Source organism: Alphaproteobacteria bacterium LSUCC0684 (genome assembly GCA_041228335.1).
Taxonomy (GTDB): Bacteria; Pseudomonadota; Alphaproteobacteria; order Puniceispirillales; family UBA1172.
This window is the reverse complement of sequence record CP166130.1, coordinates 1,720,166-1,835,508: the sequence shown is the minus strand read 5'-3', so window position 1 is coordinate 1,835,508 and position 115,343 is coordinate 1,720,166. Positions and strand designations below refer to the sequence as shown.

The window sequence follows — 115,343 nt, the reverse complement described above, 5'->3', positions numbered from 1 at the left end:
GTTCGGGCGGCTGACCGATGGCGGTCTTGCCATGGTCGAAACAGCCCCGCCGGAAGAAGATGGCCATATTCCGGGGCTGGTGGTCACCGCGGCTGAAAGCGAAACCCCGTCCCGCAAGACGCCGAAAGACAAATCCGCCAAAGCTCCGGCATCGAAAGGCAGATCAAAAGCGAAGGCATCAGCCAAAGCCTGAGCCTTTTGGGGTGAGCCCTTGGGGTGGCGATTCCCCCCTAGTCTTCGCTGTTGCGATAGGGAGACCATCCCTTCAACGCATCGGCTTCGCGCTGGATCTGGCGGCTTTCGCGGCTGGTGAATTCGCGCACGGCGCGGGCAAACCCCTCATCTTTCAGGTAATGGGCCGAGAAGGTCATGACGGGCAGATAACCGCGCTGGACCTTGTGCAGCCCCTGGGCACCTGCTTCAACCCGGGAAAGCCCGAGTTCGATGGCAAGATCAATCGCCTGATAATAACATGTTTCAAAATGAAGGAAGGGGATATCCGCCACCGCCCCCCAGTTGCGTCCGTAAAGCGTATCCTTGCCAATGAAGTTCAGCGCGCCGGCGATCATTTCCCCATCATGTTCCGCCAGAAAAAGCATCACCTTATCGGCCATGGTCGCGCCGATCCGGTCAAAGAAATCACGGGTGAGGTAGGCACCGCCCCATTTCCGGTCGATGGTTGCAAGATAGAACCGGTAGAACGCATCCCAGTGATCGGCCCGGAGATCATCGCCGGTCAGGCGATGGATCCTGATCCCGCGGAGCGCAATGTCGCGCCGCTCACGCCGGAGGGTCTTGCGTTTGCGTGACGAAAGCCGGCCAAGGAAATCCTCAAAATCAGCATAACCTTGATTATGCCAGTGAAACTGCAGGCCGGTGCGCCTGATCCAGGCCGGGTTGAGCGTGGCAAGCCGACGGGATTCGTCTTCGCTCAGAAAAGTGACATGGAGCGAGGAAAGACCCATGGCTTCCACCGCTTCCATCGCCCCTTGCGCAAGGGCGGCGAAGGCTTCGGCCGGATAGGGGCTCTCGACCATCAACCGCTGCCCCGGAACCGGGGAGAAGGGGATCGCGGATTGAGCTTTCGGGTAATAGGCACCGCCTGCCTGATGCCAGGCATTGGCCCAGGAATGGTCAAAGACATATTCGCCGTAGGAATGGGATTTGAGATAAAGCGGCATCACCCCGTGGATGCGGCCATCCGGATCGGCAAGGCTGATATGCCGGGGAAGCCAGCCGGTATCCGCAACCGCCGAGCTGCTGTCTTCCATCGCCGCCAGCAGGGCATGGCTCTGCAAGGGATTGTCAGAACGCGCGCAACGATCCCAGTCCTCGGCCGGGATCGCGTGAATGCTTTCGTTCAGCGTAATCGTCCAGTTGACGGTGCCCGCGTCCGCGGAATTGATCTCATCATCCATAGACAGAATGTAAGCCGTCAGCGGTCAGGTGCAATGGCGTCATGCCGGTTTCAGTCGATCTCGAACATGCCTTCGATTTCAACAACACAGCCGAGCGGCAGGGCGCTGGAGCCTACGGCGAACCGGGCATGGCGTCCGGCCTCGCCAAAGACCTCGACCATCAGGTCAGAGGCGGCGTTGATCACCTTTGGCTGGCTGGTGAAATCAGGTGCGGAGGCAACGAAACCGCCCAGTTTGACCACCCGCTTCACCCGGTCAAGATCACCGCCGGTGGCGGCTTTCAGTTGCGCCAGGAGATTGATGGCGCATTTGCGGGCTTCGGTGACGGCGTGATCTTCGGTCACCTTGCCATCACCGACATAGCCGGTGACGGCCAGCGCGCCGGCTTCCATGGGAATCTGGCCTGAAATGATCACCAGATTGCCGGTAATGACATACGGGATGTAATTGGCGGCCGGTGCCGGTGCATCGGGAAGGGTGATGCCGAGCTCAGCCAGGCGCGCGTCGATTTTTCCTGCCACGATTATTCTCCTTTTCGTGTCTGGCCCGGGGCCAGGTGTTCAGATGCCGCAGATTAAGGCCGGTTCCGGTCGCTCGTCCAGTCTTAACTGCATCCGGTGGTGGAACCGCAGGTGTTGCATTTGAGGCAGGTACCGTTGCGGACCAGGGTGAAATTCCCGCATTCGGAACAGTTTTCCCCTTCATAGCCTTGCATTTTCGCCTGCTGAACCCGGGTTGCGACATCGGTGCCGCCACCGGCGATCTCCGCCGCACCAGAAGTTATGGCCGTGGTCTGACTGCCGGCTGCGCTTGCGGTGGGCTGATTGTCCATCTCGGCGGCAACGCTGCCATCGCCCGATGCCCGCAACAGGACAATATTCCGGTTGCGGACAAACCCGCTTGAAATCGTCGCCGTCGCAAGATCGGACTGGCCTTCGCCTGAACCTGTCGTCCCGGCGTCAAGATCTTCGGGATTGACATGGCCGAGATCATTGCGATCAAGGTAGGAGATCGCCAACTCGCGGAAAATGTAATCAAGGATGGAGGTGGACATCTTGATCATGTCATTGCCCTGGACCATGCCTTGCGGTTCAAACCGCGTGAAGGTGAAGGCTTCGACATATTCCTCAAGCGGCACGCCATATTGCAGCCCGATGGACACCGCGATCGCAAAGTTGTTCATCAGCGACCGGAAGGCAGCCCCTTCCTTATGCATGTCGATGAAGAGTTCACCCAGTTTCCCGTCCTCGTATTCCCCGGTCCGGAGATAGACCTTGTGGCCGCCGACGATGGCTTTCTGGGTGTATCCCTTGCGCCGATGCGGCAGGCGGTGACGGGTGGCAACAAAACGTTCGACGATTTTCTCCACGATCCGGGTTGTCTGGGCGGCAGCCGGCGCCTCGATAATGTCCTCGATCTCTTCCATATCCTCTTCGTCGGCGAGGGCGGCGGAAAGAGGCTGGCTCAGTTTCGAGCCGTCACGATAGAGCGCATTGGCCTTGAGCCCGAGACGCCAGGAGAGCATATAGGCTTCGCCGCAGTCTTCGATGAGGGCGTTGTTCGGCATGTTGATCGTCTTTGAGATCGCCCCGGAAATAAAAGGCTGGGCGGCGGCCATCATGGTGATATGGCTGTCAACGCTGAGGAAGCGCTTGCCGAGCCTGCCGCAGGCATTGGCGCAGTCAAAGACGGCCAGATGCTCATCCTGAAGATGCGGCGCGCCTTCAAGGGTCATCGCCCCGCAGACATGGGTGTTGGCATGCTCGATCTCATCCTTGCTGAAACCGAGGGCAGCCAGCATGTCAAAGTTGAAATCGTTCAGTTGCGCATCGCTGAAGCCCAGCACGTCCTTGCAGAATTCATCGCCGAGGGTGAACCGGTTGAAGGCAAACTTGATATCAAAGGCGGATTTGAGGGCGCCGCCAAGCGTAGTGAGCGCCTCCTCGGTAAAGCCCTTGTCCTTGAGCGCGTTGACGCTCACCGACTGGCATTTCTCGAGGCTGCCATGGCCGACCGCGTAGCGGATGATATCGTCAATCTGGTCCTTGCCGTAGCCGAGGTTTTCGAGCGCTTCGGGCACAACCCGGTTGATGATCTTGAAATACCCGCCGCCGGCCAGTTTCTTGAATTTGACGATGGCGAAATCAGGCTCGATGCCGGTGGTGTCGCAGTCCATGACCAGGCCGATGGTTCCGGTCGGCGCGATCACCGTTGACTGGGCGTTGCGGTAGCCATGTTTCTCACCGAGGCTGAGGGCAAGGTCCCAGGCGGCGCGGGCCGCTTCCGGCAGGGCTGCATCCGGGCAGTCCGCCTGCTTGAGCGGCACCGGCGGGATCGAAAGACCTTCATAGCCATCGGTATCGCCATGGGCCGCGCGGCGGTGGTTGCGAATCACCCGCAGCATGTTCTCGGCGTTTTCCTCATATCTCGGGAAAGCGCCGAGCTCGCTTGCGATCTCGGCCGATGTGGCATAGGCGATCCCGGTCATGATGGCGGTGAGGGAGGCGCAGATCGCCCGGCCTTCATCGCTGTCATAGGAATGCCCCGCCGCCATGAGCAGGCCGCCGATATTGGCGTAACCGAGGCCCAGCGTCCGGTAATCGTAGGACAGTTGCGCAATCTCCTTGGAGGGGAACTGCGCCATCAAGACGGAAATCTCAAGCGTCAGGGTCCAGAACCGGCAGGCATGTTCATAGGCGTCGATATTGAAGGATTTGTCTTCATGCCGGAACTGCATCAGGTTGAGCGATGCAAGATTGCAGGCGGTGTCATCGAGGAACATGTATTCCGAACACGGGTTGGAGGCGTTGATGCGTCCGCCGGCCGGGCAGGTATGCCATTCGTTGATCGTGGTGTCGTATTGCAGGCCCGGATCAGCGCAGGCCCAGGCCGCGTAGGCAATCTTGTCCCAAAGGTCACGGGCGTTGATGCGTTCGCTGACCTTGCCGTCGGTGCGGCGAATCAGGTCCCATTCGCTGTTGTTCAGGACTTTTTCAAGAAAATCGTTGGTAACGCGGACCGAGTTGTTTGAGTTCTGTCCCGATACGGTCATATAGGCTTCGGAATCCCAGTCGGTATCATAGGTGCGGAATTCGATTTCGGTGTAGCCCTGTTCGGCGAACTGGATCACCCGCTGGATATAGTTTTCCGGCACCATGGACTTGCGGGCCGCGATGATGGCTTTCTTGAGCGCTGAATTGGTCTTGGCGCTGAAACGATTGTCCTGGGCAACGCTTTCATCGGTGCAGGCCGCCATGACCGCATTCATGTGCTGGCTTGCCAGTTTCGAGCCGGCAACAAGAGCCGCAACCTTCTGTTCTTCAACAACTTTCCAGTCAACATATTTCACGATATCCGGATGGTCGACATCAACCGTCACCATCTTGGCGGCGCGGCGGGTGGTGCCGCCGGATTTGATCGCCCCGGCCGCACGATCGCCGATGCGGAGAAAGCTCATCAGCCCGGAGGATTTGCCGCCACCGGCGAGAGGTTCGTTCTCCCCGCGGAGACGCGAGAAATTGGTCCCCGTCCCGGAACCGTATTTGAAAAGCCGCGCTTCACGGACCCACAAATCCATGATGCCGCCTTCGTTCACCAGATCATCGTTGATCGACTGGATGAAACAGGCATGGGGCTGGGGATGTTCATAGGCGGATTTGGACCGGGTCAGTTTGCCGGTCTTGAAATCGACGTAGTGATGCCCTTGGCCCGCACCATCAATACCATAAGCCCAGTGCAGGCCTGTGTTGAACCATTGCGGCGAGTTGGGCGCCGCCATCTGCATCGCCAGCATGTAGCGCATTTCATCAAAATAGGCGCGGGCGTCGTCTTCGCTTGAAAAATAGCCGCCTTTCCAGCCCCAATAGGTCCAGGTACCGGCCAGGCGATCGTAAACCTGCTTTGCGGAGGTCTCACCGACATAGCGTTCGTCTTCGGGGAGTTCCTTGAGCGCCGTCTCATCCGGAACAGACCGCCACAGCCATGAAGGAATCGTGCTTTCCTCAACCGTCTTCAGGCGCGCGGCAATACCGGCTTTGCGGAAATACTTCTGCGCCAGAATATCGGTCGCCACCTGAGAGAAATGCGTCGGCACTTCAACATTCTCTGCCTTGAACACCACGGTGCCATCCGGATTGCGAATTTCACTGGTCGCATGAGTCCAATCCATCATGGCGTATGGAGACTGATCAGAGGAGGTAAAGTGACGCTTCAGCTTCATGTGATTGATCCTTGTTTTTCTTGGCGAACCTGTGTGTTAAAGAACGAAAAAAAATACGCAATGCGCATTAATAACCATATGTAGTGGCGTTTATATTTTCAAACTACATGATCTTGATCATCTATCCAAGAGGGAATATGGCCAAATATGGCAAAAATGAATTTTTTTTGGTGGTCCTGTCGTATTGCGCCGGCCGGGGTGCTGGCGAGACTCGGATTGCACCCGGGGATCAGGGGCTGGGCGGAAAGGATGAAGCGGGCGGGTAGCGCAGGTTTCCTAAAGCCTGCCTCTGGCCAGGACGGGGCGGGGTGATCCCGTCCTCTTGCGCGGGGATGGCGCCATGATTTGCGGCTTCGTGATTGCCTTGCGTCGCCCCATCGGGTAGGAATATGGAATACGGCGCTGATGCCGTGGCAAAGTTCCTCCGTCTTTATACATGCAGGAACAGCACATAACCGGGAAGAGTAATGAGCATTATATCAAGATTTCTCATTTCGCTGACATCTCGCCAGGTGGGCGCTGATGCGCATGGCAACCGCTATTTTGAATCAAGGCGTCCTGGCCGTCTCGGCCGCTTCAGGCGATTCGTTGTCTATGCCGGATCAGCCGAGGCAAGCAAGGTGCCGGCGGACTGGCATGGCTGGCTGCACCACACCGAGGAGTTGCCACCACCGGAAGGGGGATATGCCCGCCGGTCCTGGCAGAAAGATCACCTGCCCAATCTCACCGGAACGGTCTATGCCCATAAGCCTGCGGGGGATCTGATGAAAGGCGGCAGGCGCAAACCCGCCACCGGAGATTACGAGGCCTGGCAGCCGGAGTAGAGCCATGACAAGAAACACCATTGAAACCGTCATGGGAGCTGTTGTCCTGCTGGTTGCAGGCGTGTTTCTTTATCTTGCCTATACCGCAACGAATATCCAGTCCTCCTCCGGCATCCGGCTGAATGCGGAATTCGGCAGCGTCAGCGGCCTTGGCGTCGGCGATGAGGTCCGGATTTCGGGCATCGCTGTGGGCAAGGTCATCGGCACAAGTCTTAATGAGAAGACTTTTGGTGCCACGGTAACGCTGTCGATTGATGAGCGGATCTCGCTTCCATCCGATACCGCCGCCCGGATCGCCGCCACATCTCTTCTTGGTGGCAGTCATGTCGAGCTTATCCCGGGGTTTGAGGAAGAGTATCTCGGCGATGGCGATACGATTTTCGACACCCGCGACCCGGTCAACCTGACCGATCTTCTCGGCAAGGCCATTTTCTCTTCCGGATCAAATGATGGCTAGGGGCCGGGCCCTTGTTGCCTCTGGCATGCTGGCCTTATCTGTCGGGACGGCGCACGCCACCGACACCTGGCTTCAGGGGGATGTGGTCGAGCTTCAGGCCCTCGACAAGATCACCGCCCGCATTTCAACGCTTGTCGTCGAGGTTGGAAAGCCGCATCGCTACGGCACGCTTGAGCTCTTGATACATGCCTGCACTTTCCGTCCCCCCACCATGCCGCCCGAAGATGCGGCCCTGCTTGAAATCCATGGCGTCGACCATAAAGGGCTTTTAAGCGATGAGCCGGTTTTCAAGGGATGGATGTTTCAGTCAAGCCCGGCGCTCAACGCGCTTGAGCATCCCGTCTATGATGTTTCCGTGCTCGATTGCAGGAAAGACTGAACCCAGGGCCAGTCATCTTCATCCACTGGCATGGCCGCCTTGGTGGCAAGCGCGGTCTCAAGCTTCTTCTGAAATGCCGCACGCGGGATTTCCATCACCCCGAACTGTTCGAGATGGGTATTGCTGAACTGGGTGTCGAGGAGGACAAATCCCCCTTTGCTGAGACGCGCCATCAGGTGAATAAGCGCAATCTTTGACGCATCACTTGACCGGCTGAACATGGATTCGCCGAAAAATGCTCCGGCAAGGGCAACGCCATAAAGCCCGCCGACCAACTCGGGCGCGCCGGTTTCAGGTTTGTTCCAGACTTCGATCGAATGGGCGAAGCCCAGCCGATGCAGCGCGCAGTAAAGCTGCCTGATCTGGGGGTTGATCCAGCTGTCGGCCCGCCGCCGCGTGACTTCCCGGCAGCCGTCGATCACGGCATCAAAGGCGGTGTTGATCGTGACATTGTACGGGCGCTGGCGGATACGGCGGCGCAGGCGCCGCGGTATATGCACCGCCTCGATAGGCAGAATCCCGCGCTCTTCGGGGTCGACAAAAAAGATCCGCTCATCTTCCCGGGCTTCCGCCATGGGAAAAACCCCCAGCGCATACGCCTTGATCAGTGTTTCGGGCGACAGCAGGTACATGAGATGAGTATGGGCATGAATTCACCCCATGTTCAAGTCATGGACGAGAGGGCGAAACGATATCTCAGGAAGATTGCCGGGGCAGGAAGTCTTCTTCCAGCCAGCGGATGGTATATTCCCCGCTGATGATATCCTTGTCCATCACCAGTTTGCGATGCAGGTCAAGCGATGTCGGCATCGGCTCAATGACAAATTCGGTGAGCGCCCGCCGCAGCCGCGCCAGACAATGTTCCCGATTCTCGCCATGGACAATCAGTTTGGCGATCAGGCTGTCGTAATGGGGAGGGATGGCATATCCGGGATAAAGGAAGCTTTCCATCCGGACGCCCGGCCCGCCCGGGGCATGGAAATTTGTCACCGTGCCCGGCGTCGGGAAAAAGGTTTCGGGATGCTCGGCATTGATGCGGCATTCGATGGCATGGCCGTTGAAGCGCACATCTTCCTGCCGGATCGAAAGCTCGGCCCCGTCGGCGATGCGAATCTGCTCCTGCACAAGGTCAACGCCGGTGATTTCTTCGGTGATCGGGTGTTCAACCTGCAGCCGGGTGTTCATCTCGATAAAGAAGAATTCGCCGTTCTCGTAAAGAAACTCCATGGTCCCGAGACCAAGATATCCCATCTTTGCGGCGGCATTTGCGGCGATGGCGCCGATGGAGTTACGCTGGGCCTCATCAAGCACCGGCGAGGGCGCTTCCTCAAGCAGTTTCTGGTGACGGCGCTGAACCGAACATTCACGTTCGCCGAGATGAATGACATTGCCATGGCTGTCGGCCACGATCTGGATCTCGATATGGCGGGGATTGTCGAGATAGCGTTCGATATAGACGGTATCATCACCGAAGGCGGCCTTGGCCTCGCTCCGGGCGGAAGAAAACGCCTCCGAAAGATTGTCAGGGCTGGCGGCGACCTTCATCCCGCGCCCGCCACCGCCGGAAGCGGCCTTGATCAGCACGGGATAACCGACCTCTTTTGCAACCTTGCGGGCGTCGTCAAGGGTGTCGACCGCACCATCAGAGCCGGGAACTAGCGGCAGCCCGGCTTCGGCGGCGGTGCGTTTGGCTTCAACCTTGTCCCCCATGGCGATGATATGTTCGATCCGGGGGCCGATGAAGATCAGCCCATGCGCGTTCACAACCCGCGCGAAATCGGCATTTTCCGAAAGAAACCCCACGCCGGGATGAATAGCATCGGCGCCGGTAATCGAGGCGGCGGTGATGATCGCCGGAACATTGAGGTAACTGTCCTTCGATGGCGCATCACCGATACATACGCTTTCATCCGCAAGACGCACATGCATGGCATCGGCATCCGCTGTGGAATGAACCGCAACGGTTTCAATCCCCATATCGCGGCACGCCCGCAGGACCCTGAGCGCAACATCGCCCCGATTGGCAATTAGGATTTTCCTGATCATGGCTCAACGCCCCCGGCAGCTGCTATTCAATCACAATCAGGACTTCGCCGTATTCCACCGGCTGGCCATTGCCAACCAGGATACGGGAAACTTTGCCTGATTTTGGCGCCGTGATCGGGTTCATGACCTTCATCGCCTCGACAATCACCAGCGTCTGGCCGGCTTTTACCGTGTCACCTTCGCCGACGAAATTGGCTGCCCCCGGCTCCGGCGCGAGATAGACCGTGCCGACCATCGGTGAGCTGACGGCCCCGGGATGGCTTGAGGTGATCTCTTCTTCGGCTGGTGCCGGTACAGGCTCGGCTGCCGGTGCCGCAGGCTGGGCAGGCATGGCGGCGGCAAGCGGCATGGCTGGCGCGGCGGAAGCCGCGCGCGACAGCCTGATCGATACATCATCGGTATTGTATTCGATCTCCACCAGCCCGGCATCCTGCATGATGTCGGTCAGTTGCTGGACCAGCTCAACGCCTTTGGGTTCGGCTTTTTTTGTCATGAAGTCTCACTCCCTCGACAGTAATGACGCCGCGGCATCCACGGCCAGAGTGTAGGAAGCAGGGCCAAATCCTGCAATAACCCCGCTGGCAACACCAGCGATATACGAATGATGGCGGAAACTTTCCCGCGCATGCACATTGGAAAGATGTATCTCGATCACCGGGCCGCTGACCATCGCGAGCGCATCCCGGATGGCAACCGATGTATGGGTGAACGCGCCGGCGTTGATGAGGATCGCCGCAACGTTGCCGGTGATCGCCTGATGAATGGCATCGATAATCTCATGCTCGCTGTTGGATTGCATGAACCTGCTGGCAAAGCCGTGCGTTTCCGCTGCATCACGGCACAGGTTTTCGATATCAGCCAGCGTCGCGGTCCCATAGATCGAAGGTTCGCGCTTGCCGAGCATGTTAAGGTTCGGGCCATTGATGATAAGCAGTGCCGGTAAATCTGTCATTTGATCTCGTCCCTCATCCACTATACCAGTCCTGTTTGTGACTGTCATCCTCAGTGCTGGTTTCAGTTATCCCGGGCGCGGGCCACCATGGCCGCCATCTCGGATCTGGAAATTGCCCCCGGGGCGATCTCATTGCCGATGACAAAGGCAGGGGTGCCGCCGATATTCAGCGCTTCTGCCACAGAACGCGTTTTCGCAATACGGGCATTGATTTCCCCTTTTGAAATTTCAGCCTGGATAGCGCCCGGGTCGATACCGGCATCGGCGAGAATCCGGCTGAACGCGGCGCCATCAAGCCGCCCCGGCCATTGCATCAGCGCGGTATGGACCTCCTCGAAACGGCCGAGTTCGGCCGCCGCCATGGAGATCTGCGCGGCCTGAGTCGAGGATTCCGCCAGAATGGGAAACTCTTTTACCACCAGCCGGATATTGCCGTCTTCACGCACCAGATCCATGAGATCGGCAAAAACACGTTTGCAGTAGCCGCAGTTATAATCGCTGAATTCATAGATCGTCACGTCACCATCTGGATTGCCGATGATTGTCTTGCCGTCATTGACCTTGACAAGGTTGATCGCCTGCTGGCGAGCGGCGTCACGCTGTTTGAGGTTATGCTGTGTCAGCACGTCGAGGACGAAGCCCGGATTTTCGGCAATATAGGTGCGGATCATCTGGTTGATCTCATCCTCATCCGGGCCGGAAGCCGCGCCGCCAAGCCCATAGCCGAGTCCGGCCCCCACCACCAGCATGACCACGAGCAACAGTGTTGATACGAGGCCGGGCATGTTGGCTGATCTTGGGGAGGCGTCCGGGGAGGTCATGACATTTCCTTTTTGCTTTGGATGATTTGTTTTAGCCGAAACCTTTATCCTTTGCAAAGCATCATCCGGCCACGTTCTTTGCGCTGGCTTTGCGCCGGTGTATCGGCCGGGTCACGGGCCGACCTGATGCAGAATATCGGCGGCGAGCTGTTTTTCAATGGCCGTGGCGTCCGGATTGTCCGTCACGCGCCGGGCGAGCTGGCCTGCCAGTTTATCCTGCCCGCGCATCAGGGCTTCTTCGGCAAGGGTGAGATCGGCTTTGGCAATCTGGCCTGATTTGCCATATCCTATCCCGAGCTGACGTTTGGCAAAAGCCCAGTCCGGTTCCTGCTGATGGGCGATTTCAAGGTGACGGACGGCATCTGTGATCAGCCTTTCATCGCCTGTTGCCAGATACGCCCGGCCAAGCGACAGCCTGATCTGGCCTTGATTAACCGTCTCTCCCAGGAGTTCCAGGGCAAGTTCATACTGCGCTGCCGCATCGGCACCGCGCCCTTGCGATAAAAGAATATCGCCATAAAACTCCCGGTAATAGGCATCCTTGGGGTGACGTTCGATCAATGCCTGCATGGCCGTGCCGGCCGCCGATACATCCGATAGCCGATAATGTGCGATGGCATTCTTGTAGAGTGATGCGCTGTCATCCTTGTCAAGGGTGCTGACCAGCATAGATTTGGGCGGCGCGGTCCAGCCTTCCATTTTGGTGCGGATACGGTCAAAAATCTCGATCATCCATGGCGGCGTGACGGGCGGGGTGGTTTCGTTGAGATTGACGTGATCCTGAAACACCGCGCTTCGTTCCAGCGCCCCCGGGTGTGTCAGGTAGTAATCGGATTGACGGCTCTGGGGAAGCAGGCGCTGGGAGGCGATCCGCCGCATCGTAGTCGCCATCGGTTGCAGGGAGAGGTTTTGCTCCTGCATGAGTTTGATGGCAAGGGCATCGGCGACGCCCTCATCCTGTCGTGAGCGGGCAAGGATCAGCCGTGTGCGCTGGTCTATACCGCCCGTTATCACCCCATAGGCCGCATCGGGGCTGCCCGCGGCGCTCAGGGCCACGGCGGCAGCGGCACCGAGAATGCTGGCAAGACCGGCATCGGATACAACCTCTCCCCGGCGCTGGACATGACCTGAGGCGATGTGCCCAACCTCATGGGCCATCACGCCGGCAATCTCAAGAACGCTTTCTGCCTTGAGCAAGAGCCCGCTGTGTAGATAGATGGAGCCGTCGCCCAGAACAAAGGCGTTGTATTGCGGGTCGATAATGATGCGGATGGCGAGCTTTTCCGGATCAAGCCCGGCGCTTTTCGCCATCGGGGCAATGATGCGCTTGAGGCCGTGCTCGATTTCCGTGTCACGGATGATCGACGCCGCCGCCATCGAGACCGGCAGCACGATCAGCATCAGCAACACGATACCTGCCTTTATCCGCATTCCGGCCCCTTCCTGCCTCGCGCCGAACCCGGGCGAAGAAATCCCATTGAGTTCAGCCATGATTTATGGTCTTTTCTGCATAGCACATCTCAAGGAAAATAACGGCAATTAAGGTAGTTTTATGGCACTGAAAATATCAGGGCGGTCGGATCTGTCATCCTTCATGGTGATGGACGTCATGGAGAAAGCGGCAGCGCTGGAAGATCAGGGGGAGAAAATCATCCATCTTGAAGTCGGCCAGCCTTCCACCGGCGCGCCGCAGGCCGCCAGCAAGGCGATTGCTGATGCGCTGGCGGAACCCTCCAGCCATGGCTACACGCTCTCGCTCGGGATACCGTCTCTCCGGCAGGGGATTGCCGATCATTACGCCCGGCTTTACGGTATTGAGGTCAGGACGGAAAATGTGATTGTCACCATTGGGTCTTCGCTCGGTTTTGCCATGGCTTTCCTGACCTGTTTTGACCATGGTGACACGGTTGCGATGACCAGCCCCGGGTATTCAGCCTATCGCAATCTGATGGTTTCCGTCGGGCTCAGGCCCATGATGCTCGATTGCCGGGCGGAAAAGGGATGGAAGCCCTCGATTGCCGATCTTGAGGCGCTCGATCCTGTTCCCGACGGGCTCATCATCGCCAGCCCGTCCAATCCCACCGGCGTCGTGCTCGACCACCGCGAAATGGCGGCGATCACCGGCTGGTGCGATGCCAATGGCGTCAGGCTCATTTCCGATGAAATCTATCATGGCATCACTTTTGATGTTGAGGCGGCCACCGCGCTTGCGTCGTCGTCGCAGGCAATCGTGGTGAACTCCTTTTCCAAATATTTTTCCATGACCGGCCATCGGGTGGGCTGGATGATTGTGCCTGACGATCTCATCGATCCGCTGGAGCGGCTGGCGCAGAACTGCGTTATTTCCGTTCCAACCCTCTCGCAGATTGCCGCCGCCGCCGCCATTACCGACGCCTCCGCCGAGGTTGAGCTTGAAGATCATGTCCGCCGATATCGGCAAAATAGAGATATTCTGCTGAACGGGCTTGACCCGAGGTTTCTGGGCAATGCCGCGCCGGTCGAAGGGGCCTTCTACATTTACGCCGATACAAGCCAGATCAGCCAGGACAGCCTTGATCTGGCGGATCGCCTGTTGAACGAAGCTCATGTTGCCACGACGCCCGGCCTTGATTTCGACACCGAACAGGGCCAGTCGTTCATCCGTCTCAGTTTTGCTGGCACCAATGCGGATATGGAAGAGGCCGTCCGCCGCATCAACAGATGGATCAGCACCAATCTGGACGGATGAACCCGTCATCGATGCTCACGCCCGAATTCACGGGGCTGGAAAAGGGCGGATGGATCTCTGCCCTTCTAAGGATCAGCGGGGGGTGAAATGGCGGGGAGCCTAGAGGCTCCACCACCCTTTCTTTTTGGCTTCCGGCTTGGCGGCGTCCACGTTGACCACCTCGACCTCGGCCGAGCTCACCGGTTGCCGTTCGGCCTTGGGTTTCACCGTTGAAGTCTCCTCGGCAGCCGCGGCGGCGGCATCATCGCTGGCGGACGCTTTCTTTTTAGCCCGGGCCTTCTTGGCCGCTCTGGCTTTCTTGGCTTTCGGCCTGGCGCTGTCCCCACCAACCGGATCGCTTTTGTCGGCTTTGGCTCTGGCCTTCTTGGCGCCGGCTTTTTTGGCCTTGGCCTTTTTCGCTTTTCCTGCTCGAGGTGACGTGCTTTCCTCGTCCTGCCCGGCAGTTTCGGCCGAGTTTTCGCCCTGGTCGGCGTCACCGCTCTCTAGGCTTGCGGCGGCTTGCTTCAGGTCATCTTGAGGTGCGTCTTGCGGCTGATCGGAGGGATCTTCATCTCCATCAGCCTTGCCGCCATCTTCCGTTCTGGACTGGCCCTTGCGGCGGCGGCGGCGCTTCGGCTTGGCTTTGCCGCGATCACTGTCATCGCCCCTACGTTCATCGCCGGTATTTTCATCGCTTGCACCGGATTCACCTTCTTCCGCCGCCTCGTCACCACTGCCGGCATCAGGTCCGTCCGCGACGTCCTGCATCTCGGTTTCGGTTGCGCCATTGTCGTCACGGCGACGGCGACGGCCTCCACGCTTGCCCCGGCGACGCCGACGGCGCGGCTTGTCCTCATCCTCGTCTTCGGCGGCAGGTGCGTCGATTTCGGTGTCACCGGCCCCTGCGGCTGCATGTTCATCGGTAGCTGCTGTCTCCGCACCATTCCTGCCGCCACGTCGACGTCGTCGGCCGTTGGTCTCCCGCGCTGCCTCACGCATTTCAGAAAGAGGCTTGCTGTCCCCGAAACGAAGATCCGGCGCGATCAGGCTGTTATCTTCTTCAAGGAAGATACGGATGCCGAAGCGGCTCTCGATCTCGGCGATCTGATCACGCTTGTTGTTGAGAATATAGATTGCCACGGTGGAAGCCATGAACACATGCAGGTCTTCCCCCCTGTTCTTGCTGGCTTCGGATTCAATGGCGCGAAACACGTCAAGCGCGGCCGATTCAACCGAACGGATGCGTCCTGTTCCCTGGCAATGGGGGCAGAGGTCGGTCACGGTCTCGCTCAGGCTTGGGCGCAGACGCTGGCGTGACATTTCAAGCAGACCGAACTGGCTGATGCCGCCGATCTGGATTCGGGCCCGGTCATTCTTCACCGCATCTTTCAGCCGGCGTTCCACCGTGTGCTGGTTGCGGTTGCTTTCCATATCAATGAAATCAATCACGATCAGCCCGGAAAGGTCACGCTGGCGAAGCTGCTGGGCGATTTCATCGGCGGCTTCAAGATTGGTCTTGAGCGCGGTTTCTTCAATATTCCGCTCTTTGGTCGCGCGCCCGGAGTTAACGTCAATGGCCACCAGGGCTTCGGTCTGGTTGATGACGATATAGCCGCCTGACCGGAGCGTCACCTGCGGATCATGCATCGAGGAAAGCATGTTCTCCACCTGATATCGCTGGAAAAGCGGGGTTGCCGTATCATCATAGGCCTTGACCTTGCGGACATGGCTCGGCATCAGGTTCTTCATATGCATCCGGGCAGCTTTATAGGCGTCGTCGCCTTCCACCAGGATTTCATCTATATCCGTGCCGTAATAGTCGCGGATGGCACGTTTGATGAGATTGCCTTCCTCATAGATCAGTGAAGGGGCGTTCGATTCCAGCGTCATGGAACGGATTTCATCCCATTGGCGCGACAGGTAGTTATAGTCGCGGGTAATTTCCGCCTTGGTGCGTTTGGATCCGGCGGTCCGGACAATCACCGCCATCCCCTGCGGCACGTCAAGGCCGCCGACAATGGTCTTGAGCTTTTTGCGATCGGCCGGGTTGCTGATCTTCCGGCTGACGCCGCCACCGTGATAGGTGTTTGGCATGAGGACGCAATAACGGCCTGCCAGAGAGAGATAGGTCGTCAGCGCAGCCCCCTTGTTGCCGCGTTCTTCCTTGACCACCTGAATAAGCATGATCTGGCGCCGGGAAATGACTTCCTGAATTTTATAGTGCCGGGAAAACCGGGCAAAACGCCGGCGGTTTTCGCGCCGCTCATCGTCGCCGTTATCCTCGCCGCCTGCCTCATCCCCTCTTTCTTTCTCGCCATTGGCGTCCGGGGCATCCCCGGCGCCGGTTTCAGCGTCATCTTCGGCGATGGTCGGTGCCGCGTCGGCTTCCTCGGCGATTTCTTCGACGATCGCGGCGGAATCTTCATCGGAAAGTTCTTCGGCGAGGAGCTTTTCGCGATCCTCAACCGGAATGCGATAGTAATCGGGGTGAATTTCACTGAACGCAAGGAAGCCCTGGCGATTGCCGCCATATTCCACAAACGCCGCCTGCAGGGACGGCTCAACCCTTGTTACCCTGGCGAGGTAGATATTTCCCTTTAGTTGTTTGCGGTGGCTTGTTTCGTGGTCAAAATCCTCAACCTTGTTGTTGTTCAGGACAACGATGCGCGTTTCGTCGTTCTGGCGGGCATCGATAAGCAATTTCTTGGACATTTGTAATACTTTCTTCCGCGCGCAAGTGCGTCGGCCTCAAGGCGTGGCCATGGGCCGGACTTGCCGAAGGATGGTTCGGGAAAGCGAGAACATGCCGCATCTCATCACAGAAGATGCCGCCTGCCATTCGGGCAGTGCGGTGAGTATATGATCTTTCTGTGGCGCCAGTCATGGTGTCGTCTTTCGGTCGTGTTGGACGGTTACCCGCCCTTAAGGTAATCGCGGCGGAATCCGTTCCGGCCTACGAATAGGAATTTGCTACACTGGCCGCTATAGTCGAAAGCGGTCATGTCGAGAAACTCTATTACAATATAGTGATTTAAATCATCCGATACAAATAAAATCCTATTCTTGCGGGGACTGTCTTCACATGTTGGCCGCGCAACGGTAAAAAGAGTGAATTGGATTGAGAGGAACAGCCATGCGGGCGGCATCATTCCTGACGCTGATCGTGGCGTTTTTATGCAGTATCACCCAGGCGTGGGGCCAGAACAGCATCACCGGCCTGCGCACGGGAAATTTCGATGGCACCGCCCGGTTGGTGATCGAAACCCTCAATGAAACCGAAATTTCCATCTTTCTGCTCAGCAGTCCCTACCGGCTTGTGGTGGATATGCCGGATGTCAAATGGCGGGTGGGCAGGAAAGGGGCCAGCGGCCCGCTGCAGACCCCGCCCTTGCGCGGATATCGCTACGGCGTGCCCGCGCCGGATGTCTCCCGGCTGGTGATTGATCTTGATGGCCCGGCCGTGCCGGTGCGCGCGTTCCGTCTTGCACCCAACAATTCCGGGCATCGCATTGTCATTGACCTGAAGGATCGCGGGGAAACCGCGTTCCAGCTGGCGGCCAAGGCCTTGCGGGAAAATCGCAACACCCCGCTTGTGATCCGGGAAGAGGCTCATCCGGAGCAGGGACAGCTGACGATGCTGATGCCGCTGCCAAGGCCGGCGCGCCGGGAGGATGGCCGCAATGCCAGCGGTCAACTGGTGCCCCTGCCGCGCCCTGCGGAAAAGGCCACGGGCCGGCCGGGGCGCTGGGTGGTCTTCATCGATGCCGGGCATGGCGGCAAGGATCCGGGGGCTATCGGTGTAAGCGGGCTCAAGGAGAAGGATATCACCCTCAAGGCAGCGCAGGAACTGGCGGGGATGCTGAACGCCAGCGGCAAGGTCCGGGTCGTGCTCTCCCGCGATGGGGATATCTATCACAAACTGCGGCGGCGGATATCTCTTGCGCGGGCTGAGCAGGCGGATGTGTTCATTTCCCTGCATGCCGATGCCGCACCCAACAAGAAGGCAAGGGGGGTGTCGGTCTTCACCTTGTCTGAAACCGCCTCGGACAAGGAAGCCGAACGCCTGGCCTCGCAGGAGAACAAGGCGGATCTGATCGGCGGCCCTGATCTCGAGACAACCGATCCCGAGGTCGGTTCGGCTCTTCTCAGCATGTTTCAGCGGGAATCGATGAATCAGTCCTCGGTGCTCGCCGCCCATATCATGCAGGAATTCGAAGGGCTGCCCACGCCACGTCGCGGCCACCGGTTTGCCGGTTTCGCCGTGCTCAAATCGCCCGACGTTCCCTCGGTCCTGATCGAGATGGGGTTCCTGACGAACAAGACCGATGAGCGTAATCTCAAAAACAGGACCTACCGACGTGATCTGATGCAGCGGGTCACCCGCGCGGTCTTGCGGTATCTTGAAACCAGCAATATCCCCGCCCCTGAAAAGGCCCCGTCGTGACCGATGTAATCCGGGGTCCGGGAAAAACTTCCGAAGACAAAGGCCATATACCATATAATGGCCATGATTGGATTTATACTTGAATAGTTAATTTGAACAGGAAGCATCGTGGTATCCGGGGAAGAACATCAGCACGAGAAATCCGGCGATTTTCATCTTGATGGAGATCGGCAGGAAGGGGAAAACCCTGCGCCGTCGCGCCGACGTCGCGGCATGTCTCTTTTCGGCAAGCTGGTACTGACCTTCATTTCGCTTGGGTTTTCCGCCGTCATTGCCGGGGTTGGCTTCGTGCTATGGGTGTTCTGGGAATATGGCCGGGATCTGCCGGATTACGGCAAGCTTGGCAGATATGAGCCGCCGGTGGTGAGCCGGGTGCATGCGGGCAACGGGGCGCTGCTGGCGGAATTTGCCACGGAAAAACGTGTCTTCGTTCCGGTAGGCGAAATGCCCGATCCCCTGATCCACGCGTTTCTTTCGGCGGAAGACAAAGATTTCTACAGCCATCCCGGGGTGGATATCAAGGCGCTGACCCGGGCGGTGATCACGAATATTTCAAATTATCGCAACGGCCGCAGGCTTGTTGGTGCGTCAACCATCACCCAGCAGGTCGCCAAGAACTTTCTCCTGACCAATGAGGTGTCGATCGAACGCAAGATCAAGGAAGCGATCCTCGCTATTCGCATGGAACGCGCCTTCAGCAAGGATCAGTTGCTTGGTCTCTACCTCAATGAGATTTATCTCGGTCTTGGCAGTTACGGGGTGGCGGCGGCGGCGCTCAACTATTTTGACAAATCCCTCGATACGCTGACCCTTGCGGAAATGGCGTATCTTGCCGCCTTGCCCAAGGCGCCGAACAATTACCATCCGACCCGCCGCGTTGAGGCAGCCATGACGCGGCGCAACTGGGTGCTCGGCCAGATGGAAAAAAATGGCTTCATAACCCCCGAAGAAATGAGGCAGGCAGCAGCAGAACCGATCACGATCCGCCAGCAGACAGGTGTTGATGGCGCCGATGCGCCGTTTTTTGCCGAAGAAGTGCGGCGCCAGATGGTGGATCGTTTTGGCGCCGGGAATTTCTATGGTGGCGGATATTCCGTCCGCACCACTCTTGATGCGAATATGCAGAAGATGGCTGATCTCACCCTGACCCAGGGGCTTGAGGCACTTGATAAACGCCAGGGATGGCGCGGGCCGCTCGGCCAGTATGACAGCGCGCAGAATCTCGCCGAAGTTCTCGAAGAATATGGCCGGAGCATGATCCCCGGACGTTACCCGGCGCTTGTCACCGGCGTCAGCCGCCGCCGAATCGAAGTCATGGTGGAACTTGGCCCGAACGCAAAGGAAAGCCGGATTGTTCCGGGAAGCATCCCCTTTTCGCTCGCCGACTGGGCCTATCCCCCACGTGACAAGAATGGCGTCAGGCCACCGAAGGTCACGTCCATGCGTCAGGTGGTGAAACTCCATGACATTATCATGGTTCAGCATCCCGAAACGGTGCCGGATCGTCTTTCCCGGCTGGAGAATCCGGGCAGCCTGCCCGAAGATACCTGGGCGCTTGGCCAGCGTCCGCTGGTCGAAGGCGCGCTGGTGGCGCTTGACCCCCATACCGGCAGGGTGCTGGCGATGAGTGGCGGTTACAATGCTGCGGATAGTGAATTCAACCGCGCGACCCAGGCGGCACGCCAGCCCGGATCGGCCTTCAAGCCATTTGTCTATCTTGCGGCGCTGGATAACGGCTTCTCCCCGATCACGCGTATCCTCGATGCCCCGCTGGTGGTGGATCAGGGCCCGGGGCAACCGAAATGGAAGCCGGCCAATTATACAAGAAAATTCTATGGCCCCAGCATCATGCGCCTCGGGATTGAACAGTCGCGTAACCTGATGACGGCACGTCTTGCCATGGCACTCGGCATGCCGGTGGTGCAGGATTATGCCCGGCGATTTGGCATTGATGGTGATATGCCGCCATTTCTGTCGATGTCGCTCGGGGCAGGGGAGACAACGCTCATTCAGCTGACCGCCGCCTATGGGATGATCGTCAATGGCGGTTCCCATATCACGCCCAGTATCATTGACCGGGTGCAGGACAGATACGGCCGGACGGTGCTGAAACTCGATCAGCGGCGTTGCGATGCCTGCAATCCGGAGATCATTCCAGCCGGTGAAGTGCTGGTGCCGCCGACCCTTCCGGATACCCGCCGCCGCGTCACCGACAAGGCTTCGGCGTATCAGATGGTGACCATGCTCGAAGGGGTGATCAAGCGCGGCACCGGGCGTATGATCGGCGATCCGGGATTTGCTGTTGCGGGGAAGACGGGCACCACCAATGACAACACCAATGCCTGGTTTGTCGGCTTCACGCCTGATCTGGTGGTTGGCGTCTATATCGGCTACGACACCCCCCGGCCGCTGGGAAAACGCGAAACAGGCTCAACTGCGGCGGTGCCGGTGTTCAGCGATTTCATCCGCGAGATCATGGCAGGCAAACCGGCCATCCCGTTCCGGCGGCCCGAAGGAGTCAATCTTTTTGCCGTCAATCCCGAAACCGGTGAGCGGGCCCTTGCCAGCGATGAGATGCGGACGATCGAAGCCTTCAAGCCCGGGCAGCGCCCGCTTGAACGCGGCAGCGATATGGCGGTTATCGATGTTCCCGGCGGGGGCGCGACGACAGTTGCGCAACCTCTTCCGGGGCTGTATTAACGATAGCATCACTTCACGATGCGAGTTCTTCTGATCTGCCATGAACGCTGAAACCGAACACAAGATCACCGCGATCACCTCCAGCCTTGAGCTGCTCCGGAAACATATCGGCTGGGATGAAGCCGTCGCCAGGCTGGGGGAGTTGAACACCCTCGCCGAAGACCAGTCGCTGTGGAATGATCAGGACCGCGCCCAGAAGGTGATGCGCGAGAAGAACCGCCTTGAACGGCTGATCGGCGGTGTCCGCGAGATGGAAAACGGCCTTGAAGAAGCGGTTGAACTCATCACCCTTGGCGATGAGGAAGGCGATGCTGAACTGGTGGCCGATGCGCTGGCCAGCCTGACGGAACTGGAGAGTCTCGCCGCCAGACGCCAGATCGAAAGCCTGCTTTCAGGCGAGGCCGATGGCAATGACTGTTTTGTCGAGATCAACGCCGGCGCTGGCGGCACCGAAGCTCAGGACTGGGCGGAAATGCTGCAGCGGATGTATGCCCGCTGGGGTGAGGCGCGCGGCTACAAGATCGACTATATCGAGGAAAGCCCGGGCGAGGAAGCCGGCATCAAATCCGTGACCATGCGATTTTCCGGGGATTCCGCCTATGGCTGGCTGAAGACGGAAAGCGGGGTGCATCGGCTGGTGCGGATTTCGCCGTACGATTCATCGTCTCGTCGTCATACGAGTTTTGCCTCGGTCTGGGTTTATCCGCTGGTCGATGAAGCCATCGAGATCGAGATCGAGGAAAAGGATTTGCGTATCGACACCTATCGCGCATCCGGTGCCGGTGGCCAGCATGTCAACAAGACCGACAGCGCCATCCGCATCACGCATCTTCCCACGGGTATCGTGGTGCAGTGCCAGAACGACCGCTCACAGCATCGCAATCGCGCCACGGCGTTCAACATGCTCAAGGCACGTCTCTATGAGCTTGAGCTGCAGAAACGCGAGGAAGAGGCCAATGCTTCGGCGGCAGGCAAGACCGATATCGGATGGGGCAACCAGATCAGGTCCTATGTGCTGCATCCCTATCAGATGGTCAAGGATCTCCGCACCCATGTGGAAAAGGGCAACGCCCAGGGGGTGCTTGATGGTGATATTGACGATTTCATCGAAGCCAGCCTCGCGCTCAAGGTGGGGTCCCGGCGTCAGGAGACGGCCTAGAGCAGACCACCCAGATAGAGCACCGCGTCCCTGTTCATCCGCGGCAGTGGGTTTCGCGTTTTCTAGAGCGCCCGGACAGCCTCGAGCACTTCTTCGGCGTGGCCGGGAATTTTGACTTTCGGCCAGACACGGGCGATCTTGCCTTCGGCATCGATCAGAAACGTCGCCCGCTGCACCCCCATATAGGTGCGGCCATACATGGATTTTTCACCCCAGACGCCGAACTGCTCACAGATATCGCTCTCATCATCGGCACCAAGGGCGCAGGTCAGGCCATGCTTTTCGCGGAATTTTCCCTGTTTGCCGGCCTTGTCCTTGGAAATGCCGATGACGCGTGCCCCGGCGGCATCGAATTCGGATTTGAGCTGGGAGAAGGCAATCGCTTCCTTGGTGCAGCCGGGTGTATCGGCTTTGGGGAAGAAAAACACCACGACCGGGCCATCTGTATCCTTCAGTGAAAAGGTGCCCTCGTCGGTGGTGATGGTGAAACGGGGCGCGGTGTCGCCTTGGTTGAGCATGATGTATCCTTTCTCAATACTGCCGTATCGGCAGGGTTTCTTCCGGTTCTGACCTGTTGAGGCCAGTTTTGTGGTGGTATTCGTTCATAAGATACGTACAATATTGAGATATAGGGGCTCAAGGTCACCGCACCAAGCCCCCGGGGGCTGAAATCTGGAACCTTGGAGAGCAAACCGCCTGGAAGATCCGCGCCTGGTCAACAACCAACCTGCATGTTCAAGAACCTGGATGGAATGATACTGATCCGCAAATCACTGAAAATCCTGCTGCTCTTTCTTGGGGCTGTTCTGGCATTGGCCGCGATCGTCGGGGCGATCGCCTGGGTCAGAATTGATCAGGCCGGCGGCGTTGCCGGATTTATCGAACAGACCTTGAAAAAGCAGGCCCCCGGTATCGAGTCCCGGGTGGAAGAGGCCGGGCTGGAATTTCAGCTATCGGCCACGCCCGTGTTGCTCCGTGCCCGGAATATCACGCTCAAAGCCGAAGATACCGGCATCATCCTGCCAAGGTCCGAGTTCGGGTTTTCCTGGCAGAACCTCATCACCGCAGATTTGATTCCCTCCGAAATGCGGGTTTTCGGGCTGGAAATGGAAATCAGCCATGGCCAGGACGGCTGGTATGCGGGCTCGACCATGGCCATGATCACGGGATTGCTCGGCAATGCCCCGCCGGTGGAGAATGCCGCCAGGTTTTCCGGTCTGGGGCAGATCCTTATCAGCAATGCCAAGATCACCATCGGCAGATCTGCCTGGGCCGGGCAGGCAACAGATGATGGCGTGGCTATTCCGGCTCAGGCGGTAATCGAGCCGATTGAAATCCTGTTGCGGCGGGATGCAAGGCGTCTGCTTGGCAGCGTCAGGTTCGACAACCTGACCGGTGGCCGGATGAACATGGATTTCGTCGGCAATGCCGCCGGCTCGGTTATTGATTTCGATATCACCATGAGTGGCGTCAATCTCAGCACAATCTATCCCTATCTCGGGGTTGACATCCCCCAGTTGCGTGAGGCAGGCAGGCTCGATGGGCGCCTGGCATTCACCATCCGTGAACAGCGGCTTGCCATGGTTTCGGGTGAGCTGACGGCGGCAGGCGGGCAGGTGGATCTGCCCGGCTTTGGCGGGATCGAATATGACCGGCTCGCCTCCACCTTCTCCTATGACGCAGGACAGGATCTGCTGACATTCCAGCAGGTTGAATATGAACACCAGCCTGCCGGTGAAACTGAACCAAGGCAGGCGATCTTTACCGGGCAGGTCCGTGATCTTTCATTGGAAAAACCTGTTATCTTCGCCAAGGTCAAGGGTAGCGGCTTGCCGTTTGAGGAGGCGCTCGGCCTGTGGCCGAATACGGCTGAACCCGAACTCAGAAAAATGATCACCGGCAGCGTCAGCGAGGGGAAAATCACGTCTTTCGGTCTGGAAACGGTTGGGGTGTTCAACACGGCCCTGCAACGTTTCGATATCACGACCCTTGATCTGATTGCTGATCTGAGGGAGCTTCTGTTTGATACGGGGTTCTCGTCAATCGAACGCCTGACCGGACGGCTGGGATCACGGCTTGAGCTTTCGATTGGCAGCCAGGGCGTGATCGATCATGCCTCGGCGGAATTCCTGCTTCTTGATGCAGAGCTCAAGCCGAAGGGAAACCACGAAGCCGCTGAGCTTGAGGGAATTGAGATACGCACCCGTCTTGTCGGCAACAAGCTTCAGGTCACCAGGGCGGCAATCGATGCCCGGCATCTCGGCCAGCTGGTCCTTGTCGGCCAGATGGAATTGCAGGATGACTGGCATCCCCACCGCCTCGATATCTCGCTCAAGGCCGAACAGATTGACAAGGATTTCATGACATCGCTCTGGCCTTCGGGTATTCGCCCGCAGACACGGGCATGGGTTGAGGAAAGAGTGGATGGAGGGGTCATCAACGGCCTTTCGGTCAATGCCGGATTTGATCTTCCGGTTGCTGAAAAACCAAAGGTTCTCTATCTCAACGGCAAGGCGGAAATCTCAAGATCGTCCCTGACCTATCTCCGCACCATGCCGCCCTTGCGAAATGCCAGCGCGGCGGTGAGTTTTGAAGGCTCGTCCTTGCGCTTTGATCTGTTGAGCGGCACCGTGGAAGGGCTGGATTTCGATGGCAGCCGCTTCATCATCCGGGCAACCGATCAGGGCCCCCAGGGTGATCTGGCCCTCATTGGCCGAGGTGATTTCAGCGGTGCCCTCCACCTGCTTGATCATCCGCGGCTGAATCTCCTGCGGCCGCGGGGGCTCAATGTCACCCGAAGTCAGGGCAAGGTGGATCTGACCATGTCGATGAAATGGCTTGTTCCGCCCCCCGGCAAGACGATCGAGGATACGGGCGGGGCGGAGATCAATGCCACCGCGACGGTTGGCAATGCCAGCCTTGATGGTCTGCCCTATGGGATCGAATTTTCCGATGGCTCGCTCGATATGGTCTATGCCGGCCAAAAGCTGGAGATCAACGGCCGAGGCCATTTCAACAAAGCACCCGGGGTGGTGAGCCTGACGCGGCAGCGTTCCGGGGAGATCAGGATGGATCTGGCCCTCAGCCCGAGCGAAGAGCTGACCGGCTGGCTTCAGGATCGGTTCAGCATGGGGCTTGGCGGCAAGACAGGCGCCCTGATCAGGATCGATGACCGGGACGGAATGGATGAACTGGTGCTTGATACCCGCCTCGATCTGGATCATGCCAGCATAAATATCGAGCGCTTTGGCCTGACCAAACTGCCGGGCGAAAAAGCGGTCATGCATGCCAGATTCGATATTGCCGACAGCAGGATCACATCAATTCACGATATCGATCTTGAAAGTGAATTCCTTGCAGCCGACGGGCGGATCACCTTTGATGAAAGCGGCCGGTTTCTGGGGGCCTTTTTTGATCATATTTCCTGGCCCGGCAATGATATCTCCAACATGACGATGGAACGCAACGGTGAAAATATCCTGCGCGTGGATGCCGATGCCAGGATCATTGACCTGACCCCGCTCCGCCGCGAAGAAAGCCCGGGCGAGGGTATGTCGCTCATCGTTGACCTGACCGCCGACCGTATCATCATGGATGAGAAGGCATCTTTCAGCGGCAATGTTGTTTTCACCACCGAAGCGGATGGAATCGGTGAAGCCGAACTGCTGGGCAATCTTTTCCTCAATGGCAAACCGATGCTGACCGAAGGCACGCTCAAAGCCGAGTTCGGCGGCGGCAGAGACATGATGCGCGGGCGCGGCCTGATCGGCGGGGCTGAAGCTGATCTTGTGCTCGGTCCCGGGGAGAATGGCGGCGATGTGCTTGAAATTTACTCGAATAATGCGGGGCAGGTGCTCAAGACATTGAATGTCACCGACGCCATCCGGCGTGGGCAGCTTGAAATGAAGGTGATCTTCAACCCTGAACAGGACGGCCATTACGACGTGCTTCTCGATCTTGAGAATTTCAACGTCATCGAAGCCCCGCGCGCGGTTCGGATGCTGTCGGTGCTCAGCCTTGCGGGGCTCTATTCCCTGCTTGAGGGGGACGGGACGAATTTCCGCGAAGGCAGCGCCATGATTTCGGTTTCACCAGGCGTGCAGAAAATTCATCAGGCGCGGGGAACAGGTGAGGCGCTTGCCGTGGATTTTGTCGGCATCGTCGATAGCGACAAAAGAGAGCTGGAGGTCAGCGGCGCCCTCTTGCCGGTGTACGGCATCACCAAACTGATCGGCAAGGTTCCTCTTCTGAGGGAGATCCTCACCGGCATCGACAATCAGGGACTTTTCGTCACCCAGTTCAATATCACCGGCCCGATTGATGATCCTTCCAGTATCGTCAATGCCTCGAGCATCATCCCCGGGGTTTTCCGTGATGTCTTCAGCCCGGACTGGGTCAACCGTGAAAGAGAGCGTCTTATCGGCTCGGAGGAGAATTCCGCCGCGGGAAGCGCAAAGTAAATCCGGCCCCTCAGCCGGGACGCCGGGTCAGCAGGACATGGCGCTTCTTGCCGGCTGAAAGCTTGACCTTGCCATCCTTGTCAAAATCACTCTTCGTGATGAGGTGGTCTTCATCCTGAACCGGCACATCATTGAGCCGTGCCCCGCCACCCCGGATCAGCCGGCGGGCTTCGCCATTGGAATTGGCCAGCCCGGCAAGGTTCAGCGCGGCAATAAAACTGATCTCATCCGCATCGGTTTCGACTTCGGGAAGGCCTTCGGCCTTGCCGCCTTCGGCAAAGGCTTTCAGCGCGGTGCTGGCGGCGGCCTCGGCCTCTTCCGCCGAGTGGCAGAGACTGGTCACGGCATTGGCAAGGATGATCTTGGCATCGTTGATCTCGCTGCCCTTGAGCGCTTCGAGTCGCCGGATTTCGTCAAGGGGCAGTTCGGTGAAAAGCCTGAGGAAACGGCCGACATCCGCATCTTCGGTATTCCGCCAGTACTGCCAGAAATCCCAGACCGGGAGTTTTTCCCTGTTCAGCCAGATTGCGCCTTGCGCGGATTTTCCCATCTTGGCGCCGGAAGCGGTGGTGATCAGGGGCGAGGTGAGCCCGAACACTTCCTGGTTGTCCACCCGGCGTGTCAGGTCAACACCGGTGACGATATTGCCCCATTGATCCGAGCCGCCCATCTGCAAGAGGCAGCCATACCGGCGGCGCAGCTCCATGAAATCATAAGCCTGAAGGATGGCGTAGTTGAACTCAAGAAAACTCATCGGCTGTTCGCGATCAAGCCTGAGTTTCACGCTGTCCATTGAAAGCATCCGGTTGACGGAAAAATGCACGCCGTAATTTCGCAGAAAGGAAATATAGCCAAGTTCGTCAAGCCATTCGGCATTATCCACCATGACGGCATCGCCGGGGCGATCTCCGAAGGTCAGATATTTTTCAAAGATTTTCTTGATACCGTTCTTGTTGTTCTCAATATCCTGATCCGATAGGAGCGGGCGCTGGCTGTCCTTGCCCGAAGGATCCCCGACCTTGGTGGTGCCGCCGCCCATGAGAACAATGGGCTTGTGGCCGGTCTGCTGGAGCACGCGCAGCATCATGATCTGCACAAGAGACCCGACATGCAGGCTGTCGGCGGTGCAGTCAAAGCCGATATAGGCAGGAATGCTTTTCTGTCTTGCAATCTCATCCAGCCCTTCAAGGCTGGTGGCCTGATGCATATAGCCGCGTTCGGTGATGATGCGGAGAAAATCGGCAGAAGGTGTCATGTTCCGGACCTGCTCGTCTTCGTGCCTAGACAGGTTCGACCGGCGCCGAAATATCGCCGACCGCCGTGTCGAGATAATCGTTGATCTCATCGGTCATGGCATCGATCTTGCCGGTGAAGAAATGGTTGGCCTCCGGCACCAGCCTGAGATCAACCTTGACGCCGCGCTGGGTCTGGATACGGTCCACCATACGGATGACGCTGTCCACGGGCACCACGCCATCGGCTTCACCATGGACGATGATACCGGAAGAAGGGCAGGGGGCAAGGAAGGTGAAATCCTTGTCTGTTGCAGGCGGGGTCACGGAGACAAAGCCAACGATTTCGGGGCGCCGCATCATCAGTTGCATGCCGATCCAGGCACCAAAGGAAAACCCGGCCACCCAGCAGGATCTGGCGTTCGGGCATTGCGCTTCGATCCAGTCGAGCGCGGTGGCGGCATCCGAAAGCTCGCCTTCGCCATTGTTATAGACGCCCATCGAACGGCCGACGCCGCGAAAGTTGAACCGCATGACGGAAAACCCCCGCGCCTGAAACAGTTTATACATGGCAAGCGAGACACGATTGTTCATGTTGCCGCCGCGATTGGGCTCAGGATGCAGGATGAGGGCAAGCGGCGCGGTCGGGTCTGCCGCCGGCATATACCGGCCTTCGAGGCGACCTTCCGGCCCGTTGATGATAATTTCAGGCATGATGCTTTCCACGTTTTAGACCATGAGGGTATATCAGGTGTTAACGGCTTTTCCAACATAAACGCAACGCCTTAAGGCTGTATTGGTTGAAATTGTACTTATCCGGCCCCACATGTTACACTGGGGAACAATCCTCTGACCTGACGATGATGGACGGCTTTAGATGCTTGAAAGATTGCGCGAAGAACTGGACTCCGTGATCGCCCGCGACCCGGCGGCAGGCGGCCGGTTGAGCATCCTTCTTCTCTACCCCTCGGTGCATGTGCTTCTCATCTATCGTCTTGCCAATCGTTTGTGGAAATGGCGCCTCAAGACAATAGCCCGCCTCATGATGCAGATTGCGCGATGGCTCACCGGGATTGAGATTCACCCCGGGGCGACCATCGGCCGTAGGTTTTTCATCGATCACGGCATGGGGGTGGTGATCGGGGAGACCGCCGAAATCGGCGATGATGTGACCTTTTATCACGGCGTCACCCTTGGCGGCGTGCTGCCCAGCGTCGATACGGACAGCCAGCGCTGCGTCAAACGCCACCCCACGATCTGCGATGACGTCATCATCGGTGCCGGCGCCCAGGTGCTCGGGCCGATTACCATCGGCAGATGCGCCCGCATCGGGGCCAATTCCGTCGTCGTCAAGAATGTGGCCGATGGCATTACCGTGACCGGCATCCCGGCACGTCCCGTGGCCTCGAAGAAACCGGAAACGATCCCGACCTTCCGGGCTTACGGAACCGCGGCGGAAAGTTCGATCGATACCCGTGAGCTTGCGATACAGGGTCTTCTCAATGAAGTGCAGTCCCTGCGCAGTCGCCTCAATGCGCTTGAAGAAGGCCTCAGCCAGACAGGAAACAGGGTTGATCTGTCGCCATCGGATCATGCCGGGGCGGAATCCGAAGCCGATGATGGGAAGTCGTGCTAGACATTTACCTTGATTATAACGCCACCACCCCTCTCAGGCCGGAAGCGCGGGAGGCCATGCTGGATGTGCTCGGCCCGCCGGCAAACCCGTCTTCCGTGCATGTCTATGGCCAGCGGGCGCGCCTTTCGATGGAAGACGCAAGGGGCAAGGTCGCCATGCTGGCAGGGGCAAGACCGGAAGAGGTGATCTTCACCAGTGGCGGCACCGAAGCCAATGCCATGGCGCTCAGGCGTGCCTGGCCGGCAGTGCTGGTCGGCGCCACCGAGCATGCCGCGGTGCTTGAATCCGTACCGGATGCTGTCCGGATTCCCGTGGATGGCAACGGCGTCACCGATATGGAAGCGCTGGCAGGGCTGCTTGCCGAAAGCCCTGAGGGCACGCTTGTCTCGGTGATGGCCGCCAATAATGAAACCGGGGTCTGCCAGCCACTTTCCAGAATTGTCGCCCTTGCCCGGGAGCACGGCGCGCTCGTCCATAGCGATGCGGTGCAGGCGCTGGGCAAGATCCCGCTCGATTTTTCGGCGCTCGGTCTTGATATGATGTCTGTTTCTGCCCACAAGATCGGCGGGCCGACAGGGATAGGCGCGCTCATCCAGCGCGAAGGCCTTGCCGCAAATCCGCTTGCCCGTGGCGGCGGGCAGGAAAAAAACCGCCGGCCGGGAACGGAAAACATGGCAGGAGCGGTCGGCTTTGGTGCCGCCGCCGCTGCTGCTGCCCGCGATATCAGCGGCTTTGGCGCGCGCGGGGTTGCCTTGCGGGAACGGCTCGAAGGCCGGATTACGGCAAAGGCCCCCGATGCGGTGATTTTCGGCCGCATGGTTGAGCGCCTGCCCAATACCACCGCCCTTGCCATGCCGGGCCGCCGGGCGGAGACGCAAGTCATGGCGCTCGATCTTGCCGGGATTGCCGTCAGCGCCGGGGCGGCGTGTTCGTCGGGCAAGGTCAGATCAAGCCATGTGCTTGAGGCGATGGGGGCAGGTGATCTTGCCAGCCACACCATCCGCATTTCCTGGGGGTGGGCAAGCACCGAAGATGATATCGACAGGCTTGCCGAATGCTGGCTTGACCTCTATAAGCAAGCCTGATTTCAACATTTGTTTGTGGAGCTGAAGCATGCCATCGATCACATTTGTCAAACGCGACGGATCGGAAGAAACCATTGAAGCTGCCGCCGGTCTTTCGGTCATGGAGATCGGCCGCGACAATGGTATCGGAATTGAAGGGACATGTGGCGGCAGTCTTTCCTGTGCCACCTGCCATGTTGTCGTCGATGCGGCCTGGGTCGAGGCCACAGGCAAGCCGTCGCTTGATGAAGAAGACATGCTGGATCTGGCCTTCGGGCTTGAGGAAACATCGCGTCTCGGCTGCCAGATCACCCTTACCGAGGAACTCGACGGGCTCAAGGTGCGCCTGCCGGACGACGACTAGAACATGACCGGGGCCGTGGCAAATTCCCATGAAACAGCCGGGCTCAATACGCTCGGATTCGCCGCGGCACCGGAAGACACCCGCGTGGTGGTGGCCATGTCCGGCGGGGTGGACAGTTCGGTGACCGCCGCGCTCCTCAAGGAAGAGGGGTATGACGTTGTCGGCATTACGCTCCAGCTCTATGACCATGGTGAGGCGGTCCGTATCAAGGGGGCCTGCTGCGCCGGGGCCGATATTCACGATGCCCGCAGCGTTGCCGCGCGACTTGGGATCAAGCATTATGTGCTGGATTACGAATCCCGCTTTAAGGATCAGGTGATGCAGGATTTCGCCGACAGCTACCTTAACGGCGAAACCCCTATTCCTTGCGTGCGCTGCAACCAGACGGTCAAATTCACTGATCTTCTGGCAACCGCCCGTGATCTCGGGGCGGCGTGCCTTGCCACCGGCCATTATGTCCGCCGTGAGATGCGGGGCGGCTCAGCCCAGCTCCTTCGCGGCGTCGATAGCGGCAAGGATCAGTCCTATTTCCTTTTTGCCACCACCCCGGAGCAGCTCGATTATCTCCGTTTCCCCCTTGGCGGGATGGACAAGGAGGAAACCCGCGCCCATGCCCGCCGGTTCGGGCTCGCCATTGCCGACAAACCCGATAGCCAGGATATCTGTTTTGTTCCCAATGGCCGTTATGGAGATGTTGTCCGCAGGCTCAGGCCCGGTGCCGTCGAGCCGGGGGATATTGTCTATCATGATGGCACCGTGCTCGGCCGCCATAACGGGGTGATTGATTATACGATCGGCCAGCGCCGTGGGCTTGGCATTGGCGGCCGCAAGGATGCGGATGAAGAGGATGGCCCGCTCTATGTGATCGGGATCAACGCCGAAGATCATCAGGTCATTGTCGGCGAAAAGGCGATGCTTGCCTGCCATGAAGTCCATCTCAGCGACGTGAACTGGCTGGCCGCGGAACCGCCCGAGGCCGGAAAGCCGGTGCTGGCGCGGCTGCGCAATACCGCACCTGCCCTGCCGGCACGGATTGTGGCATGGCCAGGCACCCCGGCTGGCATGGAACCTGAAACCCCGGCCGGTATGGGGCCTGAAACCCCGGCTGGCATGGGGCCTGAAACCCCGGCTGGCATAGCCCGGCTTGCCCTTGATGCGCCTCAATTCGGGATTGCCCGGGGGCAGGCCGCGGTGCTTTACGCCGCCGATGACCCTGATCTCGTGCTCGGGGGCGGCTGGATCAGTGAAGCGCCGACGGCCGCCGGCTAGATGATGCCTCTTGAGTAGTGGGCAACACCCCAACCCGCAACATCAGCTAGGCGTATGGGCGCATCGAGTTGTGTCGAGATTGCGGCTTGCGATGATTGCGAATATTGCGAAAAGGTCGGGCCAGCCGCGATAACGGGGCTTTCGTATCTTTTGGTTGCGGCGGGCCTTGCAGGGATACCTTGTCTTTGGTCGGCCGCGGGCTTTGTGAGATATCAGGTCTTGCGATGGGGTCGGGGCGTGCGGCGGCAGGTGTGCGGCAACAGGTGGGATAGCGTGAAAACACGCTTGACCGCCGGGCGGGAATTGCCTAGAAGAAAGCTCTCGCGGGTCCTTGATAGGACGCGGCCCGGGGCGGAGTAGCTCAGCTGGTTAGAGCAGCGGAATCATAATCCGCGTGTCGGGGGTTCAAGTCCCTCCTCCGCTACCATGATTTTCCTACGATTTTTGTTTGTTGATGGTCGGCACAAAGCCGTCTTGCCACACCCTTGCCACACACAAGGGGTGTTTGATATGGCAAACATACGTAAAAGGGGAAATAAATGGCAGGTGCAGATAAGACGCGCAGGCTATTCTAGTATCACAAAAACATTTCACCGCAGAGAAGAGGCAATAGCATGGGGACGAAGCCAAGAGGTTCGTCTTAATGCATCAGAGGCTGGCATCGCCCTGCCTGTCAAAGAGACCCTTACAGAGTTGCTGGGAAGATATGCGGCAGAGGTAACGCCTCAGAAAAAGTCAGCAGCAAGTGAAAGCAGGCGAATAGCACGCCTTTTAAAAGACCCTATCAGTCAATATCGTATCCGTGACCTTACACCCGAAACGCTGTCCAAATTCAGAGATAGAAGGCTTCTAGATGGACAAAGGGCAGCAGCATATGACCTGCAAATTATAAGGCATGCATTGAACATAGCCTCATCTGAATGGGGTGTGAGTATTAAGGAAAATCCTCTTGATAAAGTGCGGTTTCCTGCCCCTTCAAAGCCCCGTGACAGGCGTCTGAAGGCTGGAGAGTTGGATGTGTTGCTGGCGGCTGCAAACGAGTCTGGAAGTGCTTATATGCCTGCTCTGATTTTGCTTGCTGTTGAGACTGGGATGAGGGCAGGGGAGATGTTGAAACTGAAATGGGCTGACTGGAATGAGGAAGAGGCCATCCTGCATCTTATTGATACCAAGAATGGGCGAGACAGATTTGTTCCGCTAACGCCTCGCGCTAATCAGGTGATTTTATCGATATCTCGGACATCAGACAGGATTTTGCCAACCAATTATGAGGCAGTAAAATCTGCTTGGCAGCGGTTGAGGAAACGCACGGGCATATTAGACCTGCGCTTACATGATTTACGCCATGAGGCCACATCACGATTTTTCGAGATGGGTTTAACTGTGCCGGAAGTTGCATCTATCACCGGGCATCAAACCCCAACAATGTTGCTGAGATATGCCCATGCGGATGTTCAGATGCTGAGACGCAAATTAACGAGGGTCACTTCAGATGACAACTAATTCCAACCACAGTTTCAAAAGCATCTGAAATGATGGCACATAAAGTAGCTTCATGTTGTTTAGGGGCAATGAAGCTGTCATGCAGGGTAAGAACAGGTATGCCGCGATTCATACCATCTGCAATGATGCGCAAGCCTATCTCACCTTCCTGCCGCATGTAGACCATGCCTCTTCTTTTAAAAAAGAGGTGGGTTATTTCAGGATATGCATCTTGCATCTCATCTAGCAGCACCTTCTGCCAGCCCGGTGTCTTTAGGTGCTTGTGGTTATGAAACCAGCCTTCTTTATTATCTGCATTGGTGAGGGCTGAAATAGCTTTTTTCTTATTTTCGGTATTAATGGCAATATTGAACGCTCGTTTAATGACGTTTCGAGGCCAGCGAGAAAGGTTATCACGCTGGTAAATATCTTGATTGCTGGTTTTGAACCAATCTCGACCTGCCTCTGCAAAAGCCATTGTTGCATGGCAAGACGCTATATCTATTTCTACAACCGGGTCGCCATCAATCGTAATGGTTTCTCTCTCGTCTTCAGACAGCTGCTGATAGGCCCCGCCAAACAGACGGCCACCTTCCTGCCATGAGTTATTGCTGAAGATTTGCCGCATAAAGATAAGGTCAGGAACCTTATCGCCAAGTAATGTTGGCAGAAGTATCTCTCGTCTCCGCAGAAAGTGATGATAATCCCAAAGCAGTTCGCTGGTAGTCTTTGTTGTTTCAGTATCCACATAGTCAACTGGCTTGCTGGTCTTTCTCCCCTCTGGCGTTTCTTTCATAACGACTGGAATCGTGTCAGGGTGGTAATGCAGGATACTGTGTTCCCATCCATGATTCTTTAGCAGTTTGATTAAGTCCTCAGTGGCTCTTATTCTGGTTAGGTGGCCATCCTTTTTGCCTTTGCTTGTTTCTCGATAGCCAATTTCCTTATCCAGAAACTGCAGGTCAGCCATCGCATCACACAGGCGGGCCATCGTTTCATTGTTCAGGCCCATTGGGTTGTATTTTTTGATGATGGCACCTTCATGTGCACGTGACACAATTGTCCAAAGATTGGATGACTGCGCATAATTGAAAAACAGATTTGCCAGCAGACAGTTCAACTGTATTCGGCTGGGCTGATATAGTCGCCTATTGGTATGGCTTAGGATGCGCTGGCTCAGTTCATTGATGCCAGAAGTGCATTTTGTACTAGAGGCCATAATGTTCAAGTTCAAGGGGCGAGAGTAATCAAGGCTTTGTGCTTTTCTTTCTCGAATGAAACAATGCCAGTCTTCATCATCTTCAAAGAAGCCTCCAGTCTCATAAATCTCAATCTCTTCTTCGTTGATGTATCGTTCGCTATTCTTGTCGTTGAGGAGAGTGGTTAGCGTCTCTCTTTGCTTTGTATTGTTCATATCATCACCATTCATATACCCCTAAGGTTGGTTGGGGCGGCCCTTACTTGGGGTATTCTGTAATTTATTTTTGTCCTACAATATGCAGAAATACGAAATTAGGTGTTGACAATGGTATAATCAAGTGTCATAACGACAATTGTAGGCAGAAACGAAAGGTCAAAAATCATGGACGAAACGTTTGACGATATCGAATTTGGCGCACATGCAACAGTAAGGTTGCAGCAAAGAGGCATAAGAAAATCGGTGGTAACAACCATCATTCGATATGCCGATAAAGAAGTCCCCGTTGGCAAGGGATTGGTCTCCGTATCGGTAACAAAGCGATGCGCAATCCGTCTGGGAGAGGAAGGGACGCTGGCACCAAAAATGGTTGAAAAAATCACGGGCAAATCTGTGGTGGTAAGTAATGATAATGACGAAACCAAAGTGGTTACCGTAATGCATATGAAATCGGGGAAAGCAGGTCGCCATTATCGGAAACGTGTCAAAAAAACTTGGCATTAACGTTTAGGATGCTTGGCAAGCAGGATTAGTGTAATGGCAAAGCGAAAGATTTCAGAATGCGGTGAATTGTTTACGGGTTTCTCCTTAAGCAGTCAAAACTTTGCCGAGTTAGGCAGCACAACTGTAATTCAGCTTCGGGATGTATCAAAAGAGCACATCAAGTTAACCGGCCTGAAACGGACTGATATGAGCGTTAGCAACCCTGACAAATTTATTCGAAAGGGTGATGTGTTGTTCAAATCCCGTGGTCACGTTTTAGAAGCTTTTGCACTAATGCATGAACCCGAACAAACTATCGTTACAAATGGATTTATTGTGGTGCGGCCACATTCTGATGTCATACCGCGATATTTGGCATGGGTGTTAAATAACACTAATTTTGACCGAATGACTCAACAAACGCATATGATAAAGAGCGTTTCCATTCGAGATTTACGTAACCTAGATGTGCCAATGCCTGATAGAGCATCTCAGGAAAAAATCATTCAAGTGAGTGATGAAATCGATGCTGGCAAAGAACTGGCCGCTGACTATTTTTATGCAGCTGAAGAATACCTTCGCAGCAGCGTATTCAACCGATAGAGGACAAGATGGCAGACAAAACACCAAACAACGAAAAACTGACTCAACAGGAAGTAAATGATATCTGTTGGCGGGCGTGCGATACCTTCCGCGGCGTTATCGATGGTGGTCAATACAAGGACTACATTCTGGTGATGCTGTTCATCAAATACATCTCTGATGTTTGGCGCGACCATTATGATGAGTATATGGCACAATATAACGGCAATGCGGAACGCGTGGAGCGAGCCATGCGTCTGGAACGCTTTATTCTGCCTGAGGATGCGTCCTTCACCGCCCTGCATCAAAGCCGCAATGCGGATAATGTGGGTGAGTTGATTAACATCGCCATTGAAAAGATTGAAGCGGCGAACCGCCCGAAACTGAATGGCGTATTTCAAGACATCGATTTCAATAACCAAAAATTGGGCACCACCAAAGACCGCAACAGGCTGCTGAAAAACCTGCTGGAAGATTTCGCGAACCCCCGTCTTGATTTGCGCCCATCTCGTATTCAGGAAGATATTATTGGTGAAGCCTATATGTATCTGATTGAACGCTTCGGAAGTGATGCGGGCAAGAAGGCAGGTGAGTTTTACACCCCTTCACCGGTTCGCCGATTGGTCGCCAAACTGGCGAAACCAGAACCCGGCAATCTGATATGTGACCCTACTTGCGGGTCAGGCTCATTGGCCCTTGATACCGGGCGTGAGGTTGAAGGCGGTGCCTGCCGCCTGTTCGGGCAGGAAAAGAATGGCGGCACGCTGGCATTGGCCAAGATGAATATGTTCTTGCATGGCGTTGATGATGCGGTGCTTGAATGGGGCGATACGATTAATGACCCCAAATTGCTGGATGAAGGCCGCCTGATGCGCTTTGACCGTGTGGTTGCCAACCCGCCATTCAGCCTTGATAAATGGGGGGCAGAGGATGCCGCATCAGACCAATATGGCCGTTTTGGTCGCGGCGTGCCGCCCAAATCAAAGGGCGACTGGGCGTTTATCCTGCATATGCTGGCCACCGCCAAGCGGCAATCTGGCCGGGTGGTGGTTGTGGTCCCGCATGGGGTGTTGTTCCGCGGCGCGGCCGAAGGGCGTATCCGTGAAGCGGTGTTGAAAGAAAACCTGCTTGATGCCGTCATTGGCTTGCCGGAAAAGCTGTTCTCCACCGCCGCTATTCCAGTTGCCTTGCTGGTCTTTGATTTGCGGCGGGAAGCAGGCGGCGCGCTGACAGACCAGAAAGATATCCTGTTTGTTGATGCCAGTAACGAGTTCGAATCCGGCCGTAACCAGAACACCCTGACTGATGCGCATATTGACAAGATTGTCGCTGCAGTTGAAGCGCGGGAAGAGGTGGGGAAATTCGCCCATCTGGCCAGTTTTGATGAGGTGGTGGAGAACGGCTTTAACCTCAACATCCCGCGTTATGTGGATACGTTCGAAGAGGAAGAAGAAATCGACCTTGCCGCCGTTCAAGCCGAGATTGACAGGCTTGACAAAGAACTGGCCGAGACCCGCGCGCGCCTGCGCCAGCATCTGAAGGAGCTGGGGGTATGAGCGACGCAATAGTTCAGTTGGGTACGTTGGGCAACTTCATTCGTGGTAAAGGTATAGCTAAATCTGACCTTGTTGACGAAGGCGGTCTATCCTGCATCCGATATGCTGAAATCTACACCGAATATGGTGAGGTTATCCGTAACCCTATTTCAAGGGTGTCAAGTGATGCTGCCGCAGACGCACAAAAGTTAGAATATGGAGACATTATTTTCCCCACTTCTGGTGAAACAGCAGAAGAAATTGGGAAAGCATCAGCATTTGTTGGGCAAGAAGAAACATATGTGGGCGGGGATACAATTATCTTAAGGGGGCATGGGCAAGACCCTATTTATTTAGCTCATATGCTTAATTCATGGGAGTTGAATAGACAGAAATTTAAATTAGCTACAGGCAATTCAGTTGTTCATATTTATGCGCAAGAATTGTCACAGCTTTCATTATGGCTCCCTGAACTTGCAGAGCAGCAGAAAATCGTTGAAATCCTTACCGATTGCGACACCGCGATAAGTGATTTGCAATCTATCATTTTACATAAGAAGAAGCTGTTTGAAGGGCTACCAGACCAATTTTCACGAAACCTCAATTCAATAGAGGAATGTTCATTAGAAAAAGTTGCTAATGTGACAATGGGGCAATCACCGCCAGCATCCAGCTATAACGATGTTGGTACAGGGTTGCCTCTCGCAGGTGGCGGAGATGACATTAAAGACGGTTTTGTTAATCCATCAAGATATACCATTCAGCCGTCAAAAATTGCGCCTAAAGGTTCTGTCTTAATGACAGTTCGTGCGCCAGTTGGGGACATTGCTATTTCAGACTCAGACTTATGCATTGGTCGAGGGTTTTGTGCCATTGAACCAAAGTCTGAAATGAGTAGGGATTATATTCGTTTTTCTCTGATAGCGATGAAAGCAAAATGGAAAACTGTTCAACAGGGTAGCACATTCACAGCCGTGGATAAGTCATCTGTTCTCAAATTTACTTTACCTTTTCCGATGGACAATGATGAATTGAAAAGAGCAGTTCTTGTTTTGCAAGAAGCGCAATCAGAACTTCTCAAACTGGATTCTCAACTCAACCTTCTCAAACAACAAAAACGTGGGCTAATGCAGCAATTGCTGACGGGCAAGCTGCGCGTGAAGGGGGCGGCATGAGCGATATCAAACTCTTCAATCTCAACGGCCAGACTGTGAACGAAATTAATGGTGCGGTTATAGAACTGGAGAAGTCACTTCAAACGCTATTTGAGCGTAACCTTGATGCCTTGATTGGTGTGCGCTTTCTAGTCTCTGAATACAGTATCAAGGATGGGCGAATTGATACACTAGGGCTGGATGAAAATAACTGTCCTGTCATCATTGAATATAAACGCCAAACAAATGAATCCATCATAGTACAGGGTTTGTTCTATCTCGACTTGCTGATGGAGAACCAGTCTGATTTCAAACTGCTGGTTATGGAAAAAATCGGTAAAGAAGCAGCAGACGCCATTGACTGGTCTGCCCCGCGCCTTGTGTGTATCGCAGGAGATTTCAAGCGTTACGATACGCACGCGGTCAAACAGATGAACCGGAATATTGAACTTATCCGCTATCGTAAATTTGGCGATGATTTGCTGATGCTGGATTTGCTAACCGCAACCACCGGCACAACGCCGACAGCCCCATCAAATAGCAGCGGACGCAGCACACAAAAAGACCATGAGGATATCATCGCCGCCGCTTCAAGCGAGCAGAAAGAACGGTATGAAGCGTTGGTCGACTACCTCCACTCGCTCGGCGATGATGTGCAGGAAAGACATCTACAGCGCTATGTGGCTTTTAAACGCATTAAGAACTTCGCCTGTGTTGAGCTGCGTAATCAGAGAAACAACATTATGGTTTTCATTCAAATCAACCCTGATGACATTGAACTGATTGAAGGGTTTAGCCGTGATGTCCGTGAGATTGGTCATTACGGCACAGGCAATATCGAAATCACCATTTCTTCTGACGCGGATTTAGAGCGGGCCAAACCCCTTATCCAGCAATCCTATGAGGCATCATAACAAAATCATGACCAGAACTCCTACTTTTCGAACTGATGAAATTGCAACAAGCCAATTGCCTGCCATGATTTTACTGGCAAAAATGGGCTGGCAACCTTTGACTAAAGCACAGGCTAATTCTGCCCGCAAAGGTCGCACCAGTGCCGTTATTTTAGAAGATATTACACGTGATTATCTGCTCACCCGCCGCCTCAATTGGGCAGGGCAAGATGCGCCTTTGTCTGAAGATAATATTGAAACCCTGATGGTGCGGCTGAAAAATCTGCCGCCAGCAACTTATGGCAAACAGGCGGAAGATAAATGGGATTTGCTGTGCCTGCCCCAAAGCGTGGAGCAAGTGATTAACGGCACCCGCCGCAGCCATAACGTGCCAATGATTGATTTTGATAACCCTGAAAATAACCAGTTTCATATGGCGGCAGAGTTTTCGGTGGAACGCAGCAAATCGGTCGATACCAGACGCCCCGATATCGTGCTGTTCGTTAATGGCATCCCGATGGCGGTGATTGAAAATAAAAAATCTGCAACGGATGTGGCACAGGGCATCAGCCAGACAATTCGGAACCAGAAACCAGACGAGATTCCGCATCTTTATGTCTATGCGCAAATCTTAATGAGCGTGAACAAGAACGAAAACCGATATGCCACGACCGGCACACCAGCCAAGCTGTGGAATATCTGGAAAGAAAATGAAATTGGTGATGCTATTTTGCGCGCCCTGATAGATACGCCTTTATCAGATGACCAGCGTAATGCTTTATTCAGTGATGATTTCGCCGGGGAAAGGGCGTTTGATGATTCTCAATTAGGCCGGTTGATAACAGACCAAGACCGGGCGTTGGTGGGGTTATGCCGTCCGGACAGGCTGCTGCGCCTGACACGTGAATTTATTCTGTTTGATGGTCCACATAAAATCATAAGTCGGTTCCAGCAGTTTGAGGCTGTGCGCAAGACAGTCGCCCGTGTTGAAGGTGGAGGGGACCGCAGGGGTGGCGTGATTTGGCACACACAAGGTTCAGGTAAATCCCTTACGATGGTGATGCTGGCCCGTGCGCTTATCTCTCATAGCACGCTGAATGATGCGCGGATTGTGCTGGTCACCGACCGTGTAGACTTGGACAAACAGATTAAAGGCACTTTTAAAAATACCGGGATGTCACCCAAACGGGCTGCAACAGGCAAGGAACTGATTTCCCTGATTGCAGAACGAAAAGCTGGGGTGATTACTACCATCATCAACAAGTTTGAGGCCGCTGCCCGTGACCAGTTGCGAGACGAGTCATCAAATGTGTTTATTCTGGTGGATGAAGGTCACCGCAGCCAGTATGGCCGCTTCAGCGCACAGATGCGGCGTGTTTTTCCAAACGCCACTTATATTGCCTTCACCGGTACGCCCATCGCCAAAAAAGACAAAAACACCATGTCCGAATTTGGCCCGATTATCGATACCTACACGATGCGTGATGCGGTTGAAGATGGCGCGGTGGTGCCTCTGGTTTATGAAGGCCGCCTGATTAAGCCTGATATGGATTCTAAAGGGCTGGATACATGGTTTGAACGGTTGACCATCGGCCTGACAGACGCGCAAAAGGCTGACCTGAAAAAGAAATATGCCCAAGCCAATATGCTGGGAAAACTGGATAAGGTCATCGCCTGTCGTGCTTTCGATATCTCGGAGCATTTCCGTGCCAACTTTAAAGGGACAGGGCTAAAGGCACAGCTTGTTGCCCCCAGCAAGGCGGCTGCCCTGAAATATAAAGCCGCACTGGATGATATCGGCCATGTGACAAGTGAAGTGCTGATATCCAGCCCAGATACTCGGGAAGGGCATGATGCTGTTGACGAAGCCAAAGCAACAGACGAGGTTGTTGAGTTCTGGCAGCAGATGATGAACCGCTATGGTGATGAAGAGAAATATAACGAATATATCATCAACCAGTTCAAGCATGGGGAAGACCCGGAAATCATCATTGTGGTGAGCAAGCTGCTGACCGGGTTTGATGCCCCGCGCAATACGGTTCTTTATCTCACGCGGCCGATGAAAGAACATAATCTGTTGCAGGCGATTGCCCGAGTGAACCGTGTGTTGGATTCAGACAGTGATGAGTTCAACACGGATAAAGATGAAGGCTACATTGTAGACTACGAGGGTGTTTTAGAAAATTTGGATGAAGCCTTCAGTCACTATGATGCGCTTGCTGGATATGAGGAAAAAGACCTTGAAGGCTTGATGCGTAATGTGGGTGAGATTTTAGACAAGCTGCCACAAACCCACAGTCATCTTAGGGCATTGTTTCAGTCTCTTGATGGTAATGCAGATGAAGAAGCCTATGAAGTTTTCTTGGCTGATGATGCCATCCGAGAGGATTTCTATTGTCGCCTGACCGCTTATGGTAAGGCTCTGGCCGCTGCATTAGGGGCGGCCCGTTTCTATGATGAAACACCTGAAGCAGATATCCACCGGTATAAGCGCGACCTGAAGCGTTTCACAAATCTCAGAAGTGCTGTTAAACGCCGCTATGCTGAAGAGGTAGATTTCAGTGATTATGAAAAGCGCATCGAGAAAATTCTGCATGACCATATTGGCGCAACTGATATCGAACTCGTTATTGAACCTGTGAATATCTTTAATCTGGAGATGATGAAAAAAACCGAAGAAAAACTCCCTTCTGACCGGGCAAAAGCGGACTTCATTGCTCATTCCACAAAACGAACCATCACAGAGAAGATGGAAGAGAACCCTGCCCTGTATAAAAAGCTGTCAGATATGCTTGAGACCTTGATTAATGATTTTATTCAAGGGCGTTATGCAGAGGCAGAATATCTGAAAAGGGTACGTAACATTCATAGCACGGTGCTGTCTGAGGGGCTGGAAGAAACGCCAAACGCTCTGGCTGATGATGCAAATGCCGCAGCTTATCATGGGTATCTGTTGACTGGCCCCACAAAGGATGCTGGTGCAGATGAAGACACACAAATCGCCTTTGCAAAATTCATCAGTCAGACATTGGATGCATATCGTAATGTCCCGCAACTCTTCCAGCAGACGGCCAAGTTGAATGAAATAAGACTGGCGATTGATAATTACATGTATGACGTGTTGCTGGATGAGCGAGGAGTAAGTCTCTCCCCTGAGCAGATGGACATTATCATAGAAAACATTATGACAATCGCAGAGCGTCGTCTGTCATGACTGGTCAAACAATTTTGGTCAACTATGGGTCGAACACCTTTAATGTGCAGATTGAATATCGTGAAAGGAAGACACTTTCGATTTCAGTCCTGCCTGATTGTTCGATTGTGGCGTTGGCCCCGCTGGGTGCAGCTGTTTCAGACATTAAAAATCGACTTCGCAAACGAGCCAGTTGGATAAAAAGACAGATTGATTATTTCAACCAGTTCAAACCGCTGACGCCGCCTCGCCAGTTTGTTGCTGGCGAAACTCATCTATATACTGGCCGGCAGTATCGGTTGAAGTTTCATCAAGGGCTATCAGAGGGAGTGAAGCTGAAAGGGCGTTTCTTTCATGTGACTATGAAAATACCCTCTTCTGAAAAAGCCATGTCCTTAATGATGGGGTGGTATAAAGAACGGGCGGCTGACCTGTTTAATAGACGACTGGAAGAGTGCCTGAAACGCTTTCCAGATAAACCTGCTCCAAGTTTGGTATTGAAGCGTTTTAAATCCCGGTGGGGTGGCATGTCTCCCAAAGGAGTTTTGACTTTAAATCCTGACCTTGTGCGTGCGCCTGTGGAATGTATCGACTATGTAATTTTGCACGAACTTTGCCACATTGAGCATCCCCATCACGGCCCCACTTTTTGGCATTTGCTTGAACAGAAATCACCAAATTGGCAACGCTTGAAGCACAGGCTGGAAATGTCACTCAAGTAACGGGTGTTTGCCATACAGGTAACTGCTGCGTGGCAAGCCAAGTTATTGAATAGTTGGAGATTGCAAGATAGCTTAAGGGATTATGTGTATGAATAACAATTCGCTAAACAATTATTCTGCCGCCGCAAACCCAATTCTCTTTGTTCTATGTTTTTGTATGTTGTTTCTCATACAGATAACTAAAAAAATGCCAATCGCCAGCAATCGTGTTAGGCATATGCACTAGGGGTGGGGTGGCCCATGCGTGGGTGAGGAGAGTTTATTTTCTGCCACAGCTGTGCCACACTGGTATCAGGGACAACATGATTTGAGGGTGTAAGCCTGCAAACAATACTGACAGGAAACCATGCTTTAATCCCGGGGCGGAGTAGCTCAGCTGGTTAGAGCAGCGGAATCATAATCCGCGTGTCGGGGGTTCGAGTCCCTCCTCCGCTACCATTTCTCCTAATATTATCAATGTATTGCAGCGTCTCAAAGAAGATCTTGAGGCGATTTTTGCGTTACACACCTCTTACACACTTTTTGGTTGGCTTCCAGTCACTCCAGACTATATCGTTTTTATAGTGATTGGATGTGTTAGATGCCTGTTTTGCGTGAAGATTCTGTGTTGATTATGGATGGAGCCGTCAAGCTCTACAGGCGTGAGAGAAGCCGCAAATGGCAAGCAGCCTTCCAAATCGACGGCCAATACATTCGCATTTCAACAGGTAAGAGCGATTTAGACGAAGCCAAGCAGGCTGCCTCTGACAGCTATTTGGAATACAAGTTTCATCAGAAGAATGGCGTGCCAGTTGTGTCCAAACGCTTCTCGGATGTCGCTAAACTGTGCATCGCAGAAATGAACAAGCAGCTGGAAAGTGGCGTTGGCAAGAAAGTCTATCGCGACTATGTGATCGTGCTTGAGAAATATCTAATTCCGTTCTTTGGCAAGATGCATGTCACCAGCATCACCTATGAAACACTCCAAAAGTTTTCACGCTGGCGCGAACAGCAGATGGGCAGAGAACCCAAAGCATCAACGCTGAATACACATAACTCTGCCCTTAACAGAGTGTTTGATGAGAGTGTTGCGCGTGGTTTTATGAACAAGACACATTGTCTAGCCCCAATTTTCTGTGCCACTAATTTTCGATTACTCTACTAGTGTTTCAGGTACGGGCGGTCGCATATTTAGTCCATGATGTGGTCTGATGTGATTGTATTGGCGGAGCCATACATTGATTGCAGTTTGCGCTTGATGGACAGTGTGGAACCATTCTGCGTTTAGCACTTCATTGCGTAACGTGCCATTGAAGCGCTCGTTATAGCCATTTTCCCAAGGCGAGCCTGGATAGATTTGGATTGGCTCGATGCCAACCTTCCTAAGCCAAGTTTGAAGATGCTCTGCAATGAACTCGGGGCCGTTGTCCGATCTGATGAACCTTGGTTTTCCTCGCTTAAGGATCAGATCAAACAATACGTCCAGCACGTCATTGGCATTCATCTTCGGCCTGACGGCCACGCACAAAGCTTCTCGTGTGTATTCATCGATAACGGTCAGCATTTTGTAGCTGCGTCCATTTGTTAGCTTATCGTGGACAAAGTCAATCGACCAAATATGATTTGAATGCTGAGGTCTTAGCCTGATGACAGAGCTGTCTTTGTGATACAGGCGTTTTCGTTTCTTGTGACGCTGTGGAAGTTGCAACCCTTCTTCACGCCATAATCGTTCTACTCGCTTGTGGTTGACCTTCCAGCCCTCGATCTGCAGCAACTGAGTTATCTTCCGATAGCCGTAGCGGCCATACGCCTTGGCCAATCTCATCATGGCCAAGCGTAGGGCATCATCATCGTGCTGAACCGCCTTGTAGTTCAGCGTTGAACGAGCAATATCCAAGACCTTGCATGTTCGTCGCTCAGATGTGTTGAGCTTTTGTCTTGTATGAATGACGGCCTGACGTTGTTGCTCTTGCGTCAGACCTTTGGCTTTAAAAAATCCAAGCTTTCCTTCAAGATCAACTTGTCCAACTCAAGTTCCGCTACAATCTTTTTGAGCCGATCATTCTCTTTTTGCAGCGACTTCATCTCGCTGAGCTGAGACCGCCCCATGCCGCCGAATTTCTTGCGCCAGCCGTAATAGGTTTTGTCCGAAACTCCTGCCTTGCGACAAGCGCTAACAACATCCATGCCACCATGAATATGAACTTCAATCTCACGTAACAGCTTCAAAATATCTTCGTCCGTATAACGCTTCCTAGCCATAATTTCGATCCTCCGTCTCTATCAAATTATGGCACAGTTTTACGGGGCTAAGACAGTATTTCACCTTTTTGCTCTGCTGCTACAGTAAGCACACGGGCATATGTGTATGCGCGTTTACCGCAATCTCCAAAAATCAGTCGCACAATCTTGGTAGCGAGGCTGGTATTGCTCCGCATCATAATCTCGCGTTCTTCGAGAATGAGGTTTAGCTTTTTGACAAGCGAACGATGTGCGCGAACTTCTTTGAATAGATCTACACATTCATCAAGCAGCACATAGAGCTCTTCATTTGATGCTTTGTAGGTTCCATTTTCCCAAGTTTCACGCTTGGTTTTGAGTGAATCAATCCAAGTGCTGATGTTGGCATGGTTTGAAGCAGTTTTAGTTGTTTGTGTTTTAGTCATGATATTCACCTTTCGTGTTTTGTTGTGATGCGTGCTTGCATCGATGTAGTGAATATCGCACAAAAAATGACGCCAAATTGTTGTTCATTTAAATTAACAAATATGGCATCATATATTTATGAAAAAGTCTCGTGCCAACCGTCCTCTATTCTTTGTCTATGCACCGCCATTGAGGGGAAAGCGGCCAAGTAATCGCCGTGCTGTTGAGTCGCCATATAAGGGTGCGCCTGCTTGGAAATGCTCAGTCTACTATTACTGGTGGGAGTATTTGCGCCGTCATGAAGGATACAGGCAAGCCTGTGAGAGCGCGGGCAGGGGCAAATATGCCGATCTCTACGCTGACTTTGGCAATGTGCATGAGGGTGATTTTTGGAGTTGGTGGACTGAACATGCAGAATTATTTGCTGAGCCACCCATAAGACATGTGTCGGTTGAACATAGTGTTTCAACAGATCAAAACACGCTCTCATTGTCTGTTCCATTAGAGAACAAACTGTCTGTATCAATGAAGCAGATTAGGCGTTTGTTAGAGCCTCAAGTTCAGAAGGCAGCTCGCAAAAAAACACAGAGCCAAGCTAAGTATCCTGTGGCGACCAAGCCTTTATTGAGAACACTGCATGAGCATTTGTTGGTTTGGGATGCAAAACAGCAGAACCCAACTGCACATGACAGTGAGCTTGCTGATATTGCAGGCATATCAGTAAATGAAGTTGTGAATGGTGAAACCATAGCTGAGCTTAGAGCAGAAGACCTGCCAACCAGAGACTTAGAGCGTGTGATTAAACGCCGTAAACAGTTGACAGTTCAAAGGCACCTTAGGATTGCAGAGCAATATATTGGAAATGTGGCTGCGGGAGAGTTTCCAAAGAGAGAGGGGCGATAATTCAGGTCAAATCAGAACCTGTAATTCAAACCAAAACTCGCAGAATTGGCATAATGGTCATTGTCATTGCTGTGGATGCTCTCCATTCTTGACACAGCAAAATCAATTTTAAGATCATCTAATTTCCACATATTTACACCAAATTTCACAGTGCCACTCTCTTTGAGTTCAGTTGAAACATTCGTGCTATATATGTTGGATTGACTGAGATAGCGCATTGATGCTGGGAAGCTTTTATTCAAGAAATTGGAATACTGAACATTGCCGTATGTGCGGATTTTGAAGCCATTCCAGTCAATGATCTTTGACATTTCAGCACCTAAATCCAACTCTTGATAATCAATGTCCTGATCAAAAAATCTCAGAGCCCTTGTGCCCCCGGTCTCATCAAACATTTCCAGTTTGATATCGGCGAGATTAAATCCTCCATAATAGGAGTAATCCATGTCAGCATAATTTATGAATTGCCTTAATCTCACTGAGCCAGAGTAGGTATGCCCATTTCTCTCTCCGGTAAGTGTCTCACTTCCATCGATGCGCTTGGTCTCATAAGTTAGGTCAGCATAACCAAGAGATGCTTCGATCTGCGGTAATCCCTCTGCTTTATATGTTGTGTATAAGGTCGCACCAAAATTATCTGACTCAATTTTGCTACCATCTGTGCCGATGTCAGCGTCGTCTCTTCCTGCTGATACCGCAAAGCCAATCAGATTGTCTTGTTTGTACTCTTTATCAATTCCAATTGTGATCCTGGAATTATTAAATTTGCGCGACGGTGATGAAGATGAAGCACTAATTGAACCAACGGATACTTCCCCGTCACTCCAGATGCTCCAGTCATTGTCTGAGCTATCAAACTCAGGATTGGGGTTAAAACCCGTCTCCGCTTTTAACTCTGCGATGCCTAGTGATATTGCCTGTGCCTTGAGAATCTCTTGATAAAGTTCGGGGTTGTTTCCAAGACTTGAGGCAAGCTGTGCTAATTCAGTCTCAGTATAGTCTCTCAAGCGTGATGGAGAGCCGTTAAAGAACTGGTTCAGAGCAGGATCGCTGAATTTGAAGGTGATACCTTGCTTGACTTTACTAGAGTTGTTGCCTGCTCTGGAAGCCAGCCACGCCAGTCGGTCTTTGACAGACTGGATAGAGCCTTTGTGAAATTGATAGGCAATACTTTCCTGACTCAAAAGGCTACCTACTACATCAGCTTTTTGAGTAGGATCTGATAGAAATGTCCAATTGAACTGAGTTGCCGCGGTATTATTATTGCCAGCAGCATCTGTAAATGCACCCGCTGCAATATCGATCGTAGTGGCGCCAGCCCCCGTCGGAGTGAAGGTTGCCGTATAGACAGTGGATGAAGTTGAAGCGAAGTTGCTGATAGAGCCGTTAGAAACGGTTATGTCCCCAACGGCAAAATTGGATGTCGCCTCACTAGCGGTGAAGGTCAGGGATAGGCTCGTATCTGCTGATGCACCACCATCACTCACCTCAACTGCTGTGATCGTCATTGTCGGACCCGTCCCGTCCACAGCGGAAATTGATGTTGAAGAGCTCGTATTGCCAGCACTGTCGGTTACTGTAATGGAGCCTGTTTGGCCGTCGGATAGCGGGTTGGTGATGCTCCAATTGCCACTTCCATCTGCCGTGGTCGTTGCAAGCACTGTTGTGCCATCGGATGCGTAGATGGTGACGGTGGCTCCTGCTTCAGCTGTCCCTGACAAGGTCGAGCCATTGGAGGTACCAATTGTGGGCGCTGTTGGTGCTGTTGCATCCACAGCGGAAATTGATGTTGCAGAGCTCGTATTGCCAGCGGCGTCCGTGGCTTTAACGGAGCCTGTTTGGCCATCGGATAGCGGGTTGGTGATGCTCCAATTGCCACTTCCATCTGCCGTGGTCGTTGCCCGCACTGTTGTGCCATTAGCTGCATAGATAGTGACTGTGGCTCCTGCTTCAGCTGTCCCTGACAAGGTCGAGCCATTGGAGGTACCAATTGTGGGCGCTGTTGGTGCTGTTGCATCGACTGCAGAAATTGCCGTTGCAGAGCTCGTATTGCCAGCGGCGTCCGTGGCTTTAACGGAGCCTGTTTGGCCATCGGATAGCGGGTTGGTGATGCTCCAATTGCCACTTCCATCTGCCGTGGTCGTTGCCCGCACTGTTGTGCCATTAGCTGCATAGATAGTGACTGTGGCTCCTGCTTCAGCTGTCCCTGACAAGGTCGAGCCATTGGAGGTACCAATTGTGGGCGCTGTTGGTGCTGCGATGTCATAGGTCACTGTTACCTGCGTTGCAGTGGTGTTGTTATTGCCACCAGCGTCTTGGGCAACATTGGCGGAAACATCGATAGCGATGTTACCACCTGCATCTGGCGTGATATCTGCCGAGTATGTGTTGGCATCGGTTGTGGTAAAATTACCGGCAGAACCATTAGTGACCAAAATATCACCCACCGCAAAGCCAGAAACATCTTCTGAGAACTCAAATGTCACAGAGAATGGGCTCGTAGAGTTTACGGCGGTTGGAGCATTTTGAATGGATACAGTAGGCGCTGTCGTATCGACCAAGACAGCTGCAGTGCTGCCAACGCTATTGAGCGTCAAGTTCATGTCATTGCCAGCACTATCTTTGAGTGTACCGCCATTGGCTGATAATGTGCCAACGGCGATGCCGTCTGTGTCTGTCTCGCTTGCTTGAACGGTATAGCTGAAGACAAGCGCAGATGTGCCAGTGCCAGAGGCATATGTTGCTTGCCGCGTATTGCTGCCAATGGTCAGAGCGATCTGGGGCGTGTCGGGTGTGGTTACAACTGTCACCGCTTCTGAGGTGTTCACCGTTAAGCTGAGCGTATCTCCTGCTTTATAGCTTCCATCAGCAGGAACAGAGACTGAAGAGACAGTCGGAGCAACCTTCTCCGTCAAACTCGCAGTATTGTTAGATTGGGTGGTCGATGCTGCATTGCCAGCTGCATCATAGATCGCTTCAGTTCCAGACGGCACAACACTCAGCGTCTCATTACCATCTGGTGTTCCAGAAAGGCTCACGCCAAGAACCCAAACACTCTGGGACGTCTTTGCGATCGAACTCGGCGTGGCCGTTACTGTTGCTGTTCCACCAGAAATAGAGAGCGCAAAATCAGATGCAGCTAAATCTCCAGAACCATCGCTCGTGTTGTAAACATTCTCAGCAAAAGTAACCGTCAACGCATCATTCGCCGCATTCAAACTCACAGAACTGATGGTGGGAGCGGTGGTATCGACCAAGACAGCTGCAGTGCTGCCAACGCTATTGAGCGTCAAGTTCATGTCATTGCCAGCACTATCTTTGAGTGTACCGCCATTGGCTGATAATGTGCCAACGGCGATGCCGTCTGTGTCTGTCTCGCTTGCTTGAACGGTATAGCTGAAGACAAGCGCAGATGTGCCAGTGCCAGAGGCATATGTTGCTTGCCGCGTATTGCTGCCAATGGTCAGAGCGATCTGGGGCGTGTCGGGTGTGGTTACAACTGTCACCGCTTCTGAGGTGTTCACCGTTAAGCTGAGCGTATCTCCTGCTTTATAGCTTCCATCAGCAGGAACAGAGACTGAAGAGACAGTCGGAGCGGTGGTATCGACCAAGACAGCTGCAGTGCTGCCAACGCTATTGAGCGTCAAGTTCATGTCATTGCCAGCACTATCTTTGAGTGTACCGCCATTGGCTGATAATGTGCCAACGGCGATGCCGTCTGTGTCTGTCTCGCTTGCTTGAACGGTATAGCTGAAGACAAGCGCAGATGTGCCAGTGCCAGAGGCATATGTTGCTTGCCGCGTATTGCTGCCAATGGTCAGAGCGATCTGGGGCGTGTCGGGTGTGGTTACAACTGTCACCGCTTCTGAGGTGTTCACCGTTAAGCTGAGCGTATCTCCTGCTTTATAGCTTCCATCAGCAGGAACAGAGACTGAAGAGACAGTCGGAGCAACCTTCTCCGTCAAACTCGCAGTATTGTTAGATTGGGTGGTCGATGCTGCATTGCCAGCTGCATCATAGATCGCTTCAGTTCCAGACGGCACAACACTCAGCGTCTCATTACCATCTGGTGTTCCAGAAAGGCTCACGCCAAGAACCCAAACACTCTGGGACGTCTTTGCGATCGAACTCGGCGTGGCCGTTACTGTTGCTGTTCCACCAGAAATAGAGAGCGCAAAATCAGATGCAGCTAAATCTCCAGAACCATCGCTCGTGTTGTAAACATTCTCAGCAAAAGTAACCGTCAACGCATCATTCGCCGCATTCAAACTCACAGAACTGATGGTGGGAGCGGTGGTATCGACCAAGACAGCTGCAGTGCTGCCAACGCTATTGAGCGTCAAGTTCATGTCATTGCCAGCACTATCTTTGAGTGTACCGCCATTGGCTGATAATGTGCCAACGGCGATGCCGTCTGTGTCTGTCTCGCTTGCTTGAACGGTATAGCTGAAGACAAGCGCAGATGTGCCAGTGCCAGAGGCATATGTTGCTTGCCGCGTATTGCTGCCAATGGTCAGAGCGATCTGGGGCGTGTCGGGTGTGGTTACAACTGTCACCGCTTCTGAGGTGTTCACCGTTAAGCTGAGCGTATCTCCTGCTTTATAGCTTCCATCAGCAGGAACAGAGACTGAAGAGACAGTCGGAGCAACCTTCTCCGTCAAACTCGCAGTATTGTTAGATTGGGTGGTCGATGCTGCATTGCCAGCTGCATCATAGATCGCTTCAGTTCCAGACGGCACAACACTCAGCGTCTCATTACCATCTGGTGTTCCAGAAAGGCTCACGCCAAGAACCCAAACACTCTGGGACGTCTTTGCGATCGAACTCGGCGTGGCCGTTACTGTTGCTGTTCCACCAGAAATAGAGAGCGCAAAATCAGATGCAGCTAAATCTCCAGAACCATCGCTCGTGTTGTAAACATTCTCAGCAAAAGTAACCGTCAACGCATCATTCGCCGCATTCAAACTCACAGAACTGATGGTGGGAGCGGTGGTATCGACCAAGACAGCTGCAGTGCTGCCAACGCTATTGAGCGTCAAGTTCATGTCATTGCCAGCACTATCTTTGAGTGTACCGCCATTGGCTGATAATGTGCCAACGGCGATGCCGTCTGTGTCTGTCTCGCTTGCTTGAACGGTATAGCTGAAGACAAGCGCAGATGTGCCAGTGCCAGAGGCATATGTTGCTTGCCGCGTATTGCTGCCAATGGTCAGAGCGATCTGGGGCGTGTCGGGTGTGGTTACAACTGTCACCGCTTCTGAGGTGTTCACCGTTAAGCTGAGCGTATCTCCTGCTTTATAGCTTCCATCAGCAGGAACAGAGACTGAAGAGACAGTCGGAGCGGTGGTATCGACCAAGACAGCTGCAGTGCTGCCAACGCTATTGAGCGTCAAGTTCATGTCATTGCCAGCACTATCTTTGAGTGTACCGCCATTGGCTGATAATGTGCCAACGGCGATGCCGTCTGTGTCTGTCTCGCTTGCTTGAACGGTATAGCTGAAGACAAGCGCAGATGTGCCAGTGCCAGAGGCATATGTTGCTTGCCGCGTATTGCTGCCAATGGTCAGAGCGATCTGGGGCGTGTCGGGTGTGGTTACAACTGTCACCGCTTCTGAGGTGTTCACCGTTAAGCTGAGCGTATCTCCTGCTTTATAGCTTCCATCAGCAGGAACAGAGACTGAAGAGACAGTCGGAGCAACCTTCTCCGTCAAACTCGCAGTATTGTTAGATTGGGTGGTCGATGCTGCATTGCCAGCTGCATCATAGATCGCTTCAGTTCCAGACGGCACAACACTCAGCGTCTCATTACCATCTGGTGTTCCAGAAAGGCTCACGCCAAGAACCCAAACACTCTGGGACGTCTTTGCGATCGAACTCGGCGTGGCCGTTACTGTTGCTGTTCCACCAGAAATAGAGAGCGCAAAATCAGATGCAGCTAAATCTCCAGAACCATCGCTCGTGTTGTAAACATTCTCAGCAAAAGTAACCGTCAACGCATCATTCGCCGCATTCAAACTCACAGAACTGATGGTGGGAGCGGTGGTATCGACCAAGACAGCTGCAGTGCTGCCAACGCTATTGAGCGTCAAGTTCATGTCATTGCCAGCACTATCTTTGAGTGTACCGCCATTGGCTGATAATGTGCCAACGGCGATGCCGTCTGTGTCTGTCTCGCTTGCTTGAATGGTATAGCTGAAGACAAGCGCAGATGTGCCAGTGCCAGAGGCATATGTTGCTTGCCGCGTATTGCTGCCAATGGTCAGAGCGATCTGGGGCGTGTCGGGTGTGGTTACAACTGTCACCGCTTCTGAGGTGTTCACCGTTAAGCTGAGCGTATCTCCTGCTTTATAGCTTCCATCAGCAGGAACAGAGACTGAAGAGACAGTAGGTGCTGTTGCGTCGGTAACCGTGACATTTACTGTTTGATCTGCAGACTGAGGAAATTGTTGCAAGTCAGATGCTCGGATTTGGACTTCGTAAACATTGTTTTGGTCTTGATCCGATGGAGACAAAAAGTCGGGGGCTGTAGAAAAGCTTAAAACGCCGGTACTGCTATTGATTGTGAACAAACCTTGGTCTGCGCCTCCAACAATCGACCAATTGACCGCTTTGTTTGCATCAAAGTCACCAACAGCTGTTTGCAATTCTGCCACTGAAATTGCAGAAGAGCTCGCACCCGCCGTGCCTCCGGGCGCGGTAATTGTTGGTGGAGTAGTGCTTACTGCGAAGCCAACCATAAGCATCATTAGGTCGCCGATTGCTGTGTTGCCAGGAGTAAATGTTACAGATGAAACTGTTCCTGGATACCGAGCGATAATGTACCCCTCTGTGCCAGTAACAGAGGTCACACCTGACTCGGGGCCCGCGGGGGCAACCTTATCATTGGTCCATAGCAGATTAACTGAGCTACCAAATGTGAAAGTTCTCGACTCCGTCGGGGCGCCAAGCGAAGAAATTGAGATTAGCGGACTTTCAACTGGACTATCAAAGGTGAGGGTATAAGTTGATGCTTGACTGTCTGTAAAGACCTTCCTCGTGTCACCAGGAATTTCATAGCTGGGCGGGAAATTAGCAGGATACCAGTGTCCATCGTAGGAAGTTATAATGCCACTAGAAGATGTTATGGTGTAACCAACGCCTTTGACGGAACCAGTTGCTGTCGCGCCACTGATGGTTATACCATTTGACCAATAGTATTCATCTGCGTGAGCTTTGGCGCCTACTAATAGAGCTGCGCCCAAAAAAACCAAAAACAAAAAAATATTATAAATTTTGAAAACTTCTGATTTTGGAAGTTTTAAGCAATCGGTGACCCCAACAAGAACTTCTAAATAAGACTTGGGAATTGCTGCGCATAAAATTGAGGGCATAGAATGGCAAAGCTCATCAGGTAGAAACGAACTTTTACCGCAGATGTTTCTTATTATTTAACGATAGCCAACAAAATCTAACGAAACCCAACAATAGGAATTTCCTTTAATAACCTATTGTTTTGTAATTGATCTTTAAATACGATTTCATATGACATTACCAAAATACGGTCGGTATCAATTGCCATGGATTTTCAGACAATAGTAATCATTTTCAGCTCAGTGAACATTTTAGCGGGTCTGATGCTGGCATATTTATATTTCGCTTTCAGGGATGTTCCATCCACTCAGGAGTGGGCAATCGGTGGTCTATTGATTGGAGCCGGTTGTCTATTAGTGGGTTTTAGAGGCGCAATTCCAGTTTTTGCATCTATAGCGGTTGCAAATGCTGCCATATTTTTTGGTTATGCATTTTATTATCGTGGTTTTGCTCTGCATGTTGGCAAATTGAAGCCATCAAAAGCACCTTTCTTGGTTTGCCTAGCTCTGACGGTAATTTTTATAGCACTTACAGACCCGACTTATCTTAGTTTGAGAATAATTATCTTCAGTATTGGGTTGATAGTTCTTCACATTTTTTCAATCTATGTGCTTTTGATTTGCTCTACAAAAAATGCAGCTCATAAGCTACTTCTCCTGGCTCTTTTTGTTGGTGGGGCAAGTCATATTTACCGTTTAGTAGTTTATGTATCTCAAGATATTGTCGAGCAAAACTTTGTTCAAACGGCTCAAATCTCAAATTTTGTTGTCTTTATAACTGGTACTTTTATTACGATTATGCTCACGACAGGCTGCACCCTTTTGATTTCTCTATCTTTGCAGACAAGACTCAAAGAAAATCTCGAAAGTCTTAGAAAGGAAAGCGAGGAGAAAAGTAAATTTTTAGCGATGCTTTCTCACGAAATAAAAACGCCGCTTTCTGTACTTAAGTCAGTAATCTCAAGTAAAAAAATAACCCCAAAGCTTGTTGAAATCGCAAACCAATCAGTGTTTGAGATTGATGCAATAATCACATCTAGCCAACTTGCTGATGAGATTGAGTCAAATTCAATCAAGGCTAAACTTTATACCGTTAACCTAAAAGAGGCTGCAGTTGAAACTGCTGAAAAGTTGAATGTTACGGGCTCAATAAAAATTGATTCACAACACTCTGATTTAGCTGAAACTGACCCTTTTTTGTTAAAAGTCATCTTGAAGAACTTGGTAGATAACGCCAATAAATATAGGAAGCCAGGAAGTCAGATAATTCTGAATATTTACAATGATTTAGAACTAGGTCATTGGTCTATAACCATTTCTAATGAGATTGTTGTTGGTCAAAAAATCAGTAAAAAAAATATAGTTAAGAAATATTATCGCGAACCACATTCTAAAAACCAGAGTGGCTCTGGGTTAGGTCTTTATTTGGTAAAGGGGTTTATGCCAATGCTGAATGGAACGATGAATGTAGAAATTGATGATAAAATCTTTGTCGTGAAGTTGAATTTTTTTCGGATTTCGAAAAACTAATCAAAAAACAAACTTCTTGGTTGGGCGTTGGCTTTTGTTAGAAAAGTCTAATGTGCGGTATTATAGTGAAATTCACTTAAGGCATAATGGTACTTGGTGATGGGCGATATTGCTAAATCAAGAAAAATAATTCTCATAGAAGATCATCATAACTTAAGAACAGTGATGAAGAACCTTTTAGAAGGGGAGGGTTTTGATGTAGTCGCTTTGGAATGTGCTGAAGATTTTGATGATGACTCAACTACCAGCGACGCTGATGCTTTCATAGTAGACTTAACACTTCCTGGGGAAGATGGCCTTAATTTTGTAGCCAGGCTAAAAAGGTCAAACCCAACTAGTTTTGTGGTTGTAGCAACTGCTCGAACCAGAGTTGACGATAGGGTTTTAGGCTACGCAGCTGGAGCCAATGTTTATCTTCAAAAACCGGTGGAACCTTCTGAGCTAATCTCAATTCTAAGATCACAATTTAAAATTGATGAAAATAAGAGTTCAGATGGCATCTTGGATGTGAAACGTCAGATTCTCAAAACAAAAATAGCAAAGATTAGTCTTTCCTATACGGAGACGCTCATTCTATCAAAACTTATCTCTGCACAGGGTCAGTTTTTAGAAAGCTGGCAATTGATTGCTCTTTTTAGTGATAACGATGATGCGTTCAGTTTGCCTGCCCTTCAAATGCGTTTGAGCCGATTACGACAAAAACTAGAGGATGCTGGATTAGGCAAGAGAACCATAAAATCAGAAAGGGGCTTTGGTTATAGACTAATAACAGAAATAACTTTAGATTAAGGGACAACCTTAGCGGTTCGCAGTCTCCTCGTAAGCAGTTTTAATTTAGATGCTTTTCCACACACTCTAACCTAGTTTAGTTGTGTTACCGCACTATCCAAACCAGATTTATGGTGAATATCCTGATATTTAACCAAGTAATCGGCCCCTTCTGAAGGCTCTAATAATGCCTCTTATTCAGGGTGTTTTTATGCTAACAAAAGACAATGTGACCATCGGTGTAGAATGGCGTTTCGGGGCAGAATGGCCTGGCCAGCGATGAGGTATAAAGCATCTACATCCTCGCAAAATTAAGGTGCAAGTAACGGCGGTTGCACGCCCCCGCAACCAATTTCCATTACACACTTTTTAACACACCAGACTTTATTCCATCTAAAACACTGATTTAAAATAGAAAAAATTAAAACAGTTTTATCATAATCCGCGTGTCGGGGGTTCAAGTCCCTCCTCCGCTACCAATTTTGGTTCCACACCTCCGAAAAGACACCCTCCAGTGGGTAGACACAAACATCACTTCAAAATCATCGTTAAAGGGACGATTTGTTGTTATTGTTGGTGTTTGGTCTACGTTTGAATTACATTAGAAAAATCTAATAAAAAGCAATAAAATCAATTACTTGACACCAATTCTTTGGTTAGACACAATATGTGTTGGTTAATCTCATTAAAAGAACAGGAATTAATAATGCCAAACAAAGACAATTATTGGGTAACTAGAGAAGGAATTGCATGGAAGGTGAAGCGAGAAGGTGCGGAGAGAGCATCTTCTTTGCATCCAACTCAAGCTGAAGCTTGGATTGAGGCAAAACGACTTGCAAGACTGTCGAAGGGTGAAGCAATACTACAAGGTGAAAACGGGAAAATTCGTGGGCGAAACAGCTACGGAAACGACCCATACCCACCAAAAGGATGACAAAAGTGACTGACTTCATTTACGTCGATAATTCTAACCTCTTCATTGAGGGGAAGCGTGTAGCTGCTGTTCGAAATGGTTTAGCTAGAGATATTCTTCAGGCTATGAACCAAGATATTCAAGACAATAGTTATTCAATTGACTTTGGAAAGTTGTACCAGTTTCTGACTGGAACAGATTGTCCGACTATCGGTCGGTGTTATCTACTAGGAAGTAGACCGCCGCCTAACGACACGCTTTGGGATATTGCAGAACGAGCGGGCTTTGAAGTGAAAGTGGTTGACCGCAACATCAGGAATAAAGAGAAGAAGATTGATACTGGTATAGCAACTGAAATGGTTGCAGATGCTCTTGAATATGCGAATAAAAAATTAGACACGATTACTCTTGTCGCTGGAGATAGCGATTACGTTCCGCCCATCGAAAGGCTTATCAATGCTGGTTTTAAAAATGTTGAAGTAGCTTTTTGGAATCAATGTGCAATTGAGTTGAAACAAATTTGTACGAAGTTCACAATCTTAGACAGTCATTTTGACCATCTTGCGTATCACAGACGATAGAAACCAAGCATAGTTTGGCACAGTTTCTCTACCACAATATACTTTTACCCTGCTCATCATTCTAATCAACATAACTTAAGCCTGACCTCTTAACAGCGTGTCTAACCTATTGTAATTAAGCGGAGATTACAGCTGGTACAGCGAAATCACAACCCGCGTGTCGGGGGTAAAAGTCAGTGCCGAAGCTACCATTTCTTTCAAAAACCCTCAACTTTTCTGCCACTTGACCGTCAGGTCAGGTTTGTCTCGTTTCTGGTTTGCTCATGCGATTGAACGATGTTCACGCCTGAAAGCGACAGGGTGTGACGACAGGGACGCGCACGCTCTGTTTGCCGCCGCCACTGGCATTGCCTCAGGATTATTCAGAGCGATCCGGGCTTGATCAGCCCACGGGGCCGATTTATGCTGGCAGGAGCGAGGTTCAGTATCGTGGTGCAGGCTTGAACAACTTTTCCGATTACCAGTCGAAACTGGATGAAGCCTATCAGGGGGAGTTCTACGGTCTTGCCATGTACCGCCGGATTGCCGATGCCCGCCCGCACCCCGATGAAAAAGAGAAATGGCGTCTTCTTGTCCGGCTTGAAGAGGTGACGCGATCCGTGCTTGAGCCGGTGCTCAAGCGCCATGGCATGGCGACAGATGCAAGGCCGGAAAGCCTCTGCGAAGGCGAGCGGGACGCCGAGGGGTACATGCACCTGCCCTGGGATCAGCTGATGCGGCGCTTCAGCGATGAGCTGGATGCAGATATCGACGAATATTCCGCCCTTCTTGCGATAGCGCCGCCCGGGGACCGGGAGGCCATCCGCTTTCTGGTTGATCATGAAATCGTCGCCAAGGCCTTCTGTGAGGGGGAGCTTGATGGCAGGCCTGATCAATCGGCAGCGCCCGTAGAAGCGCTCCTCGCCCGCGCCCCGTCGCTGCTCGCCCATCCCTGAAACCCGGCCCGCAAGAAGGCGGCATCCGTATCTCTGGCGTCCATAAGGGCTGGCCTAATGTTCCGGGAAGGGGTATTTCTAGGGAAATCGCAATCGGGACAGAATTATGCTCCACGCCATTTTCCTGATCCTTTTGCTGCAGCTGGCAGGTGAGGCCATCCAGAAATACTTTGAGCTTGCCGTGCCCGGGCCGGTGATCGGGTTGGTCATGCTTCTGGGGCTTCTCTTGTTCCAGCGCAAGGCTTCCGGCCCGATTGCGGTATTTCGCCAGGACCTCATCACCACATCCGGGACATTGCTCGGCCATCTTTCCCTTTTGTTCGTGCCCATAGGGGTCGGGGTGGTCATGCATTTGCAGCTGCTGGAAAGCCAGCTTGTGCGGGTGCTCGGGGTGATCGTTCTTGGCACCTTGGCAACGCTTGTCTTCACGGCATTTTTGTTCCAGGCATTGACCAGACGAGACGCAGATGAGTGATGCAAGCCGCCTTTATGACGTCTGGGTCTATCTGCAGGCCGAACCGCTCTTCTGGCTGACGCTGACGGTGGGATGCTATCTGGTGGCGGATTTCATCTACCGGGCAGCAAACCTGTTTCCGCTGCTCAATCCGGTTGCTGTCAGCGTTGGTCTTGTCAGCACCTGCCTCATCGTCTTTGACGTTGATTATGAACGGTATTTCAACGGTGCGAAATTCATCCATTTTCTGCTTGGTCCCGCCACCGTGGCGCTGGCGGTACCGATCTATCTCAACTGGAAGATTGTCATGGCGGAACGGCTGGCCATCCTTGCAACGGTTGTCCTTGGGGCGTTTTTTGCCATTGCCATCACCTTCGGGCTTTCCCTTCTGCTCGGGCTTGAGATGTCCACCATCCGGTCCTTGCTGCCGCGGAATGTGACGGCGCCTATCGCGATGGGAATCTCGGAGATGATTGGCGGCGTGCCCTCGCTGACGGCGATCATTACAATCGTGACCGGGATTGTTGGCGCCGCGCTGGGGACATTTGTTCTTGATCTGGCCCGGATCAGGGATATGTCGGCGCGGGGATTTGCCTTTGGACTTTCCAGCCACGGGATCGGCACCGCCCGGGCCATGAGCCGGAACAACACCGCCGGCGTTTTTGCTGCCGTTGCCATGGGGCTCAGCGGAATTGTCACCGCGTTCATGCTGCCGCTGCTGTTTCGCCTGCTGGGCGATATCCTCTAGGAGGGTGACGGGATTGAGGCGGTAAAGCCTGCCAGGCTTGAAAATAAGGAGCCAGCGCTTGGGGCTTCCGCAATTTTTTACCCTGAAAGCTCTTACGAATCATCTATAAAGGTATTAAAGGAGATTTCTGAGGCACCATGAAACGTCCCGTGTCATTACCCCGACAGAACCTGCCGCGTTCATGCTTGCGCAAGGGGGCGGTCTCCCCTCGGTATCTCCGCCTCGTTCCCTGCCTGCTTCTGGCGGGGATGGCCGCCTGCGCGCCCGCCACGACCCCGAAGCCGGATGCCTCGTTCAAGGGCAATGTCGTGCCGGAAGACCCGGTATCAGGTTACGTCACCTGGGATAGTCAGGGCAGGCTTGATATCGCTCCGCCTCTTGAGGTTCTTCAGGAGATCAGAACACGGTGCCAGGAAAAAGGATATGATCTTGGATACGTGACCTCGATTTCACTTGATGAAACCATGATCAGGTCGGCGTTTGACTGCCGCGGGGCCAGCTAGAAGATCAGGTGAAAATATTTTCGATGAGCAGGCGTTTCTCAAGCCATTGCTGGGTGGTGATCCCCGGCATGACAGGCTTGCGGTAGCCAAGCGCTTCGTAGAGATCGCCCGGGCCATCGTCGTGCTCCGGTGCCTCATCTTCAAGGTGCTCATCGCGCCTCGGGTTGCGGCGCATGCCGGCATTGTTATGTGCGATCGGTGACAGTTCCATACCTGTCTTAACGACCGAAATGAGGCGAGGTTTATACCTTCACCCTGATCAGGCCAGAGTTGGCCACAACATTTGGGTTTCGTGATATTCGCTGGCCCGGATCAGGAGGTTCCAGCGCAGAATATGCGGGGGTGAGCTAAAGTTTTCCGCCGCCGGTCGTTTATGGATATACGCATGAATATATCTCCCCCTTGTCAGAGCCAGGCTTGCCTGGCTCTTTTCTCAGGGGTTGAGCATTTTCCGGAAAAGCACCACCCTGTCCCATTTCCCTTTGAGATGAGGCTGGCGCGCCCTTACCGCGGCAAGGGGATCGGCCTCAACCTGGCTGGCGCTGACCGGCCGGGGGGAGGGGGCGACTACCGGAGCATCCATGATCACGGCGGGCGTGATGCTGGCCGGGGCCGGGATGGCTCTGGTGCTGGCGGTGTTGGGCTGGGCGGTCACTTCTTGGGGTGGGCTGACGGAGGTGAGATCGGCATCACCGGCAAGGGCCTGCCAGACATCATAGACACGGGCAACATAAGGGGTATTCGCCTTCGGGTCGGCGTTATGGTAGCGCCGGATCGCCTGATCAAGGCTTCCATGCTGGGCCGAGAGATCGGCAAGAAAGGCGGCGGCATAGGCGATATTGCTTGGCGGGTCGGCCATCTCATCAAGGCTGCTGAACGCATCGCCATGCCAGAACAGGCTGATCTGCATGCAGCCGAGGTCCATGCGCCTGTCCCCTTTTTCGATATGTGAGCGGGCATAGGCCAGCATCTCGTCCTTGGTCTCGAAAAAAAGCCCCTTGCCATCGTGATTGATCGTCCAGGGCCAGCCCTGCCGGATTCCCTCGGCATTGGGGCGGCCGGATTCGACCCGGGAAATTGCCGTCAGCACCCCCGGAGGCAGGTCAAACGCCTTTTCAAGGTCAGGCGTATGCGCCTCGCAGATGCTTTCATAGGATGGATGCTGGTGGCGGGGAACCATGGGCTGGGCTATCGCCTCAAGCGCGGCAATTCCAGCCAGAACAGCGGCAAGGAAAACGGCAAATCTCGATGAATACACAGGCATCATGTGAAGATGGGTGCAATCTCCATGCCAGGGGGAAGTATCCGGGAGAGGCTAAAACAGGGGCTCATCCGGTCGTATAGTCTGATATCGGGAAAGCGAAAGGGTGTCTCATGGGCGAAGTTATCTATCTTAATAAACAACGCCCTGAAATCGCCAAGATGACCGATGATGACAACGGCTCGCTTACCGAAGCTGAAATCGCGCGTCTTGAAAATATTCGCGATAATATAGAAGAGCTTCTGCATATGGTTGCCGGCCTCAGGCGTGATCCCAACGCGGTGGCGCTGGCGGCGGCGCGGTTCGGCATCATGCGGATGACCCAGATCTATGGCCGCGCCTATGTGATGGAATTCACCAGAAGATGCGTTGAAAACATGGAACTGGCGGAAACATTCCGTGCCGATTGATGGATTTTTTCCCATAGTATAAACTCGGGGCCAATCGTGTTTGAGACAGCCCGGGTGTACATATCATGATCACGCAACAACGCATGCTTCAAATTCTTGAACGCGGCAGCAAGGATGACCGCGCAAGCATGATGGTGGACCGCCTGCTCGGGTTGCTGATCATCCTCAATATCGTTGCGATCTCGCTGGAATCTATCGACCGTCTGAGCATTGCCTATGCCGATGAGTTCTTCGCCTTTGAGATGCTGTCGGTCACCATCTTCGGGATCGAATATCTGCTGCGCATCTGGGCGAGCAAAGCCAATGAGACCAGCAAATACACCTCGGCTTCCGCCCGGCGGCTCGAATATATCTTCAGTTTCACCGGGCTGATCGATCTTCTCGCCATTCTGCCGAGTATCCTGCCGCTTTTCATCGGCGACATGGATCTGCGCTGGCTCCGCGCCATGCGTCTTGTCCGGCTCTTCAAGATCTCGCATTATTCCTCGGCGCTCGAGGATCTCTTGACGGCGGTCAAATCCGAGCTCAGTTCTTTTGGCGCGGCGATGTATCTTTTGCTGATCGCGCTCTTCATGTCGAGCGCGGTCATGTATCTGGTGGAAAACGAAGCCCAGCCGGACAAGTTTTCCTCCATTCCCGAGACGATGTGGTGGTCGCTGATCACCCTCACCACCGTCGGATATGGAGATGTCTCGCCGATCACGCCGGTCGGCCGGATCGTCGGCGCCATCACCGCGCTCATGGGGGTATGCGTGGTGGCGATGCTGACAGGTATCGTTGCCTCGGCCTTCTCCAACCAGATTGCCCAGCGCAAGATGATCATCGAGGCCGAGATCGCCCACGCCCTCAGCGATGGCCTTTTGACCGAGGACGAGATGGAGAAAATTGAGCAGATGCGTCGTGAGTTCCACCTTTCCGAGGAACATGTCAACGCGCTGATCACCGTGCTGAAGGAACGCGACTGAAACCGCTTCGGTCCGGCGGGTGATTTTCACGCGCGCGGCTAACATTCCTCTTCCTGTGTCGTTTATTCACCGTAGAGGAAGCTGATATGAAAACACCGTTGCGCGTGGATGCCGAAGCGCTGGCCTATCCACGCCAGATCATTGACAAGGGCAAGGCGATCATCACCGCCGGGGCGTCCACCGACCAGGCGTATTTCCTGCTCGAAGGCAGCGCCAGGGCCCGGCATCCTATCGTCAATGAAGGCGAGCTCCTGGCAGGGCATTTTCTCAGCTTTGTCTCTTTTCTCGCACTGGAGAGCTACGAGGCAGATGTGCTGGCGACAAGCCGGTGCGAGGTGCTTGTCCTGCCGCGGGAGCTGGTGGAAAACTGCTGGCAGGATGAAGACAGGACAAGCTGGGTATTTGCCCGCTCCCTTGCAAGCGATACGGTCAAGAAAAACATGACCCCGGACAAGGTGGTGGCATGAGCACGCAGATCCCTTCAGCCCGCATGATGGATGGCGAAGTCCTCTTCCGCGAGGGTCGGCCGGCGGATTTCTTCTATCTTGTCGAAGAGGGGCGGGTGCTTGTGCTTGACCGGCCGGGATGCAATATCCTCCGCTTTTATGAAAAAGATCAGCTTTTCGGCATCCCCGAAGTATTGGCCGGGGCGCTGTGGCCGCATACGGCGGTGGTCTCGGGCCAGACCGTGATCCGGGCGTTTCCGGCGCGGCTGTTGTTTGAGCGGGTGGAAAAAATGCCGGCCTCGCATCAGGATTTCATCAATTCGATGGCGGCGCTCGGTACCTGATTGGCACGGATCATGCAATCATCGGCTTGACGAACCTGAAAGGGAGCAAGCCCATGAATGATCATAATGTGAAAGATATCATCAAGGAAGACGGCATCACGTCGTCGGAGATGGGGGTAAATTTTGTCCATTACAATGATCAGGAAGAGGTCACCAGCCGCGAGACGGTGCCGCTTGCCCGTTATCTTCAGGATTTCGGCCTGACGAGTGAGGCCTTCCTCGCCCGCCATCAGAAACTTGGTGTCCGTCGGCGCTAGGCTTTTTCCGGGCAGGGCCTTGCGGGCCTAGCCAATCATCTTCATCCGTGCCAGACGACGACGTTCCGACGAGGAAGGGATACGCATCATCTCCCGATACTTGGCAACGGTACGGCGCGCCAGCGTAATGCCCTGATCGCTGATCGCCTCGGCGATATCGTTGTCGCTGAGCGGTTTGTTCGGGCTTTCGGCTTCGATCAGGCTCTTGATCTTGTTGCGGACCGCGGTGGCGGCCATGCCTTCGTCGCCGTCGTCGGTGGCAATCGACACGCTGAAGAAGGATTTGAGCGAATAGGTGCCCCGGGGGGTGTGGATGACGGTGCCGTTTGTCACCCGGCTGATGGTGCTTTCATGCATGCCGACGGCTTCGGCAATCGTCTTGAGCGACATGGGTTTCAGCGCATCCAGGCCATGGTTCATGAAATCCTGCTGCAGGCGGATGATCTCTGCGCAGATCTTCATGGTGGTCATGTTGCGCTGTTCGAGCGCGCGCTTGAGCCAGCGGGCCGAACCGATGGCCGTGCCGATAAAATCGCTGCTGTTCTCGTCGCGCTTGCGCTCAAGGGTTTTCTCGATATCCTTGGCGTAATTCTCGCGGATATGGATGGTTGGCAGGGTGGACCGGTTGAGCTCCACCGCCCAGCCGTCTTTGGTCTGGCGGACAAGCACATCCGGCTCACCCAGGGGCGGCAGGTCATTGCTGTAGCTTTCACCTGGCTTCGGGTTATAGCTGCGGATCAGGCGCAGGGTGTCAAGGATATCGTCCTGGCTGCAATCGGCGAGGCGTGCAAGTGCGGCGATCTCACCTTTGCCCAACAGCTCGATATGGTCGAGAACCGTTGCCATGACCTGATCATATTCGCCGTTGTCTTTTGCCTGCAGCGCGAGGCATTCCGAAAGACTGCGGGCAAAAATCCCCGCCGGTTCAAGTTCCTGCAGTGTGTTGAGAACCTCCTCAAGACGCTCGAGGCTGATGCTGGTGCTGGCGGCGATCTCATCGAGCGGCTGGTCCAGCCATCCCGTCGGCGACAGAAGATCGGTGAGCATATAGGCAATGGCTCGGTCACCGGGGTCAATGGCAAGGTCGATCTGGCGGAGCACCATCGCATGCAGGCCATCATCCGGATTGGCCAGCCGCGCCATCATGTCCTCGGCTTCGCCGTCAAACGCGGAACGGGCAGGCATGTTTTCAAGCGAAGAATACCGGTTGTCGAGATCGGCATGCGCCGTCGGGTCATCCTGAAGGGCATTGTTGCCCGGCGTCATGTCGGCCACGTCTCTCGGCATGTCGTGATCGGCAGGTTCGGCCTGATCGGGCATATCCCGGGCATCGGCCGCACTGTCTTTGTCGGCATTGGCGTCGCGGACATCGAGGAAAGGGTTTTCCAGCGCCTGTTCTTCAAGAAAGGCCCGGATTTCAAGATTGGTCATCTGCAGCAGTTTGATGGCCTGCTGCAACTGGGGAGTGATAATGAGCGATTGTTTCTGCTGTGCCCTGATAACTGGTTTCAACTGCATGATACCCTCCACATGTTGTCTTTATGGAGAGCATGGGGGAAATAATCAGGCCTTCAAAAAAGAATATTTGACGAGCAATTTTGTCAAAAAAAGAATAAAAATATAATTATATTTCAGTAAGATAATAATTATTCATTAATTTATTATTAACATAATGTCAATTTTTCAACCTCCCTCTGGCCCGCAATCATGGTATTGTTCTTGCATATCGGGACGGGAAGCTCCGGGTATTGGGGCCGATCTGCCGCATCGGGCCTTGCACCCGGCAAGCACGAGGAAAACAAAAGAGATGATCACGCTCAGCCGGACCAGACCAAGCCGTTACACCGGATGCCAGCGTTGCCGGATCATCCGGCTTTTCATGCTGACGGTTTTCATGATGGTCATTCTCGGCCTGCTCGCCACCGACAAGATGCAGTATCTGCAGTTTATCACGGCGGAAGGTGCGGCGCTGGCGATCTGGGTTGTTGGCGGTGCCGGTTTTGCCGTCAAGCTCTTCTTGTGGCGACGTGAACGCCGCCAGGCGTCTAGCGATCACGAACAAGCCTGACGGCCATCTCCTGAAACGGGAAAAATCGGCCATAGGTATAGCCGTTGATGAAATTCACCGTATACATATGACGTGAGGCGTAGGGGTTTGTCTCCCCGGTCCAGTAAGGTTCGGGTGAGGTATTGGGAAACGCCTCCTGATCGATCTTCACCGTCCCGCATTCCATGCAGATCAGCCCCTTGAGTTCGGCCAGCGACGGCAGCCGCCATTCCCCGCCAAGCTGTTCATTGGCAAGGCGGATGGCTTCCTTGATGCTTTCCTGGTTGAGTTTGACAATCTCGCCGATGCAGGTTTCGCCGTTCCAGTTCTGGCCGACGCTGCAGCGGAGCCACTCCACCCCATGGCTGAGGTCGATCACGAGATGCTCGCGCGGCATGAAGACACTTGAAGCAGAGGCGGAAGACACCGAAAGGCTGTTCACAGAGACCAGCACGGCAAGCACGACCTTCGACGCAATACGCTGGAATGAATTCATGGATACACTCCATTTTCAACATTAGTGTTCTATTATATAGTAGAACCGGCAAGAGGGGACCTGCAAATTTTGGACCATTTTCATCCTTCCTTTTCAGGTTGGTATCATTATTGCAGGATCACTGGCTGAGTTTACTTGAACGTCACGGTTTTTAGCTATGGATATTGCATCATTAGTAGGTTTTCTGGGCGCGGTCGGCATGATTGTCGGGGCGATGATCTCCGGTGGTGGCGTCGGGCCCTTTATTGACGTGCCATCCATTCTCATCGTCTTTGGCGGGACGTTCTTTGCGGTGATGTACACCGCCCCGCTCGGGGTCTTTCTCGGCAGTTTTGGCGTGATGGCCAAAGTCTTTCTGCCGCCGGTGAAAAAACAGGATGAACTGGTCACCCGCATGGTCGAGCTTGCGGGGATTGCCCGTAAAGACGGCATGATGGCGCTTGAAGGCCAGGATGTGCCGGACAAGTTTTTCTCCAAAGGGCTGCAGATGCTGGTCGATGGCGCCGATGAGTCCAAACTGACCACCCAGCTCAATCAGGAAATCAAGGCGATGCGGTCGCGCCACGAAGCCAACCAGGGCGTGCTCAAGGCCTGGGTGGATCTGGCCCCGGCCATGGGGATGATCGGCACGCTGATCGGTCTCGTGCTCATGCTCGGGAACATGGCGGATCCGAAGGCGATTGGCCCGGCGATGGCGGTGGCCTTGCTGACAACGCTTTACGGGGCGTTTATCGCCAATATCATGTTCGCGCCGATGGTCACCAAGCTTGAGGGCTACACCGCCTATGAGACCGTCTATCGCGAGATGGTGGTGATCGGGCTCAAGAATATCGCCCGCGGCGAGTCCCCGCGTAATATTCAGGATCAGATGATCGCCAACCTGCCGCCGAAACTGCAGGAAAGCGTGGCGGCAGCGTAATGCTGCGGCCGCAATCCGGAACCAATCGAGGGTAGCATCATGGCAGCTGAAGCCGAAGAAGCTATTGAAGAAGAACAGCAGGACGAAGAATGCCCCAAATGCCCCCCTGTCGGGGCCCCGGCATGGATGGCCACCTTTGCGGATATGGCAACCCTGCTGATGGCGTTCTTCGTTCTCATCCTGTCTTTTGCCGAGTTCAACGTGCCGAAATTCAAGCAGATTTCCGGCTCGCTGAAAAATGCCTTTGGTGTCCAGCGGATCATCCCGATTGTCGAACAGCCAAAGGGCACCACCGTCCTTTCCCTTAATTTCAGCCCGTCCCCGGCGCCGTCGCTGACCGACGACATGACCCAGCAGACAACCGATGTGACCAAGCCTGATCTCGACGTGCAGCAGAAGAGCAACGACGGCGAAGGCACGGATGGCAGTGCCGATGATATCCTGAAAGCTCTTGAAGATGCCATCGCCCGCGGCGATATCGAGGTCGAAACCCTCGGTGAGAAAGTGGTGGTCAATTTCACCGCAACCGACACCGAACAGCAGAATCTGCCCCAGATGCTCAAAGAAACCCTGAACGCGCTTGAAGCGGCCAAAGAATCCGCGGGCAAGGCAGATCAGGACGTGCTCTTTGGCGGGCTTGAGCAGAAACTCAAGCAGATGATCGCCGCCACCGAACAGGCCCAGCAGCAGCAGGCGGAAATCGCCAATGCCGCTTCCGAGGCGGCGGAAAAGGCTGAAAATGCCAATCGCCGGGCTGAAATCGCCGAAGATGAGCTCAAAATCGCGCTCAAGCAGCAGATCGATCAGGGGCTGGTCGATGTGGAACGCATCGATGACAAGGTGATTATCACCGTCGGTTCAGGCGGAGCCTTCCCTTCAGGTTCGGCGGCCCTGACCCCTCAAGCCAGAGAGATCATGGAAAAGATCGCCGGTGCCAGCGCCGACAGCAAGGGCAAGATCAAGGTTTCGGGCCATACCGATAATGTGCCGCTGATCTTCGGCTCGAACTTCCGCGACAACTGGGATCTTGCGGCTGCCCGTTCCGCCAGCGTGGTCCAGGCGCTCGAGGATACAGGTGCCGTCAGCGCCGGCAGGCTTGAGGCGATCAGCTTCGGTGAAACCCAGCCGATTGAAAGCAACGATACCGCCGAAGGTCGCAACAAGAACCGCCGTATCGAGATTGAGATCAACTACTGATCAGGCCGCGCCCGGCATGGCCTGATCCACTCAAGGCATCGTTTGACGCATGACCTCTCCCCCGGTCCTGTCAGGGCTGGGGGTTCGTCTGGCCCATAGGGAATGCCGGGGGCTGATCCGCCGCGCTGGTAATACTTTGCCGGGCAGGTTCGCCGAGGGCAGGGGGCAGATTTAGCGAGAGCAGGTCGGATGAGGGGGCAGGCCCGCGTGCTCCATACCTGATCCCCCCCCCGCCTCTGATCCCCCGCGCCTCTGATCCCCCCCACCTCTGATCCCCCGCCCCTCTGGTCCTACCCGCCTGATACCCATTCCTGATAGCCCATCTCCCCGAAGGCCGCCGGTCCATGGCAGCTGCCGTGGGGATGGCCACATCTCAGCGGTTGAAATGGAACCGGCGGCCTTACGGCCATGTTGATTTGACCCCTTGGGCTGGTTTGGCTGGAGGTGCGTTTTCCCGCCGGAAAAACACATGCGCCGGAAAGGCCTTCCCGGAAGCTGGGCGCGAAAGGCAGAATCCGGGCCTTGAATACCCGGGTGAGCGATTGAGAAGGGGAGGCAAGGCGTCCGCTATGCCCCGGCGATATGCCCCGGCGATATGCCAGGGTGCTATGTCAGTCGGGGCTGCATTCCGGGGCGGCGGCCCGGGGTTACATTCCGGGGATGGAAGATCTGCGGCGTTTCTTCTTTGGTGCGGTTTCTTCGATGACAGGTTCGCCGACCTGCGAGTTCCTGAACCGTGTCTTGGGGTCGAATTTGCGGCAGATTTGCTGCACTTCCTTAACGTCTCTTGCCGCGATGACCACCCACATCTGATATTCTTTATAGATGATGAAACTGCGCAGCATCATGAGATATCCACGCTTGAAATAGAGCGACATCAGGATATAGGCGATGATGAAAAGAGCCCAGTGAACAACAAAAGTGATCGCATAGATCGCCATCACCGCCATCAGAGGCTCGATAAGCCGATGCTGAATAAGCCAGAGCGGCGGCGCGATAAAAGCCAGTTGTGAAGGGCTTGTATCAATGATCTCGCATCGCCTGGCAAAGTTTCGCAGCACTTCGAAAACAGAAAGTTCCTCTCGTTTCGGGAAGGTGAAGTTTTCAAGATCCTTGCTGATCTGCTCGATATTCTCCGGGCTGGCAAATTCAAGCGTCACCCCAAGCGGGCCAAACCCGATGACATGGAAAATCGCTCCATCACGCCAGATGGTCAGCAGAACGCCATTTTCCTCATCGCATTCTTCCATGACGGTCTGAAATTCGATGATGCCGCCACGATAGATCTGGCTGTCGGTGCCGATGATCACATCCCCGACGGCCAGCCGCAATGTTCTGGCCCGGGAGATGGTGTTGACTTCCTTGATCGTCAGAAAACTGCTCTGATGGGCCATCCCGCCTGTCGGGGTGTCATCCGGGCGGGCTGACGCGTCCATTGCCGGGTTTTCATCTAGCATGTGCCAACCCCCTTTTCGGGAAGGATATCAGAAAATCAGGGATATTTGATGCTGTTCTTGCTGTCTTCGATCTGCTGAACGATCGCCATATTCTGCCGAACCATGGCATTGAGCAGCTCGAGCAACTCACCCTGGCGACTGTAGATCGCTTTCAGCTGGCGGCCGTCATCCATGCCGCTTGCCATGGTGGTGATACCTTCGATGGTCTTTGTTTCCATGGATTTGATCTGGGCCAGAAGTTTGCTGTTCTGGTTGCTCATCTCGGTGCTGATCCCCTTGGCGACCGAAACCGACATGGATTTATTGCTGGCCTGCACGGCATCGGAGGTGGCCTTCATGCTGGCAACGATGCTGTCGCGGGTGAGGGTGATGCCTTCGTTCAGCGACTGCAGCTCGACGATCAGCTGGTTATTCTGGGCAACGAGCGATTCCTGGGTTTTGAGGGCGGATTCAAGACTGTTCAGCGTATTGTTCACCTGATTGACGTTTTCGGCGAATACCACCAGGGCTTCACGGCTTGTGGTGGTGATCGATTTGAGATCAGACATGGTCCGGAAATAGATCAGCCCGGCAAAGACCGAAGCTACCAGCATGCCGGTCACGGCGCTGAAAAAGATAATGGTTGTCGCGCGATGGATCTTTTTCACGTTTTCCTCCAGCGTCCTGTTGCTGTTTTTGATCTTGCTGAATTCCGCGGTTACATCAGTTGCCGCATCAGCCGCATCAAGCGCCAGCTTTATGCTGTCCTGAATTTCCTTTGGTCGCATGCTCATCTGCGTCTCCTTATGGTCTTCTGCCCGGATGTGTCAGAAACCTGTTGCTTGACAAAATATGCACATTCCGTGCCAGTCACCTCGAAAACCGTTATCGAAGGCAGCCTTGGCCCCTTGAACCCGAATTTCCGGCAGGCATAGGGGCGCGGTGTCTCATAGGTGATGTAATGATGGATGCAGTCAAAGCAGTTCACCCGCCTTCTGGTCTCCGCAACGGATCTCCGGGGTTTATTTCGCATCGTCTCGCCGCCTTTTCCGTTGCTGGTACCTCATCGCCATCTGCGCCAGACGAAAACGCATCGCCCCGAGATAGCAGAGCAGGGCCGCAAACCAGGAAAGCCAGGCCCGCATCATGTCCCCTCCATCCTTCCAGTCAAATCCCGAAAGGGTCAGATAGACGGCAACACCAAAGAAGGAAATGGTGCTGATCAACTCGCCGAGGCTGTGGTGACGATAACGTGGCATATGTCTTCCCTCTATCAGTTCAACGCCTGACCATGTTCGTCGAACATCATGTCCTGCGGCAGGACAACTTCAGGCTCGGGCATGATTTCGCCCCGGTCAACGCGGTAGATATAGGCCAGCACCACCGCCACGGCATTGTATAGTTTTTCGCTGATTTCTGCACCGATATTCCCGGTGAAATACAGCGCCCTTGCCAGCAGCGGGCTCTGGAAGATGGTGACATGATGCTCTTTTGCCCGCTCGATGATGCGTTCAGCCAGCACGCCCTTGCCCATGGCAAGGATGACCGGCGCGCCGCCCTCTTCGGCGACATAGCGCAGGGCCACGGCAAAATGGGTCGGGTTGACAATCACCGCCGTGGCATCGCGGACATCCTCGAGCGCCTCACGCTGGCGTGAGCTTTGCTGGGATTGTTCCATCTGCATGCGCCGGATCTTGGCCTTGACTTCGGGTGATCCTTCGGTTTCCTTCATCTCGTCCTTCATTTCCTTTTTCGACATGCGCATCGACTGCATATGGGTGTGCCGCTGCCAGATATAATCGATCACGGCAATGATCAGGAGCGCCAGAACCATGGCGCCGAGGAGATACTGAAATCCCTGCAGCATCACCATGAGGGACTGGTTGAGCGTGCTCTGCGCCAAGGGCAGCACCGTTGGCATGAAGATGGAAATGAACACCCCGACGATCGTAAAAAGCAGAATGACCTTGAGCAGCGATTTGCCCAGTTCCACCAGCCCTTTCATGGAGAAGATCCGCCCAAGCCCTTTGATCGGGTTGAGTTTGTTTCCCTTGAAGGCCATGGCCTTTGGCGCAAAATTGATTCCGCCGACCGCGGCCTGGGTAAGGAGAACGATGATGAGCATCGGCACGCCGGTGATCAGGATGAAGACGATATAAGACCAGTAAATCGACCGGACCTTGGTCAGCCACAGCCCTTCCAGCATTTCGGCGTGATCAAGCACAAAGAGATCCGACCAGATATCAAGCATATACTGCCCGTAAAGAGGGATGGTTGAGATCAGGGCCCAGCCCATGGCGATGCCGGTAAAGACAAACATCTCTTTTGATGAAAGAACCCGCCCCTCCTCGCTGGCTTTATCCAGTTTTCGCTGGGAGGGGTCTTCGGTCTTTTCCTGGCTGTCGTCTTCTTCAGCCATGGTGCATATCTCCCATCATCTGGTGCAGGTGCTGGATCGCCTCATCGGTCAGATTGACCATGGCCACGCCGAGGAAATCCGCCGAAAAATAAAGAATGACGAACACACCCATCAGCGAAATCGGAAACCCGAAGGAAAAGAGATTCAACTGCGGCGCCGCCCGGGTGACAATGCCGATCGACACATTGATGAAAAGCAGGATCATGGTGATCGGCACCATGATCATGGTGGCGGCGAAGAACATCGACCCCGCCGCCGCGATCCCGGACCTGACCATGACTTCGGTATCCGGGCTGAACCCCACCGGCATGATCCGGTAGGATTCAAGCATCGAGCGGATGGCGATCAGATGGCCGTCAACGCTGACAAATACGATCATCAGAAAGAGATAGAGGATCTGGCTCACCACGGGTGTCTGGCCACCGGCATTTGGGTCGATCTGGGCGGCATAGCTGAGCCCCGAGGAAGAGGCGATCTTTTCCCCGGCCAGCATGGCGGCACCGAAGAAGATCGTCATGATCAGCCCGGCCGCAAGCCCGATGCTGATTTCCGCCATGATGATGACAATCACCTGCATCGATGCCACCACCTCCATCGGCAGAAGCGGGGCATTGAGCGCAATGGCGGTGGCCAGCGAAATCGACATGATGATCCGGACCTGAAGCGGCACCCAGCGCGAGCCGAAAAACGGCGCCGCTATCATGAAGGCGCCAATACGAAGACTGCTGATAAAGAAATTGGTAAGATAGGCCATGACGATCTGGAGATCCAGACCCGGCAGGGAGGGGTCGGTTGCCCCGGCAATGACCATTTCCTTGATCATCACCTGATCGCCACAATCTGATCAAAGGTGACGGTGAAGAAGGCGGACAGACTGTTCAGCATATAGCCGGAAAGAAGCCCGAAGACGATCAGCACCACCACAAGTTTCGGCACGAAACTTAGCGTCATCTCGTTGATCGAGGTCGCTGCCTGGATAATGCCGATGGTCAGGCCGATCCCGAGCGCCACGGCCAGAAGCGGGCCTCCGGTCATCAGAATCTGCAGGAACATCATCTGCAGGAAATCAACATTCTGGTCAAAACTCATGGGTCTTTATCCTTTGCGACAGGCCGTTAAGGAACAGAATAGGTGGCAACGAGCGAGCTGACGGTCATGGCCCAGCCATCCACCAGCACAAAAAGCAGCAACTTGAAGGGCAGGGAGACAAGCATCGGGCTCAGCATCATCATCCCGAGGGACATCAGCGTCGAGGCGATCACCATGTCGATCACCAGAAAGGGCAGGAACAGAAGAAAGCCGATCTGGAAGGCGGTTTTCAGCTCGGAGGTGATATACGCCGGCAGAAGCACGGAAAACGGCACATCGGCATTGCTGGCGTAAGGCTCATCCCCCGCCATTTCGGAGAACATGGACAAATCATTGATCCGTGTATTTTCAATCATAAACGCCTTGAGCTGGACGCTCGCCGTCTGCAGCGCGGTCAGCGCATCCATCCTGCCGTCAAGGTAAAGCGAGAGAGATTCATCGTAGATCACGGTGAAGGTCGGCGCCATGATGAAGAAGGTGAGGAACATCGCAATGGCGATCAGCACCTGATTGGGCGGGGTCTGCTGGGTGCCCATCGCCTGACGCAACAGGGAAAGAACGATGATCACCCGGGTGAATGACGTCATCCCCAGTACAAGCGAAGGCAGCACCGTCAGCGCCGTCATCAGCATCAGGATCTGCAGCGACAGCGAATAGGTGGCCGTGCCGTTGCTGTTATCGCTGACCGTCAGCGCCGGCAGGCCGCCAAAACCCTGATCAAGGCCGCTCTGGGCCAGCGCCGGGCTCATGGAGATGAACGCCGCTGCCAGAACAGCGCCGAAGGCAGTCATGATTTTGGGCGTCATGTTCATTTGTCAAATCCCAGAAGCGGGTTGCGGGACCGGGCCTTTTTCATGGCCTGAAGGAAGGGCTCTGCCATCGAATTCCTGCCCGTATCTTCCGCCCCGGCCTGGGATCGGGTCGGCGTCGCCTTTGGCAAGGCGGCAGGTTTCGGCGCAGATTTGCGTGCATCTGTTCCGGTATCTTCAAGCGGGACGACCACCGGCTGCTGGTTTTTGGAGGTGATGATGGCGTATTGGATGGTGTCAATCGTCACCAGTTTGATGCGTTCCGTCGCGCCGATGGAAGTATCCTCGATCAGCTTGATCCGGCGCTGGCCGCCCAGTTGCGAGGCCAGCGGGTCCCTAAAGCGGCGCACCAGCACCATCAGGCCAATCAGCGCAATCAGGAAAAGCCCGACAATGAGAAACTGGTTTGTTGCGAATATATTGGTCATGGTTACCCCGCCACTTACATGGAAGAGGCAAGGCAAAACCCATGCCAGATCAGAAAACTATATTATAACTATCTGTATATATTGGAAAAATTATTAAAAAAAGGCCGGTTTTCAGTTGGGCTGTCAGAAAACCGACGCCTTTGCCCCGGGCCGGTCAGAGATTTTCCATCCGTTTTTCCGGTGAGACGATTTCGCTGAATCTGATCCCGAACCGTTCCCCGACCATGACAACTTCGCCCCGGGCAATGATCGTGCCATTGGCGAGAATATCAAGCGGATCACCGGCGAGCCGATCGAGTTCCACCACCGATCCCTCGTTCAACCGCAGCAGATCTCGTATCCGGATTTCCGTGCTGCCGACTTCAACCGTCAGTTTGACGTCGATATTCTCGAGCACCCTGAGATTGTCGACACTGACGCGATCACCGCCACCTGCAGGGGCCTCGGCTTTGGCTTCTGTATCTTCGGTTTCGTTTTCTTCGGCCATGATCCTATCCTTTTCTGATCGAAAAAACCTAGCTTACCGCGGCGGTCAGTTTGACGGCGGCTTGACCATTGATCTCACCGACTTCACCGGTGAAGATGATATTGTCTTCGAGGAGGACATCAACGCCGTCATTGATCTGCATCGGGAAACTGTCGCCTTGCTTGAGGGTGATGAGTTTGCCCATTGAAACGGTTGGCTCGCCCAGCCGCGCAACAATCTTGAGCGGAATTTCAAGCACTGCCTGTTCCATGCGTTCACGCCAGGATTTGTTGTCGTCCACCATATCGGTCTGGACGCGTGACCTGAGCTGGCTTGCAATCGGCTTCAGGGTCTGGAGCGGGTAGATGATATCGAAGGTTGCCGCTTCCACATTCGGCAACTGCACCACAAAAGAGCAGATGATCACCAGATCGCTTCCATCCACGAAGGACGCAAATTGCGGGTTGACCTCACGGGTGCTGGGATGAATGCTGATCCGCGTCAGATCTTTCCAGGCTTCTTCCAGCGCCGTATTGAGCCCTTCATTGACAAGTTCGATGACCCGCTCTTCGGTGGTGGTGAATTCGTTGCGCCTGTTTTTCAGCGTCGAAATCTTGCCGCCATAAAAGGAATTGGTCAGGATCGAGATGAAAGAGGGGTTGAGCACGAGCATCATGCTGCCGCGCAACTCTTCGATCTTGGAAATGGAAAGGCTGAGGAAATTGTCGACATCGGCGATATATTCATCAAACGTCTTCACTTCCGGCGGAAAAGAGGAAATCCGCGGCTGAATCCGCAGCATGGGGAGGAAAACACTGCGGGCAAGACGCGAAAACCGCTCGTTCAGCATCCTGAGCGCGTAATAATCCCCGAGCAGCGACAGATCATCCGAGCCGAACTGAAAGGAACGCACTTCAGCGCTGCTGCTCACATCGGCTTCGGCGCCGCCGCTCGGTCCTTCCTGCTGAAGGCCGTCAATCAGGGCGTTCACTTCGCTTGAGCTAAGTTTGCGTGTCGATGTCACTCTCGGCCTCGTCTCATCTGATCTTATTGCAATACAAAGGAGGTGAAATGCACTTTTTCGATGCCGCCAAATCCTTCGAGTTCCTCGAGTTCCTTGTTCAGCACTTCCTTGAGGGATTCGGTCAGCATCTTGCGGCCGGCCTCGCCCTTGATCTGGTCTTCGGTGAAACTGCCGATCCGGTTCAGAATAGCGGAACGCAGACCAAGTTCATGGGCTTCGACATTCTGCATCACGGTATCATCATACTGGGTTGAAACCGCAATCCCGATCTGGAGCATCTTGCGCGACCCTTCAAGATTGGTGGTGAAGGTGCCGGCAAACTCGTAATAGATGGTTGCAAAGGTTTCCTCTTCAGGGGTTTCCTTTGCCACTTTCGACGGGTCGGCATTGGCTTCTTCTTCCGCCGCCTTGGCTTCCTCGCGCTCGACGATGCTGCGCTCGATCATCTGCTCGAGCTCTTCCTTCTCGATGACATCACCGCCCGGGCTGAAAATGAAATACCCGGCAACCAGCCCGACGACAAGCACGCCGCTGAAGATGCCGATCTTGATAAGCAGGGGCACCAGGCCGCCGGATTTCTTTTCTTCGTCGTTTTCGTCTGCCATAGCAATGTCCTCATATTGCGATGCTAAGCCAGGATATTGATCTGACCATTATTAGCATTTTCTTGTATTTTAGTCGATGAATTCTCATCGGATGATGCCATCTTGGAGGCGTTTTCAGCCTCGCGCTTGCGGGTGTTGCGGCCGCCTGCCTCTTGACCTTGCTGCTGTCCCCCGTGCTGGGTTGAGGTCTGCATGTTGCTGAGCCTGAGGCCGTTCTGATCAAAGGCCTGCTGGAGTTTTGCTTCCTGTTCCTGGAGCATGGCCGCGGCCTCGGCGGTGCTGGCCACGATCTGCACCGAGGTGGTGTTGCCGATGACGCTGATATTGAGCGTCAGCCGTCCAAGTGTCCGCGGCTGCAGCTGAACCGTGATTTTTTCATCCATACCGTCATTCCTGCTGGCATGGATATGCCGGATGAGGCGATCCTGCCAGCCGTGATCCGATACGCTGAGACGAAAGAGCCGTGCGTCACGGCCCTGATCAAGCCCCATCCGAGTATCAAGACCGGACGGCGACTGCTGGTTCTGCCTGAACTGCCCGCCGTTCTCGCCGCCCGACATGGTGAAGGTCGTGGCGCTGGCCTGGGCAGGGTTATGGGCACCATTTGGCGCAAGGGACGGCCGCAGGCTCGATGCCTGCTGGGTTGAACCCTGGCTTTCCGCGGCCAGCATTTCATGATCGGCGGCAGCACCCGTCATCCGGAGGGATGCGGCTTTCAGCAGGGCAGGTTTAACAAACGGCACCTCCGGCACGCCCGGCGCGGGCGCGTCCAGTTTCTGAACATGGGCTTTCACCTCGTCGGTACCGGCGGCCTCCTTCGCAAATGGGCCGTAAACCGCAGGGTCCGTCACGCGCGGGGCGGATGCAATCACGGGATTGATTTCTTTATGTGCTTGTAGCTGGGCTTTCACCGCATCGGCAGCGGTGCTGTTTTCAGGAAACGGACCATAGACCTTATGGTCGGTCACGCGCGGGGCGGCCGTCTCGGCGGAAACCGGAGAAGAGGCAATCTTCCCTTCGGTCGTGGCAATCACCGGATTGATCTCTTTATGCGCTTGTAGTTGGGCTTTCACCGCATCGGCAGCGGCGCTGTTCTTCGGAAACGGGCCGTAGACAGAAGGATCAATTTCTGCCTGCGCTTTCGGCGGGGTGATCTTGCGGATGATCGCGGCCAGCGCCTGCACCGGGTTTCTGGGCTGATCGTAGCGTCCCCGCGGGGCAGAGACCGGTGTTGAGATCAAGCTGGCGGTGAAAATTCTTTCAGCGGCCAGGCCTTGCCCTGCCACTTGTGTTGAGTTTGGCGCTGGGATCATGGCTTCGGCCGTATCCGCTGGCATCTCCTGTTTCATTCTGGCTTGAGCAAGATCTGCCCAGATGGCTGGCACGTCTTCAAGATCGACGATGGAGGCGATCTGGTCCGGGTTTTCGAGTATCTTGTCCAGGAGTGGCAGCAGATCCTTGCGGTCCTTGAGATCGATATAGGGACTTACACTTTCATCTGCCATGATCTGGTCAAGCAGGTCTTCGGCATTGAGTTCGGGCGCGTCCGTGCCTGTTGTGAGCCCATTCTCTTCCAGGGCCTCTTCCTGGGCGGACATGGTGGCGAGCACGGCGGCGAAAATGGCGAAAGCACCATCCATCGGGGTGTTTTCCACGCTGCCTGAATCCACGGCAAGATCAGCCGCTCTGGCTGGAATGGTGCTGATGGTCGTCATGCGCTTTCTGCATCCCTTGATGAAATTACTGCCACGGGAATGTGCAAGATCAGTGCCAATATAGGCAAAGCCTAGCGCCCGCCGGCACCGGGGGTGTTGAGCCGGGGCACGTCGGTCGCTGCCTTTTCTTCGATTTCCTCACGTTCGAGGATATGCTGCAGGCGTGATTTCTCGGTGGCATGTTTCTGGCGGGTGAGCGCCTGACCCATGATCTGGGCTTCCTCGATGCGTTCCTCTTCAAGGAATTTCACCCTGTTTTCAATGACTTTCATCTGCTCATGGATTTTGCTGCCGTAATGCTGGGCGGAACGCAGCGCCATCATCGTCGTTGTTCCGGCCTTGATCTTGGTCTCCAGCGCCATCTGCTCAAGCTTTTCATTAATGCTGGTGATTTTATGGATTTCATCATCAAGGGTGCGGATGGTTTCCGCCCGGGCCATGGCGGTGATCTTCTCCCGCATGGCAAGACGATGAAAAAGGTTGCGACGCTTGGACATGGGGTTATTTCGGCATCAGGGCGGAAAGGCTTTCGATACTGGTCTGGATATTGGCCTTTTCCTGTTCGGGCTGCTGGATGAATCCCATGAGCGCGGGCCAGAGCTGCACCGCGCGGTCAAGTTCCGGGTCCTGCCCCTGGCGGTATCCCCCCATCAGGATCAGGTCACGGTTTTCAAGATAGAGCGCAACCATGCGCTTGAACTGCCGGGCCATTTCCTGATGCTCAAGGCTCGTGATTTCATTCATCACCCGGCTCACCGAAAGCGAGACATCGATGGCTGGATAAATCCCCATCTGTGCCTGCATGCGCGACAGCACGACATGACCATCCAGAATGGCGCGCGAGGTATCCACCACCGGGTCATTGCCGTCATCGCCATCGGCCAGCACGGTATAAAAGGCGGTGATCGACCCTTTGTCGCCTATATCCGTGCCGGCACGTTCGATCAGGCGCGGCAGGAGCGAGACCACCGACGGCGGATATCCTTTCGATGTCGGCTGTTCGCCCATGGAAAGCCCGATCTCGCGCTGGGCATGGGCAACCCGGGTGAGGGAATCCATGATCAGAAGCACGTTTTTTCCTTTGTCGCGGAAATATTCGGCAATCGCGGTGGCACGTTCGGCGGCCCGGATACGGAGGAGGGGGGAGCGGTCCGCCGGCACAGCCACCATGGTGGTCCGGCGCCTTGAGGCGTCATCAAGGACACTGTTGACGAACCCGCCGACTTCGCGGCTGCGTTCCCCGATCAGCCCGATGACGACGATATCGGCATTGGTGTAGCGGCTCATCATGGCCAGCAGCACCGATTTCCCGACCCCGGACCCGGCGACGATCCCCATGCGCTGCCCCTGGCCGATGGTCATGAGCCCGTTGATCGCCTTGATCCCGACATCGATGGGCGTCTTGATCAGGTTGCGTTTGAGCGGGTTGAGCGGTTTGCCGGCAAGCGGCCATTTGTCGTTAAGCCCGGTGATGGGAGGCCCGTCGAGCGCCTGGCCGATCGCATCGGTGACGCGCCCCAGCAACCCGTCGCCAACGTCGATATCATGGCCGGTATTGATCAGCTGGACCATCGCCCCGTCGCAGATTTTGGCGTCATGATCGAGCATGGCAAGCATGTTGCGGCCATCCTTGAAGCCGATGATCTCGGCCAGTGCCGTGGTGCCGGTGATCGTGTCGATATGGCAGAGTGATCCGATCGGCGCCGGGAAACCGTCGCATTCGACAAACTGGCCGTCAAAGCGGCTGACCTGGCCGAAATGTTTTTCCGGCCGGTCGATGGAAATCTGGTCAATGGTGTTGAGGACTTTGCTGGCAAGGCTAGTCATGCTTGGCGTCCTCCTCTGCTTCCGGGGGGGTATCCTCGTCTTTGCCTGTGTCCTGATTTTCGTCTTTGCCGCTGGATTTCACCTTGCCTTTATCGGCAGCCCCGGGGGATTCTTTCGCGCCGGTTTCATCCGCCATCCGGGACGAGATCAGGTCCATGATGCCGATCGAGCCGACATCAATCCGCGCATCGCCGCGGTTCAGGTTTTCATCGGCGATGATATGGATAACTCTCGGGCTTAGCATCTCCCCGAGGGTTTCCCCGATAATCTTCGCATCTTCCGGATGAAGGCGGATATAGGGCTCGTCCACCCGGTTGCGAATACGCTTTACCATGGTCTCAATCCGCACCGCAAAGGCATCCGGGTGCGCGTCGATGGCAATCCCGGCCCGTTCGCTGGCAAGTTCCATGATGGCCCGGCTGATCGCAGGCGAAAGCTGGGAAAGATCAATGTTTTCATCTTTGCTGAGCGCTTCGGTGGCGGCGGTGAAGGCGGCGATGGCATCATTCATTTCGGCTTCTTTTTCCGCCAGAACAGCCTTGCGGCCTTCCTCATAGCCGCGCTGATATTCGGGGTGCTCGGCCGCGCCTTCCTCATTTGGCTTGAGCCGGGAGACAGCATCCATCCGGGCCTTGATCTCATCAAAGGATCCGGCATCTTCGGGGGCGCTCTCATCCGCCGTTTCCGCGGCCTTGTTCACCTGCTCGCCGATGGTCTCGATACTTTCCGGGGAACTGGCATCCTGGGGGGGGTTGCCGCTCTCATCGGGCGCGTCATCTTCCGTATCAGCAGCCGCCTCATCCCCGGCCTTCGCCTGCGGGTCGGCAATCGCGGTTTCAGCGGCCTCTTCACGGCTGGTTTCGGGCGCTGTTTGATCGGCATTCTCTTCCGCTGCTGAAACCTTGTCTTCGGGGAGAGGGTGATCCGCCGCCGCATCTTCAGCCGATGAAGGTTCGGTTGAAGATGTGGCTTCAGCCGCTGCCTTTTCCCGGGCTACCATTGCGCTCAGCGCCGCCATTTCCTTGATGGAAAGAGGCTTGAAATCCTGTTTCGGCTGGGTGAAGGCCTCCTCTGACCGGTTGTATCCGGCATTGCGTGAGGCCTTGACCAGACGCAGGATTTCAGCCCGATCAAGTGGGGCATCCACCTGATCTTCATGAGCTTGATTTTCTGCGCTGGCGGTCATCATGGCGTGCCGGTCCCACATCACGTTCTAGACAAAATCATCACCGCCGCGTCCGGCCAGCACGATCGAGCCTTCATCGGAAAGACGCCGCGCCACATTGATGATGCGTTTCTGGGCTTCCTGCACTTCGGTGAGACGGACAGGGCCAAGGGCTTCCATTTCGTCCTGAAGGTTGGCCGCCGCACGCGACGACATACAGGAGAAGAGCTTTTCCCGAAGCGGCTCGTCCGCACCCTTGAGCGCCAGCACGAGATCCTCGGTATCCACATTCCGGAGCAGCGTCTGCAGCGACTTGTCGTCGGACATGATGAGGTTGTCGAAGACGAACATGCTTTCCTGAATGGAGACCATGAGCGCCTTGTCCTCCTTGCCGAGGGATTTCATGATCCGGGCTTCCATGGCCTGTTTGGTGAAGTTCATGATCTTCGCCGCGGCCTGAACACCGCCGACCTGCGATGCCCGGAGGTTGGTGTTGGCGGCAAACTTCTTCTGCATGACAAGTTCAAGCTCCTTGAGCGCGTCAGGCTGCACCGTCTCGAGGGTGGCGATACGCGCCACCACATCAGGCTGGAGATCTTCAGGCAGAAGGCCGAGAACGTCCGCGCCGACACCGTAATCAAGATAGGAGATGATCAGCGCGATGATCTGCGGATGCTCATCGGCAATCAGCTCGGCGATCGATTTTGAATCCATCCAGTCCAGAATTTCTATCGGCTGGTTGTTGCTCGACGGCGTGATGCGGCTCAGCACCGACTGGGCCTTGTCTTCTCCAAGTGCCTTGTTGAGCACCACCCGGATATAGTTCCCGGCACCGAGGCCGAGACTTGTCTGTTCCTTGATGATGGCAAGAAACTCATCCAGGACCTTGTTGACGGTTTCCTGATCAAGTCCCTGCACCGAATACATGGCCCGGCCCAGATGCTGGACTTCGCGTGGGGAGAGATTGCGCAGGATCTCCGAGGCTTCATCTTCCCCCAAGAGCATCATCAGGATTGCCGATTTATGGGTGCCCGTCAGCGTGTCGAAGACGGAAGGTTCATTATCCTGATTATCGGTCTCTGCCATTTGTCTATCCTCTCTTAATCACTGCTTCTGCCGGATATCAGGCCTAGCGGGCATCCAGGTCAGGTTTCATCATGGCCTTGAAGACGTTGGAGACACGGCCGGCTTCGTCGCTGACGATCATCCGGATCACGGCCACCTTGTCGTCATAGGTGTTGGCGGTGTCCAGCATCTCCGCGGAGATGGAGGCTTTCTTCGGCTTGAGCTTGGACTTGATGTCCTCAAGGCTCTCGCCTTCGCCGATTTCAACTTGATCCATATCAGGCTCGTCTTCCATATGCACCAGCGCTTCTCCGGGCTTGCCGGGGGCAATCGGAACCATGATCCGGTTGATCATCGGGCGAATCACCCCGAGGATGATAACACCCATGATCAAGAGCGTCATGCTCTGCTTCATCAGGTTGACGGCCCAGTCCATTTCAAACCATGGCTTCTCAAAGCCTTCGATGACGGACACGAAGGTCGAGCTGCTCACGGTCAGGCGGTCACCACGTTCCGGATTGATGCCGATGGCATCGGCGATGAGGGCTTCGAGTTCCTTCAGTTTTTCAGGCGGGATCTTTTCAACGGTTTTCTCGCCCGTATCCGGGTTTTCCACGACCATCTCGCGCACCAGCACGGCGGCCTGAATATTGGTGATCTGGTTGGACGGTTTCCTGGTGGTGGAAATCGTGCGGCTGACCTCAAAATTCCGCACCTCGTTTGAAGATCGTGTCTGCACGCCGCCGCCGGAGCTGCCTTGATTGGTGAAATCGCTTTTGAGTTCGGTGGCGGCTGGCGGGCTGTTGGTGGTTGCGCCCGGGATGCCCTTGGCACCTGCATTTGCCGTCACGTCGAGACTGGACTGGCTGCTGCGCAGGGCGTTGGCTTCGGGGTCAACCAGTTCTTCGGTGACTTCACTGCGGGTGAAATCCATCTCCAGATTGACCTGCGCTGTCACATTCCCGGCCCCGACAATGGGGGAGACAAGGGAGATGATGCGGGCGCGGTAGATCTGCTCCAGTTTCATGCGATGTTCAAGCTCGCTGTCGGAAAGGGCGTTGGACGGATCATCGACAGGTTTGGAAAGCAGGTTTCCATATTGATCGACAATCGTCACATCGCTCTTTGCCATGCTCGGAACAGAGGAGGAGACAAGATGCACAATCGCGCTGACCTGATGCTGGCCCAGGGTCCTTCCATTGCTCATCTGCATGAAGACCGAGGCGCTTGGCGGCACGGCTGAACGCGCAAAAACCGACTTTTCAGGTATGGCCAGATGCACTCTGGCGGCGACAACGCCGTCGATTTCACTGATCGATCGGGCCAGTTCCATTTCCTGGGCCTGCCTGATCTTGACGTTTTCAACCGAACGGCTGGCACCTAGGGGAATATCACCGATCCCGGAATAGCCTTCGGGCACGGATGTCGGCAGTCCCTGCGCTGCCAGCATGATCCTTGAACTGTGATAGTCTCTGACCGGGACCAGCACATCGCCGGTGGTGGGATCGACGCTCACATCCATGCCGCCATTGCGCAGGGCTTCGACGACACGGGCTTTTTCGGCATCGGGCAGGGAGGCATAAAGCGTGGTCACGGCAGGTTTCTGGATGAACATGTACATGACAAGACCGACCGTCAGCGCAATGACCGAAATGATCATCGGCATCGATTTCTTGATGCTGGGGTCAGCGGTCATACGGCGAATGCTTGAAAGAGGACCTGTGCCCTGGGCAAGGGTCAGGGAGCCGTTCTTTTCATCCATGCTAGCAGCTTCAGCCATTTCTGTTCTCCATAATCACCGGTGCGGGTTCTGATTTACACAGGCATGTTCATGATATCTTTATAGGCGCTCAGGACCTTGTTCCTTGCATTGAGGGTGAGCTGAAAGCCAAGCGAGGAAATCTGCTGGCTGATCATCACCTTGCTGAGGTCGTTTTCAATCCCCATTTCATAGGCCCGGGCAAGTTCGGCGGCGTTGTTCTGCGCTTCGGCAACGCCGTTGAGCGCATTGCCAAGCCGGTCGCCAAACCCCTCGGATGTTGCCGACTGGTTGAGCTTGGCCGCGTTGAGTGCCGCCCGTGCCTCGGTCAGTGCCGTGCTGGTGCTGAGCTGGGTGATGGTTGTGCCTTTGATGCCGTTCATGATCACGTCCTCTTAAACTGATGTTGTTACTGGGCCAGCGCCTGCTGGGGCATGCCGGCCTCCCGTGGGGGCGGCGCCATATGCGTCATGGTGGTATCGAAGATAATGTCATCGGAAGTGATGACGCCATCCGATGCCAGGACAAGCGCGCGCTGCAAGACGTTTTCAAGTTCCCTTACATTCCCCGGCCAGTGATAGCCGGTCAGCTGGCTTGCGGCGGCTTCATCCATCCAGGGAATTGTCGCAAGGTCGCTGTGGTGCCGCTTCAGGAGCGCGGTGGTGATCGGGATGATATCCTCGCTGCGATCGGCGATGCTGGCGGTCTGAAGCGGGAAGACATTGAGCCGGTAGAACAGATCTTCGCGGAAATTCCCGCGCTGAATTTCTTCGGCCATGGAACGGTTGGTGGTGGCTATGACGCGCACGTCAACCGGTATCTCGTTCTGGCTGCCAAGAGGGGTGACAATCTTCTCCTGAAGCACGCGCAGAAGCTTGGCCTGCAGGCCAAGCGGCATTTCTGAAATCTCGTCGAGCAGCAGCGTGCCGCCATCGGCGGCGCGGAAGATCCCCTTGTTTGCGGTGGATGCGCCGGTAAAGGCACCTTTCTCATGGCCGAAAAGAATGGCCTCAAGCATGTTCTCGGGAATGGCCGCGCAGTTGATGCCCACAAAAGCCTTGTCTTTGCGCGCCGAATGATCATGGACAAACCTGGAGAGAACCTCCTTGCCGGTGCCCGTCGGCCCGTTGATGAAAACCGTCACATCGGTGGCCGCCACCTTCTTTGCCAGGTTGAGCATGGACTCGCTCGATGAGCTTCCCACCGCCAGATGACCTTCGGCATCGATCAGCGAAGCTGCCATGTTCAGCCCGTAATTCATCGCCGGCTCAACCTTTTTCCCGGCCGGCAGATCAAGGCTGAGCATCTTGCCGCCCAGATCCGTGCTGATCGCAAATCTTTCCTGACCTTCCCGGATGATCATGATCTGCCGCGCCCTGGACTGGCGTGCAAGTTCGACGATTTTCTCGCGCCCGCCGACTTTCTCCTGATAGGCGTGGGAGCAGATGAGAATGGATCCCTGCGAAGGTAACTCATCACCCGCAGGCAGGCCGCTGATGTCAAACATGCGTCGCGCCAGAATGGCCTCAAGGGCGTCCGCCGCATCGAAAAGGTCTTTGGCAAGCCGTATCTGGGGCATGGGAACCTCTATTCGTTCACAAAAAGTTAATTCGAAACAGACAAGGCAAGATCCTTGCCAGGATGAGGCAGGATCGAAGAATTTTTCGCAACCCGTTGTATTAATTGATAAAATAAAATCCTGAAATCTTCCTCTTGCAGGCGTTGGTTTTTTGACGCGGCTTTACATTTCAGGGAAATATTGTCAAAATATGGACATTATTCTTTTGGTTTATCCATGAGTGCCAGTACCGATGAGCGCCAGCATCGATCAGTTTATCACCGGCCAGTCGGCCGCCATGATGGCGGTCAAGAACATGATCGGCATGGTGGCGCCGTCCTCGACCACGGTGCTGGTGCTGGGGGAGACAGGTACAGGCAAGGAAATGGTCAGCCAGGCCATCCATCATGCCTCGACCCGAAAGGGCAATCTTGTTTCCGTGAATTGCGCCGCCATTCCGTCGGAACTGCTTGAATCCGAACTGTTCGGCCATGAGAAAGGCGCCTTTACCGGCGCCGACAAGCCGCGCCAGGGCAGGTTTGAACTGGCCTCCGGCGGCACGCTCTTCCTTGATGAGATTGGCGATATGCCCCTCTCGCTTCAGTCCAAACTTCTGCGGGCGCTCGAAGATCGCAAGATTCAGCGTGTCGGCGGCGGCAAGGATATCAGCGTCGATTTCCGGCTGATCTGCGCCACCCACCAGAATCTCAAAGCCAAGGTGGATGAAGGCAGTTTCCGGGCGGATCTCTATTACCGGATCAACGTCTTTCCCCTGCAGCTTCCCAGCCTTGCCGAACGCAAGGTGGATATCCCGGAGTTGATTGAACGCATCCTCGGGGTCATGCGAAAGAACGGCGATGTCGCGGATTTCACCTTTGATGAGGAGGCCGTCGCCGAATTGATGCGCTATTCCTGGCCCGGCAATGTGCGTGAGCTGCGCAACGTGCTGGAGCGCGCGGCGGTGCTTTTTGCCGGCAAGGAGATCGGCGCCGAGCAGGTGCGCGAAAACCTGATCCGGATGAAGGCCCCGAAACCCGAAATCGAAGCCGAAATTATCTGGAATGCCACCGCCGATCTCGGGGAACCTGCCCGTATCAGCGCTGATTCTTCAGCCCGGCCGCCGCTACCCCATACATCGGATTACCGCAACTGGTTTGAATATTTCGACGATATTGATCTGCGCCGCCATCTTCAGGATATTGAGATCACCTTGATCGAGGCGGCGCTGGAAAAGCACGACGGGCTGGTCAGTCACGCCGCCGATGCGCTCAAGCTCCGGCGCACCACCCTGATCGAGAAAATGCGCAAGCACCTTATCGAAAAGCCGCAGACCCAGGCAGAACAATAAACTCGAAATACCCCCGAGGTCAGCGCGCCCGTGATCTAGCGATAGCCGTTGAGCCGCCGCACCTGTTTGCCCGTGGTCTTGTTCAGCTCGAGCATGGCGGCTTCGATCACGTCGATATCCTCCTGAATACGGCCAAGGATAGAGGTGAGCTCCTGCCTGATTTCAGGGGTGATTTCCTCAAGATCCATCGACGCAAGGGAATTGATTTTCTCATGTCGCAGGTTTTCAAGGCTGATGGCTTCATTGATATTGCCTGCGGTTATGGCCGCTTCGATGTCGTTGCTCACAGATTTGATCGTGTTGATCGTCTCGATTGCGGTGGTCATTCGGCAGCTCCTTTTCGGCTGATCTGTTGCCAGGCGTCCCTGATGTCATCGAGAACGGCAATGGCATGTTCGGTGCGTTCGCTTGTTTTGCCTTTCCAGTCCTGAAGCATCTGCTGGCGGGAATATTCGTAAAGCCGGAACAGGTTGCTGGCGATATCGCCACCTTGTTCAAAATTCAGGCTGGATTGCAGGGCGTAGATCAAGGTCAGCGAACGGCTGAAATGGTAGGATTTATCTTCAGGTTTTCCCGTTTCAGGGTCAGATTGACGGACAAATTCCTGCATGTTGCGGATAAGTTCATCAAACAAAAGCGCGACAATGGCAACCGGATCATTGGACTCCGCCACCGCTTCGCGATCGGAAACCGTATAGGCATGCATCATTTTCTTGACAGACATGGGGTTCGGGCACTCCAGGCTTTTATTATTGAGGGAAATATGATAAAAATTTCATATGATTGCAGTCGATCAGACACAAGCCTCCCTTGTCATGCCAGCACAACAGGTCCTGGCACCTCTGCCCGTTGCTGCAAATTCTGTGCCATCCTTGCGCCAGACCGGCCATGGGCTTGAACCGGTGGGGATGATCAATCCGCCCTATAAGGACTACAGCCAGCGGCCCGCAAGTGTGATCTCGCACCCTCGTTTCGCGCCCTCCACCATCACCTCCGAGCAGTTCATGAGCGCCCGTGCGATGCTCTCGCCCGGGTATATTCACCAGTCGGCGGCCTCAAAAATTGCACGAATTTCAAATCTTTACGCAGATCAGCCCCGCTTCTCGCAGCAGGTGGACATCCTCGCCTGACAAGCCCGGCTTGACAGGTTAAACCTGAGGCTCACCCTCAGGACAGATACGTCATGAATGTTCCAGATCCATGATAGTGTACTGGGTCTTAAGATACAGCTGGAAGATATCACCTTCCGTCACGATGCCGATCATCTCGCCCGTCTCCCGGTTGAGGACGGGGATGGACTCGCCAACAAAGTCACTGGCAATCTCGATCGCCTGCATCAGCGACGCATCATGCTTGATCGAGATGGCCTCGAGATCTGCCACGCTTGCGATACGCTCACCGCCGGAAAGCGGGATCAGCTGCTTGAGGGTGAATTTGCCCCCATAGCGGCTGCCATCTATCACATATCCTTCGCTGACACCTTGTTCGATCATCCGCGGCAGGATTGCATCTTTCGTCTCATCGGGACGGGCGGCAAGAAATTCCCGATCGACGATGGTCTCAACCGACAACTCCATCATCTCCAGATGCCCGCGACCTTGCGCGATATCGATGCCGCGATCGAGGAGCTGCCGGTCAAAGAAGGAATGGCCGTAAAGATACTGGCTGATCAGCGCGGCCGTCACCACGCTCAGCATGGAGGCGAGCGCGTAGTTGTAGCTCATGGTCATTTCCAGCATGATGAGAATGGCGGAGACCGGCGCGCCGATGACCGCACCTGCCACCGCGGCCATGCCGCAGACCACCATCACCGGCCCGCCTGCCGTAATCCCGATCGCGCCGAGAAGCTGATGCAGACTGCCCCCTGCCGCCGCCCCGACGAAAAGGGCAGGGGAGAACAGCCCGCCAAAAAGCCCGAAACCAATACATAGCGCCGTCATGACCGTTTTCGCCACCATGATGACAAGCAGCATGGCCAGCGCCAGTTTCATGTTCAGCATGTCGAGCACCGCCCCGGTGCCGAGCCCCAGAATTTCGGGCAGCACCATCCCGACCAGACCTGTCAGGACCGCCGCAATCAGGAGCAGTACGGCTGGCGAATAGCCGGATCTGCCGGCGAGTTGCGCTGAACGCCGGATCGCCATCATGTAAAGCACCGCGATGATGCCGAAAACTGGCCCGGCGACCAGCGCAACCGGCAGGGTTTCGACAAGCGAGATCGGCGGCACCACGGCAAAGGCGTGGCTGTCACTGAAAATCCATTTGCTGATACCCGCCGAGGTGATGCTGGCAATGGCAATCGGGGTGACGGCACGGACCGAAAAATGCCGCAGGATTGCCTCATGGGCAAAGACGACGCCGGCTATTGGCGCGTTGAAACCGGCGGCAATCGCCCCGGCCACCCCGCAGCCGATGAAAATATCCGTTGTTAGCCTGTTGCCCGTGACCTGACGGAGGAAACTGCCGATCGTGGCGCCGAAATGCACCAGCGGGCCATATTGACCCACCGACGCGCCGCCGCTGGCCGAGACAAACGCCGCCAGCGTCGAGCCCATCCCGGCCTTCACATCAAGTTCGTTGTCGGTGCGGTGCGCGGCATAGATACTGTCCGCCGGGCCGTGCCAGCGCGTGATACCAAAGACCTTCCGGATCACCAGGATCGCCATGGCAGCGATCAGAATAGCCAGAAGCGGCGCAAGCGACAGCTCGGCCCCGCCAAGCGTAAAATCGAGAAAACCCATATTCTCCCGTATGCTGGTGAGCGACCGGACACCGAGAACAAATCCGTTCGTCACGATCGCCATCATGATGCCGAAGGCGACCCCGATCCCCACCAGAAGGGCAAAAAACGGCGCCAGCCGTGATGCTGGCATGAGATGACCGGATGATGATGGCGACATGGAAACCCTGGATAAAATTAAATATTAGAACTTAATCATACTCCAAATGGGCCCTTTCAGCAAAGAAGGTATATAACTTGCATGCTATGGGTCGTTATTCACGAAGGCAACAGGAACAAGGTACCCATGGCAACCGATTATCTCAGCGCGCTCAATGTCGGCAGTGGTCTCAATACCACCGAGATCATCGATGCCCTCGTCAATGCCGAGCGCGTGCCTAAGGAAGAGCAAATCAACGGGAAAATAGAATACCGCAATGTCAGCATCTCCGCGCTCGGGCAGGTCAAGACAGCACTGGCAAATTTTGATGCATCCCTGGCCACATTTAACGATCTGAGTAGTCTGTCAACAGCATCGAGCAGTTCTGCCATTAATCTTGCAATTACAGATGGATCCACTGCCAGTACCTTTTCCCATAATATAGAGATTGCCAGTCTTGCCAAAGCGCAAACCCTTGTTTTTGATGGGTTTACGAGCCAGGATCAATCGCTTGGTGCAGGCTCGCTTGCAATTTCTTTTGGCACATGGAGTGGTGGCAGTTTTACTCAAAACGCCACCGCTACCAATACTCTTTCGATTTCGTCGGGTGCAGATACATTATCTGATGTTTGCAACACGATTAATGATGCCGCCATAGGACTGACGGCTTCAATCGTTAAAACAGATACTAACGCCTATAGCCTGATGATCAAATCTTCTTCAGGTGTCGACAACGCAATGCACATAGTTGCAACCGAACTCACTCCAAGCAGCGGTCTTGCCGGGCTTGACTACAGCAGTTATGACGCCATAAAGGAAACGGTTGCGGCAAGTGATGCCGCCTTGAGTCTTGATGGTGTTGCGATTACCAGAGACAGCAATACCATTACCGACCTGATTGACGGGGTTAGTCTCACGCTTAATGACGTCACCTCCTCTGCGCAAACTATTTCAGCAAGCCACAGTGCCAGTGATGCGCTTGTTATCATGCAGGCGCTGGTGGATGAAATGAATACGCTCGGCAGCAAGTTGCGAGAGTTGAGTTTGCGTGGCACTAACGGGGCAGAAAGTGGTCCTCTTGTGAGTGATCCAACAATTGCTAGTTTAAAACGGTCACTAAAAAATATAACTACCAATGCGATCTATGGATTTGCGGATGATCCGCTTTATATGGCTAATTTTGGTGTAATGACCGAGAGGGATGGAAGTATTACACTTAACGCTGCTAAGTTCAAATCTGCTTTCGATAGTAATCCAGCCAATTTTCCAGCCATGATCAAGAACAGTTTCAGCGCCTCAACGTCGAGCGTCAGCGCTTCTGCCAGCGGCACAAATTGGACACCCGGTACCTATGCGTTGACAGTGGATGGTTCCGGCAACGCCACCATTGATGGTGATACCATGACGTTGAGCAATGGAGTTTATTCATCAAATTCAGGGAATACCAACGGGCTTGTGCTGGAAGTTGGTTCAGGTGTTACCAGTGCAACAGTCTATATGGGCCGCAGCGCAGTTGGCGCGCTCAGGTTGATGGCAGATGACTATCTGAAAAGTAATAATGATCTGGATGCCAAGATCAACCGCTATCGTGATGATGTCACCAGATATGAAGAAGACCTCGATAATCTTGATGAGAAAATGGCATTCCTCAGGGCAAATTACGTTGAACGTTTTGCCCGGATGGACAGTCTCATGCAAATGATGAAATCAACTGAGCAATCTTTGACCAATATGATGGATACCTGGCGTGCAAATACAAATAGATAACGAAGATGCTAAGTAGATCAGAACATATCCAGCATGCTGACCTGACGCTCGATAATTGATTTGAGCTTGTCAATATGATCGTCGGTTTCAAGCCGCCAGCCATCCGGTGCAGTAGGGACGGCGTTCGATCTCAGCCCAAAGATATAAGCACGAAAGGCTTTGATCGTCTCTTCAGGTTTGTATTCCTGTGTTTTGACGCCATCTTCAATGGAGCCGAACATGGGTTTCATCTTGCGGGGGGTGCTGGTGTTTTCATTATAGAGTCTGAAGTATATGAAATCGTTGAGATATTCAACCGCCCTATCTCCAGCCTCGATTTCCGACAGAAATTCCAGAATAGTCTGTGCTGTATCGCTGAAGAGTGCGACGTCAATGGGAGTGGTGTAGTATTTGGCCAGTCCCTCAGCATATTTCTTGGCAAAAGCTTCAATTCCAATGTCGGCAGACAGGAATTCACTCGCGGTTCGTGCAACTGCTATGTCGAAAATCCAGCCTGGTGTAAACATCATCAATACCATGAAATTTATAAAATCTTAATAGAACCGAATAAATGAAAATTCAATAAAAACAAAAAAAATAATTTTCCCCTAACTTTTTTTCAGATGTGTCGTTTAACACTTTGACGCGAGTTGTAATTTCACAGTGCTAGGAGAGTATAATGGCATTAGTTATCAACACCAATATCGGCGCCCTCGGCGCTGCCGCGGCTGCTTCGTCAGTCAACAAGTCGATGGAAACCTCGATGGAGCGGCTTTCAACCGGCAAACGTATCAATGCTGCAGCTGATGATGCGGCAGGCGTGGCGATTGCTTCACGTTTGACCTCGGAAATTCGTGGCACGAACCAAGCCATCCGCAATGCGATGGACGCACAGGCATTGATTGACACTGCTGAAGGTGCACACAATGAAATTGTGAACATTCTTCAGCGCATGCGTGAATTAGCAGTTCAAGCTGCAAATGATACTAACGGAACTGATGATCGTACTAACCTGCAGGCTGAGGTTGATGAGCTTGTTAACGAGATTGATCGTATTGCCAATGTCACGACTTGGGCTGGTATCAAACTGCTTGACGCAACCGGTGGCACATCTGGATCCTTCACCTTCCACGTTGGAGCAGGTACAACTTCAGGTTCTGACACAATTACCGTTGCAATTGGTTCAATGACATCCTCTACACTTAGTGTAAATGCGTTGACGATGGCAAGCAATTCAAGTGCACTTAACACAATTGATGCAATTGATACGGCAATCACCTCAGTAAACACACAGCGAGCTAACCTCGGTGCTTATTCAAATAGACTTGACAACACAGTATCAAATTTGACCAACATTACGATCAATTTGGATGCTGGCCGATCACGGATTGAAGATGCCGATTTTGCGGTAGAGTCAACGAACCTTGCAAAGACGCAAATTCTTCAGCAAGCATCGATGGCCATGCTTGCTCAGGCAAATGCATCTAAACAGGTTGCACTAACCCTCTTGCAGGGATAAAGAAGTTAATGGGCGGTAGAAAAATCTACCGCCCACTCTCTTTGAGGAGGGTATTATGACAAACGTACTGACATATGGCACCTTTGATCTCTTTCATTATGGCCACGAGCGGATCCTTACTCGCGCGAACGAAATGTGCAACAATCTTTTTGTCGGCGTATCCACAGATAGCTTTAACATGGAAAAGGGAAAGACATCGTGTAATAAATTTTCTACAAGGGCAAATGACGTCCGATTGCATGTCCCAAATGCGCATGTTTTCCCTGAAAATTCTTTTCAGCAGAAGGTAATCGACGTAAAAAGGTTTAATATCGATCTTTTTGTTATGGGTGATGACTGGAGGGGAAAATTTGATTGGTTGAAAGATATTTGTGAGGTGAAATATTTGCCTCGAACGGTTGGCATATCAACGACGCTGCTTAAGGCCAGGTTAGCCAATTCGCAACAGGAAAAATTGATAATCTAGGTGAGAAAATGAAACTTAAGAATGGAGCGATTACGGAACAAGATATAGATTTTATCAGGAATACTTCGAGAAACCCGATAAACTTAAAAGATCTTCCATCGCATCCAATTTTAAAGGATCCAATTCAGTTAATTAAGTTTACAAGCATCTTATCAATCGTGCGTGAGCGAGAAAAGATTGCAAAAATTATCGATGCAGTTTCCGAATATCCGGAAAGCCGAAATGCGGCTGCTCTTGAAATTCTTTTGTATAACGCAAATTCCCCGATTAATGACACCGGAGATTTGCCGAAAGACTTAAGCGTTTGCTTGGATTTATTTTTCAATCAGCGAAAAGTCTGCCGATCTGAGTTGATGGAAATATCGATATATTGTAGATTGCAACTTATAAAGTTTGCGGCTCTAAATAATAGGCAGGATTTAGTTAATAACATTTATTCCGCTTCATCTGGTGTGGAACGCGAATTTCTTGCAAATTTCCTTGTTTCTCTTGCTAGGTTTTCAGCAACTTTTTCTGATCGTCTTTCTGCAAACATAGATCTTGATCGTTGGGCGAGTTATTGTCAAATAATTGCTCAGTCGGTATGCTTTAGTGATGCGAATAATAAAAATTTTCTATATGCATGCATGGCTCTTTTGGTTGCTCAAAATGGTGGTCTTGCTGAAGCAGAAAAAATAATAAAAAATCACAACGTAAAAGACAAACTTGTTAACTATTCAATATCGATGAGGCGCTCTTTAAGTTCTGGTGATTTTAATGCCGCGATAAGTTCTGCTGATTGCATGTTGCCTTACGTTTCTCCAAACGTAGGAGTTTCAGAATTTTCTCGTGAAATCGCAGAGTATTCCCTCCGTCGTGTTAATGATGTTCTTGTTGCCGCTGGCTTACAACCTTTTTTGATTTCTGGTACTTTGCTTGGTTGTGTTCGGGAGGGTCGGATATTCAATCACGATAAGGACTTTGACATCGGCATATTTGGGTGGGAGAGCCAATATGATGTTGCGGCCGCTCTTTTGAAGTCGGGGGAGTTCAATTTTTCCACAAAAGATTTGCGTGGCAACAAACTCTTTCTCCTGCCGGTTCGGCACAAAGATACAGGTTTTGACTTTGACATATTCTTTTTTCATGATCGGGACGATCATTTTTTGCATGGAATTGATAGTCGTATAGGGTATACAATTAACTATAAATTTTCGAAATTTGATTTGATTTCACGGAGTTTTATGGGCAATAATTATTTTATTCCAAGTAATTATGAAAAAATGTTAAGTGAAAATTATGGTTCGACTTGGAATATTCCGGACCCATTCTACTTTGTAAAACTTCAATCACCTGCTCTCGTTAAACAAAACGAAGCGTTATTTGGATTTGTTGCGCGTCATGAAATGATCGATCTCATTCAAAAGGGCGGGTCGCTCGAAAAAGGTAATGCGTTGATTAAGTGTATCAGAAGAAGTGTTCAAAAAGAGTTTCAGCCATCTGAGGAAACTTTCAGTAAATTTCTATTAATTTTGGAGAGTGTCGCTGTTTAGGGTTAGTTTATTGATTTTGTATCCAGCTTAACTATAGGTTAAGTAGCTTATATTCTTTATGGTATGATTAAGCTTCGTCAAGAAGACCATTGAATGAAAATTCTTTACTGGGTGGTGGTTGCCCAGGTTCACCAGCTGAAATTGATATTTCCAAATATCCATGACAATGCAAATACAAATGCAGGGGACGTGTAGCATTTAGGAATCTTGGTTTATTTGCTTTAACCAAGCCACAAATTCACCGGTTTCAATATTCTTATTCATGTGTGATTGTTTGCTTAGACGTTCGGGCTTTTGAAAAATAATGCCCTCTATTTTCTCTTCTACTGTATTGGCAAAGCGATGAAAGGATTCACTAAAATTCTTTCCTGTGAATTCATCATAATAAAAAGTTTCTGCGACGCTTGGCTTAATTGAGGTTATGTAGGTCTTTTCCCATCGATAAAGCCTTTGTAACGCTCCCAAGACATCTATAATAGTTGATGTGTCATCTCCTATCGGGGCGTCAATACTTCGCCAAGAACCGGTTTTTTCTGCAGTTGCGAGAGATCTTGCTTGAGAGAATTTATCTTTTCGATCTATAAATACGATTTTTTCCCAGCCTATATTCAGGAGATCGACACCCCTTTTTTTCCAAAACTCCCAGTGATTGACGTGAAAATTTGCTGAGAACGTACCATTGCTTGCAGATCGTTTATATATGATGTCCACATATTCCTGTAGGTCGAAGTTTTCGAAATCACGACCTGTATGCGTGCAAAATGCACTTATTTGTTTTGGTCCAAACCATTCCGCGGCGATACCAAATCGTTGTGATTGATTAATCACATCACAAAAAAATGTTGATCCCGATCTAGGCGTCGATACAATTGCGATATTCCGATTGACATCATGTGTCGTTATATCCTTTCTAAGTATCCAGTCATAAAAATTAATATTTCTATCAAAGAACGTATCTTTCATTTTATATGTCTCCTTAGGCAGATTTCTTTTGATTGTTTAAGTTTTCGGCTTGGAAATTCGGAGGCCAAATCCGCTAAGATTGCTGGCGTAGTCCCTGATTGGGCGCATTTACCGTATCTAGAGTAGAAGTAGTTTTTTGCAATTTCCGTGCCATCGCGTAATCATTACTATCAGCGGTTTAGATATCATCTCAAATAATCGAACAGGCTTTGCTGGCCAATCAGGGCAAAGCTCTGCTGGGAAGCATCACGGTTAAGCAAGAGAGACTGCAGCGTGGTAACTAGCTGGCTCAGATCGGCATCTGCCAGTTCAGAGAGATCTTCGGTCACCAGCATACGCCTTTTTTCGATCGTATCATTCTGCAGGTCTGCAAGATTGATGAGGGAGCCGACTTCTGTAAGTTTGTTACTGAAATGGCTCAGGCTGGATTTGATTTCACCAATGATGGTGGTGTTCGTGCTTATATCCCCCATATTGTCGATGATACCGTCGACAATGGAGAAAACATCTTTGTACCCGGTCTCTGTGTTGACTCGCATGAAAGCGTCAACGCCGTTGATGGCAGTGGCGGCCATCAGGGTTTCAGATATCTGCAGGCGAGCTACACCCTGATCACCAAAAAACTGAACTACACCCTGCTCATTTTCCTTGAATGGTATTACATCAGATTTGTAGCCGGCGAATATGGCGTCTCCATTAGAGTCTTGTGTATTGCCCAGAGTGACCATCATGTCTTTCAGGGTGAGTATTTCCTGCCGTATGGCCTCACGGTCGGCGGTGCTGTATGTGTCATTTTTGGCTTGAATGGTAAGTTCGTAAATTCGCGTCAGGATATTCTGCATTTCTGTCATGGAAATTTCGGTCAGTTCAAGTCGGTCCTTCACGCGCGCGATATTATCCTGAAATCGCAGCAGCGTTTTCTGCTTGTCCTTGGCGAAAGATATTTCCACAGCAGCCACGGGATCATCCGATGCGCGCAGCAGATTTTTGCCCGTGGCTATTCTGGCCTGAACATTCTGTATCTCTTTGGATGCTTCACCAAAGCGAGCAAGAGCCTGATCGTTAAATACTTTTGTACTGACCTGCATGAATGCCTCTGTCTTAGATCATTTCCAGCAAATCCCGGAAGATTTCCCTTGCGGTTTGCAAGATGCGTGCCGAGGCCTGATACGCCTGCTGGTATTCAATCAGTTGTGATGCCTCAGTGTCGAGATTGACGCCGGTATACATGGCTTCGGCTTCGATACTGGCATCTTTGAGCGCTGAAGCCGCTTCGGCATTCAGTTTGTTGGATTGTATATCAGCCCCTATTCCAAGCACCAGATTGGAAAAAATTTCCTGAAAACCACCTTGCTGATCCTTGCCTCTGACCTTCAGGTCAATCATCCGCTGGATGTTGCGATTATCAAACACGCCGCCGTCGTTGTTGGAAATGAAATACGCGTCATCCTTCAGGATGGTCCCGTCGAAGGTAAAGCGATAGCCCAGGCAAGAAGCCACCCCTTCTGCATCCAGCTGGCGTGTCGCAAGCGAACTATTGGTGGCTGTGTCAATGACCTCGAAGATGCCTTTTTGCGCATCCACAACGCTGACCGTGAGATCACGCGGCAAGGCGGGGCCGGTATCTGGAGCCATGTCATAGACCGCGCTGATTGAGCGCGCTCGTACCCCGTTGCCATCATCGCTTCCGGTGATAAAGACAAGAAGTTCCTCCCGCGGCAGGCCCTTCAGGGTGATGCGTTCGCCGATCTTGGTGCCGACATTTGTGGAAATCGCGATCACGTCATCGAGGTGGTCTGCATCCTTGTTGACAACAAGGCTCGCGCCGTCGATGGTGATATCGAAATCAGGTATGGTATATCCGGTATCATTGGCAAAACTGGTGACAGGTGAAGCGGTGTCGGTGATAAGGCCGAAGACTTTGGCCATACCCAGATTATTGCTCAAGGTGGCGTCATCTACGATAGTTATGTCACTTCGGCTTATGCTCCCGTTACTGGCGGAGATCTGCAATCTGAAATTATTATCATATCGAGCAATAAGCCGTCCGGGCTCGCCTCCGGTGACCGCGACCTCACCGTCCTTCATGCTGAGCATGTATGTCTGGCCCTCGAAAGCCAGGGCAACTGCGGCGCCGTCTTCCGGCAGTTCAGGATAGGTTGTTGTCACTGTTCTGGTGGCTGGATCAAAACTGAGGCTCAGTTTGTCCGCCCGACCGCCAGTGATGGTGTAACTGCTGCCATCCTTGCCAAGATAATAATCGATGCCGCTATAGGTGACCTTCAGTTCACCATCGGTATCGAGGGTGGTTTTCTGGTCGGCCGTTATAGTGAAACTGGCGGTTGAAATAAGGCTGGAAAGGCCTGCAAGACTTGGGATCGGGGCATTGCTTCGGAAGACTTCGATCGCTGCTTTGGCTATGGCTTCTGCTGAATGACCATCCACGTTTCCTTCGTCCAGCTGCGCTGAAAATCCGCCGACCGAAACCGTGTAGTCAAAAATACCAGCGGAAGCGCGGCTGCCATCAAAGGTGCCGTCAGCGCCATCGATTTCATTAATCCGGTCAAAGCTGATGCGATGTCCGGTATCCGTGTCACTGACGTTGATGAGTTCGTCGGCGAAGTCAGCACTCGTCTTCACGGTCATGCCCATATAACCCGCATCATCCGTGCGGTTGAGGTAGTCATCGCGGTATTCAGCAGCAGAATAAAATCCGTTTTCAGCCGTCACGAGGCTGGCAATCCCGGTAAAGCTGGTTCCGGCAATATGCCGTCCTTCACGAGTGAAGACCTGAATGTCTGAAGCTTTGTCAATTCGTTCAGATACCACGCCTGCTATGGTAGGATAGCTGCTGAACAATGCGTTGCCAGCGGTAAATGTATCTGTATGCAGCGCAATATTGAGATTGCCGCCAGCTCCCGAAGCATGGCCCCCAATTTCGCTGAGCGTGAACTCCCCCGGATCAACGCCGTTCGTGGCTTTCAATGCCCCGACATTCATCAGCCGTGCGATTTGCTCGGCGTCGGTCCAACTGAAACCGGCATCGCTGGAGGCACTGTTAAGGGTACTGGCATAGGCGCTGAGATCAAAAGTATAAGTTTTGGGGGTATTATTGCCTTGCTGGCTTGTCAGGCTGATGGTGCTGACACCGGAAATGGCGGCTTCCGGCATGCCGAAATGAATGCTCGACTGCTGTATAAGGCTCATCAAATCAATATGTTCAACATCAGCCGGGATCAGCGCGACGGCGCCATCACGCATAAACTGTGATGAGCCTGTGGCTGAATGCCCATTAGCTATGACATCCTGCAGTTTGGGCAGATTTGTTGGTGTTTCGTAAGTATCCACTGCGGTGGCCGTTAGGGTGGCGTTACCTGCGTTGGTGACTTTGGAAGAGATCAGAAAGGGCAATGCTGCGGCGATGTCTTCAGGCCGTGATATGGCAAGGGAGATGGCCTCTGCAGAACCTTTCATGGGGTGCAGGCTGATTTCATCGCCAGGTGCTGGGTCACCGGTGAAACTGATTTTCATCCCGGGCAGGGATATGCTGTCGCGGCCACTCGCAATCAAGGCATTTGTTTTGTCGCGGGCTGCCCAGATGTTCTGATCGGCATCATGACTGAAAATGATTTCATCGGATTTGACCTGGGAAAAATCAATGATTTCTATTGTTGCGCCCCCGCTTCCCATGTTGGAAGGACTGGGGATGACATTGAAATTTATATCATGGAAAAAAAGTCCGCCCGGTTGGCTTTCAAGATCGATGCCCTGCTGGTGGATACTGTTGATATCCTGAATCAGTTTATAGGCCAGATTATCAAGGGATTTGAGCGTGTCAGCGATAGCCATATAGGCATCGCTATAGCCTTTCAGGCTACCATTCGTGACCTGTGAAGTGAGAACGTTGGTTGCGTCCTTCTGGACAAAGAAATTCAACCGTTCATTGCCCTTCTGGACGCTGATATCATGAGATTTGCTACCAGTGACCAGTGCCGGGCCGCTGAATGTGTCTCCAAGGGTCACCACGGCGGCACCGCTGTTTTCCAGCTGGATGGTGACATTGACATATTCGCTGATCTTGTCAATCAGTGCGTCCCGGTTGTCGAGCAAGGCATTCTGCGCGTTCTTTCCCGATGAAATGATGTTGCGATTGATATTCGCCAGATTATTGGTCAGGTAATTGATTTCAGTGATAGCCTGTTCGCTCTGGGTCAGCAGTCCTCGCTGCATCTCATCTGCCAGTTTTGCAGTCTGATGGAAGAGGCTTGTCAGATAATCTGCACTGTGCATCACCATCATTCTGGGGCCGGTTTCAGAGGGATTTGCCGCGACTTCTTGCAACGTTTCAAAAAACTGGCCAATGGCATTGCCGATATTTGAATCGCCTGGCAGAAGGATATCCTCAAGCTGGGAAATACTGTCCAGATAATTTTCAATACTTGCAGCGTTGGAGCGCGCATTCCGCGCCTTGTTGAGCAGGAATTCATCAAATGACCGGCGGATTTCCTCAACACGGACACCCAGCCCTTGTTGTGAAGACAGGGCAGTTATTCCCCCCGATGCCCCCGTAACCTCGGCAAGGGAGGCCTCGCGCCGTTTATAGCCATCGGTATTGATATTGGCGATATTCTGGCCGGTTACCGAGAGCGCCTCACGGTAGGATTGCAAGCCGGATTTGCCGATATCCATCAAGCCGGCCATGGCTTACTCCACGTTGCGGCCGAATTGCCGCATCAACGCCTCGGCGATCCCGAGATCGACATCACCCGAAAGCATGGACGCGTATTGCTGATCGAGCATTTCCTGATAGGTCTTCGATGCTGAATTCGACAGGATATCATCGGCAAGTTTCGCCTGCCGCGCCTGTTTCAGGAACTGGTTGAGGAAAATCGCCTCGAACTGTTCGGCGACCTCGCGCAGGTCCTTTTCAGTATTGAGCCCTTTGATGGTTTTCTCCCCGTTGATCTGGCTCAAGGATGGCATCGTGCTCGTGGGATCTATCATGTCCTGCCCCTAGATGATGATCAGCTCGGCCCGGAGAGATCCGGCCTCACGCAAAGCTTCAAGAATGGTCACGAGATCAGCCGGGCCGGCGCCGACGGCGTTGATCGCATCGACGATATCGGAAAGCTCGGTCCCCGGATCAAAGACAAAGGCCTTGACCGGTTCCTGCTCGATGGTGATCTGGCTGTCCTGGGTCGTGACCGCATCACCCGGCGCCGTGGTGGTGACGCCATCGGTTGTCGTCGTCGTGGCGGTGGTGGTGACATTGGTATCTTCCTCTACCCGGACGGTGAGCGAGCCATGGGTCACCACCGCCGGCGTCACGCGCACATCCCCGCCGATCACGATCGTGCCGGTGCGGGAATTGACAATCACCCGGGCTTTCGGCCGGGCCATTTCCACATCGATATTTTCAAGCAGGCTGACGAAACTGACCCGCTGGGAAGGATCAACCGGCGCCCGTACCTTCACCGATGAGCTGTCAAGCGGTACCGCCACATCCCCGCCAAAGACATCATTGACCGCATCGGCGACGTTGTTGGCGGTGCTGAAATCGCCCTGATGCAGGTTGAGAATGACGTTCTCGTTATTCAGAAACGGCGTTTCCACCATGCGTTCGATCACCGCACCGTTCGGGATCCGGCCGACGGTGGGCACATTGACAATCACCGATGAGCCGTCATTGCCCGAAACACCGAGCCCGCCAACCACCAGATTTCCCTGGGCAATCGCATAGGTCTGGCCGTCGGCGCCAAGCAGCGGCGTCATCAGGAGCGTGCCACCACGCAAGGATTTCGCCCCGCCAAGGGTGGAGACCGTGATATCAATATTCTGCCCCGGCTTGCCGAAAGGCGGCAGATTGGCGGTGATCATCACCGCTGCCGCGTTCTTGGCACTGAGATTGGTTGCGTCGATATTGATGCGGAACTGCTGGATGAGTGTTTCAAGCGAGGCTTGCGTCAGGGTGGAGGAGCCGTCCCCCGTTCCGGCAAGCCCGACCACAACCCCGTAACCAATCAGATGATTGCTTCGGACACCTGCGATGGAGGCGATATCCTTGATGCGGTCAGCGCGGGTTTCGGCGACAGGCCCGATCAGGAGCCATGTCGATGCCATGAGTGATATGATCAGCCTCAGCATGAAGCACTCCCTAGAATGGCGAGATGGCACGGAGCCCGCGGCTGAGCCATCCCTGATTGACACTGTCCCCGACCTGACCTGCCCCGATATAGGTGATCTCGGCATCGGCAATCCGCGACGACAGCACAACATTATCCTGGCTGATATCCTGCGGCCGGATGATACCACGGACGCGGACATATTCATCGCCATTGGTAAGGGTGAGCTTCTTCTGCCCGGCAATTTCAAGATTGCCATTGGTGAAGACGCGCATCACCGTGACCGACATGGACCCGGTAAGGGTATTGGATTGCGAGGCCGTGCCACTGCCGCCGAAGGACTGGGTTGTCCCGCTGGTCAGCGAGCCCGGCGCGAACCCGCCGGTCAGAATGTTCGGCAGGCCCGTCGGCAGGGTGACGTCGAATGAATCGGCCTTGCTGCTGGCCGCGCTTGAAGATTTGGTGGCGCTGAAGGTTTCCAGCATGGTGATATTGATGATATCCCCGACCTCTTTCGATGTATGGCCGGAAGGGAACAGCCCGACGCCGTTATCGGTATAGATACTGCCGGTCGGCACCTGATCCGCGGTATCGGCAACTTCCTCGAAGATCGGCTCAAACTCATCCGATACAACATTCTGCACATAGGTGGTGCAGCCCGAAAGAAGCGCCGCCATGAACGCGAAAGATAGGATGAGTGAACCGGTCCTGGGCATGGGGATTTCCCTTAAAACTTAGAGATTGTTTGAGATGAAGCGCAGCATCTCATCCACCGAGGTGATGGATTTGGAGCTGACTTCATAGGCGCGCTGGGTTTCGATCATGTTGACCAGTTCCTGCACCACATTGACATTGGATGCCTCAAGTGCGCCTTGAATAAGCTTGCCGAACCCCTGTTCGGTGGGGTTGGCGACAATCGCCGGGCCGCTGGCCACGGTTTCCACATAGAAGCTCTCCCCGATGGGCTGGAGCCCGCCGCGGTTGGTGAAATCCGCCATGGTGATCTGGCCCAGTTCCTGGGAGCCGATCTCGCCTGCCACCAGCGCGCTGACGATGCCGTCACCTGAGATGTTGATCTGGGTCACGTTTTCGGGGATCTGAACTTCCGGCTGCAGGACATAGCCGCTTGCGGTGGTCAGCACCCCTTCCGCATTCTGGGAAAAAGCCCCGTTACGGGTATAGCCAAGACGGCCATCCGGCAGCAGCACCTGCAGGAAGCCCGCGCCTTCGATCGCCACGTCAAGGGAGTTGTCGGTGGTGATCAGGCTGCCTTGCGAAAACAGTTTCTGGGTATTGAGCGTGCGAACCCCGGTCCCGACAGCAAAAGATGAGGCAAGTTCCGTATCCGCCGATGTCTGGTCCCCCGCCGTGCGCCGCACCTGATAGAGGAGAGTCTCGAAATTTACGCGGTCACGCTTGAACCCGGTGGTGTTCACGTTGGCCAGGTTGTTGGCGATGACCTGCATCCGTGTCTGCTGGGCGTTGAGGCCGGTTTTGGCCACATGCATCGAACTGGTGGACATGGGGTTGCTCCTTCAAGAAAAACACTCCCCCACATGTTGCAAGACCCATGCCAATTGGCCTGCCCGTCCATCGGGGCAGGGTAGGCCGGAAGATGGATCAGGTCGGTATTTTGAGAAGGGTTGAGCCGCTGCGATCGATGTCTTCGGCAGCTTTCACCAGTTTCAGGTTGATCTCGAACACCCGCTGTTCCTCGATGGAGGAAACCAGCTCTTCCATCAGATTGACGTTGCTCATTTCGAGATACTTGTTCACCACCCGCGCTTCCTGATTGGCCACGATGGGCGAATTATCCGCATAACGAATCTCCCCATCAGGGAATTTCTTCAAGGGCGCGGTTGGCCGGACAAGCCCGAGCGTCGCCACGGTCTGGTAGGTGCCTGGTGCACTGTTCATGGGCTCGATGATGATCTCGCCTGTCTCGGTGATGTTGATGTTCCGGTAAGGCGGGATCGTGATGGGGCTAAGGTTGTTGTCAAGGATAACCCCGCTTGCGCCATTGATCAGCCGGCCATTGATATCAAGGTCAAAATCCCCCCGCCGGCTGAGCGAATTGCCATTATCCGACTGGGTGATGAAATACCCGTCGTCACGGATCGCCACGTCAAGTTCCTTGCCGGTTTCGTTGAGCGTGCCCGGTGAGGCATCGAAGATGTTTGAATTATCTGTCACCGAAAGCCCGCGGGTCACATGGGTGCCATAAGCATCCAGAAATGCCGTGCCCGCCGTCTTAAGGTGGGTGTCGGCACGGAAGCCGGGCACGCTGATATTGGACAGGTTGTTGGACCTGATGAAGGCATTATCCTTGATAATCTTCAGTGAATTCAATGCGGTATGTATCAACCTGTCCATGATGCACTCCCGGGCTCCCTGGCTGCCTTATCCGTCATTACATGCGGATATTGATGATGGTCTGGGTCAGGCCGGTGGTTGTCTCAATCGCCTTGGCCGATGCCTGGAAGTTCCGCTGGGCGGTAATCAGGTTCACCAGCTCTTCGGTGATATCGACGTTGGAACGTTCGAGCGAACCCGAAAGGATGTTCCCGAAGCCTTCGGATCCGGCCTCACCAACCTGCGGTGTGCCTGAGACCGCGGTTTCCGTGTAGGTCGCGTTCCCGATCTGCTTCAGGCCGTTCTGGTTGTTGAAGTTCGCCACCACGATCTTGCCGAGCGGATTGTTCTGCCCGTTGGTGTAGTTGGCGCGGATCGTGCCGGAGGAGTCGATCTCGATCCCGTCCAGTCGGCCTGAGGTGAAACCATCCTGTTCAACGGTCAGCACCGAGAAGGGCTGGGCCAGCTGGGTGGAGGTGGAGAAATCCACATCCAGCGCGATCGAGAAACCTTCTTCCTGTTTTTCATAGTGAACAAGGTTTTTCGGGCTGATGAGCTTACCTGTTTTATCAAAGGTCAGCTCGCCTTCATCGATATAGAGCGGATAGTATCCGTCAACCATATTCTCCGGCGGGTTGGTAACCACCTCGCCATTGGCGTCGACATAAAGCGCGACGCCATCGGCATCGGTGGCCTGAACGAGGTTGTAGATTTCAGGCACCGATCCCACCCCGAGCGGCACGTCATCGAGGCCGAGACGGGCAGCCCCCTTCACCTTGATGGTGGAAGTTGTGCCGGTGGTGCCGGTCGAGAACGAGAAACTGTTGGTTTCGCTGCTATAGGTCACCGTCACGCCGCCGATGGTGTCGCCGGTCGCGGGGTCAACAATCTGGTTAATCCGTGTCTGGAGCGCATCGGCAAGCGTGGTGCCGACATATGACGTTGCCGGGACTTCGATGATACCGCTGATACCATTGACGGAAACGTTGAAGATATTATCGCCGTTCTGTGTCGACAGTTTGAAGACATTGGTCAGCGGTTCGTTGGCGCTGGCGCCGATGGCCCGGGCCGGTGTTGCCTTGAGGCCGGTACCGGCGGAGAACAGAAAGCCGTTCTTCGTCCGGCCGATACCAAAGAGTGAATTGTCGCCATTGCCGATAATCGTGGCATCCACATCATAAGGCTGGGCAACTCGCGCCCCCGTTGTCTCGCTGATGGCGTAACGCCCGACCTGGATATTCGAGGCTTTCTGCTGTGTTTCCACGCCAATGGCTCCATTCGCGTTAATAGCCTCGCCGGTAGTGCCACTGGAGATGGTGAAGTTCTGAAATTCCGAGTTATACGCTACCTTGATCCCATAGCGCTTGTCGTTCGGCTGGATTTCCTCGCCTGTCGCAACGAAAGAATCACCATAGAGAACCTCACCACCGCGGATCTGGACACGCTGGGCATTGTCTGCATTGGTCAGGCCAAGGTTGTTGGTGCCTGTCTGAGATGCTGAACCATAAACAGAGAAGGAGTTGAAGTTACTGTCCGTGCCCGAGCCGAGAACCGTCCGGTCAACCTCAAAGCTGAGGCGCTGGTTGACGGCATCATACCCGACCTTGACCGGCGGGTTTTTCTCATCCACCCAGTCTACCGACGACTTGGCCAGCACATCGGAGGTCAATTCTGTTGCGCTGACGGATGCACTGGTGGCGCCGCCATCGACCGATGATGTCAGAGCAGTGGTGGCCCCTGCCTTCAGGCTGAAGTCGGTGTTGTCGTCCCGTGACACAATCAGCTTGGCGATGTTGGCGGTGCCGGTATTGGTGGTCACCGCGCTCGTGTCGCGCCAGTTATTGCCGGTTGTGGAATCGACCATATTGCCGGAAGCGTCAAGGAAGGTGAAAGAAAAGCCCTTCAGATCAGTCAGCGCGTCCAGCTTGTCCCTTATATCGGCGAGCTGGGCATGGGCCGTTGCGTTGCTATGGTCCGCCGTCGTGATCGACAGGCTGTTTGTGCCGTCAGACCAGGTCAGGGTGGTGGAATCGGCGGAGCCAGAGGCGGCAGCGGTGATTTCCATCGGCCGGTGCAGATTCTGCAGCCCGAGCAGGGCCAGGTTTGTCGCCAGGTTCGTGCCTTCGGAATCGTTGGTCAGTTTCCAGGCGGTGGCGACAAATGCACCTTTGGAAGTATCTGCGGTTGAGCCCTGTTTTTCACGGATAATAATATGCTGGCTGCTGTAGTCTTCCTGAGCCCCCTCATAAACGGAGTAGGATCCTTCAAAGAAGGCCTCAACGGTAGGCTCATTATCGGCGGGGCTTGTCAGGGCAAAAAGGCTGACGCCACTGCCGGCGGCGATGGAGAAATCTTCATCCGCCACCGCCAGACCGGAGGTGCTGACATCGATATATTTATAGCCGGTAACGGCATCGGTGCCGGTGGAGGAAATCACAAAACTCCGGCCGTTGAGATCACCGCGGAACGCATCATTGCCCGCAAGAGTGATAGACCGGCCCTGTTCATAATTGGTCAGGTCGGAACTTGAATAAAGTTGGTTGGTGGAAGTTTCATTGCCGAGATAGATCCGCAGGCGGTTTTCCGTTGCGGCATATTCAATCAGGTTGGAGCTGTTGCCCCTGACTTGATCCATCACCGAATGGACGCTCAAGGTCGGCCGTTTGTTGAAATAGGAATGCACCATATAGTGCTTGTCTGCCGGGTCATCCACACGCTCAAGTTCAACCACCTGGGTGTTTTCATAGACAGAGGTGATTTTCTCGCCGCGGGATTTGACAAACTGCAGGCCACCGACACCCAGCGGGTCATCGGAATAGGCGCGGCCATATTCGTTGAGGGTCTCGTTGATCCGGACCTGCGCATGGGCAAGAAATTCTTCCTTGGTGAAATCCGGCGACGTGCCGGTGATGGCAAAATCTTCACCCATGGCTTCGGTCACGAAACTGTCTGTCCCTAGCAGTTCGACAGAAATCTTGTTGGTCAGCGGCGTGATGGTTCCATCGGCACCGACACGCTGAAAATCAAGGGTGATGGTATCATCGACATTCTGCTCGACCTGGAATTTACGGTCATCGCCATAGGCGGCATTGATCGCCCGCTCGACTTCGGCGGCGAGCTGATCGGCGTTATAGAGACCGGGATTGATATCGATGCTGACCGGCTGGTCTGAATCGTCGACATTCACCAAAAGGAAATCCTTGCCCCAATAGACATCAGAGCCTGTATTGCCAGCCTCTCGTGTGGCCTTGAACTGTAGCGGATCGGTGACGATCTCAACCAGTTTGTCGCCTTCCTCACCGAAGTCGAAACTGGTCTGTTCACCGCTGATTTTGGCTGGCTGTGAGGGCACAAGTGTCTGCAGATCATCCAGTTTGTAAAGCGGCGAGCCCTTGCCTTCGATGAAGTAGTTGTCATCGGGGATGCTGGTGGTCTTCTGGCCGAAGCGATCCACAAAGATCTGATTTCCGGCGTCATCCACCGCGCTCACCAGATCAGGGTTGATGATCGTATCGTTGATCACCAGGCGGGTGTCGTATTTGTTCGTCGGGTCATCCGCCGATGCCGCCTGGGTCTTGATGAAATACACGGTCGCAATCGTCGGGTTACCAAGGTCATCGAAGATCGTGATCGATGTTGAGTTGGTGAAGGTTTCCGGATCATTTGGATCAAACGAATACCCGTCCTGGAACTGCGGCCGGGCCGGAACGACGTCGGAGGCGGCGTTGACGTTGACCCCGAGTTTGATATTCGATGTCGCCTGCGGATCACCTGACGTTACCGGCAGTTGCAGCGGCACCGCGCTGTCGAGGTCTTTCGCGGTGACGGATCCGTCGGTGTTCACCGGATAGGTCAGGAGATACTGGCCGGCGGAATCCACCACATATCGGTCGTTGTTCACGTTAAGGGAGCCGTTTCGCGTATACACCGTCTGCGCCGAGGTCAGCGACGGTTTCAGCGCAAAAAAGCCCTGCCCGGAGATCGCAAGGTCTAGCGCGTTCAGCGAGGCGGCGATGTTACCCTGGGTGAACTGCTGCTTGATCCCTTTGAGGATGGTGCCTGAACCAATTGATGAAGACGCGTTCTGCAACGGCGAGGTGGCGAAGATATCACCGAATTCAACCCGGCTTCGCTTGAAGCCGGTCGTGCCGACGTTGGCGATGTTGTTTGAAGTTGCCGAAATATCTGCGGATGAACCATTCAGACCCGTAAGAGCAGTGTAGAACGACATGTTGTTTCTCCTTCAATTGGCAGAATCTTGTAATTTGACCTGATTAGAGTGGTTGCTGGGTTGAGCCGGAAGCGGCGCGAAAGCGGAGCACATCGGCGGCCCGCACCTGACCGTAATCACGAACATCGAGCATGACGCCGGTGGTATCATCGCCGACCGAGGCGGAAAACACCTCGGCAAAGACCGATGGCGTCAGGCTTTCCATGCCGTTGCCAAAATCGGCATAGACATCGACACGCAGCGGCGTATTGCTCGCCAGCACGTCTTCAGGAATATCTTCCCATGCAAACCCAACCAGCCCGGCCTGGCTTGGGCCGAGATCCATCGAATGGATCGGCGTGCCGTTCGCATCGGAGAAAGTCAGCTGCGTCATGGTGGAAGTGGAGGGCAGATCAATCATCCCGTGGATCTCCCCGTTGCTGTCCGGTCGCGCCACATTGCCCGGCACCATCACCGACGAGCCAAGCAGGCTTGAGGCGGTGGCGATGCGAAACTCCTTGAGCTGGCTTGCCAGACCTTTGAGGCTTTCACCCATTTCGGTAATCCCCGTTACGGTGGAGAACTGCGCCATCTGGGCGATGAACTCCGCGTTTTCCATCGGCGCAAAAGGATCCTGATTCTGGAGCTGGGTTGTCATGAGTTTAAGAAAATCTTCCTGCCCAAGCTGATCCTTGTTGGCCTTTTTCTCTTCCTCGTTTTTATTGATGCCCAGTTTTGAAAGGATGCTGTTCAACTGGTTCTGGCTGGCAGGGTCAATCATGGTCGTGCTCCGTGGGCTTATTTGCCGATGTTGATAGTGCGCATGTCGAGGGCACGCATGGTGGTGATGACCTCGACATTGTTCTGGTACTGGCGGCTGGCCTCCAGCATCTCGACATATTCTTCCTCGAGATTGACGGCGGCGCCGTAAACATAGCCTTCCGCATCCGCTTCAGGATGGAAGGGCATGAAGATTCGTGAAGGTTTCATGTTCATTTCAACGACATCCGAAACGGTCACCGAGGCGATGCCGTTCTGCTTGAACTGGTCGGAATAGGTTGCCTCGAACACCGGCTTGATGGATCTGTAGGCTTCATCCGGGTTGCCCGTCAGCGTGCCGGCATTGGCAATGTTGCTGGCAACCGTATTGAGCCGGATCAACTGGCTTGCCATGGAACGGCCGGCGATATCATAGACGTTTTTGATCTCGGCCATTTCTATTCTCCCTTGATCGCCGACATAAGGCCGCCGATTTTATTGTTCAGAAAGGTGAGGCTGGTCTGGAAGCGCATCGCGTTTTCCGAAAATTCGAGCTGCTCGACCGCGAGTTCAACGGTATTGCCATCCATCGAAGTATTCACCGGCTGGCGATAAAGCACTTCACGACCAGGTGAGGTCATGGCCACGGGGATATGCTGTGTATGCGTGGTCACCATCGGGCCCATACCTTGCGCCGTTTTCATGGCTTCCTCGAAATTGATATCGCGTGCCTTGAAGTTCGGTGTCGCCGCGTTTGAAATATTGGACGCGAGGATCATGTTCCGCTTCTGGCGCAGCATCAGCGCTGTTCCGTGAAACCCGAGATGGTCAGCAATTCCCTTCATGTCCAAATCCATTTACAATGTTTATCCGGCGATTTGATTTGAGCCGGCTGATTTGGATCGATTTTTGCAAGAACGATGCCAACAATCGATTGAGGTGTAAAAATGGAAGCCAACCTAGATTTTGAAGGTATCAAGCAGAGCAACCTGTCGGCGGCAACAATCAAGGTGCGTGATGCCGTGATCCAGAAATGCGAAGGCAAGGACCTTGAGGAAATGAATCTGTTCGTCAAGCAATTGCTTGAACATGAAACCAATGAGCAGAAGCGTCTCGGTGTGCTGGCCGCCCGTGTCTATCTCCTGCGGGAAAAGATCTCCTTTCTGCTTGGCCTTGAATTTGATGACGCCAGCGCCGCCCATATCCGGTCACGTCACAGCTCCATGGTGGATGGGACACCGGTGAACGAAACCGCCTCCTCGGAGGACAGCGCATCTGAACACGCGCCGGAAGGAAAAGACAGCGAATGGATGCGGGTCCGTATCCTCAAGGACGCCGAAGTGAACCATGTCCGCTTCCCGGCAGGTGTCGTGATTGATGCGCTTACCGCCGACGCCCGGAAACTGATCGACGCGGGCAAGGCGGAAAAAATCTCCAGCGATGATGATACCGCCGCCGCCTCTGATGACACCACTGATGCCGCCACGGAGGGCGCCTCCGCCGAGGCATCAGATATCGGCGCCGAAACAGATGAAACAGCGAAAACAGCCGAAGCCGGGGCCGAAGACTCCGCCGACGCCCCCGCCGACACCCCCGATGAACCCCCGGCAGAAGAGGCAGGCGAGGAAAATGAAGCAGCAGGCGATGATGCAGAAAAAAGCTGAAACCGGGATCCGGCAGGCCATCGACATCTCTCTTGCGCGCAGGGAAGTCGGCACAACCCTGCTCAAGGGGCTTGTCGCCATCATGGCCGCGCCTCTTCTGGGTTCATGCGAGCGGTTCCGGCATGAAAAATATGCCTGCCCTTCCAATCGTCTTGGTCTGGTGGAGGTGGTGATCAACGATGATCGCGCCGGCGCGGCGGCATCGATCATTGAGATCGGCCGGGACTACACCATGACCATCGGCAGCATCACCCGTGAGCAGGTGATCATGGCCAATGATGAGATGGTCCTGATCATCGATCGCAACACGGGACATATGCAGGTCACCGTCGGCACTATCGCAAACTATATCCGGTGCGAGAAATCACTCTTCACCATGTAGGGTTAAACGTGACGGGTTCTGCCGCCGCGCCGTTATCCGGGCACAGTTTCACTTGTCTTGATTGCGCAGATTTGCCTCGAGATCGGAAAACCAGCTGAGTCGGGCATGGGTCATGCCCTCAAGTTTCAGAATCCGCTGGAAAATGGCGTTGAGCCTGCCCCGGTCCTGTTCCGTGACCGTGATCTTGCCGTCTTCCATGTCCTGCCGGAGATTGGCCAGCGCCTCGCCCAGTTCTTCCTGAAATGCAGGTGCAATAAGGGCAGGGGAGTCCGAGGTTCCGTCATCCCCATGCGCAGACACACCATCGAGCAGCCGCTCAATGATGGCAAAATGATCTTCAACAGGGCTAACTGTCATCAGAATGAACTCCTGACGACAGTTTAGCTTTTAAGTTCGCGATATGCATCCATCAATGCGTCAGTGATCTGATCGACATCAATGGGATATTTCCCTTGCGCTATGGCAGCTTTGATGCGTGCGACGGCTTCTGTATTCACCGGCGGGCTCTCGGCGAGTTGTGCGACTACCTTCGGGGTATCAACGCTATTGTCTACCGAGGCCGTTGGGATGCTTCCAGCTGCTGCCGACACAGGGGTGCGAGATGCGGTTGCGGTATCGCCCTGGCGATTACGCGGAACATCAACCCTGTTCATGGTGTTTTTAATCGACTCAACCATCGGTCTAGCCTCCTCAGACATGTTAACGACCCAGCTTCCGGATATTTTAGTGCATGGGTGAAATTTTTCTCAATCCGATAACTTTTCCCGTAATCGTCTTGCCGCTCGATATATTCTCGACTTTTATGGCTTCACCTAACTGCCCATTTTGCAACGAAATTCCGGACATTTCCACATAAATTCCGCCGCTGCTGACGGCGATGATCACCGGCTTTTTTTCCTCGACCAGATATTTCGGCTCAAGCTGGCGTGATTTGATCGGGGAATTGGCCGTGATCGGGGTGCGGACACGGCGACCGATAATGTCATCGGCATCATGGAAAACACCATAATTCTGCTGGGCGGAAATCGGCACCATCAGCACATCTTCCTGCATGATGACCTCCCCCTTGGCCATGCTGCGATTCAGTGCAAGCGCCCGGTGCGATCCGGCTGATCTGTCCGTTTCCCCTGTCTGCCCTGAAGAGGCCGCAGGTCTTGCCGGAGCCATGTTTTCATCGTCCAGTTCCACCCGCACCAGCAGCCGCCATTGCGCAGCGGACGAACAGGTCACTTTGATGGTTTTCCAGTTCTTGAACATTGGCGCTGCCGCAATCTCGCCGGGGCAGGGGTTGTGCTTTTCCTTGAGGTTAAGCACGGGCGTGCCCGCAATGTTGCGCGCGGCCAGCAGCGCTTCGATATGGCGGGCGATTATCGCGCCGGTAAGCGGGGTGTCCCGGGCATCCGCCGATGCCGCCGCGGGCAGAGCCGCGGATACCGTCAGCACCGCGGCCAGACTAGCTGCCAAAGAAAAAGATCTGATCGGTGATGCTGGATGAGGTGCTTGGCGTATCATTGGTTTGACCCATGATCAATGCTTTGATTTCATTGAGAGAAGGCAGATGAAGCGTCTTGTCGGCATAAAGATAGTGCGGGTTGTTGCGGACAAAGGCATGTTTGTTTTTCATGACAATCGCCATTTCGATGAACCGCATGTTGAGCCCGCTTCCCGCGTAGTGTTTTTCCATGACATGGCTCAGGGTTTCGCCGGATTGAACCCGGTGCTTGGCCGAATAGTTCTCATCCTGGACAAAGGGGTTGTCTGAATCCGAAGAGGCAGAATAGCCGCCGGGATATTCCAGCACGATCAGCGGCTGGGACTGGGCCTGGGCGGCAAGGGGGAGCATCAAGACAAGCCCCACCATCATCAAGCGTGATATCATCATCGGGATAACTCCATAAATTCGACCGTCTTTCCGGCAAGTTTAGCAACATCGCGGCCCGGGTCCAGCGGCGCAAGGCTTGCGCTGGTCTCGTCAAGAGAGGTGACCCGCAGCACCGTCCAGTTCATGTCGCCACCGCTGGTGACGGCAAGTGAGTTTTCGTTCAGGCCCTGGTTGCGGCCGAAAGGCACCGAAAGGGTGGTGTTGGTGAGAACAAGCCGAGCTTCGAGCGGCTGGCAGGTCATGGCGCTGATGGCGGCATCGATCACTTCCGGCACCGGAAGCCCCATGGCCGCGGTCAGCTCATCCCGGGTTTTCCGGGTCAGCTGGTCGATGGTGGCAAGCGGGGTTGAGCGTTTCACCGGAATGCGAACACGTGAAGTCTCGCTGAAAGCCGGCGCATAGCTGCGGCCATGAAAACCATTAAGCGTTACGGTGAGGATGACGAATTCCTCGCGCAGGAGACCTGAACCGGTACGTTCATGATCCATGCGGATTTCCGGCACCAGGGCAAAATCACCATCGCTGACCCGCACGCTGCCGCCGGTAAGGGCGGCGTAGTCAAACGCATCGTTTGTATTGGTCAGGCTGGAGGCGGAAAATCTCCGGTTGCTGGCATTGATGAGCTCGATACTGTCCCGCTCGTTGAGCGATCGCGTCAGCAGGCGGGCAATCGCCGGACTGTAGGCCGAAGCCCAGCCGGGAACCTTGGCGCTTATCCTGATCTCGGGCTGGTAGAGCGTGGCGTTCACCATCGGCCGAACACAGGTTGCGGTCTCTTTCTCGCCGATGACCGCCCGGATGGTGACCGAATAATGGGTGCTGTCCTCGATTTCATCGATGATGGTGTAGTCCATGATCATGCTGGCCGGGCGGACAAGAAGAAAATCATTG

The 115,343-nt window shown here is 54.0% G+C and carries 107 protein-coding genes, 2 tRNA genes and 1 pseudogene (2 of these 110 running past the window's edge); 49 read left to right on the top strand and 61 right to left on the bottom strand.

The features are described 5' to 3' along the window. Positions 1-193: the end of an ATP-dependent Clp protease ATP-binding subunit ClpA gene (gene clpA, locus AB8880_08785; protein XDZ65018.1), read on the top strand. The gene continues 2,165 nt to the left of window position 1, outside the view; the window shows 193 of its 2,358 coding nt (coding positions 2,166-2,358); the start codon falls outside the window, past its left edge; it ends in the stop codon at positions 191-193. A 37-nt stretch (positions 194-230) separates the two neighbouring features. On the opposite strand, the gene AB8880_08780 is transcribed toward clpA, so the two are convergent. The 3 genes from AB8880_08780 to AB8880_08770 all read right to left on the bottom strand — a co-directional run bounded on the left by AB8880_08780 (position 231) and on the right by AB8880_08770 (position 5,637). After that, positions 231-1,418 carry a GNAT family N-acetyltransferase gene (locus tag AB8880_08780; protein XDZ65017.1) on the bottom strand — a complete coding sequence of 396 codons (1,188 nt, stop codon included), beginning with the start codon at positions 1,416-1,418 and terminating at the stop codon, positions 231-233. A gap of 50 nt (positions 1,419-1,468) precedes the next feature. Further along, positions 1,469-1,939, bottom strand: a complete 471-nt coding sequence (locus tag AB8880_08775; GenBank protein XDZ65016.1) for a RidA family protein — start codon at positions 1,937-1,939, stop codon at positions 1,469-1,471. An 83-nt stretch (positions 1,940-2,022) separates the two neighbouring features. Next, positions 2,023-5,637 (bottom strand): vitamin B12-dependent ribonucleotide reductase, encoded by a 3,615-nt coding sequence (locus AB8880_08770; GenBank protein ID XDZ65015.1) that lies wholly within the window; start codon positions 5,635-5,637, stop codon positions 2,023-2,025. Between the two features lie 467 nt (positions 5,638-6,104). Between AB8880_08770 and AB8880_08765 the strand changes: the two genes are divergently transcribed. The 3 genes from AB8880_08765 to AB8880_08755 are packed head-to-tail and all read left to right on the top strand — an operon-like array spanning position 6,105 to position 7,297. Beyond that, entirely contained in the window at positions 6,105-6,461 is a 357-nt protein-coding gene (locus AB8880_08765; GenBank protein XDZ65014.1) for an NADH:ubiquinone oxidoreductase subunit NDUFA12, read from the top strand. 4 nt (positions 6,462-6,465) lie between these two features. Beyond that, positions 6,466-6,918 (top strand): outer membrane lipid asymmetry maintenance protein MlaD, encoded by a 453-nt coding sequence (locus tag AB8880_08760; GenBank protein ID XDZ65013.1) that lies wholly within the window; start codon positions 6,466-6,468, stop codon positions 6,916-6,918. Then, the gene (locus tag AB8880_08755) at positions 6,908-7,297 is read left to right on the top strand and encodes a DUF2155 domain-containing protein (GenBank protein XDZ65012.1); all 390 of its coding nucleotides are present in this window, start codon (positions 6,908-6,910) and stop codon (positions 7,295-7,297) included. Before AB8880_08760 ends, AB8880_08755 begins: the two co-directional genes overlap by 11 nt. On the opposite strand, the gene aat is transcribed toward AB8880_08755, so the two are convergent. The 6 genes from aat to AB8880_08725 form a co-directional block, all read right to left on the bottom strand. Next, positions 7,261-7,872 (bottom strand): leucyl/phenylalanyl-tRNA--protein transferase, encoded by a 612-nt coding sequence (gene aat, locus AB8880_08750; GenBank protein XDZ65011.1) that lies wholly within the window; start codon positions 7,870-7,872, stop codon positions 7,261-7,263. The two genes, AB8880_08755 and aat, sit on opposite strands and share 37 nt — an antisense overlap. Before the next feature lie 121 nt (positions 7,873-7,993). Next, complete coding sequence (accC, locus tag AB8880_08745) at positions 7,994-9,343, bottom strand: acetyl-CoA carboxylase biotin carboxylase subunit (GenBank protein XDZ65010.1); 1,350 nt, start codon at positions 9,341-9,343, stop codon at positions 7,994-7,996. 22 nt (positions 9,344-9,365) lie between these two features. Continuing rightward, positions 9,366-9,836: an acetyl-CoA carboxylase biotin carboxyl carrier protein gene (accB, locus tag AB8880_08740; GenBank protein ID XDZ65009.1), complete on the bottom strand. Its 471-nt coding sequence runs from the start codon at positions 9,834-9,836 to the stop codon at positions 9,366-9,368. A gap of 6 nt (positions 9,837-9,842) precedes the next feature. Further along, positions 9,843-10,295, bottom strand: coding sequence for a type II 3-dehydroquinate dehydratase (aroQ, locus tag AB8880_08735; GenBank protein ID XDZ65008.1), 453 nt, complete (start codon positions 10,293-10,295; stop codon positions 9,843-9,845). 62 nt (positions 10,296-10,357) lie between these two features. Beyond that, positions 10,358-11,116 (bottom strand): DsbA family protein, encoded by a 759-nt coding sequence (locus AB8880_08730; protein XDZ65007.1) that lies wholly within the window; start codon positions 11,114-11,116, stop codon positions 10,358-10,360. A 111-nt stretch (positions 11,117-11,227) separates the two neighbouring features. After that, on the bottom strand, positions 11,228-12,607 hold the full coding sequence (locus AB8880_08725) for a M48 family metalloprotease (protein XDZ65006.1): 1,380 nt from the start codon (positions 12,605-12,607) through the stop codon (positions 11,228-11,230). 61 nt (positions 12,608-12,668) lie between these two features. Between AB8880_08725 and AB8880_08720 the strand changes: the two genes are divergently transcribed. Beyond that, complete coding sequence (locus AB8880_08720; GenBank protein XDZ65005.1) at positions 12,669-13,844, top strand: pyridoxal phosphate-dependent aminotransferase; 1,176 nt, start codon at positions 12,669-12,671, stop codon at positions 13,842-13,844. 99 nt (positions 13,845-13,943) lie between these two features. Here AB8880_08720 and AB8880_08715 read toward each other — a convergent pair whose 3' ends face one another. Next, positions 13,944-16,535 carry an Rne/Rng family ribonuclease gene (locus AB8880_08715; GenBank protein ID XDZ65004.1) on the bottom strand — a complete coding sequence of 864 codons (2,592 nt, stop codon included), beginning with the start codon at positions 16,533-16,535 and terminating at the stop codon, positions 13,944-13,946. A 421-nt stretch (positions 16,536-16,956) separates the two neighbouring features. Here AB8880_08715 and AB8880_08710 point away from each other — a divergent pair, with 421 nt between their 5' ends. The 3 genes from AB8880_08710 (at position 16,957) to prfB (ending at position 22,126) form a co-directional block, all read left to right on the top strand. After that, positions 16,957-18,267, top strand: a complete 1,311-nt coding sequence (locus tag AB8880_08710) for an N-acetylmuramoyl-L-alanine amidase (GenBank protein XDZ65003.1) — start codon at positions 16,957-16,959, stop codon at positions 18,265-18,267. Positions 18,268-18,375: 108 nt separating this feature from the next. After that, positions 18,376-20,967, top strand: coding sequence for a penicillin-binding protein 1A (locus AB8880_08705; protein ID XDZ65002.1), 2,592 nt, complete (start codon positions 18,376-18,378; stop codon positions 20,965-20,967). Between the two features lie 40 nt (positions 20,968-21,007). Continuing rightward, positions 21,008-22,126: a peptide chain release factor 2 gene (gene prfB, locus AB8880_08700; GenBank protein XDZ65001.1), complete on the top strand. Its 1,119-nt coding sequence runs from the start codon at positions 21,008-21,010 to the stop codon at positions 22,124-22,126. 62 nt (positions 22,127-22,188) lie between these two features. Here the strand turns inward: prfB and bcp are convergent, their stop codons facing one another. Beyond that, on the bottom strand, positions 22,189-22,644 hold the full coding sequence (gene bcp / locus AB8880_08695) for a thioredoxin-dependent thiol peroxidase (GenBank protein ID XDZ65000.1): 456 nt from the start codon (positions 22,642-22,644) through the stop codon (positions 22,189-22,191). A gap of 213 nt (positions 22,645-22,857) precedes the next feature. Between bcp and AB8880_08690 the strand changes: the two genes are divergently transcribed. Beyond that, complete coding sequence (locus tag AB8880_08690) at positions 22,858-26,586, top strand: AsmA-like C-terminal domain-containing protein (GenBank protein ID XDZ64999.1); 3,729 nt, start codon at positions 22,858-22,860, stop codon at positions 26,584-26,586. A 10-nt stretch (positions 26,587-26,596) separates the two neighbouring features. On the opposite strand, the gene tyrS is transcribed toward AB8880_08690, so the two are convergent. Together tyrS and AB8880_08680 are read right to left on the bottom strand one after the other, a co-directional pair. Beyond that, complete coding sequence (tyrS, locus tag AB8880_08685; protein ID XDZ64998.1) at positions 26,597-27,841, bottom strand: tyrosine--tRNA ligase; 1,245 nt, start codon at positions 27,839-27,841, stop codon at positions 26,597-26,599. A gap of 25 nt (positions 27,842-27,866) precedes the next feature. After that, a complete protein-coding gene (locus AB8880_08680) occupies positions 27,867-28,532 on the bottom strand; it encodes an alpha/beta hydrolase (protein XDZ64997.1) in 666 nt (221 codons plus the stop codon). A gap of 163 nt (positions 28,533-28,695) precedes the next feature. Here AB8880_08680 and cysE point away from each other — a divergent pair, with 163 nt between their 5' ends. The 6 genes from cysE (at position 28,696) to AB8880_08650 (ending at position 33,654) form a co-directional block, all read left to right on the top strand. Continuing rightward, on the top strand, positions 28,696-29,454 hold the full coding sequence (gene cysE, locus AB8880_08675) for a serine O-acetyltransferase (protein ID XDZ64996.1): 759 nt from the start codon (positions 28,696-28,698) through the stop codon (positions 29,452-29,454). Beyond that, a complete protein-coding gene (locus AB8880_08670; GenBank protein ID XDZ64995.1) occupies positions 29,448-30,539 on the top strand; it encodes a cysteine desulfurase family protein in 1,092 nt (363 codons plus the stop codon). The genes cysE and AB8880_08670 overlap by 7 nt, the downstream gene beginning before the upstream one ends. Before the next feature lie 28 nt (positions 30,540-30,567). Then, a complete protein-coding gene (locus AB8880_08665) occupies positions 30,568-30,882 on the top strand; it encodes a 2Fe-2S iron-sulfur cluster-binding protein (protein XDZ64994.1) in 315 nt (104 codons plus the stop codon). 3 nt (positions 30,883-30,885) lie between these two features. Beyond that, positions 30,886-32,151 carry a tRNA 2-thiouridine(34) synthase MnmA gene (gene mnmA, locus AB8880_08660; GenBank protein ID XDZ64993.1) on the top strand — a complete coding sequence of 422 codons (1,266 nt, stop codon included), beginning with the start codon at positions 30,886-30,888 and terminating at the stop codon, positions 32,149-32,151. Positions 32,152-32,501: 350 nt separating this feature from the next. Further along, a tRNA-Met gene (locus tag AB8880_08655) sits at positions 32,502-32,578 on the top strand. Between the two features lie 83 nt (positions 32,579-32,661). Next, positions 32,662-33,654: an integrase gene (locus AB8880_08650; GenBank protein XDZ64992.1), complete on the top strand. Its 993-nt coding sequence runs from the start codon at positions 32,662-32,664 to the stop codon at positions 33,652-33,654. Here the strand turns inward: AB8880_08650 and AB8880_08645 are convergent. Then, on the bottom strand, positions 33,635-35,047 hold the full coding sequence (locus tag AB8880_08645; protein ID XDZ64991.1) for a hypothetical protein: 1,413 nt from the start codon (positions 35,045-35,047) through the stop codon (positions 33,635-33,637). The genes AB8880_08650 and AB8880_08645 overlap by 20 nt on opposite strands. 168 nt (positions 35,048-35,215) lie before the next feature. Here AB8880_08645 and AB8880_08640 point away from each other — a divergent pair, with 168 nt between their 5' ends. From AB8880_08640 to AB8880_08600, 9 genes are all read left to right on the top strand, one after another. Next, the gene (locus AB8880_08640; protein ID XDZ64990.1) at positions 35,216-35,554 is read left to right on the top strand and encodes a hypothetical protein; all 339 of its coding nucleotides are present in this window, start codon (positions 35,216-35,218) and stop codon (positions 35,552-35,554) included. Between the two features lie 33 nt (positions 35,555-35,587). After that, the gene (locus AB8880_08635; protein XDZ64989.1) at positions 35,588-36,136 is read left to right on the top strand and encodes a restriction endonuclease subunit S; all 549 of its coding nucleotides are present in this window, start codon (positions 35,588-35,590) and stop codon (positions 36,134-36,136) included. A gap of 8 nt (positions 36,137-36,144) precedes the next feature. Continuing rightward, entirely contained in the window at positions 36,145-37,671 is a 1,527-nt protein-coding gene (locus AB8880_08630; protein XDZ64988.1) for a type I restriction-modification system subunit M, read from the top strand. Beyond that, on the top strand, positions 37,668-38,825 hold the full coding sequence (locus AB8880_08625) for a restriction endonuclease subunit S (GenBank protein XDZ64987.1): 1,158 nt from the start codon (positions 37,668-37,670) through the stop codon (positions 38,823-38,825). Before AB8880_08630 ends, AB8880_08625 begins: the two co-directional genes overlap by 4 nt. After that, positions 38,822-39,718 carry an endonuclease NucS domain-containing protein gene (locus AB8880_08620; GenBank protein XDZ64986.1) on the top strand — a complete coding sequence of 299 codons (897 nt, stop codon included), beginning with the start codon at positions 38,822-38,824 and terminating at the stop codon, positions 39,716-39,718. Before AB8880_08625 ends, AB8880_08620 begins: the two co-directional genes overlap by 4 nt. Before the next feature lie 7 nt (positions 39,719-39,725). After that, entirely contained in the window at positions 39,726-42,911 is a 3,186-nt protein-coding gene (locus tag AB8880_08615; protein XDZ64985.1) for a type I restriction endonuclease subunit R, read from the top strand. Further along, the gene (locus tag AB8880_08610; GenBank protein XDZ64984.1) at positions 42,908-43,612 is read left to right on the top strand and encodes a M48 family metallopeptidase; all 705 of its coding nucleotides are present in this window, start codon (positions 42,908-42,910) and stop codon (positions 43,610-43,612) included. The genes AB8880_08615 and AB8880_08610 overlap by 4 nt, the downstream gene beginning before the upstream one ends. A 361-nt stretch (positions 43,613-43,973) precedes the next feature. Continuing rightward, a tRNA-Met gene (locus AB8880_08605) sits at positions 43,974-44,050 on the top strand. Between the two features lie 142 nt (positions 44,051-44,192). Then, positions 44,193-44,756 (top strand): site-specific recombinase, encoded by a 564-nt coding sequence (locus AB8880_08600; GenBank protein ID XDZ64983.1) that lies wholly within the window; start codon positions 44,193-44,195, stop codon positions 44,754-44,756. On the opposite strand, the pseudogene AB8880_08595 reads toward AB8880_08600, so the two are convergent. Beyond that, positions 44,745-45,853: pseudogene (locus AB8880_08595) on the bottom strand (IS3 family transposase). The gene AB8880_08600 and the pseudogene AB8880_08595 overlap by 12 nt on opposite strands. Positions 45,854-45,900: 47 nt before the next feature. Beyond that, a complete protein-coding gene (locus AB8880_08590; protein XDZ64982.1) occupies positions 45,901-46,257 on the bottom strand; it encodes a hypothetical protein in 357 nt (118 codons plus the stop codon). Positions 46,258-46,375: 118 nt separating this feature from the next. Here AB8880_08590 and AB8880_08585 point away from each other — a divergent pair, with 118 nt between their 5' ends. Beyond that, positions 46,376-47,140 carry a hypothetical protein gene (locus AB8880_08585; GenBank protein XDZ64981.1) on the top strand — a complete coding sequence of 255 codons (765 nt, stop codon included), beginning with the start codon at positions 46,376-46,378 and terminating at the stop codon, positions 47,138-47,140. Positions 47,141-47,151: 11 nt separating this feature from the next. Here AB8880_08585 and AB8880_08580 read toward each other — a convergent pair whose 3' ends face one another. Further along, on the bottom strand, positions 47,152-54,510 hold the full coding sequence (locus AB8880_08580; protein XDZ64980.1) for an Ig-like domain-containing protein: 7,359 nt from the start codon (positions 54,508-54,510) through the stop codon (positions 47,152-47,154). 186 nt (positions 54,511-54,696) lie between these two features. Here AB8880_08580 and AB8880_08575 point away from each other — a divergent pair, with 186 nt between their 5' ends. The 8 genes from AB8880_08575 to AB8880_08540 all read left to right on the top strand — a co-directional run bounded on the left by AB8880_08575 (position 54,697) and on the right by AB8880_08540 (position 60,921). After that, positions 54,697-56,019 (top strand): sensor histidine kinase, encoded by a 1,323-nt coding sequence (locus tag AB8880_08575; protein XDZ64979.1) that lies wholly within the window; start codon positions 54,697-54,699, stop codon positions 56,017-56,019. Between the two features lie 99 nt (positions 56,020-56,118). Then, the gene (locus AB8880_08570) at positions 56,119-56,808 is read left to right on the top strand and encodes a response regulator transcription factor (protein XDZ64978.1); all 690 of its coding nucleotides are present in this window, start codon (positions 56,119-56,121) and stop codon (positions 56,806-56,808) included. A 685-nt stretch (positions 56,809-57,493) separates the two neighbouring features. Further along, positions 57,494-57,721 (top strand): DUF2188 domain-containing protein, encoded by a 228-nt coding sequence (locus tag AB8880_08565; GenBank protein XDZ64977.1) that lies wholly within the window; start codon positions 57,494-57,496, stop codon positions 57,719-57,721. 5 nt (positions 57,722-57,726) lie between these two features. Next, positions 57,727-58,281 (top strand): NYN domain-containing protein, encoded by a 555-nt coding sequence (locus tag AB8880_08560; protein XDZ64976.1) that lies wholly within the window; start codon positions 57,727-57,729, stop codon positions 58,279-58,281. 302 nt (positions 58,282-58,583) lie between these two features. Then, positions 58,584-59,216, top strand: coding sequence for a hypothetical protein (locus AB8880_08555; protein XDZ64975.1), 633 nt, complete (start codon positions 58,584-58,586; stop codon positions 59,214-59,216). A 106-nt stretch (positions 59,217-59,322) separates the two neighbouring features. Beyond that, positions 59,323-59,691 carry a CidA/LrgA family protein gene (locus tag AB8880_08550; GenBank protein ID XDZ64974.1) on the top strand — a complete coding sequence of 123 codons (369 nt, stop codon included), beginning with the start codon at positions 59,323-59,325 and terminating at the stop codon, positions 59,689-59,691. Next, a complete protein-coding gene (locus AB8880_08545) occupies positions 59,684-60,418 on the top strand; it encodes an LrgB family protein (protein ID XDZ64973.1) in 735 nt (244 codons plus the stop codon). The genes AB8880_08550 and AB8880_08545 overlap by 8 nt, the downstream gene beginning before the upstream one ends. 137 nt (positions 60,419-60,555) lie before the next feature. Next, positions 60,556-60,921, top strand: a complete 366-nt coding sequence (locus AB8880_08540) for a hypothetical protein (protein ID XDZ64972.1) — start codon at positions 60,556-60,558, stop codon at positions 60,919-60,921. A 4-nt stretch (positions 60,922-60,925) separates the two neighbouring features. Here the strand turns inward: AB8880_08540 and AB8880_08535 are convergent, their stop codons facing one another. Together AB8880_08535 and AB8880_08530 are read right to left on the bottom strand one after the other, a co-directional pair. Then, positions 60,926-61,132 (bottom strand): hypothetical protein, encoded by a 207-nt coding sequence (locus AB8880_08535; GenBank protein XDZ64971.1) that lies wholly within the window; start codon positions 61,130-61,132, stop codon positions 60,926-60,928. Between the two features lie 222 nt (positions 61,133-61,354). Then, positions 61,355-62,188, bottom strand: a complete 834-nt coding sequence (locus AB8880_08530; protein ID XDZ64970.1) for a hypothetical protein — start codon at positions 62,186-62,188, stop codon at positions 61,355-61,357. 107 nt (positions 62,189-62,295) lie between these two features. Here AB8880_08530 and AB8880_08525 point away from each other — a divergent pair, with 107 nt between their 5' ends. From AB8880_08525 to AB8880_08505, 5 genes are all read left to right on the top strand, one after another. Beyond that, the gene (locus AB8880_08525) at positions 62,296-62,592 is read left to right on the top strand and encodes a hypothetical protein (protein XDZ64969.1); all 297 of its coding nucleotides are present in this window, start codon (positions 62,296-62,298) and stop codon (positions 62,590-62,592) included. A gap of 65 nt (positions 62,593-62,657) precedes the next feature. Further along, positions 62,658-63,557, top strand: coding sequence for an ion transporter (locus AB8880_08520; protein XDZ64968.1), 900 nt, complete (start codon positions 62,658-62,660; stop codon positions 63,555-63,557). Positions 63,558-63,643: 86 nt separating this feature from the next. After that, positions 63,644-64,024 (top strand): cyclic nucleotide-binding domain-containing protein, encoded by a 381-nt coding sequence (locus AB8880_08515; protein ID XDZ64967.1) that lies wholly within the window; start codon positions 63,644-63,646, stop codon positions 64,022-64,024. Beyond that, positions 64,021-64,347: a Crp/Fnr family transcriptional regulator gene (locus tag AB8880_08510; GenBank protein ID XDZ64966.1), complete on the top strand. Its 327-nt coding sequence runs from the start codon at positions 64,021-64,023 to the stop codon at positions 64,345-64,347. The genes AB8880_08515 and AB8880_08510 overlap by 4 nt, the downstream gene beginning before the upstream one ends. Positions 64,348-64,400: 53 nt before the next feature. After that, complete coding sequence (locus AB8880_08505) at positions 64,401-64,604, top strand: hypothetical protein (GenBank protein ID XDZ64965.1); 204 nt, start codon at positions 64,401-64,403, stop codon at positions 64,602-64,604. Positions 64,605-64,631: 27 nt separating this feature from the next. Here AB8880_08505 and rpoN read toward each other — a convergent pair whose 3' ends face one another. Then, complete coding sequence (rpoN, locus tag AB8880_08500) at positions 64,632-66,122, bottom strand: RNA polymerase factor sigma-54 (protein XDZ64964.1); 1,491 nt, start codon at positions 66,120-66,122, stop codon at positions 64,632-64,634. Between the two features lie 289 nt (positions 66,123-66,411). Between rpoN and AB8880_08495 the strand changes: the two genes are divergently transcribed. Next, positions 66,412-66,672, top strand: a complete 261-nt coding sequence (locus AB8880_08495; GenBank protein ID XDZ64963.1) for a hypothetical protein — start codon at positions 66,412-66,414, stop codon at positions 66,670-66,672. On the opposite strand, the gene AB8880_08490 is transcribed toward AB8880_08495, so the two are convergent. Continuing rightward, positions 66,650-67,147 carry a DUF1566 domain-containing protein gene (locus AB8880_08490; GenBank protein XDZ64962.1) on the bottom strand — a complete coding sequence of 166 codons (498 nt, stop codon included), beginning with the start codon at positions 67,145-67,147 and terminating at the stop codon, positions 66,650-66,652. The genes AB8880_08495 and AB8880_08490 overlap by 23 nt on opposite strands. Before the next feature lie 157 nt (positions 67,148-67,304). Here AB8880_08490 and AB8880_08485 point away from each other — a divergent pair, with 157 nt between their 5' ends. Continuing rightward, on the top strand, positions 67,305-68,066 hold the full coding sequence (locus AB8880_08485; GenBank protein XDZ64961.1) for a motility protein A: 762 nt from the start codon (positions 67,305-67,307) through the stop codon (positions 68,064-68,066). A gap of 39 nt (positions 68,067-68,105) precedes the next feature. Continuing rightward, positions 68,106-69,263 carry an OmpA family protein gene (locus AB8880_08480; GenBank protein ID XDZ64960.1) on the top strand — a complete coding sequence of 386 codons (1,158 nt, stop codon included), beginning with the start codon at positions 68,106-68,108 and terminating at the stop codon, positions 69,261-69,263. Positions 69,264-69,910: 647 nt separating this feature from the next. Here AB8880_08480 and AB8880_08475 read toward each other — a convergent pair. The 19 genes from AB8880_08475 to AB8880_08385 all read right to left on the bottom strand — a co-directional run bounded on the left by AB8880_08475 (position 69,911) and on the right by AB8880_08385 (position 86,649). Beyond that, positions 69,911-70,720, bottom strand: a complete 810-nt coding sequence (locus AB8880_08475) for a hypothetical protein (GenBank protein ID XDZ64959.1) — start codon at positions 70,718-70,720, stop codon at positions 69,911-69,913. A gap of 35 nt (positions 70,721-70,755) precedes the next feature. After that, positions 70,756-71,493, bottom strand: coding sequence for a hypothetical protein (locus AB8880_08470; GenBank protein XDZ64958.1), 738 nt, complete (start codon positions 71,491-71,493; stop codon positions 70,756-70,758). Between the two features lie 228 nt (positions 71,494-71,721). Continuing rightward, the gene (locus tag AB8880_08465) at positions 71,722-71,958 is read right to left on the bottom strand and encodes a hypothetical protein (GenBank protein ID XDZ64957.1); all 237 of its coding nucleotides are present in this window, start codon (positions 71,956-71,958) and stop codon (positions 71,722-71,724) included. A gap of 14 nt (positions 71,959-71,972) precedes the next feature. Then, a complete protein-coding gene (gene flhB, locus AB8880_08460; protein XDZ64956.1) occupies positions 71,973-73,118 on the bottom strand; it encodes a flagellar biosynthesis protein FlhB in 1,146 nt (381 codons plus the stop codon). Continuing rightward, a complete protein-coding gene (fliR, locus tag AB8880_08455; protein XDZ64955.1) occupies positions 73,111-73,941 on the bottom strand; it encodes a flagellar biosynthetic protein FliR in 831 nt (276 codons plus the stop codon). The genes flhB and fliR overlap by 8 nt, the downstream gene beginning before the upstream one ends. Next, complete coding sequence (locus AB8880_08450) at positions 73,941-74,207, bottom strand: flagellar biosynthetic protein FliQ (GenBank protein XDZ64954.1); 267 nt, start codon at positions 74,205-74,207, stop codon at positions 73,941-73,943. Before AB8880_08450 ends, fliR begins: the two co-directional genes overlap by 1 nt. 26 nt (positions 74,208-74,233) lie before the next feature. Further along, positions 74,234-74,956 (bottom strand): flagellar type III secretion system pore protein FliP, encoded by a 723-nt coding sequence (gene fliP / locus AB8880_08445; protein ID XDZ67051.1) that lies wholly within the window; start codon positions 74,954-74,956, stop codon positions 74,234-74,236. Positions 74,957-75,015: 59 nt separating this feature from the next. Next, positions 75,016-75,444 carry a hypothetical protein gene (locus AB8880_08440; protein XDZ64953.1) on the bottom strand — a complete coding sequence of 143 codons (429 nt, stop codon included), beginning with the start codon at positions 75,442-75,444 and terminating at the stop codon, positions 75,016-75,018. Between the two features lie 154 nt (positions 75,445-75,598). Then, positions 75,599-75,931: a flagellar motor switch protein FliN gene (fliN, locus tag AB8880_08435; GenBank protein XDZ64952.1), complete on the bottom strand. Its 333-nt coding sequence runs from the start codon at positions 75,929-75,931 to the stop codon at positions 75,599-75,601. A gap of 28 nt (positions 75,932-75,959) precedes the next feature. Continuing rightward, the gene (gene fliM / locus AB8880_08430; protein XDZ64951.1) at positions 75,960-76,934 is read right to left on the bottom strand and encodes a flagellar motor switch protein FliM; all 975 of its coding nucleotides are present in this window, start codon (positions 76,932-76,934) and stop codon (positions 75,960-75,962) included. Positions 76,935-76,957: 23 nt separating this feature from the next. Further along, a complete protein-coding gene (fliL, locus tag AB8880_08425) occupies positions 76,958-77,539 on the bottom strand; it encodes a flagellar basal body-associated protein FliL (protein ID XDZ64950.1) in 582 nt (193 codons plus the stop codon). Between the two features lie 23 nt (positions 77,540-77,562). After that, positions 77,563-79,254, bottom strand: a complete 1,692-nt coding sequence (locus AB8880_08420; protein XDZ64949.1) for a flagellar hook-length control protein FliK — start codon at positions 79,252-79,254, stop codon at positions 77,563-77,565. Positions 79,255-79,325: 71 nt separating this feature from the next. Beyond that, positions 79,326-79,751, bottom strand: coding sequence for a hypothetical protein (locus AB8880_08415; protein XDZ64948.1), 426 nt, complete (start codon positions 79,749-79,751; stop codon positions 79,326-79,328). A gap of 4 nt (positions 79,752-79,755) precedes the next feature. After that, positions 79,756-81,081, bottom strand: a complete 1,326-nt coding sequence (locus AB8880_08410) for a FliI/YscN family ATPase (GenBank protein XDZ64947.1) — start codon at positions 81,079-81,081, stop codon at positions 79,756-79,758. Then, positions 81,074-82,270 carry a FliH/SctL family protein gene (locus AB8880_08405; GenBank protein XDZ64946.1) on the bottom strand — a complete coding sequence of 399 codons (1,197 nt, stop codon included), beginning with the start codon at positions 82,268-82,270 and terminating at the stop codon, positions 81,074-81,076. Before AB8880_08405 ends, AB8880_08410 begins: the two co-directional genes overlap by 8 nt. Positions 82,271-82,294: 24 nt before the next feature. Further along, a complete protein-coding gene (gene fliG, locus AB8880_08400) occupies positions 82,295-83,332 on the bottom strand; it encodes a flagellar motor switch protein FliG (GenBank protein ID XDZ64945.1) in 1,038 nt (345 codons plus the stop codon). A gap of 43 nt (positions 83,333-83,375) precedes the next feature. After that, complete coding sequence (gene fliF, locus AB8880_08395) at positions 83,376-85,091, bottom strand: flagellar basal-body MS-ring/collar protein FliF (GenBank protein XDZ64944.1); 1,716 nt, start codon at positions 85,089-85,091, stop codon at positions 83,376-83,378. Between the two features lie 35 nt (positions 85,092-85,126). Then, a complete protein-coding gene (locus tag AB8880_08390) occupies positions 85,127-85,453 on the bottom strand; it encodes a flagellar hook-basal body complex protein FliE (protein ID XDZ64943.1) in 327 nt (108 codons plus the stop codon). 26 nt (positions 85,454-85,479) lie between these two features. Beyond that, positions 85,480-86,649, bottom strand: coding sequence for a sigma 54-interacting transcriptional regulator (locus tag AB8880_08385; protein ID XDZ64942.1), 1,170 nt, complete (start codon positions 86,647-86,649; stop codon positions 85,480-85,482). Positions 86,650-86,881: 232 nt separating this feature from the next. Here AB8880_08385 and AB8880_08380 point away from each other — a divergent pair, with 232 nt between their 5' ends. Further along, positions 86,882-87,976, top strand: a complete 1,095-nt coding sequence (locus AB8880_08380) for a sigma-54 interaction domain-containing protein (protein ID XDZ64941.1) — start codon at positions 86,882-86,884, stop codon at positions 87,974-87,976. A 35-nt stretch (positions 87,977-88,011) separates the two neighbouring features. Here AB8880_08380 and AB8880_08375 read toward each other — a convergent pair whose 3' ends face one another. Together AB8880_08375 and AB8880_08370 are read right to left on the bottom strand one after the other, a co-directional pair. Continuing rightward, the gene (locus tag AB8880_08375; GenBank protein ID XDZ64940.1) at positions 88,012-88,302 is read right to left on the bottom strand and encodes a hypothetical protein; all 291 of its coding nucleotides are present in this window, start codon (positions 88,300-88,302) and stop codon (positions 88,012-88,014) included. Continuing rightward, positions 88,299-88,700, bottom strand: a complete 402-nt coding sequence (locus AB8880_08370; protein ID XDZ64939.1) for a flagellar protein FliS — start codon at positions 88,698-88,700, stop codon at positions 88,299-88,301. Before AB8880_08370 ends, AB8880_08375 begins: the two co-directional genes overlap by 4 nt. Before the next feature lie 55 nt (positions 88,701-88,755). On the opposite strand from AB8880_08370, the gene AB8880_08365 reads away from it, so the two are divergent. Next, complete coding sequence (locus AB8880_08365; protein XDZ64938.1) at positions 88,756-89,106, top strand: hypothetical protein; 351 nt, start codon at positions 88,756-88,758, stop codon at positions 89,104-89,106. A gap of 51 nt (positions 89,107-89,157) precedes the next feature. On the opposite strand, the gene AB8880_08360 is transcribed toward AB8880_08365, so the two are convergent. Continuing rightward, entirely contained in the window at positions 89,158-90,876 is a 1,719-nt protein-coding gene (locus tag AB8880_08360; GenBank protein XDZ64937.1) for a chloride channel protein, read from the bottom strand. A 126-nt stretch (positions 90,877-91,002) separates the two neighbouring features. Between AB8880_08360 and fliD the strand changes: the two genes are divergently transcribed. After that, positions 91,003-92,622, top strand: a complete 1,620-nt coding sequence (fliD, locus tag AB8880_08355; protein XDZ64936.1) for a flagellar filament capping protein FliD — start codon at positions 91,003-91,005, stop codon at positions 92,620-92,622. 17 nt (positions 92,623-92,639) lie between these two features. On the opposite strand, the gene AB8880_08350 is transcribed toward fliD, so the two are convergent. Then, on the bottom strand, positions 92,640-93,131 hold the full coding sequence (locus tag AB8880_08350; protein ID XDZ64935.1) for a hypothetical protein: 492 nt from the start codon (positions 93,129-93,131) through the stop codon (positions 92,640-92,642). 149 nt (positions 93,132-93,280) lie between these two features. Here AB8880_08350 and AB8880_08345 point away from each other — a divergent pair, with 149 nt between their 5' ends. Genes AB8880_08345 through AB8880_08335 form a run of 3 tightly spaced genes read left to right on the top strand, consistent with a single transcriptional unit; the run spans position 93,281 to position 96,118 of the window. Then, the gene (locus AB8880_08345; GenBank protein XDZ64934.1) at positions 93,281-94,120 is read left to right on the top strand and encodes a flagellin; all 840 of its coding nucleotides are present in this window, start codon (positions 93,281-93,283) and stop codon (positions 94,118-94,120) included. A gap of 55 nt (positions 94,121-94,175) precedes the next feature. Then, a complete protein-coding gene (locus AB8880_08340) occupies positions 94,176-94,586 on the top strand; it encodes an adenylyltransferase/cytidyltransferase family protein (protein XDZ64933.1) in 411 nt (136 codons plus the stop codon). Between the two features lie 8 nt (positions 94,587-94,594). Beyond that, positions 94,595-96,118: a hypothetical protein gene (locus AB8880_08335; GenBank protein XDZ64932.1), complete on the top strand. Its 1,524-nt coding sequence runs from the start codon at positions 94,595-94,597 to the stop codon at positions 96,116-96,118. A gap of 198 nt (positions 96,119-96,316) precedes the next feature. Here AB8880_08335 and AB8880_08330 read toward each other — a convergent pair whose 3' ends face one another. From AB8880_08330 to flgB, 12 genes are all read right to left on the bottom strand, one after another. Beyond that, complete coding sequence (locus tag AB8880_08330; GenBank protein XDZ64931.1) at positions 96,317-97,081, bottom strand: hypothetical protein; 765 nt, start codon at positions 97,079-97,081, stop codon at positions 96,317-96,319. A 185-nt stretch (positions 97,082-97,266) separates the two neighbouring features. Continuing rightward, positions 97,267-98,169 carry a flagellar hook-associated protein FlgL gene (gene flgL, locus AB8880_08325; GenBank protein XDZ64930.1) on the bottom strand — a complete coding sequence of 301 codons (903 nt, stop codon included), beginning with the start codon at positions 98,167-98,169 and terminating at the stop codon, positions 97,267-97,269. 13 nt (positions 98,170-98,182) lie between these two features. After that, on the bottom strand, positions 98,183-101,782 hold the full coding sequence (flgK, locus tag AB8880_08320; protein XDZ64929.1) for a flagellar hook-associated protein FlgK: 3,600 nt from the start codon (positions 101,780-101,782) through the stop codon (positions 98,183-98,185). Between the two features lie 3 nt (positions 101,783-101,785). Continuing rightward, positions 101,786-102,085, bottom strand: a complete 300-nt coding sequence (locus AB8880_08315; protein XDZ64928.1) for a rod-binding protein — start codon at positions 102,083-102,085, stop codon at positions 101,786-101,788. A 9-nt stretch (positions 102,086-102,094) separates the two neighbouring features. After that, positions 102,095-103,201, bottom strand: coding sequence for a flagellar basal body P-ring protein FlgI (locus AB8880_08310; protein ID XDZ67050.1), 1,107 nt, complete (start codon positions 103,199-103,201; stop codon positions 102,095-102,097). A 34-nt stretch (positions 103,202-103,235) separates the two neighbouring features. Continuing rightward, on the bottom strand, positions 103,236-103,919 hold the full coding sequence (locus tag AB8880_08305) for a flagellar basal body L-ring protein FlgH (GenBank protein ID XDZ64927.1): 684 nt from the start codon (positions 103,917-103,919) through the stop codon (positions 103,236-103,238). Positions 103,920-103,937: 18 nt separating this feature from the next. Next, positions 103,938-104,726: a flagellar basal-body rod protein FlgG gene (gene flgG, locus AB8880_08300; protein ID XDZ64926.1), complete on the bottom strand. Its 789-nt coding sequence runs from the start codon at positions 104,724-104,726 to the stop codon at positions 103,938-103,940. Positions 104,727-104,823: 97 nt separating this feature from the next. Then, on the bottom strand, positions 104,824-105,576 hold the full coding sequence (locus tag AB8880_08295) for a flagellar basal body rod C-terminal domain-containing protein (protein ID XDZ64925.1): 753 nt from the start codon (positions 105,574-105,576) through the stop codon (positions 104,824-104,826). Between the two features lie 37 nt (positions 105,577-105,613). After that, the gene (locus AB8880_08290; protein XDZ64924.1) at positions 105,614-109,786 is read right to left on the bottom strand and encodes a flagellar hook-basal body complex protein; all 4,173 of its coding nucleotides are present in this window, start codon (positions 109,784-109,786) and stop codon (positions 105,614-105,616) included. A 43-nt stretch (positions 109,787-109,829) separates the two neighbouring features. Beyond that, positions 109,830-110,546 (bottom strand): flagellar hook assembly protein FlgD, encoded by a 717-nt coding sequence (locus AB8880_08285; protein ID XDZ64923.1) that lies wholly within the window; start codon positions 110,544-110,546, stop codon positions 109,830-109,832. A 17-nt stretch (positions 110,547-110,563) separates the two neighbouring features. Then, positions 110,564-110,980: a flagellar basal body rod protein FlgC gene (flgC, locus tag AB8880_08280; GenBank protein ID XDZ64922.1), complete on the bottom strand. Its 417-nt coding sequence runs from the start codon at positions 110,978-110,980 to the stop codon at positions 110,564-110,566. A gap of 2 nt (positions 110,981-110,982) precedes the next feature. Beyond that, positions 110,983-111,369, bottom strand: a complete 387-nt coding sequence (gene flgB / locus AB8880_08275; protein ID XDZ64921.1) for a flagellar basal body rod protein FlgB — start codon at positions 111,367-111,369, stop codon at positions 110,983-110,985. Between the two features lie 102 nt (positions 111,370-111,471). Here flgB and AB8880_08270 point away from each other — a divergent pair, with 102 nt between their 5' ends. Next, positions 111,472-112,188: a hypothetical protein gene (locus AB8880_08270; protein ID XDZ64920.1), complete on the top strand. Its 717-nt coding sequence runs from the start codon at positions 111,472-111,474 to the stop codon at positions 112,186-112,188. After that, positions 112,169-112,570 (top strand): hypothetical protein, encoded by a 402-nt coding sequence (locus tag AB8880_08265; GenBank protein XDZ64919.1) that lies wholly within the window; start codon positions 112,169-112,171, stop codon positions 112,568-112,570. The genes AB8880_08270 and AB8880_08265 overlap by 20 nt, the downstream gene beginning before the upstream one ends. A 48-nt stretch (positions 112,571-112,618) precedes the next feature. Here the strand turns inward: AB8880_08265 and AB8880_08260 are convergent, their stop codons facing one another. The 5 genes in view from AB8880_08260 to AB8880_08240 are tightly spaced (at most 46 nt apart) and all read right to left on the bottom strand, a layout consistent with a single transcriptional unit that may run on beyond the window. Beyond that, positions 112,619-112,927 carry a hypothetical protein gene (locus AB8880_08260; GenBank protein XDZ64918.1) on the bottom strand — a complete coding sequence of 103 codons (309 nt, stop codon included), beginning with the start codon at positions 112,925-112,927 and terminating at the stop codon, positions 112,619-112,621. Positions 112,928-112,950: 23 nt separating this feature from the next. Beyond that, positions 112,951-113,247 carry a flagellar biosynthesis anti-sigma factor FlgM gene (flgM, locus tag AB8880_08255; GenBank protein XDZ64917.1) on the bottom strand — a complete coding sequence of 99 codons (297 nt, stop codon included), beginning with the start codon at positions 113,245-113,247 and terminating at the stop codon, positions 112,951-112,953. A gap of 46 nt (positions 113,248-113,293) precedes the next feature. After that, positions 113,294-114,034 (bottom strand): flagellar basal body P-ring formation chaperone FlgA, encoded by a 741-nt coding sequence (gene flgA, locus AB8880_08250; protein ID XDZ64916.1) that lies wholly within the window; start codon positions 114,032-114,034, stop codon positions 113,294-113,296. Further along, positions 114,024-114,452: a FimV family protein gene (locus tag AB8880_08245; GenBank protein ID XDZ64915.1), complete on the bottom strand. Its 429-nt coding sequence runs from the start codon at positions 114,450-114,452 to the stop codon at positions 114,024-114,026. Before AB8880_08245 ends, flgA begins: the two co-directional genes overlap by 11 nt. Beyond that, positions 114,449-115,343 carry the 3' portion of a flagellar assembly protein T N-terminal domain-containing protein gene (locus AB8880_08240; protein XDZ64914.1) on the bottom strand. Its footprint extends 284 nt past the window's final position, so the window shows 895 of its 1,179 coding nt (coding positions 285-1,179); the start codon falls outside the window, past its right edge — the gene reads right to left on this strand; the stop codon is at positions 114,449-114,451. The genes AB8880_08245 and AB8880_08240 overlap by 4 nt, the downstream gene beginning before the upstream one ends.

Bases quoted from the DNA above. Each gene is read 5' to 3' on its own strand.
- AB8880_08635 (XDZ64989.1), top strand. From the start codon at position 35,588: ATGGCAAAGCGAAAGATTTCAGAATGCGGTGAATTGTTTACGGGTTTC.
- AB8880_08580 (XDZ64980.1), bottom strand. From the start codon at position 54,510: ATGCCCTCAATTTTATGCGCAGCAATTCCCAAGTCTTATTTAGAAGTT.
- AB8880_08310 (XDZ67050.1), bottom strand. From the start codon at position 103,201: ATGGCATCGACATGGCTCCTGATCGGGCCTGTCGCCGAAACCCGCGCT.
- AB8880_08545 (XDZ64973.1), top strand. From the start codon at position 59,684: ATGAGTGATGCAAGCCGCCTTTATGACGTCTGGGTCTATCTGCAGGCC.
- AB8880_08480 (XDZ64960.1), top strand. From the start codon at position 68,106: ATGGCAGCTGAAGCCGAAGAAGCTATTGAAGAAGAACAGCAGGACGAA.
- AB8880_08295 (XDZ64925.1), bottom strand. From the start codon at position 105,576: ATGGACAGGTTGATACATACCGCATTGAATTCACTGAAGATTATCAAG.
- AB8880_08335 (XDZ64932.1), top strand. From the start codon at position 94,595: ATGAAACTTAAGAATGGAGCGATTACGGAACAAGATATAGATTTTATC.
- aroQ (XDZ65008.1), bottom strand. From the start codon at position 10,295: ATGACAGATTTACCGGCACTGCTTATCATCAATGGCCCGAACCTTAAC.
- AB8880_08625 (XDZ64987.1), top strand. From the start codon at position 37,668: ATGAGCGACGCAATAGTTCAGTTGGGTACGTTGGGCAACTTCATTCGT.
- tyrS (XDZ64998.1), bottom strand. From the start codon at position 27,841: ATGACACCTTCTGCCGATTTTCTCCGCATCATCACCGAACGCGGCTAT.
- AB8880_08550 (XDZ64974.1), top strand. From the start codon at position 59,323: ATGCTCCACGCCATTTTCCTGATCCTTTTGCTGCAGCTGGCAGGTGAG.
- AB8880_08245 (XDZ64915.1), bottom strand. From the start codon at position 114,452: ATGATGATATCACGCTTGATGATGGTGGGGCTTGTCTTGATGCTCCCC.
- fliD (XDZ64936.1), top strand. From the start codon at position 91,003: ATGGCAACCGATTATCTCAGCGCGCTCAATGTCGGCAGTGGTCTCAAT.
- AB8880_08690 (XDZ64999.1), top strand. From the start codon at position 22,858: ATGTTCAAGAACCTGGATGGAATGATACTGATCCGCAAATCACTGAAA.
- AB8880_08710 (XDZ65003.1), top strand. From the start codon at position 16,957: ATGCGGGCGGCATCATTCCTGACGCTGATCGTGGCGTTTTTATGCAGT.
- AB8880_08410 (XDZ64947.1), bottom strand. From the start codon at position 81,081: ATGACTAGCCTTGCCAGCAAAGTCCTCAACACCATTGACCAGATTTCC.
- AB8880_08440 (XDZ64953.1), bottom strand. From the start codon at position 75,444: ATGACCAATATATTCGCAACAAACCAGTTTCTCATTGTCGGGCTTTTC.
- AB8880_08630 (XDZ64988.1), top strand. From the start codon at position 36,145: ATGGCAGACAAAACACCAAACAACGAAAAACTGACTCAACAGGAAGTA.
- fliR (XDZ64955.1), bottom strand. From the start codon at position 73,941: ATGATCAAGGAAATGGTCATTGCCGGGGCAACCGACCCCTCCCTGCCG.
- accB (XDZ65009.1), bottom strand. From the start codon at position 9,836: ATGACAAAAAAAGCCGAACCCAAAGGCGTTGAGCTGGTCCAGCAACTG.
- flgC (XDZ64922.1), bottom strand. From the start codon at position 110,980: ATGGCCGAGATCAAAAACGTCTATGATATCGCCGGCCGTTCCATGGCA.
- AB8880_08730 (XDZ65007.1), bottom strand. From the start codon at position 11,116: ATGACCTCCCCGGACGCCTCCCCAAGATCAGCCAACATGCCCGGCCTC.
- AB8880_08330 (XDZ64931.1), bottom strand. From the start codon at position 97,081: ATGAAAGATACGTTCTTTGATAGAAATATTAATTTTTATGACTGGATA.
- AB8880_08725 (XDZ65006.1), bottom strand. From the start codon at position 12,607: ATGGCTGAACTCAATGGGATTTCTTCGCCCGGGTTCGGCGCGAGGCAG.
- AB8880_08390 (XDZ64943.1), bottom strand. From the start codon at position 85,453: ATGAACGGCATCAAAGGCACAACCATCACCCAGCTCAGCACCAGCACG.
- AB8880_08615 (XDZ64985.1), top strand. From the start codon at position 39,726: ATGACCAGAACTCCTACTTTTCGAACTGATGAAATTGCAACAAGCCAA.
- accC (XDZ65010.1), bottom strand. From the start codon at position 9,343: ATGATCAGGAAAATCCTAATTGCCAATCGGGGCGATGTTGCGCTCAGG.
- rpoN (XDZ64964.1), bottom strand. From the start codon at position 66,122: ATGCAGTTGAAACCAGTTATCAGGGCACAGCAGAAACAATCGCTCATT.
- AB8880_08465 (XDZ64957.1), bottom strand. From the start codon at position 71,958: ATGCCACGTTATCGTCACCACAGCCTCGGCGAGTTGATCAGCACCATT.
- mnmA (XDZ64993.1), top strand. From the start codon at position 30,886: ATGACCGGGGCCGTGGCAAATTCCCATGAAACAGCCGGGCTCAATACG.
- AB8880_08510 (XDZ64966.1), top strand. From the start codon at position 64,021: ATGAGCACGCAGATCCCTTCAGCCCGCATGATGGATGGCGAAGTCCTC.
- flgG (XDZ64926.1), bottom strand. From the start codon at position 104,726: ATGTCCACCAGTTCGATGCATGTGGCCAAAACCGGCCTCAACGCCCAG.
- AB8880_08770 (XDZ65015.1), bottom strand. From the start codon at position 5,637: ATGAAGCTGAAGCGTCACTTTACCTCCTCTGATCAGTCTCCATACGCC.
- AB8880_08405 (XDZ64946.1), bottom strand. From the start codon at position 82,270: ATGATGACCGCCAGCGCAGAAAATCAAGCTCATGAAGATCAGGTGGAT.
- AB8880_08385 (XDZ64942.1), bottom strand. From the start codon at position 86,649: ATGCCCCAGATACGGCTTGCCAAAGACCTTTTCGATGCGGCGGACGCC.
- flgL (XDZ64930.1), bottom strand. From the start codon at position 98,169: ATGCAGGTCAGTACAAAAGTATTTAACGATCAGGCTCTTGCTCGCTTT.
- AB8880_08515 (XDZ64967.1), top strand. From the start codon at position 63,644: ATGAAAACACCGTTGCGCGTGGATGCCGAAGCGCTGGCCTATCCACGC.
- AB8880_08450 (XDZ64954.1), bottom strand. From the start codon at position 74,207: ATGAGTTTTGACCAGAATGTTGATTTCCTGCAGATGATGTTCCTGCAG.
- AB8880_08365 (XDZ64938.1), top strand. From the start codon at position 88,756: ATGATTGCAGTCGATCAGACACAAGCCTCCCTTGTCATGCCAGCACAA.
- fliN (XDZ64952.1), bottom strand. From the start codon at position 75,931: ATGGCCGAAGAAAACGAAACCGAAGATACAGAAGCCAAAGCCGAGGCC.
- flgM (XDZ64917.1), bottom strand. From the start codon at position 113,247: ATGGTTGAGTCGATTAAAAACACCATGAACAGGGTTGATGTTCCGCGT.
- AB8880_08285 (XDZ64923.1), bottom strand. From the start codon at position 110,546: ATGATTGACCCTGCCAGCCAGAACCAGTTGAACAGCATCCTTTCAAAA.
- AB8880_08360 (XDZ64937.1), bottom strand. From the start codon at position 90,876: ATGTCGCCATCATCATCCGGTCATCTCATGCCAGCATCACGGCTGGCG.
- AB8880_08585 (XDZ64981.1), top strand. From the start codon at position 46,376: ATGAAAAAGTCTCGTGCCAACCGTCCTCTATTCTTTGTCTATGCACCG.
- AB8880_08340 (XDZ64933.1), top strand. From the start codon at position 94,176: ATGACAAACGTACTGACATATGGCACCTTTGATCTCTTTCATTATGGC.
- fliP (XDZ67051.1), bottom strand. From the start codon at position 74,956: ATGAGCCCGGCGCTGGCCCAGAGCGGCCTTGATCAGGGTTTTGGCGGC.
- AB8880_08290 (XDZ64924.1), bottom strand. From the start codon at position 109,786: ATGTCGTTCTACACTGCTCTTACGGGTCTGAATGGTTCATCCGCAGAT.
- AB8880_08530 (XDZ64970.1), bottom strand. From the start codon at position 62,188: ATGATGCCTGTGTATTCATCGAGATTTGCCGTTTTCCTTGCCGCTGTT.
- AB8880_08600 (XDZ64983.1), top strand. From the start codon at position 44,193: ATGCCTGTTTTGCGTGAAGATTCTGTGTTGATTATGGATGGAGCCGTC.
- AB8880_08715 (XDZ65004.1), bottom strand. From the start codon at position 16,535: ATGTCCAAGAAATTGCTTATCGATGCCCGCCAGAACGACGAAACGCGC.
- flgK (XDZ64929.1), bottom strand. From the start codon at position 101,782: ATGGCCGGCTTGATGGATATCGGCAAATCCGGCTTGCAATCCTACCGT.
- AB8880_08345 (XDZ64934.1), top strand. From the start codon at position 93,281: ATGGCATTAGTTATCAACACCAATATCGGCGCCCTCGGCGCTGCCGCG.
- AB8880_08620 (XDZ64986.1), top strand. From the start codon at position 38,822: ATGAGCGATATCAAACTCTTCAATCTCAACGGCCAGACTGTGAACGAA.
- AB8880_08415 (XDZ64948.1), bottom strand. From the start codon at position 79,751: ATGTCCAAGCGTCGCAACCTTTTTCATCGTCTTGCCATGCGGGAGAAG.
- AB8880_08470 (XDZ64958.1), bottom strand. From the start codon at position 71,493: ATGAGCATGCGACCAAAGGAAATTCAGGACAGCATAAAGCTGGCGCTT.
- AB8880_08505 (XDZ64965.1), top strand. From the start codon at position 64,401: ATGAATGATCATAATGTGAAAGATATCATCAAGGAAGACGGCATCACG.
- AB8880_08490 (XDZ64962.1), bottom strand. From the start codon at position 67,147: ATGAATTCATTCCAGCGTATTGCGTCGAAGGTCGTGCTTGCCGTGCTG.
- AB8880_08270 (XDZ64920.1), top strand. From the start codon at position 111,472: ATGGAAGCCAACCTAGATTTTGAAGGTATCAAGCAGAGCAACCTGTCG.
- AB8880_08495 (XDZ64963.1), top strand. From the start codon at position 66,412: ATGATCACGCTCAGCCGGACCAGACCAAGCCGTTACACCGGATGCCAG.
- prfB (XDZ65001.1), top strand. From the start codon at position 21,008: ATGAACGCTGAAACCGAACACAAGATCACCGCGATCACCTCCAGCCTT.
- fliL (XDZ64950.1), bottom strand. From the start codon at position 77,539: ATGGCAGACGAAAACGACGAAGAAAAGAAATCCGGCGGCCTGGTGCCC.
- AB8880_08265 (XDZ64919.1), top strand. From the start codon at position 112,169: ATGATGCAGAAAAAAGCTGAAACCGGGATCCGGCAGGCCATCGACATC.
- AB8880_08565 (XDZ64977.1), top strand. From the start codon at position 57,494: ATGCCAAACAAAGACAATTATTGGGTAACTAGAGAAGGAATTGCATGG.
- AB8880_08650 (XDZ64992.1), top strand. From the start codon at position 32,662: ATGGCAAACATACGTAAAAGGGGAAATAAATGGCAGGTGCAGATAAGA.
- AB8880_08780 (XDZ65017.1), bottom strand. From the start codon at position 1,418: ATGGATGATGAGATCAATTCCGCGGACGCGGGCACCGTCAACTGGACG.
- cysE (XDZ64996.1), top strand. From the start codon at position 28,696: ATGCTTGAAAGATTGCGCGAAGAACTGGACTCCGTGATCGCCCGCGAC.
- fliF (XDZ64944.1), bottom strand. From the start codon at position 85,091: ATGGCTGAAGCTGCTAGCATGGATGAAAAGAACGGCTCCCTGACCCTT.
- bcp (XDZ65000.1), bottom strand. From the start codon at position 22,644: ATGCTCAACCAAGGCGACACCGCGCCCCGTTTCACCATCACCACCGAC.
- AB8880_08640 (XDZ64990.1), top strand. From the start codon at position 35,216: ATGGACGAAACGTTTGACGATATCGAATTTGGCGCACATGCAACAGTA.
- AB8880_08590 (XDZ64982.1), bottom strand. From the start codon at position 46,257: ATGACTAAAACACAAACAACTAAAACTGCTTCAAACCATGCCAACATC.
- AB8880_08645 (XDZ64991.1), bottom strand. From the start codon at position 35,047: ATGAACAATACAAAGCAAAGAGAGACGCTAACCACTCTCCTCAACGAC.
- AB8880_08760 (XDZ65013.1), top strand. From the start codon at position 6,466: ATGACAAGAAACACCATTGAAACCGTCATGGGAGCTGTTGTCCTGCTG.
- AB8880_08380 (XDZ64941.1), top strand. From the start codon at position 86,882: ATGAGCGCCAGCATCGATCAGTTTATCACCGGCCAGTCGGCCGCCATG.
- AB8880_08370 (XDZ64939.1), bottom strand. From the start codon at position 88,700: ATGTCTGTCAAGAAAATGATGCATGCCTATACGGTTTCCGATCGCGAA.
- AB8880_08375 (XDZ64940.1), bottom strand. From the start codon at position 88,302: ATGACCACCGCAATCGAGACGATCAACACGATCAAATCTGTGAGCAAC.
- AB8880_08540 (XDZ64972.1), top strand. From the start codon at position 60,556: ATGAAACGTCCCGTGTCATTACCCCGACAGAACCTGCCGCGTTCATGC.
- AB8880_08520 (XDZ64968.1), top strand. From the start codon at position 62,658: ATGATCACGCAACAACGCATGCTTCAAATTCTTGAACGCGGCAGCAAG.
- AB8880_08305 (XDZ64927.1), bottom strand. From the start codon at position 103,919: ATGCCCAGGACCGGTTCACTCATCCTATCTTTCGCGTTCATGGCGGCG.
- AB8880_08720 (XDZ65005.1), top strand. From the start codon at position 12,669: ATGGCACTGAAAATATCAGGGCGGTCGGATCTGTCATCCTTCATGGTG.
- AB8880_08420 (XDZ64949.1), bottom strand. From the start codon at position 79,254: ATGACGACCATCAGCACCATTCCAGCCAGAGCGGCTGATCTTGCCGTG.
- AB8880_08260 (XDZ64918.1), bottom strand. From the start codon at position 112,927: ATGACAGTTAGCCCTGTTGAAGATCATTTTGCCATCATTGAGCGGCTG.
- AB8880_08570 (XDZ64978.1), top strand. From the start codon at position 56,119: ATGGGCGATATTGCTAAATCAAGAAAAATAATTCTCATAGAAGATCAT.
- AB8880_08535 (XDZ64971.1), bottom strand. From the start codon at position 61,132: ATGGAACTGTCACCGATCGCACATAACAATGCCGGCATGCGCCGCAAC.
- AB8880_08575 (XDZ64979.1), top strand. From the start codon at position 54,697: ATGGATTTTCAGACAATAGTAATCATTTTCAGCTCAGTGAACATTTTA.
- AB8880_08485 (XDZ64961.1), top strand. From the start codon at position 67,305: ATGGATATTGCATCATTAGTAGGTTTTCTGGGCGCGGTCGGCATGATT.
- fliG (XDZ64945.1), bottom strand. From the start codon at position 83,332: ATGGCAGAGACCGATAATCAGGATAATGAACCTTCCGTCTTCGACACG.
- aat (XDZ65011.1), bottom strand. From the start codon at position 7,872: ATGGCGGAAGCCCGGGAAGATGAGCGGATCTTTTTTGTCGACCCCGAA.
- AB8880_08665 (XDZ64994.1), top strand. From the start codon at position 30,568: ATGCCATCGATCACATTTGTCAAACGCGACGGATCGGAAGAAACCATT.
- AB8880_08475 (XDZ64959.1), bottom strand. From the start codon at position 70,720: ATGCTAGATGAAAACCCGGCAATGGACGCGTCAGCCCGCCCGGATGAC.
- AB8880_08350 (XDZ64935.1), bottom strand. From the start codon at position 93,131: ATGATGTTTACACCAGGCTGGATTTTCGACATAGCAGTTGCACGAACC.
- AB8880_08755 (XDZ65012.1), top strand. From the start codon at position 6,908: ATGATGGCTAGGGGCCGGGCCCTTGTTGCCTCTGGCATGCTGGCCTTA.
- flgB (XDZ64921.1), bottom strand. From the start codon at position 111,369: ATGAAGGGAATTGCTGACCATCTCGGGTTTCACGGAACAGCGCTGATG.
- AB8880_08610 (XDZ64984.1), top strand. From the start codon at position 42,908: ATGACTGGTCAAACAATTTTGGTCAACTATGGGTCGAACACCTTTAAT.
- AB8880_08680 (XDZ64997.1), bottom strand. From the start codon at position 28,532: ATGCCTGAAATTATCATCAACGGGCCGGAAGGTCGCCTCGAAGGCCGG.
- AB8880_08525 (XDZ64969.1), top strand. From the start codon at position 62,296: ATGGGCGAAGTTATCTATCTTAATAAACAACGCCCTGAAATCGCCAAG.
- AB8880_08315 (XDZ64928.1), bottom strand. From the start codon at position 102,085: ATGATAGATCCCACGAGCACGATGCCATCCTTGAGCCAGATCAACGGG.
- AB8880_08765 (XDZ65014.1), top strand. From the start codon at position 6,105: ATGAGCATTATATCAAGATTTCTCATTTCGCTGACATCTCGCCAGGTG.
- flhB (XDZ64956.1), bottom strand. From the start codon at position 73,118: ATGGCTGAAGAAGACGACAGCCAGGAAAAGACCGAAGACCCCTCCCAG.